This is a genomic window from Hansschlegelia sp. (assembly GCF_035538955.1).
Lineage (GTDB): Bacteria > Pseudomonadota > Alphaproteobacteria > Rhizobiales > Methylopilaceae > Methylopila.
Window position 1 is genome coordinate 53698 of record NZ_DATLJK010000014.1, and the last position, 113018, is coordinate 166715.

A 113018-nucleotide genomic window follows, 5' to 3' on the forward strand; every position below is an offset into this window, starting at 1 on the left:
ACGCCTACGCGCGCCTCGGAACGCGCGCGCAGATGAACCCGCCGGTCCGCGACGACGCGCACCGCGCCGGCATCTGGTGGGGCCTCAGCCAAGGTGTGGTGGACGTGCTCGGCTCTGATCACGCGCCGCACACGCCCGAGGAGAAGGATCGGCCTTATCCGGAGAGCCCCTCAGGCATGACAGGCGTCCAGACGCTCGTGCCGATCATGCTCGACCATGTCGCGGCGGGCCGGCTGAGCCTCGCCCGCTTTGTTGACCTGACGAGCGCAGGACCGGCGCGAATCTTCGGCATCGCCCGCAAGGGCCGAATCGCGGTCGGCTATGACGCCGACCTCACGATTGTCGATCTGAAGCGGCGCGAGACGATCACGAATCAGTGGATCGGCTCCCGCAGCCAGTGGACGCCTTATGACGACCTCGAGGTCACGGGCTGGCCGGTGGCGACGGTGATCAGGGGCCGGCAGGTCATGCGCGAGGGTGAGATCGTCTCGGCTGGCCTCGGACGGCCGGTCGAGTTCGTCGACACGCTGAAGCCCTGACGCGGGGTTTACCCGCCCGGGGTTGCGTTCCGCGTTTTTGCTTGCCTCTCTGGTGCGCCGCTCGTCGGCGCTCCAGCCTCGAAGCGATCTTCGGAACAGAAGCCGGGAGAACGCGCGCTTGATGGACTTGTCGCTCGTGGCGACCGGGATCCTCATCGGGATCGGCGTCAACGCGCCCGTCGGCCCCACGAACGTCATGTGCATCCATCGGGCGATCCGCAGCGGGGTCATGTCCGCGATGGCGGCCGGGGCGGGCGCGTTCGTGGCCGATGTGCTGTTCGCCGGGATGGCGGCTTTCGGAGTGACCGCCGCCGCAACCTTCGTGGAGGGCCATCTGCCGGTCATGAAGGTGGTGGGCGGGGCAGTGCTTCTCGCCTTCGGCGTGAAGCTGCTCTGCGCGCCCACGGCAGTCTCGCGCAAGCCGGCGAACGACACGACGGCGTCGCTCCTGCGCGCAGCCGGCACCTCGTTCGCTCTGACAGTGACGAACCCCGCGGTGCTGCTCGGCTTCTTTGCGATCTTCGGCGGGCTCGCCGGCATCGGCGACAACCCCGGCGACTTCGGAACGGCCGCGCTGCTGACGCTCGGAGTGGCGATCGGCAGCGCCGCGTGGTGGCTCGCGCTTTCGATGGGCGCCAGTCACTTCCGCGAGCGGATCGCCGAGAAGTGGCTCGCGCGCATCAACGCCCTGTCAGGGGGCGGGCTGGCGATCTTCGGCTTCCTGGTGCTGCTCGGCGTGGCGCTCGGCTACTGAGCTCTCAGTGCGGCATGCTGGGCAGCGTATAGCCGCCGGCCCGGATGCTCGCCGGCAGCTTCTCGGCGAACCGGGCCGTGGCCTCCTCACCGAACGCCATCACCAGCTCCTTGAGCGCCGCGAACAAGGCGGCGTGCGCCACGCAGTCCGGCGCGATGCCGTCGAGCAGCGCCTCTTCCCAGGCCTCGTCCAGGTAGACGAGCGCCGCACGCCGGCCATCGGTGACCGCGTCGTCAGACGTCGTCGAATCATCGTGTGTCATGAATCGCCCTACTCGTACCCACCGGAAACCTAGCGGCTTCGCGGCCGAGGGGGAGCGATTCTCGAAGAAAAGGTTAACGCAGCAGGGAAAAGGTGAATCGAAAGCTACGGGCCGTAGCGCTGCCGGACCTCCGAGGCGAGCCGCGCGGCTTCCTGCAGGAAGCGTTTGACTGCGAGCTCTGCGGCCGGCGTGCAGCTGCGATAACTGCGCGCCCAAGTCCGAAAGCTGGCGTTGAAGGCGCCGGCCAGCCGGTCGCGCCGCTCCGGAGTCGGAGCGTCGGCCTCGATCAGGGCCGCCATCCGGTCCCGCCACACCACGGCGTCGGTCGCGCCGCAGACGGTCCGCAGGTGATGCAGCGCGCCGAGCACTTCCGCCAGTCGCAGCAGCTGAGGTTCGTAGGGCGGCGGGGCCACAGGCTCCGGGGGCGGTGGCGCCTCTTCGGCCGGCGGGGAATGCGGCGGCTTGGCCGTTCGCCGCTCGGCCGGCTGGGCGTGCGAAGCGCCGGCCAGGACGCAGAACGAGGCGGCGACAAGCACGCGCAACGCCGGGGAGCGAATCACGCTGCAAGCTCCGCGGCCCGGCGCACGACGTCCGCAAGGCCCGCGGTCGCCTCGAGCTCGCCGACCCTGTCGGGCGCGAGCCACGCCACCTCCGTCGCCTCTTCGCCGGGGGCAGGCTCTCCGGAGAGCCATCGGCCCGCATAGGCGAGCACCGCCATGTGACGCTCGACGACGCCGGCTTCGTCACGCTTCACGACCTCGATCAGGTCGGCGAGACCAACGACCTCCGCCCTGACGCCGGTCTCCTCCAAGAGCTCCCGCGCCGCGGCCTCGCGAGCGGTCTCGCCAAGCTCGACCAGGCCGCCGGGAAGCGACCACAGTCCGTGCGAAGGGGCGCGGCCACGGCGCGCCAGCAGCACGGCGCCGTCACGAAAACATGCGAGGCTCGCCGCGAGCAGCGGGCGGGCGGGTCGCAGCCGGTCGTCTGTCGCTTCGCTCACGTCCGATCCTGTCGCTTGGCGACACGCTCCCATACGCGCTCTTGATCGGGAACGCCGCCGCGTGCAACCACCAACCGGTCGAAGGATCGCGGACCGCGCTTTCGCGGCGATTAAGCCGCAGGCGGGATGATCGGGGAAGCCGTGCATGTGCGGACGCTACGCGCAGACGACGTCACGGGAGGCCCTGGCGGTTCTGCTCGACGCCGTTCCGGCGGTCGAGTTCCCGCCGCGGTACAACATCTCGCCGACGCAGCTTTGTCCGGTCGTCCTGATGGAGGAGGGCGAACGCCGCCTCGCGCTTCAGCGCTGGGGGCTCATTCCGCCTTTCGCGCCCGACGAGAAGTCGATTCCGCTGATGTTCAACGCGCGGGCGGAGACCATGGCGCAGAAGCCGGCCTTCCGCACCGCGCTGCAGAAGCGACGATGCCTCGTCCCGGCGGACGGCTGGTACGAATGGCGGGCGGCAGGGCGGTTCAAGCAGCCCTTCCTGATCAGGCGCACCGATCGCCGTCCGATCATGTTCGCCGGCGTCTGGGAGACGTGGCGGCGGGCGGACGGCTCGGCGCTCCGCTCATTCGCGATCGCCACCGTGCCGGCTGCCCGGGATCTCGCCGAGATCCACGAACGCATGCCGGCCGTGCTCGAGCCGGAACACTGGGACGCCTGGCTCGACGCCCGTGTGGACGGCGGCAGTCTGGCGCTCCGCTGCCTGAAATCTGCGCCGGAAGGACGCTTCGAGGCGATCGCCGTGAGCGCGCGGGTGAACCAGGCGGGCAATGACGGTCCGGAGGTGCAGGAGCCGCTGCGCGAGCTCGACCGCCTGGAGCCGGAGCCGCTTCAGCCGCGGCTGATCTGACGTTCAGTCTTTACGGGCGTAGCCTGAGAAACTGCGACGGCTGGGAGCCGCGGCTTCGACCGTGACGCGGGGCTCGCATTCGGCCGGCGCGATCACGTCGTGACGCCGATTGATCCAGCGGCACACCACGAACCCGGTCGCCCCGCGGTTGCAGATCTGCTCGGCGTAATGGGCGGGCACGACTTCAGGCGGAGCGCAGACGGCGTCCTGGGCGCGCGCCTGCGTCGCCGCGAGCGAGGCGACGGTCAGGAGCGCCGCGGCTGCGGCGGATCGGGTCATGGGCGACTCCGGAGAACGAAGGTCTCACCCGATCAAGCCAGAACCCGCGTTAAGGCGGGGTTTAGTCGAGGATGACGCCGGGGTTGAACAGCCCCTGCGGGTCGAGCGCGCGCTTGATCGTCCGCATCAGGTCGAGCTCCACTTGCGATTTCACCCCCGGCAGCAGGTCGCGCTTGAGACGCCCGACGCCATGCTCGGCTGCGATCGACCCCTCGAACGCGTGGACCACCTCGTGCACCACTGCGTTCATCGCCGACCACGACTTGAGGTAGGCGGCCTTGTCAGCCCCGACCGGCTGGCTGACGTTGAAGTGGATATTGCCGTCGCCGAGGTGCCCGAAGGCCACGACGCGGGCGCGCGGAGCGAACGCGGCGACCGCCGCGGTGGCCTCCGTGATGAACTCGGCGACGCGCGCGAGCGGCACGGAGACGTCGTGCTTGATCGAGCCGCCCTCGCGCGCCTGCACCTCCGACATTCCCATGCGGATGCGCCAGAAGGCGGCGGTCTGCTCGACCGAGGCAGCGATTGCGGCGTCGCTCACGAGACCCGCCTCCATGGCCTCCGCCAGAATCTCCTCCAGCCGGCCCGCGAGGCCGCCTTCGACCGGCGACGACAGTTCGATCAACAGGTACCAAGGGTGCGGCGCGTCGAGCGGATCGCGCGTTCCCAGCATGTGGCGCAGCGTGAAGTCGATGCCGATGCGGGGCATCAGCTCGCAGCCGGTGAGCGCCGCGCCGGCGCGCTGCCGGACGAGCCGAAACAGCGCCAGCGCGTCGTTCGTGGAGCGCAGGCCGACGAAGGCGGTGGCGAGATCGCGCGGCGCCGGAAACAGCTTCAGCACCGCCGCAGTGACGAGCCCGAGGGTGCCCTCCGAGCCGATAAAGAGCTGCTTGAGGTCGTAGCCGGTGTTGTCCTTCCTGAGCCTGCGCAGACCGTTCCAGATCCGCCCGTCTGGCAGCACGGCCTCCACGCCGAGCACGAGGTCGCGCATATTGCCGTAGGCGACGACTCCGACGCCGCCGGCATTGGTGGCGATGTTGCCGCCGATCGTGCAACTGCCCTCCGAGCCGAGGCTGAGCGGGAACAAGCGCTCGGCTTGAACCGCCGCCTCCTGGGCCGCGGCGAGCGTGACGCCAGCCTCGACCACCATGACGTTTTCGTCTGGGTCGACCTCACGGATGCGGGTGAGCCGAGCCGTCGAAAGCACGATCTGCGCGCCGCTCGGGTCCGGAGTCTGGCCGCCGACAAGGCCGGTGTTGCCGCCCTGCGGCACGATGCGGGTTCCGGTCTCGGCCGCCAGCCGCACGATCGCCGCGACCTGCTCCGTATCGCGCGGCTGGATCACCGGCCCGCGACCGCGATAGAGACCCCGCGGCTCGACCAGACGGGGCGCGGCGGCATCCTCGTCGAGCACGTCCTGGGGCGCGACAAGCGCGGCGAAGCGGGCGAGCAACTCAGGGGACAGCGGAGCGGTCATGCGGGTCACCTTAGCGCGCCGAAGCCCGGGCGCAGGGCGGCCGGCGGGACCTCATCGTCATTCGCGAGGCGCCGCGGCGCGCGCGAGCCGGTCGCGGATGGCCTCGCCAAGGCCGCCTTCCGGGATCGGCGCGACCGCGATCCGGCGGACGCCCGCGGCGTCGAGTCGTCTCAGCGCGGCGAACAGGCGCGCCGCCGCTTCCCTCAGATCGCCAGTGGCGCTCAGCGTCTCATAGGCCGCCGCGCTTTCGGCTCCGGGGACGTCGGGGCCGAAGCCCAGATAGCCCTCGTCCGCCGCTACATCGCGCGCGTCGAGCCGCACGGCCGCTTCCGGAGCGTAATGCGAAAGCAGGCGGCCGGGCGCGAGCGGCGCACGCGCGTCGTCAGTTGCCTCCGTCAGAGGACGGCGGAGCGCAGCCTCGATCTCGGCGCGTGAGACGCCGCCCGGGCGCAGAAGCCGCGCTTCCCCATCGAGGCAGGCGACGATCGTCGATTCCACGCCGACCCGCGTCGGTCCGCCGTCGAGCGCTGCGTCGATCAGCCCGTCGAGGTCGGCGAGCACGTGCTCTGCGGTCGTGGGGCTGATGCGGCCGGAACGGTTCGCCGACGGCGCCACCACCGGGCGGCCGGCGGCGAGGAGCAACGCCTGCGCGATCGGGTGGTCCGGCGCGCGCAGCGCCACTGTGGGCAGTCCAGCGCGGGCGAGGTCGCAGACCGCGCAGTTCTCCGCGGCGGGCACGACGAGCGTCAGCGGCCCAGGCCAGAAGGCCTCGGCGAGCGCCTCCGCCGTGGCGTCGAAGCGCCCCAGGCGGCGCGCATCGGCAAGGCCGGGCAGGTGAGCGATGAGCGGATTGAAGGATGGCCGTCCCTTGGCGGCATAAAGCGCCGCGACCGCAGCCGGGTTCGTGGCGTCTGCCCCGAGGCCGTAGACGGTCTCGGTCGGGAACGCGACAAGCCCGCCGGACGCCAGCAGCCGCACGGCCTCGCCAGTCTGACTGGCCGCCAGGCGGCGCGTAGGCCGAAAGCCGGTCTCCACGCAGGCGGCTTTTGCTTTATCCGACACGGAAAGTCCTAACCTGGCGGCTGCGCGCACGGGCATTGACCGGGAGCCGCCGCCGCCGTCAAGCGCCTGAGGAATGCCGATGAGCTATCGCGCCCCCGTCGCAGACATGCTGTTCACGCTCCAACACGCCGGCGGTCTGGCCGCGGCGCAGGAGGAGGGGCTCTACCCGGAGCTCGATCCGGAGACGGTGACGGCGATCATCGGCGAGGCCGGCGACTTCGCAACCGAGGTGATCGCGCCGCTGAACCGCATCGGCGACCGCGAGGGTTGCCGGCTCGCGGACGGGCAGGTGAGCACGGCGCCAGGCTGGCGGGACGCCTACCACCGCTGGGCGGGCGCAGGCTGGAACGGGATTTCGGCGGCGGAGGAATATGGCGGACAGGGCCTGCCGACGGCCCTGTGGGCGCTGACAAGCGAGCTCTGGGCGCAGGGCTCGATGGCTTTCGGCCTGTGCCCTCTGCTCACCCATGGCGCGATCGAATGCCTGGAACGGCACGCCTCGCCTGAGGTCAGGACGCGCTACCTGCCGCGGCTCGTCTCCGGCGAGTGGACCGCCACCATGAACCTCACGGAGCCGCAGGCGGGCTCCGACCTCGCGCTGCTGCGCGCGCGCGCCGAGCGGGCCGACGACGGCTCCTATCGGATCAGCGGCCAGAAGATCTTCATCACCTATGGCGAACACGACATGGCGGAGAACATCCTCCATCTGGTGCTCGCCCGATTGCCGGACGCGCCGGAGGGCACGCGCGGCATTTCGCTGTTCCTCGTGCCGAAGCGTCACGTCGCGCCCGACGGCGCGCTCGGGAGCCGCAATGACGTCGTCTGCGCAGGGATCGAGGAGAAGCTCGGCATCCATGGCAGCCCGACCTGCACCATGGTCTTCGGCGAGCAGGGCGGGGCGGTCGGCTATCTGGTGGGCGAAGAGAACCGCGGCCTCGCCTGCATGTTCACGATGATGAACAACGCGCGGCTCGCCGTGGGTCTTCAGGGCGTGGCGGTCGCCGAGCGGGCGACGCAAGCGGCGCTCGCCTATGCGCATGAGCGGCGGCAGGGCCGGGCGGACGGCGGCGCGGGTCCAAGCGCCATCGTCGCGCACCCCGACGTTCGCCGCATGCTGTTGACCATGAGAGCGATGACGGCGGCGGCCCGTGGAATCTGCTACCGCGCGGCGGTCGAGATCGACCGGTCCAGCCTCGCCGCCGACGAGGCGGAGCGCCGAGCGGCGCATGAGCGTGCGAGCCTGCTCATCCCCATCGCCAAGGCGTTCGCGACGGATGTCGGCTGCGCGGTCGCGTCGCTCGGCGTCCAGGTCAATGGCGGAATGGGCTATGTCGAGGAGACCGGCGCGGCGCAGCATCTGCGCGACGCCCGCATCGCGCCGATCTATGAGGGCACCAACGGCATCCAGGCGATCGACCTCGTCACCCGTAAGCTGCCGCAGTCGGGCGGCGAGACAGCGCGTCGCCTGATCGCCGAACTCGCCGCTGTCGCCACGCGGACGAGCGATACGGGCGCGCAGGCCCTGGGCGCCGCGGGAGCGCGGCTCGCCGAGGCGGTGGAGGCGCTGACGCGGGCGACCGATTGGCTCGCCAGTCCCGCGCGCAGCCCCGCCGAGGCGCTCGCCGGCGCCACGCCCTATCTCCGGCTGTTCGGGCTTGCGGCCGGGGGCGCGGCGCTTGCGAAGGACGCGCTCGCAGCCCTCGGGCGGAACGACCCGGAGGCCGCGAAGCGCGTCACGTTCGCCAGGTTCTTCGCCGAAAACGTCGCCATTGAAGCCAGCGGACTGGCGCGCGCCGTCATGGAAGGCGGCGGTTCGCTGACGGGCGAGGACGCAGACGCGGCCCTTGCGCCGTAAAGCGCTCGACAGCGGCGCTCAGGCGCCCCACCTCTGGTGAAAAGTCTGGCACACCAGGCGGGAGGAGACGTCCGTGAGCACACTTTACGTCAGCCATGGGGCCTTCGCGGGCCATCTCGTTCCGCAGGGCCATCCGGAGCGGCCTGAACGGATGCGGGCCGTCGAGCAGGCGCTCGAGGCAGAATGCTTCCAGTCGCTGGTGCGCGTCGCGGCGCCGCTTGCGGAAGCGTCCGTGGCGACGCTCGCTCATCCGGAGAACTTCGTCGAAGAACTCGAGGAGATGCGGCCGCGCGAAGGCATGGTGATGGTGGACGGCGACACCATCATGAGCGCCGGGACCTGGGAGGCGCTGTTGCGCTCGCTTGGCGCGGTCGTGCACGCCACAGACGAGGTCATGGCGGGCCGCGCGCGCAACGCCTTCTGCGGCGTGAGGCCCCCGGGCCACCACGCCGAAGCCGTGCGGGCGATGGGCTTCTGCTTCTTCAACAACGTTGTCGTCGCCGCCCGCCATGCGCAGCGCGCTCATGGGGCGGAGCGTGTCGCGATCGTCGACTTCGACGTCCATCACGGCAATGGCACGCAGGCGCTCGTCTGGGACGATCCCTCGCTGTTCTACGCCTCGACGCATCAGATGCCGCTGTTTCCCGGAACCGGCGCGCGTTCGGAGACCGGCTGCGGCAACGTGGTCAACGCCCCGATGCGCGCGGGCGACGGCGGGGCAAAGTTCCGCGAAGCGTTCGACGACGCGATCCTTCCCGCGCTCAGGACTTTTTCGCCGGACCTGCTGATCATCTCGGCGGGCTTCGACGCCCATGCGCGCGACCCGCTCGGCGGCCTCACGCTGCAGGCGTCGGACTACGACTGGATGACGCGCGCCCTGCTGGACGTGGCGCATGAGACCGCCGGGGGCCGCGTGGTCTCTGTGCTGGAGGGCGGCTACGACCTGCGCGGCCTTGGCGACTCGACCGCCGCCCATGTGCGCGCCTTGATGGGCGGGTGAGGGCGGCCTAAAAGGCGCCTCGTCCAAACGAGGGGTGTCGCCCGTGCCGGAAATCCCAGAGGACGTCGCCTCGCTGTCCTTCGAGGCGGCGCTCGCAGAGCTGGAGAAGATCGTCGGGAGGCTCGAGCAGGGCCAGGTGCCGCTCGAGGAATCGATCGAGATCTATCGCCGTGGCGAGACCTTGAAGGCGCGCTGTGACGAACTGCTGCGGCGGGCCGAGGCGCGCGTCGAGACGATCACGGTCGGCGCCGACGGGACGCCGACAGATTTGCGGCCTCTTGACCCGGAGTGACGCGCGCCTGAAGTCCGCCCTGCTTCCGTTCCCGACGAGCGCGGCCTGACGCCCGCTCCGCTCAATCTTCGATCGCGGATTGCCGGCCATGATGATCGTCTATGCGGCGCGCGATGGTTCGCTCGAGCGGGTCGAGGTTAAGGACGGACGACTGCCGGACGACGTGGTGTGGATCGACATGATCGCCCCCACGCCGGACGAGGACCGGATGGTCGAGGCGCAGATCGGCGCCAGCGTGCCGACCCGGGACGAGATGGTCGAGATCGAGCCGTCGAGCCGGCTCTATGTCGAAGGCGGCGGCCGTTACATGACGGCCTCCCTGCTCTGTCAGGTCGAGAGCCCGATGCCGCGGCTGAGCGCCGTCACCTTCATCCTGACGAAGCGCGCGCTCATCACCGTCCGGTACGACGATCCCAAGCCGTTCGCTGTTTTCGCGGCGCGAGCCTGCAAGACTGCGCCGTCGATGCGGACGCCCGAGGCGGTGCTGATGGGGCTGTTCGACGCGGTCGTCGATCGACTGGCCGACATCCTCGAACATGTCGGGGCGGACGTCGAGGAGCTCTCCCAGATCATCTTCCAGCGCGCCGGATCGCAGGCCTACCGCAAGCCCTATCAGGAGCTTCTGAAGGCCATCGGGCGCAAGGGCGACGTGACCTCGAAGGCCCGCGAAAGCCTCGTGACGCTGCAGCGCGCCTTCCTCTATCTCGCGGCCGAAATCGACGGGGTGAAGCCCGCCAAGGAGGTCAAGGCGCAACTGCGGGCCATGCAGCGGGACGCGGCCTCGCTCACCGAGCACGCCAGCTTCCTCAACGACAAGATCACCTTCGTGCTGGACGCCATGCTGGGCATGGTGGGCCTCGCCCAGAACGACATCGTCAAGCTGTTCTCGGTCATGGCGGTCGTTTTCCTCCCGCCGACGCTGGTGGCCTCGATCTACGGCATGAACTTCGAACACATGCCGGAGCTCAAATGGACGTTCGGCTATCCTTACGCCCTGGGCCTGATGATCCTGAGCGCAGTGGTGCCATACCTGATCTTCAAATGGCGGCGGTGGCTCTAGGCGCTTACGCTTTATTATCGGGCCGCGGACTAAGATCCGAAGGCGTAATCCCGCTTCGCGGTGCCCGATGCCCAGTCTGCAGAACGTCATCGCAACCGGCCACGATCCGACGTCGTATCTTCTGCTGGTCGCCGGCTGCCTGATCGGTCCGATCCTGCTCGCGCTCGCGCTTGGCCGGGCGGAGCTGACCGAACGCGCCGAGCTCAAGACCATGTGGGTGGCGGTTGCGGCGGCGGTGTCTGCGGTCGCCATCTGGGGGGCGCACGTCACCGCCATCGCGCTGATCAATCCTGCCCTTGGCGCCGGCTACGATCTGCGGATGACGGCAGCCGCCTTCGTGATCGCGGTCGTCATGAGCGGCTTCGGCGTCTTCCTGCTGGCGCCTCAGATCGAACGCGGGAACTCCCTCCTTGCGGCCTCCTCGGGCGCGATCCTCGGGGCGGGCGTCGCCGCCACCCACTATGTGGGCGTCGCCGCTCTTCGGCTGCCCGGACGGATCTTCATCGATCAGGGTGAGATCATGCTCGCGGCGATCTGCGCGATCGCGGTGGCCGCCGCCGGCTTCGGACTGGCGGCGCGGCTGCGCTCCGGCGTCGGCCGGCTCGCCGGCGGCGTGCTGCTTGGCGGCTCCATTCTCCTGTTTCACGCGCTCGCGGGCGGCGCGGTGAGCTTTGCGCCGAACGCGCGCATCCGCGTGCCCGCCTCTGCGGTCGACGCCGGCGATCTGCTGCTGTTGCTTGCGGCTGCGGCAGGCGCCGCGCTGGCCGCCGTGATCGGCGCTGCGGTGTACGCCGGCCGCTCAGGCGACGTCGGCCAGAGTTCCCGCGACCGGGCCTTCGCCGACCTCACGCGTGAAGGCATCGTCATCTGCGCCGACCTGAAGATCGTCGACATCAACGCCGCCGCGGCGCGCCTCGCAGGCCTCGATCCGACGGTCATGCGGGGCCGCGCGTTTCGCGACTTCCTCGACGTTCCGGACCCGGACAGGGTGCTCTCAGCCTCGCTCGCGAAGCCCCAGGAGGCTGGACTGAAAGCGACGGGCGGCGAGACGGCCTGGGTCGAAATCTCCAGCCGCGATCTGGCGATCGACGGGCGCCAGCGCCGCGTCTTCACGCTCCGCGACCTGAGCGATCAGCGCCGCAAGGAGCACCAGATCCGGCACCTCGCCTATCATGATCCTCTGACCGGCCTCGCCAACCGCGCCGCCTTCAATGAGGCGCTGACGACCACCCTCAAGCGCGGCGGCGAAGTGGCGCTGTTCTGCGTCGACCTCGACAAGTTCAAGGAGGTCAACGACGTGTTCGGCCATTCGTCGGGCGACGAGGTGCTGCGCACCGCAGCCCGGCGGATCGTGGCCGCCGCGCCCGACGCGATGGTGTTCCGGCTTGGCGGCGACGAGTTCGTCGTCATCGGCACCGGACCGGACGCCGGCGACGCGGACAAGCTCGCCACGCGCCTGACCGAACGGCTCAACACCGAGACGGTGGTGGCGGGGCGCACGCTGCGCTGCGGCGCGAGCGTCGGCTTCGCAGTCTACCCGCATCACGGCGCCACCGCCGACGCGCTGTTCGCAAATGCGGACGCAGCCCTCTACCGGGCCAAGGCGGATGGCCGCGGCCTCGCGCGCGGCTTCGAACCGGAGATGGACCTCGCCCTTCGCGAGCGCCGGGCGCTCCAGCAGGACCTCGCGACCGCGGTTTCGCGCAACGAGATGTTTCTGCACTGGATGCCGCAGGCCAACACCAAGACCGGCGAGATCGTCGGCTTCGAGGCGCTGATCCGCTGGAAGCACCCGACCCGCGGCGTGGTGCCGCCGGTCGAGTTCATCCCCGTCGCCGAAGAGACCGCGGCGATCGTGCCGATCGGCGAATGGGTGCTGCGGACCGCCTGCAGGGAAGCCGCGCGTTGGATGCGGCCGGGCAAGGTGGCGGTCAATCTGTCGCCCGTCCAGTTCCAGCATGGCGACATCGTCGCGCTGGTCCATTCGATCCTGCTTGAGACCGGACTGGCCGCGACGCGCCTGGAGCTTGAGATCACCGAAGGCGTGCTGCTCGACAACCTGACGGGCGCGCTACAGACCCTGCGCCGGCTGAAGGCGCTCGGCGTGCAAATCGCAATGGACGATTTCGGGACCGGCTACTCCTCGCTGTCCTACCTCCAGGCGTTCCCGTTCGACCGCATCAAGATCGACGCCTCCTTCATCCGCACGCTGTCGACGAGCCCGCAGGCGAAGGCGATCGTGCGGGCGGTGGTGGCGCTCGGCGCGAGCCTCGACATGCCGATCACCGCGGAGGGCGTCGAGACGGCCGAACAGCGGGCGTTCCTGGCCGAGCTGAACTGCGAGGAGATCCAGGGCTACCTGGTCGGTCGGCCGAGCCCGGTCGTGTCGTTCGAGTCGCCCTTCGCCAAGCAGCGCATGCGCGCCGCCGGCTGAGGCGGCCCGAACCTAGACGTGCTGGCCGCCATTGATGTGGATCTCGGCGCCGGTGACGTAGGACGACATGTCGGTGCAGAGGAAGTAGATCGTCTTCGCGACCTCGTCCGGCGTGCCGAGGCGGCGCAGCGGGATCTGGTTGACCATCTTGTCGGTGCCGGGGGACAGGATCGCCGTGTCGATCTCCCCCGGCGCGATCGCGTTGACGCGCACGCCGAGCGGGCCGAAATCGGCGGCCATCTCGCGGGTCAGCGAGTTGAGCGCCGCCTTCGAAGTGGCGTAGGCCGCGCCCGCGAAGGGATGCACCCGCCCGCCCGCGATCGAGGTCACGTTGACGATCGATCCGCGGGCGGCGGTGAGTTCGTCGGCAAGGCCGCGCGCCAGCATGATGGGCGCGAAGAAGTTCACCTGAAACACCGTCTTCCAGTCGTCGAGAGCGGTGTCGATCGCGTTCAGCCGCGATCCCCCGGCCCCCTTGGGCGAAATGCCGGCGTTGTTGACGAGCGCGTGCAGCGCGCCGCCTTCGAGCCGCTCGCGCACCTCGGCGATCGCCGCGACCGTGCTGTCGACGTCCGCGAGGTCGACCTGGATATGGTCCTCCGGCCCGGCGCCCCACGGACACTCCTCCGGAAAGGCGTGGCGCGAGCAGGTGATGACGCGCCAGCCGGCCGCGGAGAACCGCTTGACGGTGGCGTGGCCGATGCCGCGGCTCGCGCCGGTCAGCAGCAGGGTCTTGCGCGGCTCGTTCGAGCCGGCCGGACGCGGCCGCGGGGTCGACGCGGGGGCGGCGCCGGGGCCCGGCCCCTGCGTCGTCGCGCTGGGCGCCGCGCTCATGGTCGGCACGGCGTCGCCCGTGCGGACGCCGGACATGGGGCAGGTGGCGGGCGGCGTGCCCGCCGGTCGGTCAGGCGTCGTCATCGCGGTCTTGGGGCCTTCATGGATAGAGGCGTGTGCGGACCCACGCGTCCGCCGCCGTCTTGCGGTGGAAGACCGCGCGGTCGTGCAGGCGGAAGGGCTGGTCGAGCCAGAACTCGATGGAGATGGGGATGATGCGATAGCCCGTCCACCAATCCGGCCTGGGGGGCTCGGCGCCGGCGAATTCGGCCTCGCGCGTCGCCACCGCCTGTTCCAGAACGGCGCGCGACGCCAGCGGCTTGGACTGCCGCGACGCCCAGGCGCCGATCCGGCTGAGTCTAGGACGGGTCGCGTAATAGGCGTCCGCCTCGGCGTCGCTGACGGGTTCGACCGGGCCGCGGACGCGGATCTGGCGGCGCAGCGACTTCCAGTGGAAAACCGCCGCCGCCCTTGGCTGCTCGGCAAGCTGCGCGCCCTTGGCGCTGCCGACATTGGTGTAGAAGACCAGCCCGCGCCGGTCGAAGCCGTTCATCAGGACGACGCGGACGTCCGGCATTCCGTCCTCGTCGACCGTCGCCAGCGCCATTGCGTTTGGGTCGTTGATCTCGGCGGCGCGAGCCTCTTCGAGCCAGGCCTCGATCACAGGGAAAGGGTCGTCGGCTGCGTGGAAGTCACCCGGCATTAACTGCTCCTGCCGTTCAATCCTGCGGCGATCAAGGAGTTCTGGAGTTTGTTGCGTAGCCTCGATCCGCCTCTGGCGACACGCGTTTCCTCTACACGAGCGTCGGCCGCGCTGCGAGCGCGACTGCTGCGCGGAGTCGTGGTTTCGGCGTTCGCTTTGCTCAGCGGCGCATGCAGCGTGACTTATCCGCTGTCCGGCGAAGCCGACGACATCAAGACCGGCAGCATCGACGCCCGCCCGGCGGCCGCCCCGCCGCGATCCGCGGACGCGGTGACCTCGGCGCCGCTCGGTCCGCCCGTGGGCGCGCAGGCGGCCGCTCCTCAGCCCGCCGCGAAGCCCGCCGCCTATGCGCCGACGGCCCCGCAGGAGCCTCCGGCGCTGACGCCGTCAGACTGGGCCTATGCGCGCGGCGCGCTCAGCATCGCCATGGCGGCCGACGCCACCAACGCCTCCGTGCCTTGGGCGAATCCCGATTCGGGCGCCTACGGGGCCTTCAGCGCCGCCGCGGGGGCGACCAACGAGAACGGTGCGACCTGCCGGCTGTTCACGGCGAGCCACAGCGCCGCCGGGCATGAGCAGCGTCTCGAAGGCACCGCCTGCCGCACCGCCGCCGGCTATTGGGAGGCGGTCGCGATCCGCACCGCCGCCAGCCGAACGCTCTGACGTCGGCCGGGAGCGTGTGACGGCGCGCCTGCGGCGACCGGACCTGTTGCATTGATGTTACAGGCGCCCACATTAAGGACGAAACGGGCCGTGCGCTAGACTGCGGCGCGCGGCTTCTCTCGAAACACGGATTCCTCGACGCGATGCGCGATCCCTATGACGTGCTCGGCGTGCCGCGTTCGGCGAGCGCCGCCGACATCAAGAAAGCCTACCGGAAGCTCGCCAAGACCTGGCACCCGGACCAGAAGCCCGACGACCCGACGGCGAAGGAGCGCTTCGCCGAGATCGGCTCGGCCTATGAGCTGCTGTCGGACGCCGAGAAGCGCGCGCAGTTCGACCGCGGCGAGATCGACGCGGAAGGCAAGCCGCGCTTCCAGGGTTTTGGGGGCGGGCAGGGCGGCCCGTGGGGCGCCGGCGCCGGCGCGAGCGGCCCGTGGGGCCAGCGCGGCCAGCGCTTCGACTATGAGTTCAGCCCCGGCGGCCCATTCGGTGGGACGCGCACGCGCTCCGGCGTCGGCGGCGACGACATACTGGATGAGCTTCTGGGCGCCTTCGGCGGCCGCCGTCCGCGCGCCGGCGCCGGTTTTGGCGGCGAGCCGCCGAAGGGCGAGGACCTGCGCGCTGAGCTGACCGTGCCGTTCCGCGATTGGGCGCGCGGCGGCAAGCAGCGCGTGCGCCTGCCGACCGGCAAGGAGCTCAACATCTCGGTGCCGGCCGGCATCGAGGAAGGCAAAACCATCCGCCTCAAGGGCCAGGGCGCGCCGAGCGGCCTCGGCGGCGAGCCGGGCGACGCGCTGATCGTCATCCGGGTCGCGCCGGATCCGGAATTCCGCGCCGAGGGCGACGACCTGCGGGTCGAGGTGCCGATCACGATCTACGAGGCGGTGCTCGGCGGGAAGGTGCGCGTGCCGACCCTCGACGGCGCCGTGGAGATGACGGTGCCGGCAGGCTCCGATGGCGGCCGCACCTTGCGGCTGCGCGGCAAGGGCATCGGCAAGAAGGGCGCGGCCGGCGATCTGCTAGTCGAGCTGAGAATCGCCCTGCCCAAAGGCGGCGACCCGCGACTCACCGCCGTCGCCCAGACGCTGAAGGACGAGGCGCCCTACGACCCGCGGGGGTGAGGGGCGGCGGTGTCAGTGCCGGCGCCGAAGGCAGAGCGGCGTGAAAATCCGCGTCGCCATCGAGCCGCCGGCGCCGACACGCGCAACAGCCTTCATGCTCGCCACACTCATGGCCCGGAAGCGTTAGGCAGCCCTCTTTCCATGAAGGCGACGCGGTGACCGGATCGCTCTCTTCAGGTCAGCGCGCGAGGCGAACGGCCACGCGTCATAGTCTCCGGCCGCTAGGAACGCCGCCGCTTCGTCAGGAGAAAGCGCGTGGAGCTGCCCCAACAGGCGGCGGATCCACGCCCCTCCCGCTCTAACCCTTTTTCTTGGGTCAGAACCGGGCCACGCGATTTTTGGCCAAATGTATTCGTCCGCGCCATCCAGGAACACGATCCAACGGATGGTCTCGCGTTTCACGTCGGGGGAAACTCTATAGCGGCCAGTTAGCTTGTGTACAGAGTAGTCATGATAAATGAGCCAAGCCGTGTCATAGATGGCCGGCACGGCTTGGTCGCTGGTCTCGGGTTCTGAGAACTCGAATTCCTCATTGGTGATTTGCCCGGAGATCAAGCGCCGGAGCGCCTGTGCTGCTTGGTCACGAGCCGGGCGGTCGATCATCAACGAAGCTCCCGCTTCGGTCGACAGGAAAACTGGGATCAATACGGACGCCAACCTAACCCACAGTCAAGGACGATCTGTGGACCCAAGGCGGATTAACCCCGCCGCTTGCGACGTCCGAATTGATGCTTTGACCGAATCTGAAAGATTGGCGGAGACGGAGGGATTCGAACCCTCGAGACCCGTTTCCAGGTCTGCTCATTTAGCAAACGAGTGCCTTCAGCCTCTCGGCCACGTCTCCGTGGCGGCAGGGGTACACGGGGCGGTTCGGGCGGTCAACGCCCGAACGCGGTCAATGGGCGGCAAGCCACTCGCGCGCCGCGCGCTGGGCCTCGGCGATCTCGGCGGCGCTCATCTCGAGCGCCAGTTCGCGTCGCATGCGGACCGCTTCGGCGACGCCGTCGCGGGCGGCGAGGTTGAACCATTTGTGCGCGGCCACACGGTCGATCGCGCCATAGCGCCCGACCGCGCAGGTCATGCCGAGCTGGAAGAACACCGCGCCGGACGCGACCGCGCCGAGCGCGCCGCATTCGATGATGTTGGACATGTCGTAGCGGGCCATCGCCTGATCCTCTGTCTTGGCCGGCCGGGCGGCCTTCCGTTCTGCACCGGCGCCGTCGAGCGCTTGTTCAGAACACTATCCGCCCCGATTTCTACTTCTCGATTAAAGCTTTACATGAATGCAATTTGAACAATTCGCAAACTGACGGTAAAAGTAAGATCCCATTCACTGCGCGACCGTTAGAGGCTCTTGGCTACACTGGCGCGGCGAAAGGAAGCATTAGCGACGACCCTTCACCCGCCGCCAACCACGCCGCGAGAATTGTCCGGCGGTCGGGAGGAGGGGCCCGGGCGCTCGCGCGCCGGCTCGGAAGGGCCGGAGCAGAACGCATTCTTCCCAAGGCGACAGAAGAGTTTCCGGCGCAGGCAAGTTAGTTCCGAGGCGAAGCAATAAATTTTTCCCTGATCTGAGCGGGGTCTTTTCTTGATCTGAGGCGTGCGCGCAGCAGATGGCGTGCGAAGCCTTCGCCGGCTGGGATCGAAAGCCTCAACCAGTCGCGCATCATCATGGGAGTTCAACAAAATGTCGAAGCTGATGAAAGCTGTGGCGTCGGGCGCCTTCGCGGCGGGGCTGGCGATCGCGCCGCTCGCGGCGATCGCTCAGGAGCAGCCCGCGCGGTCGACCGGCGACACCGACAACGCGCAGGACCAGCGCACGAACGAGCAGGTGCGCAGGACGCCGCCCATGGGGGGCTCGGAAAAGCCGACCGGTCCCAGCGGCACCAGCACGACCAGCAATGACGAGGGCGCCGGGGTCCATCCGGTGCCGCAGGCGCCGGCCGGGGCGGGTTCGGCGGCGACGTCCGGCGGCTCGGGCTCAAAGCCGATGCCCCACACCGATACGCGGAACTGACGTTTCGCTTCTCGGGTCGAGAAAAAGAAAGGCCGCCGCGGACACCGCGGCGGCCTTTTTCGTCAGAGACGCCTGCCGAGCACGACGCCAGCGATCGTCGCGATCAGCATCATGTTGATGACGCGCTTGCGGCTGCGCTTCGGCTGAGCCGGGGGCGGAACGGCATCCGAGCGTTTGGCCGGCGGAGGGCGTGTCGCGTTCAACGCGGCGCCCGCCGCCCCGATCTGCGTCATGCGGGTAAGCATCGGCGGTGTGGCGGGCTTCGGCGTCCGCGTGCCGATCCAGGCGAGCAGGGCCGCAATCAGGATCAGAACGGCGGCGACGATCACCGGCGACCAGATCGCGCCCACATGCGGCGCCAGCCCGATGATCGCTGCAGCCGTTAGCGCGCCGAGCCCCAGCAAGCCGAGCACGCCCGCGATCCCCAGAAAGATCGCCGTGCGTTTCAGTCGAGCGACCTTGCGCCCGAGATTGAATGTCGCCAGTGCCGCGCCTGCCTGCAGCAGCAGGCGTAACATCAGTGACGGCTCCGGCCGAGCGCGCCTACGACATAACCGAGGCCGAGCGCGACCAGCACGGCCGTGAGCGGGTTCTCGACGATGGTCGCGCTGAGGTCGTCGGCGGCCGCCTGGGCGCGCGCGCGGGCGTCGTCGGCTGCGGCGCTGGCGCGGTTCATCCCCTCGCGTGCGGCGCTGCGGGCCGTCGCGGCGCTGTCGGACACCAGCGTCGAGAGAGTCTCGGTCAGCGTAGCGACGTCCTTCCTCAGCGTCTCGAGATCCGCCTCAACCGACGAAGCTCGCGCGCCGGTGGCGCCCGAGGCGCCCTGGGTGGTGTCAGACATTGCAGCGATCTCCTGGTCTGGTCGTCATCCGCGGCGCGATCGTCGCAGCCGCGCACGCTCGAGAAGTGGCGCTCAGGGAACGCCCGCCAAGGGCCCTATGTTCCGACGGCGTGCGGTCAGGCGCCCCGCGCGCGCTGTCCGAACAGAATGGCCTGCGCGGCCTTGTCCTGGGCGAGATCGAGGGTGGGACCATCCACCTTGACCGCAAGGCCCCGCGCGACGGCCGGCCGGGCCAGCATCGTGTCGATCCAGCGCGCGACTTCGGGAAACTCGGCGAGGTCCTGGCCCTGCTTGTCCCAGAGCTTCGCCCAACCGATCGTCGCCATGTCGGCGATCGTATAGTCGCCGCAGATGAAGTCGCGGCCCTTCAGCCGCTGATTAAGCACGCCGTAGAGCCTGTGCGCCTCGTTGACGTAGCGGTCGATAGCGTAAGGAACTTTCTCCGGGGCGTAGTTCCGGAAGTGGTGCACCTGCCCGAGCATCGGGCCAAATCCGCCGACCTGCCAGAACAGCCATTCCTCGACCTCGATGCGCCGCCGTTCGTCGGCCGGATAGAACTTCCCCGTCTTGCGGCCGAGATATTGGAGGATCGCTCCCGACTCGAAGACCGAAACGGGCGCGCCGTCGGGGCCGGCGGGATCGACGATCGCCGGCATCTTGTTGTTCGGCGAGATCTTGAGAAATTCGGGCGTGAACTGCTCGCCTTTGCCAATGTTGACCGGAACCACGCGGTAGGGCAGGCCGCATTCCTCCAGCATGATGGTGATCTTCCAGCCGTTCGGCGTCGGCCAGTAGTGCAACTCGATCGGCTGCGTGGTCGCTTCGGCCATGGCTCGCATCCCTTTCCGGTTCCGTTGGCGCTCAAGCTAAGCAGAGGCGGCGCCCGCACAAGGGACCGTTCGCCGCGCCGCCGCCTCTGGGACGCCAGGGCAGGTGCGCTGCGGCCGGCGAAGGCCTATCCTTGTTCAGGAAGCCTCGCGACAGGGTGCTTATGCTCGACAAACTGGATTTTCTTCTCGCGCTCGCTCAGGAGCGCCATTTCGGCCGCGCTGCAGAGACCTGCGGCGTAACGCAACCCACGCTTTCCGCCGGCGTCAAACAGCTCGAGGATCAGCTCGGCGTGCGGCTGGTGGAGCGCGGCTCGCGCTTCCATGGCTTCACCCCCGAGGGCGAACGCGCGCTCGAATGGGCGCGCCGCATCGTGGGCGACGCCCGCGCCATGCGGCAGGACATCGACGCGCTGAAGCGGGGCGTGGTCGGCCATCTGCGGATCGCGGTCATTCCGACCGCGCTGCCAATGGTGGCGCAGCTCACGACGCCGTTCCGCGCCAAGCATCCCGACGTCCGCTTCACCATCCTCAGCAGCACGAGCCTCGACATCGGCACGGCGCTCGACAATCTCGAGATCGACGCCGGCGTCACCTATTTGGACAACGAGCCGCTCGGCCGCGTCTCCGCAGTCCCGATCTGGCGAGAGGGTTACAGGCTGCTGACCTCCGCCGGCGGCCCGCTGGGCGATCGCGAGACGGTGACATGGCGGGAGGTCGGCAGGCTCCCGCTCTGTCTTCTCACCACCGACATGCAGAACCGCCGCATCGTCGAAGGTCTTCTGCGGGAGGCTGGCGTCGCGCCCGCGCCGACGCTCGAGTCGAATTCGACCGTCGTGCTGTTCGCCCATGTCCGCACCGGAGCCTGGGCGAGCGTGATGCCGCAAAGCTTCGGAGAAACGATGGGGCTTCCGCCCAACGTCCGGTCGATCCCGATCGTCGAGCCGGAAGTGGTTCACACCGTCGGTCTGGTGGTTCCGCACCGCGATCCAATGACGCCGGCCACCAAAGCCCTTGTGGCTGAAGCCAAGGCGCTGGCCGCGAAGGTCGCCGTCGCGCGACCCGCGGCCGAGGATGCTTCATAGAAAACTTCTATCGCGCGACGAGACACGCGGATTGATTCCGGCAGTAAGGAGGACCCACTCTCTGCAATAAGAAAAAATATATGGAGGACACGCGGCAGCATGACCATGGGTCATTCGGTCACCGTCGCCGCCCGCGGCTGTTACGAGACGTGGACGCCGGCGCGCGGTTCGGAAATCATCGCCGAGCACCTTCCGATGGAAGGCGCTGCGATGCCCATCCTGCACGCGATGCAGGCGACCTTCGGCTACGTGCCTCAGGACGCGGTGCCTCTGATCGCGAGCGCGCTCAATCTCTCGCGCGCCGAAGTGCATGGCACGCTCACATTCTATCATGAGTTTCGCCACGAGCCTGCCGGCAAGCACGTCGTAAAGGTCTGCGTCGCCGAGGCCTGTCAGGCAGCCGGCGGCCGCGCGACCGCCGCAAAGATCTCCGAGACGCTGAACGTCGGATACGGCGAAACCAGGCCGGACGGGCAGGTCACCCTCGAGCCGATCTACTGTTTGGGCCTGTGCAGCTGTGCGCCCGCGGCCATGGTCGACGGCCGGCTGATCGGCCGCATCGATGACGAGGAGATCGAAGAGATCGCCGCGGAGTGCCGGGCATGACGACGCGCATCTACGTCCCCGGCGACGCGGGCGCCGTCGCGCTCGGCGCCGACAAGGTCGCAAAGGCTTTCGCCGACGCGCTGGCGCGGCGTGGCGTCGACGCGCAGATCGTGCGCAACGGCTCGCGCGGCATGTTCTGGCTGGAGCCGCTGGTCGAGGTGGTCACGCCCGCAGGCCGCGTCGGCTACGGTCCTGTGAAAGCGCGGGACGTTGAGACGCTGCTCGACGCCGGCCTGCTCGAAGGCAAGGGAGACGCGCTCCGTCTCGGCGACGTCGAGCAGATTCCGTTCTTCGCCAGGCAGGAGCGCTTCACCTTCAAACGCGTCGGCCTGACGGACCCGTTCTCGCTCGACGACTACCGGGCTTACGGCGGCTACAAGGGCCTCGAGCGAGCGATCGAACTCGGCGCCGCGGCGACGGTCGAGGAGGTCTTCGACTCCGGCCTGCGCGGCCGCGGCGGCGCGGGCTTCCCGACCGGCATCAAGTGGCGCACCGTCGCCCAGTGCCCTCCCGGGCAGAAGTACATCGTCTGCAACGCCGACGAGGGCGACAGCGGCACGTTCGCCGACCGCATGATCATGGAAGGCGATCCCTTCCAGCTGATCGAGGGCATGACGATCGCGGGTCTCGCGGTCGGCGCCACCAAGGGCTACGTCTACTGCCGCTCTGAATACCCGCACGCGGTCGCGGCGATGAACAGGGCGATCCGGGTCGCCCGCATGGCGGGCTATCTCGGCCGCAGCGTCGCCGGCTCGGACTACGCCTTCGACATGGAAGTGCGGGTCGGGGCAGGGGCCTATGTGTGCGGCGAGGAGACTTCGCTGCTCGAAAGCCTCGAGGGCAAGCGCGGCCTCGTCCGCGCCAAGCCGCCGCTGCCGGCCCACAAGGGTCTGTTCGGCAAGCCGACGGTCATCAACAACGTCATCTCGCTGGCTTCCGTGCCGTTCATTCTGGCTGAGGGCGCCAAGGCCTACGCGGACGTCGGCTTCGGCCGCTCGCGCGGCACCATGCCGATCCAGCTCGCCGGCAACGTCAAATATGGCGGCCTCTACGAGATCGCCTTCGGCGTGACGCTGGGCGAACTGGTCGATGAGGTCGGCGGCGGCACGTTCACCGGCCGTCCCGTTCGAGCCGTGCAGGTCGGGGGGCCCCTCGGGGCCTATTTCCCGCGCTCCTACTTCGAGACGCCCTTCGACTACGAAGCCTTCGCCAAGCGAGACGGCCTGATCGGGCATGGCGGCATCGTGGTGTTCGATGACAGCGTCGACATGGTCGAGCAGGCGCGCTTCGCGATGGAGTTCTGCGCCATCGAGAGCTGCGGAAAGTGCACGCCCTGCCGCATCGGCTCCACCCGCGGCGTCGAGATGCTCGATCAGGTCATCGCCGGGGGCGCGGGGCGCGAGCGGGCGCTCACGATCGTCGAAGACCTTTGCCACACGATGAAGCTGGGATCGCTCTGCGCGCTCGGCGGCTTCACGCCGTATCCGGTGATGAGCGCCATCACCCATTTCCCTGAAGATTTCGGGCGTGGCCCGGCCATGCTCGCAGCGGAGTGAGGGAAACGTCATGAGCCTCATCCAAGAGATCGATTACGGCACCCCCGCCTCGACCGCGGAGAAGACCGTCAGCCTGATGATCGACGGCCAGCAGGTCACGGTTCCGGAAGGGACCTCGATCATGCGGGCGGCGATGGAGATCAACAACGAGATCCCCAAGCTCTGCGCGACCGACTCGGTGGAGGCGTTCGGCTCCTGCCGTCTCTGCCTGGTCGAGATCGAAGGCCGCGCCGGCACGCCGGCCTCCTGCACCACGCCGGTGATGGACGGCATGGTGGTGAAGACCCAGACGCCGCGGCTGAAGCAGCTGCGCAAGGGCGTCATGGAGCTCTACATCTCCGACCACCCGCTCGACTGCCTGACCTGCTCGGCGAACGGCGACTGCGAACTGCAGGACATGGCCGGCGTCGTCGGTCTGCGCGAGGTCCGCTACGGCTACGAGGGCGAGAACCACATCGTCTCCAAGAAGGACGAGTCGAACCCCTACTTCACCTACGATCCGTCGAAGTGCATCGTCTGTTCGCGCTGCGTGCGCGCCTGTGAGGAGGTGCAGGGCACCTTCGCGCTGACGATCTCCGGCCGCGGCTTCGACAGCCGCGTCTCCGCTGGCATGAACGAGCCCTTCATCACCTCGGAATGCGTGTCCTGCGGCGCATGTGTGCAGGCCTGCCCAACGGCGACGCTGCAGGAGAAGTCGGTCTACGACATCGGGACGCCGGAGCATTCCGTCGTCACCACCTGCGCCTATTGCGGCGTGGGCTGCTCCTTCAAGGCCGAGATGCGCGGCGACGAACTCGTCCGCATGACGCCGTGGAAGGACGGCAAGGCAAACCGCGGCCACTCCTGCGTCAAGGGCCGCTTCGCCTATGGCTACGCGCAGCACCAGGACCGCATCCTCAAGCCGATGATCCGCGCCAACATCACGGATCCGTGGCGCGAGGTCTCGTGGGAGGAGGCGATCTCCTACACGGCCTCAGAGTTCAAGCGCATCCAGGGCAAGTATGGCCGCTCGTCGGTCGGCGGCATCACCTCGTCGCGCTGCACCAACGAGGAGACCTACCTCGTTCAGAAGCTGGTGCGCGCCGGCTTCGGCAACAACAATGTCGACACCTGCGCCCGCGTCTGCCACTCGCCGACTGGCTACGGCCTGAAGACGACGTTCGGCACCTCGGCCGGCACGCAGGATTTCGACTCGATCGAGCAGACCGACGTGATCTTCGTCATCGGGGCGAACCCGACCGACGGCCATCCGGTGTTCGGCTCGCGCATGAAGAAGCGGCTGCGACAGGGCGCGCGGCTGATCGTCGTCGATCCGCGCCGCATCGACCTGGTGAAGAGCCCGCACATCCAGGCCGACTTCCACCTGCCGCTGCGCCCGGGCACGAACGTGGCGCTGGTGACCGCGTTCGCGCATGTGATCGTGACCGAGGGCCTCGTGAACGAGGAGTTCGTCCGCGAGCGGGCGGACCTCGACACCTTCCATGACTGGGCCGAGTTCGTCTCGGAGGAGCGCCATTCGCCGGAGGCGACCGAAAGTCTGACAGGCGTCCCCGCCCATCTCGTTCGGGGGGCCGCGCGGCTCTATGCGACCGGCGGCAACGCCGCGATCTTCTATGGCCTCGGCGTCACGGAGCACAGCCAGGGCACCACGACCGTGATGGCGATCGCAAACCTCGCCATGGCGACTGGCAACATCGGTCGCGAGGGCGTCGGCGTGAACCCGCTGCGCGGCCAGAACAACGTGCAGGGCTCGTGCGACATGGGCTCGTTCCCGCACGAGTATCCGGGCTACCGCCATGTCAGCCAGGACGACACCCGCGAGCTCTACGAAAGGCTCTGGGGCGTTCCGCTCGATCCCGAGCCCGGCCTGCGCATTCCGAACATGCTGGACGCGGCCGTCGACGGCACCTTCAAGGGGCTCTACGTGCAGGGCGAGGACATCGCCCAGTCCGACCCCGACGCTCAGCATGTCATCGGCGGGCTGAAGGCCATGGAATGCGTGGTCGTGCAGGACCTGTTCCTGAACGAGACCGCGAACTACGCGCATGTGTTCCTGCCGGGCTGCTCCTTCCTCGAGAAGGACGGCACCTTCACCAACGCCGAACGGCGCATCCAGCGCATCCGCAAGGTGATGGCGCCGAAGAACGGCTATGGCGACTGGGAGATCACGCTGATGATCGCCAAGGCCATGGGCTACGAAATGGACTACAGCCATCCGTCCGAGATCATGGACGAGATCGCCGCCTCCACGCCGAGCTTTAGTGGCGTCTCCTTCGCCAAGCTCGAGGAACTCGGTTCGGTGCAGTGGCCCTGCAACGAGGAGGCTCCGGAAGGCACGCCGACCATGCACATCGGCGAGTTCGTCCGCGGCAAGGGCAACTTCGTCATCACCGAATATGTGGCGACGGATGAGAAGGTGGGACCACGCTTCCCGCTGCTTCTCACCACGGGCCGCATCCTCAGCCAGTACAATGTCGGCGCGCAGACTCGCCGCACCGAGAATTCGCGGTGGCACGAGGAGGACCGGCTGGAGATGCATCCGGTCGACGCCGAGGATCGCGGCGTCCGCGACGGGGACTGGGTGACGTTGCGCAGCCGCGCGGGCGAGACGAGCCTGCGGGCCCTGATCACCGACCGGGTGGCGCCGGGGGTCGTCTACACGACCTTCCACCATCCGAACACGCAGGCGAACGTCATCACCACCGACTTCTCGGACTGGGCGACTAACTGCCCAGAGTACAAGGTGACGGCGGTGCAGGTCTCGCCCTCCAACGGGCCAAGCGCCTGGCAGGAGGAGTATGAGGAGCACTCGAGGCTCAGCCGCCGCATTCTCGCGGAGGCGGCCGAGTAGGCTCCGGCGTCGCAAAGCCATCCCGGACGGCTGACGCCGGACCGGGTTGGCGGCTGCAGAATAGGGCGTCATCCTCCGGCTCGGCCGGAGGATCGATCTTCGGCGTGGCGCGCGACGCTCGCGTGGATGGTCCGGTCAGTCCCGACCATGACGGCAGGCTCATCATCATGACCAATCTCCCTTCCTCCGTCGTTCGCCTCTCCCGCGCCGTGTGGCGCGACGGAGTCGTGCGCGAGACGTCTGACAGGGCGAGCCCGGCCGAGACGGCGATCGCGATCGTCTATGACGGCGGGACCGAAGCCGTGATGATGGCGAGCCCGCAGGACGTCGACGACTTCGCCATCGGGTTCAGCCTGACGGAAGGAACCATCGGTTCTCCGGACGAGATCGAGAGCCTCGAGGTGGTCGATCATCCCGGCGTCGGCCTGGAAGCCCGCATGTGGCTCAGAAAAGGGCTCGGCGAGCGCCTCGGCCGCCGCCGGCGCAATCTCGCCGGGCCGACGGGATGCGGGCTGTGCGGCATCGACAGCCTCGAGCAAGCCGTGAAGCCGGCGAGGCAAGTCTCTGCTGCGACGCAGTTTTCAGCCTCGCAGATCCATCAGGCGCTCGAAGCCCTGAGCCGCGCGCAGACGCTGAACCACGAGACGCGCGCGGTGCACGGCGCCGGCTTCTTCCGGCCCGGAGTCGGCCTCATCGCCGTTCGCGAGGATGTCGGCCGACATAACGCGCTCGACAAGCTCGCCGGCGCCCTCGCTCGTGCGGGCGAGCGCACGGAGGACGGTTTCGTGGTGCTCACGAGCCGGGTCTCGGTCGAGATGATCCAGAAGGCGGCTGTCATCGGCGTCGGCCTCGTCGTGGCGGTCTCGGCGCCGACGGCGCTCGGCGTGCGAATGGCGGAGGAGGCGGGGATCACGCTCGCGGCCATCGCCCGCAGCGACGGCTTCGAAGTCTTTACCCATCCCCATCGCATCGTGGCCGCCGAGCCGGAGAAGCTCGCGGCCGGAGGAGCCGGACAATGACCGCACAGCCGGGCAGCGCGGGCGTCGCTGAGGCGCAGGGCCACCACCACAAGACGACGCTCGACCGCCTGATCTACATGGCGAACCAGATCGGCTGGTTCTTCAAGAGCCAGCCGAAGCAGAAGGTCGTCCCGGGCGTGCTCGACCATATCCAGCACTTCTGGGACCCGCGCATGCGCGCGGAAATCTTCCGGCATATTGACGCGACGGGCGGCGACGGGCTCGAGCCGCACGTGCTCGAGGCGCTGACGATCCTGAAGCAGGCGGCGGAGGGCAAACGCGCGACGCGGGGCGAGGCCGAGAAGGCGCCGACGGACCAGCCTCGCACCGGCGAGGCGTCGCAGGATCACCCGGGACCGACTAAGGACAAGTCTGGGCTCGCGCGGGTCGAAGAGCGGGACGCGTAACGCGCAGGGGCTGCCGGCGCGGCGGCCGGCGCTATCTCCGGCCGGGCTTCAGCATCTTCGGACCGGTGATATGGAAATCCCTCGAAAATCGCTGTTCTCCGTGCGCCATTGGACGCCGTCCTGGCGGCTGCCCGAGTTCGGCACCTTGGTCGCCTTCCTGCTGTGCTCGGGACTTGCGTTCGCCTTCATCCGGATCGGCGACGAGATGGCGGAGGGCGCCACCCGCGCCTTTGATGAAGCCATCCTGCTTGCGCTGCGCAATCCGCTCGATCGGGCGCGGCCGATCGGCCCGCAATGGCTCGAGATCATGATGGCCGACGTCACGGCGCTCGGCGGGGTGACCGTGCTGACGCTGGTGACGGTTCTCGTCGTCTCCTATCTCCTGGTGACCAAGCGGCTCGCCAATGCGGCCCTGGTGGCGGGCTCGGTGATCGGGGGCGCGATCCTCACCAATCTCCTGAAGAACGCCTTCGCCCGGCCGCGGCCTGAGCTGGTCGACCATCTGGTCGCCGTGCACTCGATGAGCTTTCCGAGCGGCCACGCCATGGGATCGGCGGCGACCTTCCTGACGCTCGGCGCGCTGCTGGCGCGGACGGAACGAAAGAAGGTCGTTCGCGGCTACATCTTTGCGGTCGCTGGCCTGCTCACGCTGATGGTCGGCTTCAGCCGCGTGTTCCTCGGCGTGCACTATCCCACCGACGTGCTGGCCGGCTGGACGCTCGGCGCGGCATGGGCGCTGTTCTGCTGGATGATCGCCCGCCTGCTCCGGCCGCGCGACAACGAGACCGAATCCTCCTGAGGCGACGCGGCGGAATTCCACCCGCCGCTGAACCCCGAAAGTCCCTGAGCCCATGGCTGTCCCGATCGCGCTCACAATCGCTGGTTCCGACTCTTCGGGCGGGGCGGGGATTCAGGCCGACCTGAAGACCTTCTCGGCGCTCGGCGTCTATGGCGCTTCGGCGATCGTGGCGCTGACCGCGCAGAACACCCGCGGCGTCACCGCGATCCATGACGCGCCGCCCGAGTTCATCGCCGCGCAGATCGACGCCGTGATGGACGATCTCGCGGTCGGCGCGGTCAAGATCGGCATGGTGTCGCGCGCAGAGTCGATCGAGGCGGTCGCCGACGCGCTGGTCCGCCACGGCGTGGAAAAGATCGTGCTCGACCCCGTGATGGTCGCGTCATCCGGAGCCCGCCTGCTCGCGAGCGACGCGGTCGAAGCGCTGCGGTCGCGCTTGCTGCCGCGGGCGTTGCTGTTGACGCCGAACCTGCCCGAGGCCGCGGCGCTGCTGGACTGCGCTCCGGCGCGCAGCGAAGACGAGATGGCCGAGCAGGGACGGGCGCTCCAGCGGCTCGGCGCGCGTGCGGTGCTGGTCAAGGGCGGTCATGGCGAAGGGCGCGAGAGCGTCGACATCCTGGTCGCCTCGGATGGCGGGGTAAGCCGCATCGCGGGGCGACGCGTTCAGACCAGGAACACGCACGGCACGGGGTGCACCCTGTCCTCGGCGATCGCCGCAAACCTCGCAAAGGGGCTGGGGCTCGACGATGCGGCGCGCCAGGCGCGGGCCTATCTGGCCGAGGCGATCGAGGCCGCCGACCAGCTCTCTGTCGGAAACGGTCACGGTCCGGTTCACCATTTTGTCCGGTGGTGGTCTACCGATCACGGCTGATGGCTTGCGGCGCAGCGGACGGACAATTAGCGTCCGCTCTGCCGAACACCCGTTCGGCGCATCAAACATCTAGGTGACGTGATGGCCGGTCGGGCGCGAGCCGATCTCGACACGGGGGCGCAGTTCGTCTCGGGGCAACTGGGCAAGACCGTCCAGCGGCTGCGCAAGGCTTACAACCTCTCGCTCTCAGAACTCGCCGAGCAGTCGGGCGTGGCGAAGTCGATCATCAGCCAGATCGAGCGCAATGAGACCAACCCGACGCTCGCCACGATCTGGCGCCTCTCGCAGGCGCTCGACGTGTCGATCGACCGGGTGCTGGCTTCGGCCGACGAGGAGCCGTTCATCGAGAAGCTCGGCCGCCGCGACACGCCGCACATTGTGTCCGATGACGGCAAGATGCGGTTGTCGATCATCGGCTGGATCAAGACCGTCGAGTGGCTGCAGTGGTACGACGTCAAGGCGGAGCCGGGCGGAGCGCTCGAGTCCGAAGGCCACCAGCGCGGATCGCTCGAGTGCCTGTCGGTGCTCGCGGGCGAGGCGGAGGTCACGGTGGCGGGCGTCGTTGAGCACGCGAAAGCCGGGGAAACGCTGCGCTACCGCTGTGACAGGCCCCATGTCGTCCGCGCGGTCGGAAGCGCGCCGTTGCACGCGACCATGGTCTGCATCATGAAAGCGGCGGTAATGGAATAAGCGGTTTCCGGCCGCCACTATGTCAAATCGCCTTTCACCCGTCCGAAGGCCGGGCTAAAGGATTCCCTCCCTATTTCCCCCGCCGAGCGGGCAGCTTCGATCAGACCCGCATGGCGAAACACCTGGGCATCACCAAGTCTCCGACCGGCATCGAGGGCTTTGACGAACTCACCCTGGGAGGGCTGCCGGCCGGCAGGCCCACACTGGTCTGCGGATCGGCCGGATGCGGCAAGACACTGTTCGCAGCGACCTTCCTTATCGAGGGCGCGCGCCAGTTCGACGAACCCGGCGTCTTCGTCACCTTCGAGGAGCGCCCGGAGGACATCATCGACAACGTCGCCTCGCTCGGCTTCGGGCTCGATGAACTGATCGCTCAGCGCAAGATCAACATCGAGCACATCGCCTTCGAGCCGGGCGAGATGGCGGAGATCGGCGATTACGATCTCGAGGCGCTGTTCCTGAGGCTGGACCTGGCGATCGAGGAGGTCGGCGCCAAGCGCGTGGTGCTCGACACGATCGAGACCCTGTTCTCCGCCTTCTCCAATCCCGCCATCCTCCGGGCCGAGATCCGCCGCCTGTTCGACTGGCTCAAAGCCAAGGGCGTCACGGCGCTGATCACCGGAGAGCGCGGCGATGGAACGCTTACCCGCCAGGGGCTGGAAGAATACGTCTCCGACTGTGTGATCCTGCTCGACCATCGGGTCGAGAACCAGATTTCGACGCGCCGGCTCCGCATCGTCAAATACCGCGGCACAGCCCACGGCACGAACGAGTATCCGTTCCTCATCGACGAGGACGGCTTCAGCGTGCTGCCGGTCAGTTCGCTCGGGCTGAACCATCAGGTGTTCGACGAGCTCATCTCAAGCGGCGTGGCCGACCTCGACAAGATGCTGGAAGGCGGCGGCTTCCATCGCGGCAGCAGTATCCTCGTCACCGGCGTCGCGGGCGCCGGCAAGAGCTCGCTTGCCGCGAGCTTCGTCGACGCCGCCTGCCAGCGCGGCGAACGGGCCCTCTATCTGTCGTTCGAGGAATCCGCCGATCAGGCGGTCCGCAACATGAGGTCGATCGGCCTCGATCTCGACCGCTGGATCAAGTCGGGCCAGCTTCGTCACATCGCGGCGCGGCCGACCTTCTACAGTCTCGAGATGCACCTGGCGGTCGTGCTCCGCGAGGTCGCGCGTTTCGACCCCAAACTGGTGGTTCTGGATCCGATTTCCGCCTTCGCCGGCTCCGGCGACAGGCTGGAAGTGCAGGCGATGCTGCTGCGGATCGTCGACTTCCTGAAAGCCAGAGGCGTGACCGGGGTGTTCACGCACCTGGTCCATGAGGAGGGCGTCCTCGAGACCGAGGCCGGCCTCTCCTCGCTGATGGACGCCTGGATACTGCTGCTGAACCGCGAGGCGTCCGGCGAGTACAACCGCGAGCTCTACATCATCAAGGCGCGCGGCATCTCGCATTCGAACCAGGTCCGCGAGTTCATCATCTCATCGGACGGCATCAAGCTGGAGCCGCCTTATCTTGGCGACGGCGCCGCCCTCACCGGCGCCGCCCGGCGCGCCGAGGAAGGTCGCCTGAGGCGTGAAGAGATGATCCGGCGGGACGAGAGGGCGCGTCTCCAGGATCAGGTCGACCAGCGCCGCCGCCGGGCGCTCGCCCAGATCGAGGCGCTGCAGGCGGAGATCGAAAGCGACGAGGCGGAGCTCAGGCGGATGTCGCAATCGGAGGCGGATTACCTCCGGCAGCTGGACGTCGACGCTGCGGCGCTCGCGGCGTCGCGCCGCGCACGATAGACTCCGGAAGGTATCTGTTCACCGCGGTCTCCCGCACATAGAAAGAAGCGATGTCGACACCCAACGAACCGGTCAAATTGTTGCTCTACGTGGCGGGGCAGACGCCCAAGTCGCTCGCCGCGATCTCAAATCTCGAACAGATCTGCGCGGAGCACCTTGCCGGTCGCTATACGGTCGAAGTCGTGGACTTGAAGAAGCAGCCTCATCTGGCGCGCGAGCACAACATCGTCGCGATCCCGACGCTGGTGCGGCAGCTGCCTGTGCCGATCCGCAAGATCATCGGCGATCTGTCCGACAGCCAGAAAGTTCTGGTCCATCTCTCGGTCAGCGGCGAATGAGCGACTTCCCCGCCGCGTCGGAGACGGAGCAGGGGACGAGGGAGCTCCGGCGGCGCCTGGAAGAGGCGGAGGAGACCCTTAGGGCGATCCGTGACGGCGAGGTCGACGCGCTCGTCATCGGAGGTCCGCGGCTCGAGGAAGTGTTCACGCTCGAGGGCGGCACTGAATCGTATCGCGCCTTCATGGAGGCGATGGACTTCGGAGCCGCGGCGCTCGATGCGGAAGGCCGGCTGGTCTACGCCAACAGCGCGCTGTGCGACCTGCTGGACCGCAGTTCCGCCGATCTTCATCAATCCGGGCTGTTCGCCGCTCTCGACCAGTCGTCCGCGGCGATCGTGCGCGAGATCGTCGCGACGGCCGATGACGGCAAGCGAACCGCCGAGATCAAGGTCACGGGCGGCGGCAGGGAGCGGAACCTCCTGGTGTCGGCCGCAGGCCTGCGGCTCGGGCTGAGCCGGGGCGTCGCGGTGACGTTCGCCGACCTTACCGCCCGCGTCCGCGCAGCCGCCGCGGAAGAGTCCGAGAGGATGGCGCGCGCCATCATCACCTCGGCGAACGAGGCGGTGGTGGTCTGCGACGAGCAAGGCGACGTCACGCACGCAAACGCCGCGGCGCTTGCGATCTGCGCCGAGAGTCCGATCGGACGGCCTTTCCGGGACGCGATCCCGCTGGTCTTCTCCACCATGCCGGGGCTGATGCAGGGCGACGATCTGATCGCCATGGCGGTGGGCGGAAGCGCAGTCCAGGGCGTTGAGGCGAACGCGCCGGAAGCTCCGCGGGCTAAGGATTTGCTGGTGAGCGCGGCGCCGCTCGTGGTCGCGGGTCAGCGCACGCGCGGCTGCGTGGTGACGCTGGTCGACGTGACCGAGCGCAAGGCCGCCGAACGCCAGCAACAGCTGCTGATGAACGAGCTCGACCACCGCGTCCGCAACACGCTGACGCTGGTAATGTCGATCTGCGCTCGGACCGCCTCCAAGGAAGACACGGTCGAGGGGTTCCAGAAGGCGTTCGCCGGCCGCATCCAGGCGCTCGCCGCCACTCACAAGCTGCTCGCCGAGAAGGCGTGGGCGGACCTCACGATTCAGGAGATCGTGCTCGCCGAGCTCGCGCCCTATGTGGGCGCCGCCAGCGCGAGGATCAATATGAAGGGGCTGAATGCGCCCGTCACGGCCCGCGCGGCCACGGCGCTCGGGCTGATCTTCCACGAGCTCACGACCAACGCGGTCAAATACGGCGCTTTGTCCGGCAATGAGGGCTCGGTTCGGGTGTCCGCCTCCGAGACGCGCGATGCGCTGCTCATCGAGTGGCGCGAATCCGGCGGTCCCGCGGTGTCGCCGCCGACGCGCAGCGGCTTCGGGCAGACCGTGATATCCAGAAGCTTGGCCTTTGCGCCCGAAGGCGGAGCGGAGGTGGCTTTCCACCCCTCCGGCGTGGTCTGCTCCATGCGGGTGCCCGCGTGCGACGTTCGCGTCGGCCAGAAGGGTCGCGACGCCGCGCACCCCTGATCGCGACGCGATGTCTTCGTCAGCGTGACGCCTCTGTGCCGAAGCAGTGATGGAGAGCGCCAAGATCCTCGACCTGCTTGGAAACCGCCAGCTCCTCTTCAGCGGCCTTCATGTCGCGCTTGCGTTCGCGGTGACCGTCCACGCGCTGATGAACAAGCGCGACGTGCGGGCTGCGATCGGCTGGATCGGCATCTCCTGGTTTTCGCCGTTCTTCGGCGCGCTGCTCTATTTCGCCTTCGGCATCAATCGCGTCCACCGCCGGGCGCGCAGGCTGCGTGGTCGACACGCGCGCCACGCCCGCCACAGGCTTGGCGCGAAGGCCCCGAGCCCGCAGGCGGAGCGCCTGCAGATCGCCGTCGGGGCCATCACGGGGCTCGACGTCGAGCCGGCCGCGGTCGAGGGAATCCTTCACTGCGGCGATGAAGGTTACCCGCGGATGGTGGCTGCCATCGACGGCGCCCGGAGTTCGGTCGATCTCGCGACCTTTATCTTCCGCGTCGACGAGGCCGGTCGTCCGATCGTTGACGCGCTCGTCCGCGCCCATGAGCGCGGCGTCGCGGTCCGTGTGCTGATCGACGGCATGGGCGGCGGCTTCTTCCGATCGCCCGCCTACCATGCATTGCGACGGAAGGGCGTTCCCGCGGCAAGATTCCTGCATTCGATCTGGCCCTGGAAGATGCCGCTGCTCGACCTGCGTCTGCACAAGAAGGCGCTGATCGTCGACGGCGAGACCGCCTTCGTCGGGGGTCTGAACATCGGCGCAGAAAACCTGATCGGCCGCCCTTCTAAATGCCCGGTGCACGACATCCATTTCCAGCTCGCCGGCCCTGTGGTGAGGCAGATCGCGGAGGGTTTCGACGACGACTGGCACTTCACGACGGGCGAACCTTTGGGCACGCCGCACGTTCCTCCAGCGACGGGCGCGCACCGGGCGCTCGCCCGCGCAATCGTCTCCGGGCCGGATCAGGCCGTCGATCAGCTGGTGCTGGTTCTCCTCTCCGCTGTCGCCTCGGCGCGGCGCTCGATCAGGATAGCGACGCCTTATTTCCTGCCGGAGGAACAACTGCTGACGGCTCTGCAGCTTGCGGCCCTGAGAGGGGTGGAGGTTCGCTTGGTCATGCCCGCCGTCAACAACCATCGGCTCGTCGCCTGGGCGAGCCGCGCGCACATCTCCCCGCTGCTGGAGGCCGGATGCCGGCTCTGGCGCTCGCCGCCGCCCTTCGACCATTCGAAGCTCATGACTGTCGACGACGAGTGGAGCCTGATCGGGAGCGCCAACTGGGACACCCGCAGCCTCCGCCTCAACTTCGAGCTGACCGTGGAATTTTATGACCCCGAGCTCGCGAAGAAGCTCTCGGCGATCATCGATGCGAAATGCGTCGACCCCATCACGGCGGCAGAGGTCGACGGCCGTCACATGGTCATGAAATTGCGGGACGCCTCCGCGAGATTGATGTCCCCTTACATCTGAGGCTTGAGTCGGCTTGAAGGTCGCGTCCTACAACATCCACAAATGCCGGGGCACCGACGGACAGGTGCGGCCGGACCGCATCGTCCAGGTTCTCAAGGAGATCGGCCCGCAACTGGTCGCTCTGCAGGAGGTCGACCACCGTTTCGGCCAGCGCATCGGACTTCTCGATCCGGTGGCCCTGCAGCGCGAGGCTGGCCTGCACCTGCTCGCCCAGTCCGACGCTCCCGAAGGCCATGGCTGGCACGGCAATGCGCTGCTGGTCGCGGGCGAACCGGTCTCGTATCGCCGCCTGCGGCTGCGGCTTCCCGGGATCGAGCCGCGTGGAGCGATCATCTCGGAGCTTGATCTCGGCGAGGGGCAGTTCCGCGTGATCGCCGCGCATTTCGGCCTGCTGCGGCGATCGCGGGTCAGTCAGGCGAACGCGTTGCTCGCCGCCTTTAAGGACCTGCCGCCGATGCCGACGATCCTGCTCGGCGACCTCAACGAATGGCGGCGTAAGCGCAGGTCGGCGCTCAGCGTGTTCGAGCCGCTGTTCGGCGAGCCGCACCCGCTGCCGAGCTTCCCGTCCCGCCGGCCGATTTTCCCGCTCGACAGGATCATCGGCTGGCCGCGCGGCCTCATCAACGACCTCGCCGTCCACAACACGCCGCTCGCGCGCAAGGCGTCGGATCACCTGCCGCTGATGGCGCGGATCGATCTTTCGGCGCGGTCGAGCGACGTCAGGACCGCGGCGTAGGAACGCTGCGGCTTCAGCCGACCGCCGCCGGCGCCTCCGCGGGTCCGGGCGCGGTTTGCCAGCCGAGGTCGGGCAGCATCACGATGCGATTGCCGCGAAGATCCGCCGCGCAGCTCAGAAAGCCGCGCTCCTCCATATAGGCGAGCAGCCGCCGCGCGCGTCCCGTCGAACGGGTGCCGTAGGCGCGCGCGATCTCGGCGTCGGAGGGGCAGGGGTGCTTGCCATGCGCCGCCTGCGCGATCAGCAGGAAGACGCCACGGACGTCTTCTGGAAGCGCCGCGGCGACCAGCGTCGCCTGATCCCAGTCGGAGGAGGCGACGGAGCCCTGATCCAGGCCCGCCTTGGCGATGGCGAGTTCCCGCCGGAAGCGCGGAAGGTCCGGCGCCTCGCCTGGCAGCCGCGCGATCCGGCAGCGGACGAGGAAATCCTGGTAGAGCAAGGAGACCGCCTGAAAGCCGGCCTCGGGCTCCGCCATCATCTCCGCCATGATGGCCGCGATCTTCGCCTCCCGCTCGGCGCCGGCGAACAGATCCTGCGGCGGCGGGGGCGCGTCGGCGTCGATGCGTGGCTGGGAGAGCTGGGCCAGAACATCGACCACGGAGGTCGTCGCCGGCGTCGGGCGCGGACGGATCTCCTCCGCGCCCGGCCGGAAGATCAGCCCCGCGGCGTCTTCTCCGGCCTCCGGCAGCGGCGTCAGCTTCGGGCCGCCGCCGCGCGCCTCGGTCTTGACCGGGCCGATCGCGACGCGCTCCGGCTTGCGGCCGATCGCCGGCCCCAGCGCGACGAACTGGCCGCGGTCGAGATTGCGGAAGGTCTCGGCCTGACGCCGCTCCATGCCGAGCAGGTCGGCGGCGCGGCTCATGTCGATGTCCAGGAAGGTCCGCCCCATCAGGAAGTTGCTGGCTTCCGCCGCCACGTTCTTGGCGAGCTTCGCCAGTCGCTGCGTGGCGATCACGCCTGCGAGGCCGCGCTTACGGCCGCGGCACATCAGGTTGGTCATGGCGCCGAGCGATTGCCGCCGCGACTCCTCCTCGGCGTCGCTGGACGCCGCTGGCGCGAAAAGCTGCGCCTCGTCGACCACGACGAGGGCGGGGTACCAATTGTCACGGTCGGCGTCGAACAGGCCGTTCAGGAACGTGGCCGCGGCTCGCATCTGGCGGTCGACGTCGAGACCCTCGAGGTTGAAGACCACTGAGACGCGGTGCCGGCGAACCCGCTCTGCGATCGCCACGAGCTCACGCTCGACGCTCGCCGCGTCGATCACGACATGTCCGAACGCATCCGCGAGGGTGACGAAATCACCCTCGGGGTCGATGACGCACTGCTGCACCCAGGGCGCGCTCTGCTCGAGCAGGCGGCGCAGGAGGTGCGATTTTCCCGAGCCCGAATTGCCCTGCACCAGCAGGCGCGTCGCGAGCAGTTCCTCGAGGTCGAAGACGGCGCGCTGTCCGCCAGACCGCGCGCCGATGTCGATGCCGACCGTCATTCATTTCCGCCAGTCGCCCTTGAGCCGGCGACCGTGCCGCATCGCGGCGCCGGCGTCGCGGGTCGGGCTAAGGTTTTCCCCAGGAAGCTGGGCGGCCGAACGATCCGTCGCGCCTCTCAGCGAACGAGATCGAGACCGCTCGGATGGGCGTGAGCCGGGTGCGCGTCGGCCTCATGATGGAAGGCAACCACCTGCTGGCGCTGCTCGCCCAGCCCCTGGATCCCGAGCCGCATGACGTCGCCGGCCTTCAGGTATGTCGGCGGCGTCATGCCCATGCCGACGCCCGGAGGCGTGCCGGTGGTCACCACGTCGCCCGGGTCCAGCGCCATGAACTGGCTGATGTAGCTGACCAGGTAGGAGATCTTGAAGATCATCGTCGAGGTGCTGCCGGTCTGGGCGCGGCGGCCGTTGACGTCGAGGAACATCTCGAGATTGTCGAGGTCGCCAGCCTCGTCGAGCGTCACGAGCCAGGGGCCCAGCGGTCCGAAGGTCGGGCAACCCTTGCCCTTGGTCCACTGCCCGGAACGCTCGGTTTGGAAGTAGCGCTCGGAGACGTCGTTGCAGACGCAGACGCCGGCGACATGCGACAGCGCTTCCTCCTCCGAAACGTAGAGCGCGCGGTCGCCGATGACGAAGGCGAGCTCCACCTCCCAGTCCACGCGCTGGTGGCCCTTTGGCAGCATCACGTCGTCATTCGGACCGACGATGCAGTTCGGGGCCTTGTTGAACAGGATCGGCTCGCGCGGGATCCGCAGTCCCGTCTCGGCGGCATGGTCTGCGAAGTTGAGGCCCACGCCGATGAAGTTGCGCACGTCGCCCACGCACGGCCCGAGGCGCGCGTCAGCGGGCGCGAGCGGAAGCGTGTCGGGATCGACGCGGCGGATGCGCTCGAGGCCCGCTTTGGTCAGGCTCTTGCCGGCGATGTCCGGAACGACGTCGCTCAGGTCGCGGATTGCGCCAGCAGCGTCGATCAGGCCCGGCCGTTCGGCGCCTGCCTCTCCGAATCGCACGAGCTTCATCGACGTCTCCCCGTTGTCCCGCCGCTTAGGCGCTTGTTTGAAAACCGTTTTAGCGAGTCAGACGGTCCAGCCAAGCTCCCACGGCCGGTCCAAAAGGCGGAGGCCTGCCGAAGTTTGCCGGCGAACGCGCGGGAATGTGGTGCGATATGGCCACATTTGCGGCGAAAGCGTGTGTCGAGGGGAGAGCGGCGATTGCGGTATCCGGAGCCCGCTTTCACCCTCGGGTGAAGTCGCTGAATCGCGCCGTGAGTCATGGTCCTTCGGGACCGTCGGGGGAAATGATGTTGGACATGTCACGCCGCAGCCGTCCGTGGCTCGTCACTGCGGCCGCCGCCCTGATGACTACCTCCTCGACGCTCGCTTTCGCCGGGGCGTTCGCGATCCGGGAACAGAGCGCGACCGGCCAAGGCGCCTCCTTCGCCGGCATGGCGGCAGGCGGCGGCGACACGATCTCGGGCATGTTCTGGAACCCGGCGGTGGTGAACCAGGTCGACGCCTATCAAGGCGAGCAGCACCTCACCGGCATCTTCCCGTCGGCCAAGGTCGACATCGACGCCTCGACCCCCACCGCCGTCTTCGGCGACGGCGGCGACATCGGCAAGACCGCCGTCCTGCTGGCGGGTTACAACGCCTATCGCGTCAACGAGAAGGTTGCGATCGGTCTGTCGGTCAACACGCCCTTCGGGCTGGCGACCGATCCTCACAGCGATTGGGGCGGGCAGATTTTTGCGCGGTCGTCGCGGGTGCGGTCGATCAACGCCTCGCCGACCGTCGGCTACACGGTGAACGACTGGCTCACCGTCGGCGCCGGATTGCAGATACAGTACTTCGACATCCGGCTGCGCCAGGCCTTCATCGGCCTCGGAGGCGGCGCGGTGCTGCCGGGAGCCGGCTCCGCCTCGCTCAAGGCCGACGATGTCGGCGTCGGCTTCACGGCCGGCTTCACGGCCAAGCCGGTCGACGGCACGGAGCTCGGCGTCGGCTTCCGTTCGGCGATCAAGCACAACCTCAGGGGCGACCTCTATTTCCCCACGCCCGCCTTCCCCGACGCCAAGATCAAGGGGAATGTCACCCTGCCGGAGACCGTCTCGATCGGCCTGCGGCAGAAGCTGACCCAGCAGTTCACCATGCTGGCCGGGCTGGAATGGACGAACTGGAGCCGTCTCGATCAGGTCCGGGTGAAGAGCCGCACGGGCGGGGGCACGGTCACGACGCTGCCCTTCGACTACACCGACGCCTGGTTCTTCTCCGTCGGCGGCGAATACGCCTATTCGCCCGAACTCACGCTGCGTTCCGGCGTCGCCTACGAGCTTTCGCCGATCAACGACAAGAACCGCAGCAACCGGCTTCCGGACGACGACCGCTGGTGGCTGTCGGCGGGCGCTTCCTACAAGTACAGCGACCGCTTCACCTTCGATCTGGGCTACTCGTACATCTTCATCCCCAACAAATCGAAGATCGAGATCAAGCCGGGCGATCCGGACGCGTTCCCCGGGCAGGCCTTCACCTACAGGGCGGACGCGAAGTCCGACATCCACATCGTTTCGGCTGCGGTTCGCTACAAGTTCGGCGGCAGCGCGCCGTCGGCGCTCGTCCTCAAGGACTGACGCGCCGCGGAGCGTCCGCCGATAAGGGCCGGCTCTTGGGGGAGGGCCGGCCCTTTTTTATTTTCCCGGCTACGACGCGACGTCAGAACGCGCCCGGGAAGGCGCCGCCGTCGATCAGGATGTTCTGGCCGGTGACGTAGCCCGCGTGCCGTGAACACAGGAAGGCGCAGAGCCTGCCGAATTCGTCCGGGTCGCCGAAGCGCCGGGCCGGGATCAGCGCGCGGCGGCGCTCAGCGACCTCTTCCTCCGTCCGCCCGGTGAGCTGCGCCTCGGACGGGAAGCCGCCGCGCAGCCGATCGGTGTCGAACGCGCCCGGCAGGATGGCGTTGATCGTCACGTTACGGTGCGCCACCGTTCGGGCGACGCCCGCCATGAAGGCCGTCAGCCCCGCCCGCGCCCCGCTCGACAGGTCGAGGCCCTTGATCGGCGCCTTCACTGAGGCCGAGGTGATGTTCACGATGCGGCCGAACCCGCGCTCCGCCATGCCGTCGATCACCCGCTGGATCAGCTCGATCGGCGTGACCATGTTGGCCACGACGCCTTCGAGCATCGCCTCGCGGTCCAACTCCCGGAAGTCCTTCCGTGGCGGACCGGCGTTGTTGTTCACCAGGATGTCCGGCTCCGGCGCGGCTTTCAGCAGCGCGTCCTGACCTTCCGCCGTCGACACGTCTCCCACGACAGCGATCACCTCGGCGCCGGTTTCGGCGCGGATTTCAGCCGCCGTCAGTTCGAGGCGCGCGGCGTCTCGGCCGTTGATCACGACGCGGCAACCCTCAGCGGCGAGCGCCGTGGCGCAGCCCCGCCCGAGGCCTTTGCTGGACGCGCAGACGATGGCCGTGCGGCCTGCGATGCCGAGATCCATTGGCGTTCTCCCCACGCGCCCCGCGGCGCTCCGATGCAAAGAAGCCGGCCCTGAGGCCGGCTTCTTGGAGTTGCGCGCGTCGAGCGATCAGAGCCCGCCGTTGCGGCCGGCCATAAAGCCCTCGAACTCTTCGCGCTGCTGCGACTCGTCGAAAGCGCCGCGCTTGGCGCGGAGATGCGCCTCAAACGCCGCCGTGGTCTCGTCGATCTTGCGGCGCTCCTCATCGAGGCGGCGCATCTGCGCCTCCCTCCAGGCGTCGAAAGCGGCGTTGCCGGTCGGACGGCGGACGCCGGCGCCCTTGGTCGAGAATTCCTCTCGGAAGTTGCGGCCCAGATCTTCAGCTGCGCGCCGGAACTTCGCGCAGGCGCCATCGCCGCCGCGCGCCCAGCCCATGATGCGCTCGCCCCACAGGACATAGGCAATCATCGCCAGCCCCAGCGGCCAGAACACCACGAAGCCAATGACGGTCAAGGCGATGGTGAGAGCGGTCCAGCGATGCGGCACGCCGGGAATGGCGGCGACGTCGTCGGCATAGGGATTCGAGGTCATTGCGGTCTCCAGAGAGGCCGCGGATAGGAGCGGCGGCCCGGTCGTCATCTAAGTTGGCCATACCCCGAAACCGCTTCAAGAGCTCTCGGCACACGACGCTGGCGCCGGAAGCGGCGCGCTCCATCTGTTCCGGAGTAGGTCTGCGCAAGGCCCGCGGGAGTAGCGTCACACGCGTGAGACGAATCTGGCTTACTCGCCCGCACAGAAGAGCAACGGATAGGAGGAGCGCATTTTGGACGAGCCTGAGCCTCGACGCTTCAGGGCCTTGTTCCTGTCGGACTTTCATCTCGGAACCAAGGGTTGTCAGGCCGAGATGCTTCTCGAATTTCTTCGCGTCTATGACGCCGAGACGATCTACCTGGTCGGCGACATCGTGGATGGCTGGCGCCTGAAGCAGAGCTGGTACTGGCCGCAGACCCACAATGACGTGGTTCAGAAGATCCTTCGCAAGGCGCGCAAGGGCGCCAGGATCTTCTATGTGCCGGGCAACCACGACGAGTTCCTGCGGAAATATTGCGGCTCGCACTTTGGCGGTATCGAGGTGCTGGAAAGTGTCGTGCACGAAGCCGCCGACGGCCGCCGCTTCCTTGTCATCCATGGCGACGTCTTCGACATGGTGGTGCGTCACGCCAAGTGGCTGGCGCTGCTGGGCGACTGGGCCTACGAAACGGCCCTGATCCTCAACGCTCATCTCAACAACCTGCGCCGCCGGCTGGGGCTCAGCTACTGGTCGCTGTCCGCCTGGGCGAAGCTCCGCGTGAAGAACGCGGTGAACTTCATCGGGCGGTTCGAGGAGACGCTGTCGGCGGAGGCCCGCAAGCATCGCGTCGACGGCGTCATCTGCGGCCATATCCACCACGCGACCATGCATGACATGGCCGGCGTCGCGTATGTGAACACAGGCGACTGGGTTGAAAGCTGCACCGCCGTCGTCGAACATCACGACGGTCGGTTCGAGCTCCTGCGTTGGGCGGAGCTACGCTCTACGATGAAGCCGACTCGCGAGGCTCATGCCGCCTCGGGGTTGCAGGCCGCCTGATCCCATCGCCGACGCGCGAGGAGCGCAGCAAATCCATATGCGCGTTCTGGTCGTCACCGACGCCTGGCGGCCCCAAGTGAACGGCGTCGTACGGACCATCGAGCAACTGGTTGCGCACGCCCCCGCCTTCGGCGCCGCGATCGATCTGCTGACTCCTGACGCGTTCATCACCGTTCCCTTGCCGAGCTATCCGGAAATCAGGCTGGCGCTGGCGCGCGTCGCCAAGGTGTCCGGGCTGATCGACGACAGCCGTCCCGACCATGTCCACATCGCGACGGAGGGCCCGCTTGGGCTGGCGGCGCGGCGCGCATGCCTGCGCGCCGGCCGCGCCTTCACGACGAGCTATCACACGCGGTTTCCCGAATATGTCCGGCGGCGCGCGCCGGTGCCGGAACGGCTGACCTATGCGTGGCTCCGGCGCTTCCACAATGCGGGCGACGGCGTGATGGTCGCGACCGAGTCGCTGTCGCGCGATCTCGAGAGACATGGGTTTCAGCGCCTGATGCGCTGGACGCGAGGCGTCGACGCGGAGCTTTTTCGACCGCGTCCCGGTGTCGACGTGTTCAATCTGCCGCGACCGGTCTTCCTCTATGTCGGACGGGTCGCGCCCGAAAAGAACCTCGAGGCGTTTCTCTCGCTCGATCTGCCGGGCTCGAAGGTGGTGGTGGGGGACGGGCCGTCGCGGGCCGACCTCGAGAACAGATTTCCGCAGGCGCGTTTCGTCGGCTCGCTACAGGGCGAGGCGCTCGCGGAGGCTTACGCCTCGTCGGACGTGTTCGTGTTTCCGAGCCGCACCGACACGTTCGGCATCGTGATCCTGGAGGCGCTCGCAAGCGGCCTGCCGGTGGCGGCTTTTCCGGTCACGGGTCCGGCTGACATCCTGCGGGACGAGGCGGCCGGAGCGCTTGACGAAGATCTGCGAGCGGCTGCGCTGCGCGCGCTCTCCGCGTCGCGGGACGCCGCCCGGGCGCTCGCGCTGCGCCATGGCTGGGCGGAGGCGACGCGCTCATTCGTCGACAACGTCCGCGGCGTCATGACGAGCAGGGCGCCGCATCCAGAGGTCGCAGTGAGCTAGGCGAAGAGTATCGCCTTCTCCTCCTCCGAGAGGCTGTCGAGCAGCGACGGCATCCAGGCTGCGGGCATGCGCGGCGGCGACGGCGGACGCGGCGCGGGCGTGTGCCGGGAGCTCTCGGCCTCGTCCTGGTCGTCTCCGTGCTCAGGCTCCGCCGCGGCCGAAACGGCCAGGAGGTCGATCAAGCGGCCCCTCGCTGACGGGGATTCGGCGAATTCCTCTTCGGGTTCGCTGTCGGCAATGTCGAAGGCCGCCGTCAGGGCTTCCGCGGCTGTCTCATCGGAAAGTCGCTGCTCGCTCGTCCCGATCGCGCCGAAATCCGCCGTATTCTCCGCGGCGATGCCCCCGAAGCGCTCGGCGTCCGCCGTGACGGCCAGCAGATCGATCGCATGCCCGTTCACCGAAACGAAAGTTGCGTCGTCTTCCACCGCGCCAGGATGAGTGGCGGCGGCCGCCAGCTCCAGCGGCGCAACGAAGGCAGGCGCCGCCGCCTCGCCAGGCCATCCGGAGCCGCCGGCGTCAACGGCGCCGTCTGCTCCGGCTGCGGGGCCGGCCTCGGCCAGAGCCAGCGCGACGACACGTTCGAGACGCTTCAGCTGGCGCAGCGCCCGGCCCACTGGCTTGATCGCGCCCGCTTGCCTGAGCTCGTTCCGCAGGAGGTTGGTCCGTTCGCTGATCACCCGAAGCAGGTGAGCCATCCGGGCCGGCTCGGCGTGCGGCGGGGCGGGCTGGAAGCGACGCTCGAGTTCCGACAGAGCGGCCAGGATCGCCGCCGTGTCCGCCGCACGGTTGCGGCGCGCATACTCGCTCAGGAACCAGCGGCCGCGCTCGGTCTCCATGACGGCGGCGGCGATCGCCTCATAGTCATCGGAGGAAAAAGGCGGCTCTGTCATAGCGAACGAACTCCCGACGTTCAGCGCCTTAAGCTTCAACGCCGCAGTCGTTCATTTAACGGCGTTTCCGCACGCGCGAAAAGTCGGCTCGTTAACTAATTCTTGCGTCATCCCCAAAGCGCCCGGCTGGGCGGATGAAGGAGGCTGCCCTCATAGAGCAGCCCATCCGGACAGTCGCGGGCAAGCAACAGAGGCCCGTCGAGGTCCGCCACCGCTGCGCCTTGCGCCAGAAGGACGGCGGGCGCCATCGCGAGCGACGAGGCGAGCATGCAGCCGACCATGACGATGAGCCCCGCCGCGCGCGCGGACTCCGCCATCGCGAGCGCCTCCGTCAGCCCGCCCGTCTTGTCGAGCTTTATGTTGACCGCGTCGTAGCGGCCGGAAAGTTCCGACAGACTCGCCCGGTCGTGCGCGCTCTCGTCGGCGCAGACTGGTATGGGCCTGGCGACGCGCGCGAGGACGCTATCGTCGCCCGCCGGCAGCGGCTGCTCGACCAGCGTCACGCGCGCCGCCGCGCAGGCTGCGAGGTTCTCCGCCAGAGCGGCGTCGCGCCAGCCCTCGTTGGCGTCCACGATAAGTTCGGCTTCCGGCGCGGCGGCCCGCACCGCCGCAAGCCGCGCCGGGTCGCGACCGTCGCCGGCGCCGAGCTTGATCTTGAGCAGCGGCCGGTCCGCGGCGGCCAGCGCGGCCCGCGCCATCGCCTCGGGCTCCGCGAGGCTCAGCGTGAAGGCCGTGACGAGCGGAGCCGGCTCCGGGAGGCCCGCAAGAGCGGCGACGCTCACGCCTGCGCGCTTTGCTTCGAGATCCCAGAACGCACAGTCGAGCGCGTTGCGGGCGGCGCCGGCCGGCAATCGCGACTGAAGCGCCGCGCGATCAAGGCCTGCGGCGAGCTCGCCGGTAAGCGCGTCGATCTCGGCCTTCACGCCGTCCGGCGTCTCTCCGTAGCGTCCATAGGGGCGGCACTCGCCGCGGCCGCGGGAGGCTCCGTCTGAAAGCTCGGCGACGACCGTCGTCACCTCGTTCACCGAGCCGCGGGCGATCGAGAACGCGCCGGCGACCGGCCAGCGCTCGATCCGTGAGGAGAGGGTGACGGGCAAAGCTACAGCGAGCCTGCCGGGGGATGGCAGACCGGCCTCATGAAAACTCCGCCAGCAGCCGGTCCACGATCGGTCCCACTCCGAAGCGCACAGGGTCGGAGACGGGCAGGGCGTGCGCGGCCCGGGTCGCGTCAAGCATCGCACGCGCCTCGCCATCCGGCAGCGCGGAGGTGTTTATGGCGATCCCGACGCAGCGGATTTCGGGATTGGTCAGGCGTCCCGCCGCGATCGTCTCGTCGATCACGTCCGAGATGGTCGGCAGAGGGAAATCGACGTTTCGCATCGTGGTGCGGGTCGGCTCATGGCAGACCACGAAGGCGTCCGGCTGCGCGCCATGCAGCAGGCCGAGCGTGACGCCCGCGAAGGACGGGTGGAACAGCGAACCTTGGCCCTCGACGATGTCCCAGTGGTCGGGAGGGGCTGCGGGCGTAAGCCACTCGGCCGCGCCGGAGATGAAGTCGGCGACCACCGCGTCGATAGCCACGCCGCGGTCGGCGATCAGCACGCCCGTCTGCCCCGTGGCGCGGAACTCGGCGTCGAGCCCGCGCCCGCGCATCTCGGCCTCCAGGGCGAGGGCCGTGTATTTCTTGCCGACGGAACAGTCGGTGCCGACAGTCAGGAGCCGTCGTCCCGGGCGCTTCGAGCCCTTGCCGGTCTGGAACCGTTCGCTCGAATGGCGGACGTCGTGCAGCCGCCGCCCGTGCGCGCGCGCAGCCTCCGCGATGCGCGGCGCCTCTCCGAGGCGGACATGCAGACCTGAGGCGACGTCGAGACCGGCCTCCAGCGCCGCGACGATCTGGTCGACCCAGTGATCGGGGAGCGATCCGCCGGCGTTGACCACGCCGATCACCATGGTCTTGGCGCCGCGTGCGACGGCTTCGCCGACGTCGAGGTCCGGAAGGCCGACATCCACCTTGCAGCCCGGAAGCCGGGTCTGGCCGACGCACCAGTCACGCCGCCAGTCGACGATCCCGGCGGCGGTCTTAGCCGCAAGCGCGTCCGGTGCGTCGCCCAGAAACAACAGGTAGGGCTTCGTGATGTCCACCGCGGTCTCCGGAGGGGCGGTCGCCTCGACAGGACGCGACACGGCTGAGTATTACGAGCGGGGCGCTGACCGGCAAGGCGCCGGAATTCACGGGCGAATCTGGGTGCAGGTTGCGGAAGACGTCGCCGATCTGAAAGTCGAGACATTCGACGACGGTCTCGTGCTGACGCCGCTTGGGCCGTGGATCGCCGACACGGGCGATCTGCTGCAGCCGAAGATCGACGCCATCGACTTCGCCAGCGCGACCGGCAAGACTGTCGCCTTCGACCTCTCCGGACTGGACCGGCTCGACACCCTCGGCGCCCTGCTGATCGAGCGTATGAGACGCGCCGCGGAAGCTGCGGGAGCGACGGCCGAACTTCACAACGTCCGGCCGCAGCACGCGCGCCTGATGGATGCGCTGCGTGGCCGCGGGCAGGAGGCTCCGCCGCCGGAGAAGCGCGACACGGGACCGGTGGCGTGGCTCGCCCAGTTCGGCGGCCGCGTCGAGGCCGCCGGCGCTGATATCTCGAAGGGTCTCGGTTTCCTTGGCGCGGTGGTGGTGACGACCGGCCGCATGATCGCCGCGCCGTGGCGGTTCCGCTTCACCTCCTCGGTGGCGCATCTCGACCGCGTGGGGCTCCAGGCGGTGCCGATTATCACGCTAATCTCCTTCCTGGTCGGCGCGATCGTCGCGCAACAGAGCATCTTCCAGCTCCGGAATTTCGGCGCGACGCTGTTCGTGGTTGACCTGCTCGGGATCCTCATCCTGCGCGAACTCGGCGTGCTGCTCACCGCGATCATGGTCGCGGGCCGGTCGGGTTCGGCCTTCACGGCCGAAATCGGCTCGATGAAGATGCGCGAGGAGATCGACGCTCTCAGGACGATGGGCCTCGATCCGATCGAGGTGCTGGCCATGCCGCGCCTCACGGCGCTGCTGATCGCGATGCCGCTGCTGTCGTTCATCGCCGCCATGGCGGCGCTGCTTGGCGGCGGGCTGGTGGCCTGGGGCTATGGTGACATAACCCCGCTCACCTTCCTGCAGCGGCTCAAGGACGCGCTGTCGCTGCAGACCTTCTTCGTCGGCATTATCAAGGCGCCCTTCATGGCCGTGGTCATCGGCCTGATCGCCTGCACCGAAGGCATGAAGGTGAAGGGCTCCGCAGAGTCGCTCGGGCAGCGGACGACCTCTTCCGTGGTCAAGTCGATCTTCGTCGTGATCGTGCTCGACGGCTTGTTCGCGATGTTCTTCGCGGCGATAGGCATATGATGACCGAGCCTCGCGCCGCGCCGCCTGCAGAGAACCCCGCGGATGAAGACGACGTCGTCATCCGCGTGCGCGATCTCGTCGTCGGGTTCGGCGAGCGCAACGTCATCGACGGCATGGACATGGACGTCCGCAAGGGCGAGATTCTCGGCGTCGTCGGGCCGTCGGGAACCGGCAAGTCGGTCTCGCTGCGCGCGATCATCGGCCTGACGCCGAAGCGCGCCGGCAAGGTCGAGGTGTTCGGGGTCGATCTCGATGAGGCGAACGACGAGGAGCGACTGGCGATCGAGCGGCGCTGGGGGGTGCTGTTTCAGCAGGGCGCGCTGTTCTCCTCGCTCACCGTCCGGCAGAACATCGAGATGCCGCTTCGGGAGCACACCAGGCTCAGCCCGAAGCTGCGCGAGGAGATCGCGCGGCTGAAGATCGATCTGGTCGGACTGAAGCCCGAGGCCGGCGAGCGATTTCCCTCCGAGCTTTCCGGCGGCATGATCAAGCGCGCGGCGCTCGCGCGCGCTCTGGCGCTGGATCCCGACATCGTGTTTCTCGACGAGCCCACGGCGGGCCTCGATCCGATCGGCGCGAATGCGTTCGATCGCCTCATCATGACCTTGAAGGAGACCCTGGGTCTGACCGTTTACCTGGTGACGCACGACCTCGACACGCTGACCACCGCCTGCGACCGCATAGCGGCGCTCAAGGGCGGCAAGGTCCTGGCGATCGGCCCGATGTCCGAGATGGTCAAGAACGAGGATCCCTGGATGAAGGAATACTTCCGGGGCGAGCGGGCGCGCGCCGCCGGCATTGGCGCGACGGCGGCCTGAGGCGGACGGACAGATGGAGACCCGCGCGAACCACGCCCTGATCGGCGCCTTCACCCTGGCGGTGGTGGCCGCCGCCTTCCTTTTCGTCTGGTGGTTCACCGACCTCGGCCAGAGCCGCGAGCGCGCGATATACCGCATCCAGTTCCCGGGCGCGGTGTCCGGTCTGACGCCCGGCTCCGGAGTGCTGTTCAACGGCATCCGGGTCGGCGACGTCGTGGACCTCAACTTTGATCCACAGGATCCGGCCAAGGTCATCGCACGCGTCGAGATCGCCAAGGACACGCCGGTGCGCACCGACACGCGCGCGCGGCTGGAGATGACGGGCCTTACGGGCGGCGCTGTCGTGCAGCTCACCGGCGGATCGCCCACCGCGGCCGCGCTCCCGCTCGTCACCACCAAGGGCGGCGACCCTAACAACGCGCCGGTGCTGATCGCGGAAGCTTCGGCGTTCCAGGACATTCTGGAGGGCGCGCGCACGGTGCTGCAGCAGGCTCAGACGACCTTCGGCGACATCCAGGGCCTCGTCGGCAACAGCCGCGGCTCCATCGAGCGGTCGTTGCAGAACGTCGAGACGTTCACGGCCGCGCTTGCCGCGAACTCCGGCGACATCAAGGGCTTCATGCAGAACACCGGGGTCGCGGCGCGCCAGATCGGCAACCTTGCCGACCATCTGGTGCCGCTCGTCACCGACGTGCAGAACCTCGTCCGCGCCGTCGACGTGAACAAGGTCGACCAGACCATGTCGAACGCCGTCGCTTTCACGGACTCGCTCAAGAAGGCCGGCCCGAAGGTCGATCAGGCGCTCGGCGACGTGGCGCAGCTCGCCGAGCAGTTGCGCGGGGCCGGGACCCGCGTGGAAGACACGCTCAAGCAGGTTCAGGCGATCGTCGCAGCGGTCGATCCCGCCAAGGTCAACGCATCGGTCGATCGGTTCACCGCGGTGCTGCAGTCGGTGGACCCGGCGAAGGTCTCCAGCGTGATCGACAATGTCGCGAGCGCCTCGCGCAACGCTGATCGCGTCGTCGCGGCGATCGATCCCGAGAAGGTGAACCGCGCCGTGGACGGAATCACCGGTCTCGCGACGTCGATCGACGGCCCCACGATCAACCGTGCGGTCGCGAGCATCGATCGTGCGGTCTCGGCGGTGGACGGCGACAAGGTCCGCGCGACCGTCGACAACGTGAACGCCTTTGCGGAGGCGCTCGGCCGCAACGCCCAGAATGTCGACCAGATCGTCGCCGACGCCCGCAACATCTCGTCGCGGCTCACCGGCACGGCCGACAAGCTCGATGGCCTGCTGGACGACGCCCGCAAGCTGGTGGGCGGCGGTGAAGCACAGGGCGCGATCGCCGATTTCCAGAAAACCTCGCAGGCGATCCGCGAACTGGCGCTCAAGCTCGACAGCCGGACGGCCGAGATCAGCGCCGGGATCACGCGTCTGTCGAGTTCCGGCACCCGCGACCTGTCGGGCTTCGTCGCCGACAGCCGGCGTACGCTCAACAACCTGGACGCAGTCATCCAGGAGCTCAAACGGAACCCCCGCCAGTTCCTGTTCGGTGGAAGCGGCGGCGTGCCGGAGTATCGCGGTCGATGACAAGGACGCTGCACGTGAACACGAGCGAAGCGGCAGCGTCGGGCCGACGCGGCCTTCCGTCCCGCGCTTTGCGCGCATCGGCCTTGCTCGCGGGGTGCCTCGTCCTCGGAGGTTGCACCAGCCTGCTTGCGGGCGGTTCGCCGCCGGCGACCTTTGATCTGTCCGCGCCGCGCGATCTGCCCGGCGCCGGACGCGGCCGGGGCAATCTCGTGGTCGGCGAACCCGCCGCGGTGGCGGTGCTCGACGGCCAGAGGATCGTGATCGAACCCCGCCCAGGACAGGTCACCTATCTGCCGGACGCGCAGTGGTCGGATCGGCTCCCGAAGCTGATCCAGGCGAAGATCATCGAGGCCTATGAGAACGCCAACCGGCTCGGCTCGGTCGGACGGCCCGGCGATCGCCTGTCGGTGGATTATCAGCTCGTCACCGAGCTGCGGTCTTTCGAGGTGGACGCCGGGGCGGGCGTCGCCCGGGCGGAGCTGACCGCCAAGATCGTCAACGACAAGACCGGCAAGATCGTCGCCGCTGAGGTGTTTTCGGCGCGTCGGCCCCTGGCTGCGGCGGTCGACGGCCCGACCGCGAGCCGGGCGCTCGACGGCGCCCTCGGCGAGGTGCTGGCGGCGCTCGTCGCCTGGACCGGCCGCCGGATCTGACGGAGCGGCCGCCGTCGCGGCCGCCAATACCGCTGAGACATCGCAGCGAACGATGGCCCGCTTCCGGGCGTGAAAAAGGGCGCGTCGAACTCGGCGCGCCCTGAATTTTTTGAGGAAGATCACGACGGCCCAAACCCCGGAGGTTTGGACCGTCGCTCTCGTCTTGGTTCAGCCCGCTGGAGCGCGCCTGGCTGCTCGGCCTACTGGCCGAACTTGCCGGCCGCGTGGGCGAGCATCGTGTAGACCTTGCCGGTCTCCGAGGTCAGGTAGGTCTGCGCCAGGGCGTCGTCCCGGCCCTTGGGAGCCACCTCGTCCAGCAGCCGCTCGAACTCTTCGATGTAGCGGTCGACTGTCGTGTGGAACTCGGGATCGGCCGCATATTTGCGCCGGATCTCTTCGAACGTCTGCTGGCCCTGCAGCGTGTAGAGCCTGCGCGTGAAGACGTCGCGCTCGCCGCGGCGATAGCGGTCCCACAGCTCGCTGACGGCCTGATGATCGATCATCCGCGTGATGTCGATCGACAGGCTGTCCAGCGATTCCAGCGTCCGCGACGGGCTGCGCGGGGCGGCGTCCGCATCGCCGGCGCGCGCGCTCGGCTCCTCTTCTCTGGAGGCGCGAGCGAGCAGACCAGAGATCCAGCTGCCACCTTCCTCGGTCGCAGGAGCAGCCTGCCGGGGCTCGACTGCGGGTCGGGCAGGGGCGGCGGCCTTCGGCTGCTGCACAGCCTTGGGGGTCGCCGGAGTCGGAGCCGGGGCCGGAGCAGGCTTGGGAGCGGCCGCCGCGGGAGCGGGCTTCGCCGCCGCTGGGGCCGGCGCAAGATTCGCCTGCCGCGGCGCAGGCGGCGCGACAGGGCCGCGCGCGGGAGCCGCCACGCCGCCCGAGCCGCGCATCACCCTCTGGTCGCGCGCCTCGGCGACATCGAGGCTGGCGCCGTGCCGCGCCGCGATCTCGCCAAGCGTGGTCAGCGCCTTGATCTGCTCGGCCACCACGCGCCGGAGCTCCGCAGCGTTCTCCTCCGCTTCCTTGGGCATCTCCAGCACGCCGCGGCGCAGCTGCTCGCGCGTGGCGTCCAGCTCGCTTTGGATCGACGAGGTCATCGTCCGCATCTCGCGCGTGACCTCTCCGAACTTCGCGCTCGCCTCTCCGAGCATACGCTGGATATCCCGCGCAGCGTCCTCGCTCGCGGCCTTGAGAGCCGCGGCTGTCTTCTGGCGTTCGCCTTCGCTCGTCTGGCGGACCTTGTCGAACTCGCCGGCGATCGACTGCGTGGTCGCGCCGACCTGCGCCGCCAGCCCTTCGGCGACGCGCTTGGCGCGCTGCTCGGACTTCGAAAGAGCGCCGTCGATCGTGGCGGTGAAGCCCTCGAGCGCGGCGCCGAGCTCCTTCGCCTTGCCGCCGAGCTCGCTCGCCAGCGCGTCGAGCGCGGTGCGCCGCTCCTCGAGCGAACCGGCGAGCCGCGTCTGCGTGCCGTCCAGCGTCTCGGTGATCTTGCTGATCGCCTGCGTCTGCTGCTCGAGCTGGCGCGCGACTTCGCTGACACGGTCGAGAACGCTGGTCGACACTTCGCGGAGCGAAGCCACCTGGCCGCCCACGCGCTCGCCTGTGCGGGTCGTGGTCTCCGCGATGTCGGCCATGATCTCCTCGAACGCCGTCACGCGGCCCGAGAGGTCCGTCTCGACCGCGCCGAGCTTGCGAGCCGCGCCATCGAGCAGACCCTGCAGCGAGCCGTTGGCGTCGGAAAGCTTGCCAAGGGCGTCGGTGAGTTCGGCGGTCAGCGCCGTCTGCGTCTCGGTCAGCTCCGCCACGGCCCGCTTGCTCTCGCGCGAGATCGTGCGGGCGAGGGCGGAGGTCGCCTCGGTGACGGCCTCCTGGAGCTTCTGGCTGGATCCGTCGAGCTGCTCGACGGCCTTGGCCGTTTCCGCCCCGAGCGTCTCTCCGAGCCGCTGCGAGGTGAGACGGAGCCGGTCAGCGACCTGGCTGAGATTGGCGACCGCCGAGGCGCCACGGGTCTCGAAGGTCGAGACCAGCTCGCCATTGAGGCCCTCGATCGTTTCGCGGAGCGCTTCGCCGCGGGCGCCGAGCAGTTCGACGAGCGCGCTGGAGCGCTGGTCGAAGGCGTTCGCCACCGTCTCTCCCACGCTCGCGAGTTCGCGGGTGACATCGCCGCCCTGGCGGCTCAGCCGATCGAGCAGTCCGGAGCCGTTCTGGTCCAGCGCGGCCGAGAATTCGGCGATGCGAGCGCTGAGCGCCTCCGCGGTCTCGCCCGCCAGACGCGCGAGTTCGGTTTCGACGCGGCCGGAGACCTCGCCGAGCGCCTGCGAGACGCCCTCGATCTTGCCGCTGATCCGGTCCGCCACGCTGGCGCTGCGCTCGTCAAGCGCCGCGCTGACCGAGTCGAGACGGCCCAGAACGGTCATCTCGAAGCGGGCGATACGCGTGTCGAGCGTGTCGCCGACCTCAACCGCCTTGGCCCCAAGCGCGCGGTTGACCGCCTCCGCCTTGCCGTCGAACGAGGCGACGAGATCATCGGTGCGCGCCGACAGGGTTGCGGCGAATTCCGAGGCGCGCTGCGCGAGGGCGGCTGCGACCGTGGTCGAGCCCTCGCCGAGGGTGCGGGCGAGTTCGAGCGTCCGCTGCGCGAGCGCTTCGTTGAGGGTGCGGGTGCGCGAGCTGAGGCCGTCGTCGATCCGGGTGATCCGGCTCTCCAGCGAGAGCGCCAGGTCGCCCAGCCGGGTCGACATCTGGTCGTCGAACGAGTTGAACCGGTTCGCCAGCAGCGCGTCGAGATCGGCCGCGCGGCTCGCGAAGGAGTCGGCCCGCTCCGCCAGCGTCCGTTCGAGCTCGGAGGCCTTCGCGTCGAAGCCGGCGACATGGACGGCGACCGAGCGGGTGAGCTTCACGGCGCGGTCGTCGAAGCTCTCGAAGCTCTGCGCCACGGCCGAGCCGATCGCGCTGGCGCGCTCGCTGAGCGTGGCGATCCGCTCGTCGAGCGTGCCGTCCAGGGCGCCGATGCGCTCCGAGAAGGTCGAGAGCCGCTCGCCGAGCGCCCCGTCGAGCTTGGAAACGCGCGCATCGAAGGCTCCGAGCCGCTCGCCGATGATGCGGTCGAGGGTGGCGATCTTGCCGTCGATCTGTCCGATGTGCACCCCGACGGTCTCGTCGATGGCGCTGACCTTGGTGTCGATCGCGGCGACGCGGCCGACCATGGCGCCATCGAGCCGGGCGATCTGATCGTCCAGCAGCGTCACGCGCTCGTCGAACGCGCCGATCTGGCCAGCGATCTGCTGACCGACCTGCTCGATGCGCTGGTCGAGGCTCGCGACATGCTGACGCGACGCGTCGTCGAAGGCGACGATGCGCGAGTCGAAGCCGCCGAGTCGCGCTTCGAGGGCGGAAGCGACGCGTCCGGTCTCGTCGCCGAGCCGGCGGGCGGCCTCTGCGACGCGGTCGGAGACCATGTCGGCGAAGCGGCCGCCTTCTTCGGTGAGCTTGCGCTCGGCCTCGCCGACGCGCTCCGCCATGAGCGTCGCGAACCGGCCGCTTTCCTCGCCGAGACGCTCCACGAGCCCCGGAGCGCGCTTGTCCAGCGCTTCTTCGAGCCCCGCAAGGTGGCTGGCGAGCGACTGGGTGAGCGCTCCGCCGCGGGCGGCGATCGCGTCATTGAAGGCTTCAGCCGCCATGGCCAAGGCCTCGCCGACCTTCTCGCCGCGTCGCGCGACGGTGGAGTCGATTTCGCCGACGACCCGATCGAGCTGCTCGCGGATCGCAGCGACGCGGGCGTCCATCAGGCCGCCGACATCGGTGACCGATTCCTCCAGCGTCGACCGCGCGGCCGCCGCGCCGTCCTCGAGGCGCTGCGCCACATGCAGGGCGGCGTCGCCCAGCATGCGCTCGGCATTGGTGATCTCGCCGGCGAGGCGGTCCCCGAGCGTCGCGCCCGCTGCGTCGAAACGGCTCTCGAAGGTGCGGATGCGTTGCTCGAAGGCCGAGCCGGCGCGCTCCTGAGCGGCAGCGAACGCCGCCTCGGCCTCGCTCGCACGGGTTCCCAGGGTCTCGAACAGCCGTCCTTCGGCCGTCGCGAGCCGCTCCTGCAGGTCGCCGCCGCGGACGACGATCGCGTCGTGGATCCGCTCGGCGGTGTCGCTGATCGCGATGGTAAGCTGTCCGCCGCGGTCCGCGATGATGTCGCCCACCGTCGCGCCGGTGGTGGAGAGGCGCTCCTCGAAAGATTTGAGCTTCTGCTCGACGCCTGCGCCGATGCGGTCTGTCGCGGCGCCGAAGGCGGCCTCGGCCGCGGAGGCGCGAGCGTCGATCTTGGCGGAGAGGTCCTCGCCTGCGGCGGCGAGCCGGCGCTCGAGATCGGAGCCCCGTTCGACGACGATCTCGTGGATCCGCTCGGCAGTCTCGCCGAGCGTGTCGGCCAGAGCGCCGCCGCGATCCGCGATGATGTCGGCCACCGACGCGCCTGTGGTGGAGAGCCGCTCCTCGAAGGCCTTGAGCTTGTCCTCCACGCCGGAGGTTATGCGGCCGGTCGCAACTCCGAAGGCCGCTTCGGCGTCGGTAGCGCGGGCCGCGATGGTCTCCCCGAGCCGTTCGCCGCTCGCCTTCAGACGATCCTCGAGCTCGGCGCCGCGAACGACGACCACTTCGTGGATGCGCTCGGCGGTATCGCCAAGGTTATTGAGCAGGATCGCGCTGCGCTCCGACAGAACGTCCGCAATGGTGACCCCGGCCGACTCGATCGTGTCCCGCACTTCAGCGGCGCGGCCGTCGATCGCGGCCACGATGCGCGCGCCGACCGCGTCGAAGTCGCCCTCGATCGCGTCGCCGCGCACCACAATGGCCTCATGGACGCGATCGCTTGCGCGGGTGATGCGGGTCGCGACGTCCTCGCCCTGAGCTTCGAGCAGCGACGCGATGCGTTCGCCGTCTTCGACAAAGCGCCGCTCCAGCTCGCCGCCATTGACGACGATCGTCTCGTGCATGCGCGCGCTCGCCTCGATGAGCCGCTCGGCGAGATCGCCGCCCTGCAGCGTGATGTCGCTCGCGACCTTCTCGCTGGTCTCGTCGAGCCGGCGGGTGATGTCGCCGCCGCTCGCGGCGAGCGCCTCGACAGCCCGGTCGCTCGCGGCCCGCAACGTGTCGGCGACCTCCGTGGCGCGCGCCGCCAAGGTCTGCTCGACGTCCGACCCCACCGCGCGGAAGCCCGAAGCGGCTTCGTCGGTCCGCTCGGCCAGCGACCGCAGCACGCCGTCGGCGCGCTCGGCGAACGCGTCGGAGAGCTGCTGCCCGGTGCGCTCGAGGCCATCGTTGAACAGCATGCCGCGCGAGGCGAAATCCTCCGACACGCGGGAAGCCGCGGCGACGAAACGCTCGATCGCGCTGTCGCCGCGCGAGCCGAACTCGTCGGTGACCGAGGCCGCCGTGCCGCTGAGCGTCTCGACGAGCTCGCGGGAGCGTGCGCCGAGCGCGTCGATGATGTCGCGCGAGCCGGAATCGATCGAGCCATGGAAATGCGCGCCCGCGTCGGCCAACGCTTCGGTGACCTCCCGCGCCCGCTCCGAGAGCGTCTCCAGCAGTTCGGTCGAGCGCTCCGAAAGGTCGGAGTCCATTCCGGTCCGGGCCTCGGACAAGGCGGCGGTGAGCTCGCCGGCGCGCAGGGCGAGGGTGTCGAGAAGCTCGCGCGAGCGCTCCGCGAGGTCGCGGTGGAAGTCGCGTCCGGCGGCCTCGACGGACGAGGTCACGTCGCCGGCGCGCTCGGTGAAGGTCTGTGTGAGGTCGGACGCCGTACGGTCGAGATGGGAGATCACCGCCTCGACGCGCTCAGCGAGCTGCTCGGAGACGGCCCCGCCGACGCGGTCGATCTCGGCCGCCACGGCCTCGCCGCGCGCGGCGAGCGCGCCGGTCGCCTCGGCGCTGGTGCGCTGGATGCGTTCGTCGAATTCGGCGCCGGTCGCCTGCAGGCGATCCGCCACAAGCGTCGTCCGCTCTTCGATCGCGCGGATCATCGATTCGCCCGACTCGCCGAGGGCCAGGCGCGCGGCCTCGGCGCGCTCGTCGAGCGTCTCGACGATGCGGCGGCCAGTCTCGTCGAGGTCACGGGCGACCTCGGCGCCGCTAGAAGTCAGACGCTCGATCATCTCGGCGCCGCGGCCGCCGATAGCGGCCAGCATGTTCTCGCCGGCCTGCTGGATCGCCAAAGCGATCTCCGAGCTCCTGGCGTCGAGCTCGCTCGTGACCTGCGCGCCCGAGTTCGTGATGTTGACGGCCAGAAGGCTCGCGGCGGCGTTCAGATCGCGCGCCAGGACGTCATGGGCGCCCGCGATCGTCTCGCGCAGCCGCTCGGCGTTGCCGTCGATCGCGTCGCGCTGGGCCTGAATGTCCGCGATGAGGGTGCGGACGCGCACCTCATTGTCATGGAAAGATCGCTCGAGCGTGGAGACCTCGCCGCGGACCAGCGATTCCAGGTCGCCGGCGCGGCTCACCGCGCGCTCGATGCCGTCGCCCATGGCGGCGACTTCGCGGCGGACCGCCTGCCCGAGCGAGGTGATCGCTTCCGAGGAGGTGGTGTCCGGCTCCGCCAGGCGGAGCGCGACCTCGGTCATGGACCGCGCGACGAGCCGCATCTCCTGCGCGCGCCAGGACATCACGGCGAGCATGTAGAAGAACACGACGGGCGCTACGACGCTCAGGAAGGCGACGGCCAGCTGCGCCTGGACGGCGCCGTCGGCGAGGTTCGTCTCAGGACGGCCGAGGCCGAGCACGCCGAACACGTAGAGCGCGCCGAGACCGGCCCACACCAGCGCGGCGACGGTGGCGAGCGCGAACGGCGCGCGCGAAGGCTTGCGCTGCAGCGCGTAGACGATGTGGGCGAAGGAGCGGGCGTCGTCATTCGCGGGGGCGCGGCGGCCGGAGCGATCCGGACCGGGCCGGTCGGCGGAGACCGGGGGCAGGGCGGGTTCGGCGGGCCTCGCGGGCGGCGGCGCGACCGGCTCCGCCGGGCCTCTCGCCGTGGTCTCCACGGTGGCGTTCGCGCGAGGCGCGACGAGGTTCAACGCCTCCTCGATCGCCGAAAGGGCCGCTTCCGCGGGGTCCTTAGCCTGATTGACGTTCGCCATTTTCGGTCGCCTCGCGTCCGTACACCGTACCAACCGGTCGCTTGGTGAGAACCGCCGCCGTCGAAATCCTCTCTCGCCTCAGGGCTTTGCCGAGACGAGTGAAGACTTTTCTGACGATCGTTCCCCCCTTCCGCCCGTGCTCGCGCCAGCACAGACGGCATTTCCGCAGCGGCGATGCTAACGAGCATCACCTTCTAAGAGAACCTTGGAATCCGCCGATTGGCAAACGTCGTTAACGGCTTGTTCACCATCTTCGCCGCGCGGCGACCGGGTAGGGGCGGGCGCGAGTCTCCGATCGGGACGGCGGCCGGGGCTTCAGGCGACGCCGAGCTTCTTCTGAAGGCTGCTGGAAGAGGTCGTGTACTGGAAGACGATCCGCCGCTGCGGATCGATCCGGCGCGCCGCCGCCTGCGCCATCAGAGCCGCCTCGTGGAAGCCGGACAGGATGAGCTTCAGCTTGCCCGGATAGGCGTTGATGTCGCCGATTGCGAACACGCCGGGCGTAGTGGTCTCGAATTTCTCGGTGTCGACCGGCACCAGATTCTCGTCGAGCTGGAGGCCCCAGTCCGCAATCGGCCCGAGCTTCATCGTTAGGCCGAAGAAGGGCAGCATGTCGTCGGTGGCGATCTCGTGCGTCGAGCCGTCGTCGCGCTTCACCCGGACAGCCTCGAGGACCCCGTCCTCGCCAATCAGTTCGACCGCCTGGCCGAGCGTCAGGTCGATCACGCCGGCCTCGACCAGTGCGCGCATCTTGTTGACGCTGTCGGGGGCGGCGCGGAATGCGTCGCGCCGGTGGAGCAGGGTGACGCGTCCCGCCACCGGGGCGAGATTCAGCGTCCAGTCGAGCGCCGAGTCGCCGCCGCCCACGATCAGCACCCGGCGGCCGCGGAACGCCTCCATCCTGCGCACCGCATAGTGCACAGACTTGCCCTCGAACGCCTCCACCCCGGGAATCGGCGGACGTTTCGGCTGGAACGAGCCCCCGCCAGCGGCGATCACCACGACCTTCGTGTCGAATCGTTTGCCGCCGTCGGTGGTCAGCAGAAACCGGTCGTCGGGCAGATGCTCGAAGCCGGTCACCATCTCCGAGAAGTGGAAGGTCGGACTGAACGGCTTGATCTGCTCGAGCAGATTGTCCGTTAGGCCTTGTCCGGTGACCACCGGCAGGGCCGGAATGTCGTAGATCGGCTTCTCCGGATAGAGCTCCGCGCATTGGCCGCCCGGGCGGTCGAGGATGTCGATGACGTGCGCGCGGATGTCGAGCAGGCCGAGCTCGAAGACGGCGAAGAGCCCGACGGGGCCGGCTCCGACGATGACGGCGTCGGTCTTGATGGTTTCGGTCATGACGGTCCGGGAGAGAACTGGCGGGGCGAGGGAGGCGCGCTCCCGTGGCCACTATAGCGCCGCCCGGACGGCGTGGAACCTCGGCCCGGTCAGGCGTGCGCGAAGCGCCGGGGCTGCGCGGGCGAGGAGACCGTCATGGCGGCCGCGTCGCCAAGAGGCGCGGTCGCGGCGATGACGCGATTGCGACCGCCGGATTTCGCCGCGTACAGCGCGACGTCGGCGCGCTTCAACGCCTCGTCGATGCTTTCGTCGCGCCGCCACTCGCCGGCGCCGAAGCTGCACGTCACCTTCAGGTCGGCGTCGATCTGCGGCAGGCTTGTCGCCGCGACCGCGATCCGCATCGCCTCGCAGAGCGAAGCCGCGTCCTTCACGGAGCACCCGGGCAGCAGGATCCCGAACTCCTCGCCGCCCAGGCGGCCGACGGTTTCGGCTCTGTCGCGGGCGACGTTCGCCACCGCCTGGATCGCGACGTCTCCTGCGGCGTGGCCATAGGTGTCGTTGATCTGCTTGAAGCGGTCGATGTCGAAGATCGCGACCGCGTCGAGCGCATCGTTGGAACGCGGGAAATCGGCCGCCGCCTCGAAAAAGGCGCGGCGGTTGAGCGTCCCGGTCAGGGCGTCGATCGTCGCGAGGCGGATCAGCTCGCTCTGCATGCCCGCGACCCGTGAGGCGACGCGAAGGCGGGCCAAAAGCTCTTCGGGCGCGGGCGGCTTGCCGATGAAGTCGTCAGCCCCGCTGTCGAGCGCCTCGATGATGGTGCTGCGTTCGGACGATGAGGACATCACGAGCACGTAAAGCGGTCGGCGTGAGCCGGCGAGCGTCCGCGCCTGCCGGCAGAGCTCGAGCCCGTTCATGCCGTGCGGCTGGAGGCTGGTGAACAGGGCGTCGACCGCCAGATCGCCCCGGATGTGGCTCAAAGCCGCTGAAGCGTCGGTGAACAGGAGGGTTTCGTGTCCCGCCTGCTCCAGCGGCGCCGCGACCAGCCTCAGCACGACCCTGCTCGGATCGACGATGACGATTTTCACGCTCAGCCCCCGCCGGATGCAGGGCCGATGTTGCTGCGCAAAATGATAATGCCGGGTTTACCGCACCAGCGAAGGTTCAGCCCTGCCGCTCCGGCGTCGCGACGACGAGGCCGTCGAGCTCGGGCGTGATCTTGATCTGGCAGGACAGGCGGCTGTTTGGCCGGACGTCATATGCGAAGTCCAGCATGTCCTCTTCCATCGGCTCCGGACCGCCGACCTTCTCCGTCCATTGCTCGTCGACATAGACGTGACATGTCGCGCATGAGCATGCGCCGCCGCATTCAGCGTCGATCCCGGGAACGTCGTTACGGATCGCCGCCTCCATCACAGTGGAGCCGGTTTCCGCCTCGACGACGCGCTGGTCGCCGGCCGGATCGATGAAAGTGATCTTCGCCATGAATCGTCGCCGCAGCAGTGGAGGGCGCCGACCCGCGCGTGACGCGGCGCGTCGGCGGCGCGCCGGCTGTCTAGAACGTTTCCGCCGGACGCGCCAGAACGGCGGGCGCGCCCCGTGCAGGCAGGTTCAGGCTGGGACGATCAGCGGTCGAGGCCGAAACGCAGCTCGATCGCGGAAGTGACCTCGGCGATCGCTTCGGCGAGCTCGGCCAGCGCCTTGCCGGTCGACTCGCGCGCCTTCGCCGCGCGCTCCAGCTCCTCCGCCGCGAAGGCGACCCGGTTGGCGCCGACGCCGCGGGCCGAGCCCTTCAGCGTGTGCGCTACATCGGCCCGCTCGGCTGGATTCGTCAGGTTCTCGAACCGGAAAAGCAGGATCCTGGCCTGACGACGAAAAAGCTCCAGGACTTCACGCTCAAGCGAGCGATCGCCCATCGTCTGGCGGTTCAGATGAACGACGTCGATCGCCGTAGCGAAGGAGCCGCTGGCACGTTGCTCGTATTGTTCCATGATGCTCGACATGATGACTTCACGCTCCGAGCCCGCCGTTACGCCGCGGGCCGTCCCTTAATTGCTGCGCTTCGCTGTTGTCGGAAGTTGGGCGCTCAAGGTTCAACATTCGCTACGAAGTTTTTCGAGGTTGAGCGTGGCTTCCGAGCCACGGTGGAAGTCTTGCGCGCGGGCTTTGAACTCATGCCGAACGGGACGTTCATCCGGCGTTCACCGCACCGCACAATTAAGGAGCGCGCGGAACGGTTTCCAACCGGTAAAGAAACAGGGTTGAGAAATCGGACGACGGCGCCCACCTCGCTTGCGCGCGGCGCAGCCTCGCTCTCCTGCCGACAAGGAGCCTCATGCGTCGCCTGATCTTGTTTCGCCACGCCAAAGCCGAGCCTCCCGACGGGTTGTCGGATCATGAGCGTGGCCTCGTCGAGAGCGGGCGCGCCGCTGCGGCCGCCATGGGTCGCTGGCTCGCCGCGAATGGTCTGCGCCCTGATGTCGCGCTGTGCTCGACCGCGGCGCGCGCACGGGCGACCTGGGAGCTCGCAAGCGAAGCCTTCGAAGACGCGCCGGAGGTCCGCTTTGAAGGGGGCATCTATGGGGCCTCGCCGGAGACGTTGCTCGCCTTGACGCGTAGGGCTGGCGGCGACGCCGGAACGCTGATCATCGTCGGGCACAATCCCGGGTTGGGGCAATTCGTAGAAATGCTTGCGACAAAAGACGCGCGTGACGGGTCAAAAGAGCAGCTCGAAGCTCTGCCGACCGCCGGCGTCGCCGTCCTCGATCTCCCCGCGGGTGAATGGAGCGCAACAGCCTTTGGCGAAGCGCGGCTCGCCAGAACGATGACGCCCAAGATCCTGAAAGATGGCGACGAATGAGATTCGAGGGGCTTCTGGACGAGGCGCGGATCGTCGCGCGCAGTCTGGCGGAGGCCGCCGCCGGCGCGCTTGATCCCACGATCCGGCTCGGCGTCACCGGCCTGTCGCGCGCCGGCAAAACTGTCTTCCTGACGGCGCTGGTACAGGCGCTGGTGCATGGCGGCCGTCTGCCGGCCTTTCGGGCCTATGCGCAGGGCCGGCTCGCGGGCGCGCGGCTTGCGCCGCAGCCGGACGACGCGGTGCCCCGGTTCGAGGTCGAGACGCATCTGCGCGCCCTGACGGGCCCCGAGCGCAGCTGGCCGGAATCCACAAGGCGCATCTCGGAACTCCGGGTGATCGTCGAGTTCGAGAGCCCGGGCTTTTTCGGCGGGACCCGGGGTGGCCGGCGGCTGACGCTCGACATCGTCGACTATCCGGGCGAGTGGCTGCTCGATCTCGCGCTGCTCGGGCAGGATTTCCGGACCTGGAGCGCGCGGACGATCGCCTCGAGCGAGGGGCCGACCCGGGCGCCGATCGCCGCCGCATGGCGGGCGCATCTTGCGACCCTCGATCCAACCGCGCCGGAAGACGAGAGCGCCGCGCGCGAGGCCGCCTCCCGCTTCACTGCCTATCTGCGGGCCGGCCGCAACGAGCGGGTGGCGCTATCGACGCTGCCGCCGGGGCGCTTCCTGATGCCGGGCGACCTCGAAGGCAGCCCCGCTCTGACATTTGCGCCGCTCGCCCTCCCGGAGACCGGCGAAGCGCCGTTGAATTCGCTCTGGGCGATGATGGAGCGCCGATATGAGGCCTATCGCTCGCACGTCGTGCGGCCGTTTTTCCGCGACCATTTCGCGCGACTCGATCGGCAGATCGTTCTGGTCGACGCGCTCGCGGCGCTGAACGCCGGACCGGAAGCGGTGGCGGATCTGGAGACGGCGCTGACCGACGTGCTTTCGGCCTTTCGGCACGGTCACAATTCCTGGCTTTCGAGCCTGTTCCGTCCCCGCGTCGACAAGCTCCTGTTCGCCGCCACGAAGGCGGACCATCTTCACCACACCAGCCATGACCGGCTGGAAGCGATTCTTCGTCGGCTGGTGGCGCGGGCGATCGAGCGCGCCGAGTTCGGCGGCGCGGCGGTCGACGTCGTCGCCCTTGCGGCCGTCCGGGCGACGCGCGAGGCGAGCGCCCGCCAGGGCCGCGACGAACTGCCAGTGATCATCGGCGTGCCCGAGAAGGGCGAGCGCTCCGGCGACCAGATCTTCGATGGCGAGGAGGAGATCGCGGTTTTCCCGGGCGACTTGCCGGCGGATCCGGAGGTCGCGCTGCGGAGCGGCGGCTATCGCGGCCGCGCCCATGACGAAGCCGGAGGAGACCTGCGATTCATCAAGTTCCGCCCGCCGCTGCTTCCGGTTTCGGAGCGCCCGCCGCAATTGCCGCACATCCGGCTGGACCGGACGCTCGAATTCCTTATCGGCGACGCTCTGAAGTGACGCCGCACAGCGGGTTTCGAAGACCATGACCGACGCTCCCCGCAGACCCGCGGCGTTTCGCCTGAACGATCCGGGCGTCACGCTGGCCGCGCCCGACGAGGAGACTTCGACGGCGCGCGGCGGCGTGGTGCTGACCCAGCAGCCGGACGCCTTCGAGACGCTGCAGGAGCCTGCCGCCGCAAAGGTGAAGCCGCGCCGGCGCGGGTTTTCGCTCGGCAAGCTGTTCTGGGGCGCGCTGGGCGGGCTCGGCAGCCTCGCGTTCGGCCTGTGGGCCACGCGTGTCGTCGAAGACCTTTTCGCGCGATCCGACTGGCTGGGCTGGATCGCGCTCGCTCTGGCGGCGGCGGCGGGATTCGCCGCGCTCGCGATCGTCTTTCGCGAGGTCACGGCTCTGCTGCGGCTCAACAAGATCGAGGATCTTCGGGTCGCGGCCGAGGAGGCCCACAGCGCGGACGACGACGCGAAGGCCCGGAAGGTCGTGGCGGAGGCCGTGGCGCTCTATGCGGGTCGTCCGGAGACGGCGCGCGCCCGCGCGGCCGTGGCGACGCACGCGAACGAGATCATCGATGGGTCCGATCGCCTGCGCATCGCGGAGCGCGAACTGATGGACCCGCTCGACCGGGAGGCGACCCGGGCGATCGCGGCGGCCGCGAAGCGGGTGTCCGTCATCACCGCCGTTTCGCCGCGCGCGCTGGTCGATCTCGCGGTCGTGCTGGTCGAGACGACGCGCCTGATCCGGAGGGTCGGCGCGATCTATGGCGGACGTCCCGGCATGCTCGGCTTTCTGAAGCTCGCGCGGCATGTCGGGGCGCATCTCGCGGTCACCGGCGGCATGGGGGTCGGCGATGGACTGCTGGAGCAGATGCTCGGCCACGGGCTCGCGGCGAAACTGTCGGCGCGGCTAGGCGAGGGCGTGTTGAACGGCCTGCTGACCGCGCGCGTGGGGCTCGCCGCTATGGCGGTCTGCCGGCCGCTGCCCTTTGTCGAGCGCCGTCCGCCGACCGTGCGCGAGGTCGCCGGGAACCTGTTCGAGAGCCGGCAGGCCTGACCTAAAAAAGCCGCCGGCGCGAGGACTGCAATTCGCGCCGGCGGTTTACAGAAGTCAGGTACGGCCGTCGCTTAAGCGGCGGCTTCGTGGCGGTGGATACGATCCGGGCATCCGTTTGGATCTCCGGACGAATCCGTCGCGCCGCGATTGCGTATCGCGTTTTTGAGCCGCGCGCATGACGTTCTTTGGCGCCGGGGCGGGGGCGCGCGCTTCGGACGCGGGCAGTTCACGCCAGCGCTCCGATCTGCCCGCGGTGACGAAGCGTGTGGTCGGCCAGAACGCAGGCCATCATGGCTTCGCCCACAGGCACGGCGCGGATGCCGACGCAGGGGTCGTGACGACCCTTGGTGGAAACGTCGACCTCGGCGCCGCCGCGGTCGATCGAACGCCGCGGCGTCAGGATCGAGGAGGTCGGCTTGACCGCGAACCGCGCCACGATCGGCTGACCCGTGGAGATCCCGCCGAGAACCCCGCCGGCGTTGTTCGACAGGAAGACAGGTCTGCCGTCGCCGCCGAGCCGCATCTCGTCGGCGTTCTGCTCGCCGGTGAGCCGGGATGCGGCCATTCCGGCCCCGATCTCCACGCCCTTCACCGCGTTGATGCTCATCAGCGCAGCAGCAAGATCGGAATCGAGCTTGCCGTAGATCGGGGCTCCAAGCCCCGCAGGAGCGCCTTCGGCGACGATCTCGATCGTGGCGCCGACCGACGAGCCGGCCTTTCGGATGCCGTCGAGGTAGCTTTCCATCTCCTTGGCCGCGACCGGGTCCGGGCAGAAGAACGGGTTCGCATCGACCGCCGACCAGTCCCAGCGCGCCCGGTCGATCTCGATCCCGCCCATCGCGACCAGCGCGCCCCTGATGGTGACGCCGGGGATCACGAGCCGCGCGATCGCGCCGGCCGCGACGCGGCTCGCCGTCTCGCGCGCGGACGACCGCCCGCCGCCGCGATGGTCGCGCACGCCATATTTCGCCTCATAGGCGTAGTCGGCGTGGCCAGGCCGGTAGCTCTGGGCGATGTTCGAGTAGTCCTTCGAGCGCTGGTCGACATTGCGGATCAGCAGCGCGATCGGGGTGCCGGTGGTCGTCAGCCGGCCCTCTTCGGCCTCGATCACGCCGGACAGAATCTCGACCTCGTCCGGCTCCTTGCGCTGGGTGGTGAAGCGCGACTGGCCGGGCCGGCGACGGTCGAGCGCAGCCTGCACGTCGTCGCGGCTGAACGTCAGGCGTGGCGGGCAGCCGTCGACCACGGCGCCGATGGCGGGGCCGTGGCTCTCGCCGAACGTCGTGACGCGGAACAGGTGACCAAAACTGTTGTGAGACATGGCCGGAGCCTATGCCACGCAACCGCCTTTCCGAAAAGCCGCGCTTTCCGTGGGGTTTCCGATTGCGTAGGAACTAGGGACTAACCTTAACGCTCCCGCTCGCGAGTCTCAGGTTCACGCATGTCGACGCCACTCGAAAGCATCGCCGCCGGCCAGACGCCTTATGTGTTCTTCGATCTGGAGACCACAGGCCTGACGCCGAAGCGGGACCGCATCATCGAGATCGCCGCGTTGCGCTTCGATCGCGCGAGCGGCGAGGTGGAGGCGTTCCAGACGCTGGTCAAACCGGACCGGCCGATCCCGGCCTTCGTCCGGGCCATGACGGGCCTCGACGACGCCGCCTTTGCGGAAGCGCCCGAGCCGAAGGACGCGCTCGACAGGTTCTTCGCGTTCGTCGGGGACGATCCGCTCGTCGCCTACAATATCGGTTTCGACAACGCCTTCCTGGTCGCCGAGGCCGAGCGCGTAGGTCTGACCCCGCCGCCAACCACCGTCTGCGCCATGCGGTTTGCGCAGTCGCGGGTGAAGGACGTGCCCAATCATCGGCTGGAAACGGTCGCGAAGGCGCTCGATTGCCCGCGACCGCGCGCCCGGCGGGCGATGGAGGACTGTCTTACCGGCCTGATCGTCTTCGAGAAGGCGCTCGAGCTCACGACCGCCTGACGAGGCCTCAGTCGGCGTCGCCGGTCTTGGCCGCCGCGACCGGCTGTCCGCAGGTCGCGTCCAGGCGCGGCGCGAGCCAGGCCAACGCCGGTACGAGCTCGCGCTTCCAGAGCGCCCATTCGTGCCGGCCCCCGACGATCCGCAAGGTGCTGTCGACGCCGCGGCGAAGCAGGGCGAGATGGAGCTCCGTCGTGCCCTGGACGATGCCGCTCGGATCCTGGTCGCCCGCGTCGAGGTAAACGGCGGGCTTCGGCTTCAGGCCGACGCCGAGAAGCGGCACGCGCGGAAACAGGTTCATCGCGTTGAAGCGCGCGAACCGGAACGGCCTGCCGAAGGCGCCGTCGTAAAGCCGCTCCGCGCGGCGCAGCCGCGCCTTCATCTGCGGCCCGATCGGCGGAGAGATGCTGCCCGAGAGGCTGATCGCCGCTCCATAGAGGGAGGGGTGATCGAACGCGAACAGCAGGGCCCCGTATCCGCCGGTGGAGAGGCCCGCGACGGCGCGTCCCTGCCGGCAGTCGGCGGTGGGCAGCTTGGCGTCGATGGCGTCGACCAGGTCGCGCGTGAGCGCCGTCTCCATCGCGCCCGCGCCGCCCGGATCGCGATTGTTGACGTACCAGCTGTCGCCGGCGAACGGCATGACCACCACGGTCGGCGGCAACGCGCCTGACGCCACGGCCTTGTCCATGGTGAAGGCGAGACCGCCGGCGTCGAGCCAGTCCGCTTCTCCGGGTCCGCCGCCATGCAGCAGGTAGAGAACCGGCCACCGGGCCCCGGGAGGAGGCGACTTGGCGGGAAGGTAGAGATTGTAGTGGATCGGGTGGCCGAGGGCCCGGCTTGGCGCCGTGAGGCCGCGCTCCACGATGCCGGAGGCGTGCGCCGGCGCGGCCGCCAGGAGGCTGGCGAGGGCGGCGGCGAGGGAGAGGCGTGACCGCATGGGCGACGCTCGTGCGCGGGTGTGCGTCGAAGACCCGCCGACGCGTCAAGCCGCACGAGTCCTGAAGAGACTAGCGCTGCGCCGCAACAAACGTCACGCGCGAAAACGTCACGGCGCGAGGTTGTGAGGCGCGGCGGAAATCCGTCCGCGCCTGCCGCTTCAGCGCGCCTCGGAGGCGCCGGTCTCGGCCAGCTTGCGCTCGACCATGGGCAACCGATCCCAGCCCCAGTATGGCTCGCCGTCGACGATCAGCCATGGCGCGCCGAAAACCCCGCGGCCGACGGCGTCCTCGCCGGCGGCGCGCGCTTTGGCCTTCAGCTCGGGACTGGCGACGGCGGCGACAAAGGCGGACGGATCGGCGCCCAGCGACCGCGCGACCTCGGCGACCGCCGCGGCGTCGTCGATCGCCAGTCCCTCTGCGAAGTAGTGGCGGAAGACCTCTTTGGCGAACCGAACGGCGAGGGCCGGATCCTGCGCGTCGAGCCAGTAGAACCCGCGAAGCGCCGGCATGCCGGCGTGCGGATGGTCCACCGGCATCGCAAACTCCAGCCCCTTCAGCCGGGCGATGCGCGCCCAGTCGAGCGCCGCGTACTCCGCCTTCAGCGGCGTGCGGGTGAGGGGCTTGGCGTCCGTGACCTTGAAGGAGGACCCGAGGCTGAAGGCCCGCCACCGCACGCTGCGGCCATGGCGCGCGGCGAGCTCGTCAATCTCTGTCGCGGCGAAATAGGAATAGCCGGACGCGAAGTCGAAGAAGAACTCGATCGGCTCAGCCATTCGCTCGCCCACTATGCTGTCTTCAAGCAAAGCCTGGTGCGGACGGCGGGAGTCGAACCCGCACGCCTTGCGGCGCAAGATTTTAAGTCTCGTGCGTCTACCGGTTTCGCCACGTCCGCGCCGCACCGGCATAGCACGAGCGGCAGGCGGCGCCAGATGGGGTCAGCTCCGCGGAAGCCCGGCGAGCATCTCGATCACCGCCGCCCTGGCGGCCGCAAGCGCTTCGGGCTTGCGTGAGCGGATCACCAGATTGGTGTTGAAGCGGCCTCCGTCCATGAACGGATAGCTGCCGATCGCGACGTCGGGATGGGCGCGCTGGACGGCCGCCAGCGGCGTCGCCACGTCGCCCTCCTTGGCGTCGGCCCTGACGGTCTCGCTGAGGATCGGCTCACCGGTCTTCAGCGTCGGCGCGACCTCGTCCAGCATGGCGCGCATGATCGCCGGCACGCCCGCCATGACGATCACGTTCTCCAGCCGGAAGCCCGGCGCTTTGGAGATCGGGTTCGCGATCAATTCGGCCCCGAAGGGTATGCGGGCCATCCGCAGCCGGCCCTCGTTGAGCTCGCCGGGACCCGAGAAACGCTCCTGCAGCATCGCGACGGCGCGCGGGTCGTGATCGATGCCGACGCCGAACGCGACCGCGACGGCGTCGGCCGTGATGTCGTCATGGGTCGGCCCGATGCCGCCGGTGGTGAACACATAGGTGACGCGGGCGCGAAGCGCGTTCACCGCCTCGACGATCGCCGGCTGCTCGTCCGGCACGACGCGAATCTCGCGCAGATCGACGCCGAGGCGGGTCAGCGTCTCGGCGATGTGGCCGCTGTTGGTGTCGCGCGTGCGGCCGGAAAGCACCTCGTCGCCGATGACGACGACGGCGGCGGTGACGGCTTCGCTCTGCTCGGTCATCGGCGCACCTCGGAAACGGGCCGCGAAGCTAGCGGACGCTGCGGCAGGCGCAAGATCCGCGGACCCGTCGACGGGCGGCCGATCGCCGAACAAAAAAGGCGCGGGCGACGAGCGCCCGCGCCTTTGGTTCTGAGGCCCGATCAGCCCTGGTCGGCAGAGCGGCGACCCTCGGGACGACCGCCGCGACGGGGCCGCTGGCCGGCAGGCCGGCCCGGCTTCTGCATGAACGGCATGCCGGACATCTCGCCATCGGCGCGGCTGCCGTCGGCGCGGCGTCCGTCCGGACGATGGCGACCCTGCGCTTCGGCGCCGCCATGACCGCGGCGCTGCTCGCCGCCGCCGGGCGCTCCGCCGCCACGGCCGCCACGGCCCTGGTGCGGACGTCCGCCGCCGGCCGGCCGCTGCTGCCCCTGCGGGCGGCCGCCCTGTCGCTGGTTCTTCTGCGAGGCTGCGCCATCGCCCTCCGGCTCGGCCTTGCCGGCCTCCGACCTCCGGTCCGTCGCCGGGATCGACTGCCGGATCAGCCGCTCGATGTCCCGCAGATAGGCGCGCTCGTCATTCGCGACGAGCGAGATCGCCAGTCCGTCGGCGCCCGCGCGCGCGGTCCGGCCGATGCGGTGAACATAGGACTCGGGAACATTCGGAATGTCGTGGTTCACCACATGGGTGACGCCGTCGACGTCGATGCCGCGGGCCGCGATGTCGGTCGCGATCAGCACCCGGAGATGTCCCGTCCGGAAGGAGCCGAGCGCGCGCTCGCGCTGAGCCTGGCTCTTGTTGCCATGGATCGCGGCGGAATCGATGCCGGCTTCGCTGAGCTGGCGAACCACCTTGTCGGCCCCATGTTTGGTGCGCGTGAAGACAAGCGCCCGGCCGAGGTTCGGCGCGCGGAGGATTTCGGCAAGGATCGCCTTCTTGCCCGACTGCTCAACAAAGATGACGCTCTGCTCGACCCGATCGGCGGTCTTAGCCACCGGCGTCACCGCCACGGTCGCCGGATCGCGGAGCATGGCGTCCGCGAGCTCCTTGATCGCCTTCGGCATGGTTGCGGAGAAGAACAGCGTCTGCCGGCGGTGCGGCAGCATCGGCAGTATGCGGCGGATGGCGTGGATGAAGCCGAGGTCCAGCATCTGGTCGGCCTCGTCGAGCACAAAGTGCTCGACCTGGTCGAGCCGCAGCATCTTGCCGTCGATGTGGTCGAGCAGCCGGCCCGGGGTGGCGACGAGGATGTCGACGCCGCCGGAGAGCTTGCGGACCTGCGGACCAGCCGCGACGCCGCCGAACACGACGGCGACCGAGAGCTTCAGGTTGCGCGCATAGGACTGGAAGCTCTCGGCGATCTGGCTCGCGAGCTCACGGGTCGGCGACAGGACGAGCACGCGGCAGCCGCGACGCGGGGCGACCCGCGGATTGGCGGCGAGCCGCTCGATGATGGGCAGCGCGAAGGCGGCCGTCTTGCCGGTGCCGGTCTGGGCGATGCCCATAAGGTCGCGGCCAGCCAGCACGATCGGAATCGCCTGCGCCTGAATCGGGGTGGGGGTCTCGTAACCTTCCGCCGCCAGCGCCTCGAGGACGGGCGCGGACAGGCCGAGATCGGTGAATTTGGTCAAGTTTGGTCTTCCGGATGCAGCCATCGGCCGCCGCGCCTCGAATGGGCGCACAGCTATGGCGGGTGCGTTGAGACGCGCCCCGCGTGATCTGGGCTGTCGATGAGGGTTCTGAGGCGCCCGGCAGGTCCGGCTAGTGCCGGCGTCACGCGGCCTGGACGCGAGGTATCGCTGTCGTGAGCGATAGAAGACATGTGCGGGCGCGAAGACGAGAAGTCAAGCCGCCCCGTCACCTAGCACTTATCAGTCGCCGCCGCAGACGGAAATCTCGTCCGCTAGCCGGCGCGCCTCCGCGGCGTCGAGCGAGCTCATCCTGACCTCGACCTGTGTGCTCTTGGATCCGGCGTCGACGAAGCCGATCGACCAGACTCGCGAGCCGCCGACCTCTTCCGTGACCTCGACAAGCCCGAGGCTCTCGAGGGTCGAGCGGGTGACGCCCTGATGGCGCGCCGCAAGCCTCGCGTAGCTGCACTCGGCCACCGCTTTGTACGGACCCTCATGGGTGACCACGAGCGTCGGCGGCGCGGCTTCGGCCGGGCGCGACCCCCAGACCGGCGCAGAGAGGGTCGCCAGAAGGATGGCGGCGCCTCCCGAAGCTCTGCGCGTCATCTGCTCTGCTCCTGCAGGGCGAGCAGGTGATCGACCAGGCCGCGGGTGGACGCGTCGAGTCCTTCCGTTCCGGCTTCGCCCTTCATCACCGGGATCAGGCGCGAGGCTAGCTCCTTCCCCAGTTCGACGCCCCACTGGTCGAAGGAGTTGATCCCCCAGATCACGCCCTGGGTGAACACCTTGTGTTCATAGAGTGCGATAAGCCGGCCGAGCGCGCGCGGGTCGAGCGTCCGGTAGGCGAACGCGCAAGTCGGGCGGTCGCCGGGGAAAGTCTTGTGGGGCGCGAGCGCCTCCGCCTGCGCCAAGCTCTTTCCGCCGCCGCGAAGCTGCTCAGCCGCCTCTTCGGTCGTGCGCCCCTTCATGAAGGCCTCGCCCTGCGCGAGCGCGTTCGCGAGCAGCATCGCGTGCTGGTCGCCGACGTTCTCATGCGGCAGGGCGGCCATCAGGATGTCGGCCGGGACGACGTCCGTGCCCTGGTGGAGCAGCTGGTAAAAGGCGTGCTGCCCATTGGTGCCGGGCTCGCCCCACACGATCGGCCCGGTCGCGCGTTCGACCGGCGCGCCGTCGAGCGTGACACGCTTGCCGTTCGACTCCATGTCGAGCTGCTGGAGATAGGCCGGGAAGCGGGCGAGCCGCTGGTCGTACGGCAGCACGGCATGGGTGGCGAAGCCCCAGACGTTGCGGTGCCAGACGCCGAGCAGGCCCATCAGGGCCGGAATGTTGCGGTCGAGCGGCGCGTCGCGGAAGTGCTCGTCGACATCGCGGCCGCCGTGCAGGAACGCCTGGAAGTTCTGGGCGCCGATCAGAATCGTCAGCGAGAGGCCGATGGCCGACCAGATCGAGTAGCGGCCGCCGACCCAGTCCCAAAAGCGGAACATGCGCTCCTCGGACATGCCGAATGCTTCGACCGCCTCGACATTGGTCGAGATCGCCGCGAAATGCGCGCCGACGGCGGCTTCGCCGAGCGCCCCGACCAGCCAGCCGCGGGCGGCGTGCGCGTTCGCCATCGTCTCGAGCGTCGTGAAGGTCTTGGAGGCGACAAGAACCAGGGTCCGCGCCGGGTCGAGATGCCTCAGCGTGTCCGTCACATGCGCCCCGTCCACGTTCGAGACGAAGTGCCCGCGCAGGCCTGCCTGGGTGTAGGGGCCGAGCGCCAGAGCGGCCATCGCTGGACCGAGATCCGAGCCGCCGATGCCGATGTTGACGATGTCGCAGAAACGCTCGCCGGTCGCGCCCATCAAGGCGCCGCTGCGGACAGCCTCGGCGAACTGCGCGGCCTTGCGCCGCTCGGCCAAGATCTCCGGCATGACGTCATGGCCGTCGACGAGGATGTGGGCGTCCTCCGGAGCGCGGAGCGCGGTGTGGAGGACGGCGCGGCCCTCGGTCGTGTTGATCTTGGCGCCGGAGAACATCGCGTCGCGGCGGCCTTCCAGGTCGCAGGCGCGCGCGAGTTCGACGAGCAGCGCGATCGTCTCCGGCGTGACGCGCGTCTTCGAGTAGTCGAACAGCAGGTCGTCGAGCTTGACCGAGAGACGCGCGAAGCGGTGCGGGTCGTCCGCAAACATCTGCCTCAGCGGCACGCGCTCTATGTCGCGCCGGTGAGCGGCCAGCCGCTCGAAAATCGCGTCGCGGGCTGAGGTCATTCCTGTCTCCCGAGCTTCCGTGTTCGGCAGGGCGTCAAATGGCGCTCGCGCCCTGTTCCGCCGAGCCCACGGCGGCGCGGAAGGCGGCGAAAAGGTTTCTGCCCATGCCGAACTGCGGCTCGGTCTCCTCGAACACCGGCGCGCGCGCTTCGAACTCCGCAGCCGGGACCCTGACCTCGAGCACGCCGGCCTCGGCGTCCACGCGGATCACGTCGCCGTCGCGGATGCGCGCGATCGGTCCGCCATGGGCGGCCTCTGGCGTGACGTGGATCGCCGCCGGCACCTTGCCGGATGCGCCCGACATTCGCCCGTCGGTGACCAGCGCGACGCGATGTCCGCGGTTCTGCAGGACAGAGAGCGCAGGCGTCAGCCGGTGCAGCTCGGGCATGCCGTTCGCCTTCGGACCCTGGAACCGCACGACCGCGACGACGTCGCGATCGAGTTCGCCGGCGCGGAACGCCGCCTCCAGCGCATCCTGGGAGGAGAACACGCGCGCCGGCGCCTCGATCGTCCAGCGGTCCCGCTTGACCGCCGACACCTTGATGACCGCGCGGCCGAGATTGCCGTCGAGCAGCCTAAGGCCGCCCTCGGGATCAAAAGGCTGCGCCATAGGGCGAAGCACGCTCTGGTCGCGGCTTGCAGCGTCGGTCTCGCGCCAGACGATGTCGCCGCCCGCCAGCACCGGCTCCTTCTCGTAGTCGGCGAGGCCGTGGCCCAAGACGGTCAGCACGTCGTCATGCAGCAGTCCGGCGCGGCGAAGCTCCCGGATCAGGAACTGCATGCCGCCCGCCGCATGGAAGTGGTTCACGTCGGCCGAGCCGTTCGGATAGATGCGGCAGAGCAGGGGAGTTGCGGCCGACAGACGGTCGAAGTCGTCCCAGGTGAGCGTCACGCCGGCGGCTTTCGCCATCGCGATCAGGTGGATCGCGTGGTTGGTCGAGCCGCCGGTCGCGTTCAGCCCGACGATGCCGTTCACGAAGGCCTTCTCGTCCAGAACCCTGCCGATCGGCGCATAGCCGTTCGCGGCGCGCGTGATCGCCAGCGCCTGGCGTACGGCCGCCTGGGTGAGCGCGTCGCGCAGCGGCGTGTCGGGCGGCACGAAGCTCGAGCCGGGCAGGTGCAGGCCCATGATCTCCATGAGCATCTGGTTCGAGTTGGCCGTGCCATAGAAGGTGCATGTGCCGGGCGAGTGATAGCTCGCCGATTCCGACTCGAGCAACTCGGCGCGTCCGACCTTGCCTTCGGCGTAGAGCTGCCGGACGCGCGCCTTCTCGTCGTTCGAGATGCCGGTCGGCATCGGACCTGAGGGAACGAAGATCGCGGGCAGATGGCCGAAAGCCAGCGCCCCGATCACCAGGCCCGGCACGATCTTGTCGCAGATGCCGAGGTAGAGCGCAGCGTCGAACATGTCGTGGCTGAGCGCGACCGCCGTGCCCAGCGCGATGACGTCGCGCGAGAACAGGCTGAGCTCCATGCCGGGCTGCCCCTGCGTGACGCCGTCGCACATCGCCGGCACGCCGCCCGCGACCTGAGCGACCGCGCCGGCTGCGCGCGCCGCGGAGCGGATCAGTTCCGGGTAGCGCTCATAGGGGCGATGCGCCGAGAGCATGTCGTTGTAGGCCGTGACGACCGCGACGTTCGGAACCCGTTGGGCCTTGAGCGCCGCCTTGTCGTCTGGGCCGCAGCCGGCGAAGCCATGAGCGAGATTGCCGCAAGACAGCGCGGCGCGATGCGGCCCCGCCGCCGCGGCGCGCTCGATCTGCTCCAGATAGCTCGCGCGCCCTTCGCGGCTGCGAGCGATGATCGTCTCGGTGACAGCGGCGATGCGGGGGTCGAGGGTCATGACGGACCTCCGAGTTCGGGCGTTTGGGCTGGAAGGGCGTTCACGGCGCCCAGACCACCTCCAGCGGACGCGGCGCGTGCTCGATCACCGCGCGGATCGGCATCTCGAGCGGATCGTCCCCCGCAAGCGCCTTCTCGAGCGTCGCCATCTTGCCGTCGCCCTCGATGTGCAGCACCAGCGACCGCGCGGCCAAAATCATCGGCAGCGTGAGGGTGATGCGTGGCTCCATCGCCGCCGGCGCGCGCATCGGGACGACGAGCAGCTTTCCGGTCATGTCGAGGGCGTCCTCGAGCCGGTCGCCCTTGGGGAAGAACGACGCCGTGTGACCGTCGCTCCCCATGCCGAGGATGGCGCTTGTGAGCGGCCCGGAGAGGTCGGCGATCCGTTCCTGCGCCTCGAGCAGGCCGCCTTCCGGAGAGCCGGCGTCGGTCACTAGCGGGACGAAGGCGGCGGCGGCCGCCTCGTTCTTCAGCAGGTTCTCCTTCACCAGCCGGGCGTTCGAGCGCTCGTCGGTTTCCGGAACCCAGCGCTCGTCGACCAGCGTGACCGTCACGGCCTCCCAATCAAGCTCCGCCGTCGAGAGCTCGCGAAAGAACTTCTTCGGCGTAGCGCCGCCGGAGACCGCGAGGGTCGCGGCGTCGCCTTTTGCGATCTCGGCCCGCAAAGCGTCGGCGACCTCGGCCGCAAGCGTTTGGGCCAGCGTGGCGCGGTCCGGGAAGGTTCGAAGATGGATCCTGTCGACGCCGATCATGATGGGTCCTCGCGCCAGGTTCTGCCGTCGCGTTCGATGAGCGCCACCGCGCCGGACGGCCCCCAGGTGCCGGCAGTATAGGGCGCCGGCGGCTGGCCGAGCCGGGACCAGGCCTCCAGGATCGGATCAGCCCAGATCCAGGCGGCCTCGACTTCGTCGCGGCGCATGAAAAGCGCCTGGTTGCCGCGGATGACGTCCATCAGCAGCCGCTCGTAGGCGTCGGGATTCCGGCCTTTGAAGGTCTCGGCGAAGGACAGGTTCAACGGCACCTCGCGGAAGCGCATTCCGCCAGGGCCGGGGTCCTTGATCATCAAATAGAGCTTCACCCCCTCGTCGGGCTGCAGCCGGATGACGAGCGCGTTCGGCGCCAGGAACCCGCCGGCTGCGCCGAAGATCGACAGCGGCACCTCCCGGAACTGGATCACGATCTCGGACAGGCGGTCCGGCAGCCTCTTGCCGGTCCGCAGGTAAAACGGCACGCCGGCCCAGCGCCAGGTCTGCACCTCGGCCTTGAGGGCCACGAAAGTCTCGGTCGCGCTTTCGTCGACGCCGTCGAGCTCCTCGAGGTAGCCTGGGACCGACTTTCCGTCGATCGCGCCGGAGCGGTACTGGCCGCGCACCGTCAACGGTCTGACATTGCTGTCGTCGATCGGCTGCAGCGCCCGAAGCACCTTGAGCTTTTCGTCCCGCAGCGCGTCCGCTTCCATCGCCGAGGGCGGCTCCATCGCGACCAGGCAGAGCAGCTGCAGGATGTGGTTCTGGATCATGTCTCGCAGCGCGCCGGCTGCGTCGTAGTACCCGCCGCGGCTCTCGACGCCGATCTTCTCCGCGACGGTAATCTGGACGTGGTCGACGTGGGCGGAGTTCCAGACCGGCTCGAACAGAACATTGGCGAAGCGCAGCGCCATCAGGTTCTGCACCGTCTCCTTCCCGAGATAATGGTCGATCCGGTAGATCTGGCTCTCCGGCAGAACCTCGCCGACGGCTGCGTTGATCTCCCGCGCCGAGGCCAGATCATGGCCGAGCGGCTTCTCCAGGACGACGCGCGTCTTCGGCGTGATCAGGTCGAACTTGGCGAGACCATGGGCGATCGCGTCGAACAGGTTCGGCGAGGTGGCGAGATAGATCGCGCGCACGCGGTCGAGGCCGTCGGCGATCGCCGCCCGTAGCTCCTCCCAGCCGTCATCGCCGCCCGCATCGACCGCGTGATAGTCCAGCCGGTCGAGAAACCGCTGCAGGGTGTCATGTTCTCGTTCTTCAGACGGAACATGGGTTTCGAGCGCGTCACTCACCTCTTCTCTGAACTGATCACGTGTCAGATGGCGGCGTGAGACGCCTATGATCCGGCTCGGGTCGGTGATCTGTCCGTCGCGGTCGCGGCGATAGAGGGAGGGGAACAGCTTTCGATAGGCGAGGTCGCCGGTGCCTCCGAACACCACGAGATCGAAGGGATCAACGGCGAGGATGCGGCTCGTCATCGAATGTCCGCTCCTGAAAACGATACTGCGGCTGCGAGATGATAGCGCCGCGTCCGGCGTGTCAAACCGGGCCGGCGGATTCACGAAGCCGGCTGAGGATCTGGCCGTCGAGCCCATGTGAAACGCGGCGGCCGCTTCTCCAGGAAGGCGCGCGCGCCTTCGGCCAGATCTTCGCCGGAAAAGCCGCCGCGCCAAAGCGCCTCGAGCGCCGCCAGATCCGGCTCCGGCTGGCTCAGAGCGTCGACGGTGGCCTTCGCCGCCGCCAGCGAATAGCGCGAGTTCGCGACGATCGCGGCGGCGAGCGAGTCGACGTCCGCCTCGAGCCTCGCGGCTTCGACCACGCGGTCGACAAGGCCGATGGAGGCCGCTCTTTCAGCGTCGATGAGGCCGCCGGTGAACAGAAGTTCCTTTGCCGCCGACGCTCCAACCGCCGCCACGAGGCGGCGCGTGCTCGCTACCGGGTAGACGATGCCAAGCTTTGCGGGCGTGACGCCGAAGCGGGCGGTCGAGGCCGCGATCCGGATGTCGCAGGCGAGCGCGATCTGGCACCCGCCGCCGACGCAGGCGCCGTCGATCAGCGCGATCGTCGGCTGCGGAATGCGCGCGACCGCCTCCTCGCCGTCCCGAACCGCGTCGGCGAACGCGTCACGGCGCGCGTCATCGGCTTCGGTGAGCGCCACGAACTCCGCGATGTCGGCGCCGGCGCTGAACGCGCCGCCGGAGCCGCGCACGATCACAACGGCGATTTCAGGATCTGCGGCGATCGCCGCGCTGGCGTCCGCGAAGGCGCGCCAGGTGGCCTCGTCAATCGCGTTCTTCTTGGCGGGGCGGTCGATGACGATTGAAGCGCGCTGCCCATCACGTTTCAGGATCAGAGAGCCGAACCGGACGTCGCTCATGATGACTCGCGCGCTCCCTGAAACGCGTGGGGCCGCGGCCCGGATGCAGAAATTTGCTTCTGCGCAAACAAAGCTTCGCGGAGCGCCGGCTTGCCACTTCGGCGCGCAACAATCAGCTTCGGACGCAGTTCAGGGGTCAACCCTTCAGCGAAAGGAGCCGGTCATGGCCAAAGTCCTCGTGCTTTACTATTCCACCTACGGTCACGTCGAGACCATGGCCGAGGCGGTGGCTGCGGGCGCGCGGGAAGCCGGCGCGGAGGTTTCGGTGAAGCGGGTCCCGGAGACGGTTCCGCCCGAGATCGCCGAGGCGAGCCATTTCAAGCTCGACCAGAAGGCGCCCGTCGCGACCGTCGATGAGCTGCCCGAGTATGATGCGATCATCTTCGGCGCGCCGACCCGTTTCGGCACGGTCGCCTCGCAGATGCGTTCCTTCATCGACCAGACGGGCGGCCTCTGGTTCTCCGGCAAGCTCGTCGGCAAGGTCGGGTCGGTCTTCACCTCCTCGGCCACGCAGCATGGCGGGCAGGAGAGCACGATCCTGAGCTTCATCCCGACACTGCTCCACCACGGGATGGTGGTCATCGGTCTGCCCTATTCGTTCGCGGGTCAGATGAACATGGACGAGATCACCGGCGGCTCGCCCTATGGCGCGTCGACATTGGCGAAGAGCGATGGCTCACGCCAGCCCTCCGAGAACGAACTCGCTGGCGCACGCTTCCAGGGAAGGCACGTCGCAGAGATCGCGGCGAAGCTCGCGCGCTGACGGTCAGGCGTCGTCTCGCCAGCCGTAGATCCAGTCGAGGCCGGCGAGCAGAGCGCTCGTCGGCGCGGCCGCAAGGGCGAGATTTCGAGCGCGCGCCGCGAGCCCGGACAGGTGATCGATCCTGATCTGCCGCCGCGAGCGCATCTGGAGCCGAGCGACGCGCATCAGCCGAGCGCGCTCATAGGCGCCCAACGGATCCGGCCCGCCTTGGGCGACCAGGCGCGCCAGCACGGCCGCATCTTCGATGGCGAAGGCTGCGCCTTGCGCGAGCGAGGGCAAGGCCGCGTGCGCCGCGTCGCCGAGCAGAGCGATGCGGCCGCGATGCATCCGGGGGTCCGGCGAGCGGTCGTGCAGTGGCCAGCGCGTCCATACGGCCGCGGCGGCGACGGCGTCCTGCGCCGCCGCAGACCAGTCCGCGACGAGCGCCTCCGGGGCCTCCACGCTGTCGTCGCCGATCAGGACGAGGTTCGCCTCTCGTCCGCCGCGCACCGGATAGATCACGCAATGCGCGCCGGCACCGAGGGTGACGGTGACCCTTGATGCGTCGAAGCCCAAGGGCAGCGCCGCAGCTGGCAGCACGGCGCGCCACGCCGTCAGCCCGGCGGGGCGCGTCGCGACGGCAAGCTTCACCGCGCGCCGTACGGTGGAGCGCAGTCCGTCCGCCCCGGCGATCCAGGCGCCTTCGACCACATGGGGCCCGGACGAGTCGGTCAGTTCCAGCGCCGCGCCGCCGGCGGCGTCGCGCGCCTCCTTCACCTCAGCGCCGAGCGACAGCTCGATTGCGGGTTCGGTCTGCGCCGCTCCGAGCAGGATGGCCTGCAGATCGGCTCTGTGGATCACCCGGTAAGGCGCGCCCCAGCGGCGTTCGGCCTCGCGGCCGAGTGGCAGCGTTTTCAGCAGGCGTCCGCTGGGCCCGTCCATGATCGCGACCGCCTCGGGCCGCGTGCCGGCTGCATCGAGCGCCGGACCGAGGCCAAGCGCATCCAGAACCCGGCCGGCGTTCGGCGAAAGCTGAACGCCGGCGCCTGTCTCTTCAAGGACAGAGGCGCGCTCGAAGATTCGGCATCCGACGCCGCGGCGGGCGAGCGAAAGAGCGAGCGTAAGCCCGCCGATCCCGGCCCCCGCGATCAGCGCGCGCCCGGCCGTAAGCGACGTCACGCCGGGGTGGGCGTACGCCAGAGGCAGCCGGGGGGATCAGTCTCGTCGGCGTGCAGGCTCGCGCGGAATTTGAAGAGCGTCGAGCAGTACGGGCAGATGATCTCGTCGTCCGAGCCCATGTCGAGGAAGACATGCGGATGGTCGAACGGCGGCTTGGCCCCGATGCACATGAACTCGCGGGCGCCGATCGCGATCGTGGAGACGCCCGCGTCATTGGCGAAGTGCGGCGTCGCGTGCTCGGCCATGGCGGCTTCCTCGAAAATGACGACCGTCGCCTTACGCATTTTGCTGCACGGCGGCAAGCCGCCGGCGGGCGGATCAGACGCCGAAGCAGCGTAGCGTCAGCAGATCGTCGAGCGTCGGCGCGTAGCCGAAGACGAGGAGACGCCAGGCCGGATAGGTGGCGATGGCAAGACCAGCTGCGAGCGCCGCCCAAGGCAGCGCGGCGCGCAGCCGGGCAGGGCGCGTGGCCGCCGTCATGCGGAAGCCGTCCTTCTTCGGGCGGATCGCAGGAGCAGCGAGCCGCCGGCGACCATCGCCGCTCCCCAGAACAGGAAGCCGGCGTCCCAGTAGAGCCATTGCGACCGGGGGCTCAGCTCGTTCACGTGGTGCAGCCCGAGCAGCTGATGATCGATCAGACCCTCGACCAGATTGAACGCGCCGAACCCGATCAACAGGGTCGCCACGAGGTAGCGGTTCGACCAGTAGAGATGTCCCCGGTGCGCCGCCCGCCACAGGATGAACAGCCCCACCACGACGAAGACATAGGTCGCGCTGTGAAAAATCCCGTCCCACAGCGTGTTGAGCTCGAGGCTCTCAAGGTCCTTGATCGGATACCAGCTGCTCAGCATGTGGTGCCACTGCAGCACCTGATGCAGGACGATGCCATCGAAGAAGCCGCCGAGGCCGAGCCCGAACAGCACGCCCGCCGCGACGGGAAATTTCTTCGTCATCTGCCCCTCGAACCGCTGTCTCGCCGGATCGAAGCTGCGCCCGCGCGGATTGTTCCTCGGCTTTCGCCCCGCGCGCTCCGCGACTAGGGTGCCGCGCTGGCGTACCAGACGGAGTCTCCATGCCGAGTTTCCAATCCGACGGCCTCGAACTCGTCTATCGCGACGAAGGCGAGGGCGACCCGATCCTGCTGATCCACGGCTTCGCCTCCTCGCTCGACGTCAACTGGGTCGGGCCGGGCTGGTTTGAGACGCTGAAGCGCGACGGGCGCCGCGTGATCGCAATCGACAATCGCGGACACGGGGCGAGCGAGAAACTCTATGACCCGGCCTTCTACGGCGCTGACGTCATGGCCGGCGACGCCCTTGCGCTGCTGGATCACCTCAAGATCGAGCGCGCGGACGTCATGGGCTATTCGATGGGCGCTCGCATAACCGCGCTGCTCGCCATCCGGCATCCCGAGCGGGTGCGCTCGGCGATCCTGGGCGGGATGGGCGAGGGTCTCCTGCGCGGCGCGCCGTCGGCCGATGCGATCGCCGAAGGCCTCGTCGCGCCGTCCGAGGACGATATCGTCGACCCGATGGCGCGGATGTTCCGTCGCTTCGCCGAAGCGACGAAGTCGGACCGGCGGGCGCTTTCCGCCTGCATGCGGGCGCAACGCTCGCTGGTCGACGCCAAGATGCTGGGCACGATCAAGGTTCCGGTGCTGGTCGCGGTCGGAACGGAAGACGAGGTCGCGGGCGATCTCGACGCGCTTGTCCGACTGATCCCGGGCGCTGAAGCGCTGCCGATCCCGCGCCGGGACCATAACCGCGCGGTCGGCGACAAGGTCTACAAGGAAGGCGTTCTGGCCTTCCTGGCGAGGCGCCCTTAACCGACATGACGGCGCGGCGCCTTTTCGGCGCCTGCGCGTTTACCCACATGTGGTAAGCCTCCACGGCGACGGCCCGCGGGGCGGAGACTTTCAGCATGAGCAAACTGGCCCGGGCCGAGTCCCACAACCTCATGACGCTGGATCCGGTATGGGCGCGCATCCGCGCCGAAGCCGAGGACGTCATCCGCCGCGAGCCCGAACTCGGCGGCTTCGTGATGAGCACCGTGCTCAACCACGACCGGCTCGAGCAGGCGGTCGGCCACCGCGTGGCGGCGAGGCTCGATCACGTCGACGTGCCGCGCTCCCTGATCTGGCAGGCTTTCGAGGAGGCGACGCAAGCCGATCCGGAGATCGGGCAGGCGATCCGCGCTGATCTCAACGCTGTCATCGAGCGTGATCCGGCCTGCCATCGGGCGATCGAGCCGCTGCTTCACTTCAAGGGTTTCCACGCAATCCAGGCGCATCGTCTGGCGCACTGGCTGTGGGGCGAAGGGCGGCGCGACTTTGCGCTCTACATCCAGAGCCGCGCATCGAACATCTTCCAGGTCGACGTGCATCCTGCGGCCCCGTTCGGCCGCGGCGTGTTCATTGATCACGCGACCGGCGTGGTGATCGGCGAGACCGCAGTCGTGGAGGACAATGTCTCGCTGCTGCACGGCGTGACGCTGGGCGGCACCGGCAAAAGCGACCAGGACCGCCACCCGAAAATCCGGCGCGGGGTGTTGATCGGCGCCGGGGCGAGCATCCTCGGCAATATCGAGGTCGGGCACTGCTCGCGCGTGGCGGCGAATTCGGTCGTGCTGCGTGACGTGCCGCCGAACGTGACCGTGGCGGGCGTCCCCGCGCGCGTCGTCGGGGCTTCGCCCTGCGCCGAGCCCGCGCGGGCCATGGACCAGGTGTTCTACGACGCAGGCCTCTGAACGCCGCTTCCGGGGCGCATAGGCCTTTCGGCCGCCTTGCCGCGGCTGCGCCGATCTTCCAAGCCTGACCGGCAGGAGGCGGCGCATGACGGAACGATCCTCACACAAGCGGGCGACGGCGGCGCTCTGTAAGGGGCCCTCTCTTGCGGAGCGTCTTACCGAAGCGCCGCAGCTCGTCGACGCCGAGGCGGCGCGCGAGCGCGTCCAGGAACTGCTGCAGGAGCCGGCCGCCGCGGCCTTGGCCCAAGTCGCCCGGGCGAAACCGGTCGGCGCGCTGCTCGAAGGGGTGGCCGATGGCTCGCCCTTTCTCTGGGGGCTGATCGAGCGAGATCCGGAACGAGCGGCGCGCATTCTCGCGAGCGACCCGGATGAACATCTCGGCGCTCTGGCGGCGGAGCTCGACCGGGCGTCGCGAGCGGATGACCGCAAGCCTCTGGGAGGCGCGCTGCGCCGAGCTCGCGCGGAGGCGGCGCTGCTCATCGCGCTCGCCGACCTCGGCGGGGCATGGGACGCCGCGCGGGTCACCGCGGCTCTGTCGTCATTCGCGGACGAGGCCATCCGGGCGGCGACCCGGTCCGCGCTCCGCGACGCTCACGATGCTGGAAAGCTCGCGCTCCCGAAGCCGGAAGATCCGGAGGCCGGCTCAGGTTTTTTCATCCTCGGCATGGGAAAGCTGGGCGCATCCGAACTCAACTATTCTTCCGACGTCGACCTGATCGCGTTCTTCGATCCGGAAATCGCTCCCGTCGCGGAGGGCGAGGAGCCGACGCCGCTGTTCGTGCGGATTACGCAGTCGATCTCCAAGCTCCTGCAGGAGCGCACGGCTGGCGGCTACGTCGCGCGCGTGGATCTCAGGCTGCGCCCGGATCCCTCGTCGACCCCGGTCGCCATCTCCCGCGACGCCGCGCTGTCCTATTACGAAAGCGTGGGACAGAACTGGGAGCGCGCCGCGATGATCAAGGCGCGCGTGGTCGCCGGCGACAGAACGGCCGGCGAGGCCTTTCTGACGGAGCTCTCGCCCTTCATCTGGCGCCGTTCGCTCGACCACGCCGCGATCTCCGACATCCACGCCATGAAGCGGCAGATCCACGCGCACAAGGGGCACGGCGAGATCGCGGTCGAGGGTCACAATCTCAAGCTCGGCCGGGGCGGCATCCGCGAGATCGAGTTCTTCGTTCAGACGCAGCAGCTCGTCGCGGGCGGCCGCGACCCCTCGCTTCGCACGCGCGGCACAGTGGAGACGCTAAAGGGCCTGGTCGAGGCCGGATGGATCGACGGCAAAGCGCGCGACGAACTTACCGAGGCCTATGGTTTCCTGCGCGGTCTTGAGCACCGCCTCCAGATGGTGGCGGACGAGCAGACGCATTCGCTGCCTGACGAGGAGGACGCGCTTGAGCGCTTTGCGCGCTTCGCCGGCTATCCGGACCGGGACACGTTCGCCAAGGCGCTGACGCGCCGGCTGAAGCTCGTGCAGCGGCACTACCGACGGCTGTTCGAGGACGCGCCGCCCCTTTCCGCGAATATCGGCAGCCTGGTCTTCACCGGCGAGGACGACGATCCCGACACGCTGGCGACGCTTTCGTCGCTCGGCTACGCGGAGCCGAGCTCGCTGTCGCGCACGATCCGCGGATGGCATCGCGGCCGCTACGCCTCCATGCGCACCGCCAAAGCGCGTGAACTCCTGACGGAGCTCGTGCCGCTGCTCCTCGACGCCTTCGCCAAGGCGGACCGTCCGGACGCCGTGATCAACGGGTTCGACCGGATGCTCGAGCAGACCTCATCGGGGGTCGGACTGCTCGCCTTGATCCGCGCGAACCCGGAAATCCTGAAGCTGCTCTGCGGCGTGCTTGGCGCCGCGCCGCGGCTCGCCGAGATCCTCGCCCGGCGGCCCCGCGTGCTCGACGCTCTGCTCGACCCGGCGTTTTTCGGACATCTGCCGACGCGCGCCGAGCTCGACGCCCGGATCGAGCAGGCGCTGTCGGAGGCGAGGTCCTATGAGGACGCGCTCGATCGCGCGCGCATCGTCGGCCAGGAGCTCAAGACGCTGGTGGCGCTCAGGGTCGCGGCCGGCGCGGTGGCCGCCGAACAGGCGGGACCGGCCTTCGCGCTGATCGCCGACGCCCTGCTGACGGCGGTCTTCGCGCTCGTCGAGGCCGAGCTGACGCGGGTTCATGGAAACGTCCCGGGCGGGGCGGCGGCCGTGGTTGCGCTGGGCAAGCTCGGCGGCCAGGAAATGACGGCCGCTTCCGATCTCGACCTCATCCTGCTCTACGAGCATCCGGAGGACGCCTCGGACAGCGACGGAGTGCGCCCGCTCGCCCCCAGCCAGTACTATGCGCGGCTGACCCAGCGGCTGGTGGCCGCGCTGTCGGCGCCGACAGCCGAGGGGGTGCTGTACGAGGTTGACTTCCGACTGCGGCCGTCCGGCCGCTCAGGACCGCTCGCGACCCGCCTCAAGGCCTTCAGGATGTATCAGGCCGACGAGGCCGAGACTTGGGAGCACATGGCGCTGTCGCGCGCTCGGGTCGTGGCGGGGCCGCAGACGTTCCGGCGGCAGGTGGGGCGCGCGATCGGCGAGGTGCTTCATACGCCGCGCGACGGGGCCAAGGTCGCGAGGGACGTCGCAGAGATGCGGGCGCTGCTCGACCAGGAGAAGGGCGACGGCGGGCCGTGGAACCTGAAGCACGCGCCCGGCGGCCTGGTCGACATCGAATTCGTCGCTCAGGCGCTGCAGCTCGTTCACGCGGCCGAACACCCGAAGATACTCTCCACCGCCACCGTTCCGGCGCTCGATCACGCCAGAGAGGCCGGGCTGCTCGATCCGGAATCGTGGCGGACGCTTCGCGCCGGCGCGCGGCTTCAGCAGGACCTCACGCAGGCGCTGAGGCTTGCGACCGACAAGCCGTTTGATCCGGAGGAGGCTGGCGAAGGGCTCAAGCGGCTTCTCGCGCGCACCGGAGAAGCGCCGGACTTCGCGGTTCTGACGGCGACGCTGGAGGAGACGCAGAAGGCCGTGCGGGCGACTTTCGAGCGGGTTCTGGCGAGCCTCCGCTAGAGGATCGTCAGGCGATCCTCTCCTCTCGGATTTCCTCATCCGCCCGCAGCGGCAGGCGCACCAGCACGACCGTGCCGACGCCGACCGTCGAGCGGATGCGCATCGAACCGCCATGCAGCTCGGTCAGCGACTTGGCGATCGCAAGCCCGAGGCCAGAACCCTTGTGGCTCTTGGAGAACTGGTTCTCGACCTGCTCGAACGGGCGGCCCAGCTTGTCGATGGCGTCCTTCGGGATGCCGATGCCGGTGTCCTCGATGTAGAGGTTCATCGCGCCGCCGACCGCTCGGGTTCGGATCGTGACCCGGCCGCCGGCTGGCGTGAACTTCACCGCGTTCGACAGCAGGTTCAGCAGTATCTGCTTGAGCGCCCGGCGGTCGACCTCGACGGTCGCGCCGCAGGCCGCCTCGGCGCGAACCGCGATCGACTTCTCCTCGGCGCGCGGGCTGATCACCCGCATCGCGTCCAGCACCACCTTGTCGATGTCGAGGGTCTCGCGGGCGAGCCGGAATCGGCCGGCCTCGATCTTCGCCATGTCGAGCACGTCGTTGATGACGTCGAGCAGGTAGACGCCGCTCTCGCGGATGTCGCGCAGATACTCGTAGTACTTCTCGGAGCCGAGGGGGCCGAAGAGGCCGGACTCCATGATTTCGGAGAAACCCAGAATGGCGTTCAGCGGCGTGCGGAGCTCGTGGCTGATGTTCGCGAGGAACTCGGACTTCGCCTGGCTGGCGAACTCCGCTTGGCTCTTCTGCTCGGCGTATTTCTCGGCGAGGTCGGCGAGCTGCTGGGCCTGAATTTCGAGCGTCTGACGGGATTTCCTGAGGTCTGCGACATTCGCCATCAGGGCCTTCTCGCTGTCCATCAGGCGCTCTTCCTGACGCTTCAGCGAGGTGATGTCGGTGCCGACCGAGACGAAGCCGCCATCCTTGGTGCGGCGCTCGTTGATGCGCAGCCAGCGGCCGTCCTCGATCTGGGCTTCATAGGACCTGGCGCCGTCCTCGACCCGGCCGTCAGGCCTGACGGAATTCACGATCACCGGCTGGCGGCCTGCGGCGATGATCTCGTCCCGCAGCGTTCCCGGCCGGACCGCCTCGTCCTTCAGTTCATAAAGCTGCTGGAACTTAGAGTTGCAGGTGACGAGCCGGTTGGCGGCGTCCCACAGCACGAACGCCTCCGAGATCGTCTCGATGGCGTCGCGCAGCCTCATGTCGGCGGTCGCGGTGCGCTCGGCCAGCGTGCGGTGCTCGGTGACGTCGACGCAGATGCCGATAAGCCGGATGCCGTCTTCGGCCTTGCCCTGCACGACTTCGGCGCGGGCGCGCAGCCATTTCCACTGGTCCCGCGCGTCCCGCACGCGGAACACGCGGTCGATCGTCGAGGTCCGGCCGGAGGCGACCTCGTCCGCGAGCGCATAGAGGTCGATGTCCTCGGCGTTGACCAGCGAATTGAACTCGCCGAACGACACCAGCTGCTCGCGCGGCGGATGGCCGAGGAGCTCGAACAAGGAGCGCGACCAGAAGATGCGGCCGCGCGCGATGTCCCAGTCGAACAGCCCGCAATGGCCGCGTGACAGGGCGGTCTCTATGCGGTGCTGAACCCGGTCGTAGACGTCGTCGGTGCGGCGCGCGCGGGCGGCTTGCCACTGGAAGGCGAGGCCGAGCAGCGCCAGCACGAACCCGGTCGACGCGTAAAGCGTGACGGACGAACGGGCGCTCGCCCGCCAGGGGGCGAGAGCGTCGTCGACATTCTGAACGAGCGCAATCTGGCCCGGACGGCCCGAAGGAATGTTGCGCACTGTCGCAAGCGCGGCCGCGCCGTCCGGCAGGGTCAGGATCATCACGCCGGCGCGCTCGCCGAAGGTGGTCAGCGGCTGGGCTGCGCCGAGAAGCGTCACCAGATCCGCCGGCGGCTGGCCTTCGGGCGCCCCACTCGACGCCACGATCTTTCCCGTCTCGTCGGCGACGTAGAGCCTTCGGCCGCGTTCGATCGTGTTGACCGGCAGGCTGGCGGCGAGGGCGTCGCCACTCAAGGTTCCGTCGAGCTTCGGCAGCTGCAGGGCGGCCATGGCGGCCAGCGTCGCCATGTCGTCGGAGGCCGCGCGAAGCGCGTGCCGCCGCGCGTCGAGGGCTTGAAGAACGGCTCCGCCGCCGAACACCAGCAGGAACAGGACGATCAGGATCGGGACGCTGCGACGCACGATCGGCTCGATCGGCGCGAGATCTGGCCGCGGCAGCTTGAGCCAGCCTTTTGCGACATGCTGTGCGCCGCGGCGCAAAGGCATACCCGCTACGGTGGCGCGCGCCATCGCAGTTTCCTTCCCGAACAATACTGGAGAAAGTCGATTCGGGAACCCCCACGCGTCGAATCGACTTTCATATTAGAATCAATTCGGTAGCCTGCTGTCCAGTGCGAATTAATCCCTCATTAAATACTTTGCCGCCCGCAGCGGAAAAGCTGAGTCAATAGAATCGCTTGCCGCGTGATCAGGCCGCGAGAGCGCGTCGGACAATGTCGCCGACGTCGGCGGAAAGCTTCGGCAGCGCGGCGAGCCGCCGGAGCGCCGCTTCAGCAAGCCCCCGCCGCTGCGGTTCGAGCGCGCGCCAGGTGCGGAACGCGCCGAGAAGCCGCGCCGCGACCTGCGGATTGGTGGCGTCGAGCTCGGTCACGACGTCCGCAAGGAAGGCGTAGCCACGCCCGTCGGCCTTGTTGAACTGCGTCGGATTGCCCGACGCGAAGGCCCCGATCAGCGAGCGCACCCGGTTCGGGTTTTTCATGTCGAAGAGCGGCGAGGCCATCAGCGACTGGACGCGCTCGAGCGTGTCCGGCAGCGGCGCCGACGCCTGGATCAGAAACCATTTGTCGATCAGCAGAGGGTCGGCCCCGTAGCGCTGCGCGAAGTCCTCGAGCGCGTCCTCCCGCTCGGCTGTCGCGTGAAGCGAGAGAACCTGCAGGGCCATGACGCGGTCGGTCATGTTCTGCGCGCCCGTGTAGAGCTCGAAGGCGCGGGTGACGCCGCTCTGTTCGCCGCCGGCGGCGAGCAGGTCGAGCGCGGCGATCTTGAGCGCGCGCCGACCTGCGGAGGCTGCGTCGGGCGAGTAGGGGCCGCGCTCAGCCAGCCTTTCGAAGGCGGCGGCGAGGGGCTCGGCGAGCCGCGCGCGAAGGCTGGCCTTGAGATATGAGCGGGCGGAGTGGATCGCGTCGGGGTCGACGTCCTCTCCGATCTCGCGCGCCACGTCGCCCTCGCTCGGCAGCGCCGCGATCTGGGCGGCGTAGGCGCAGTCCGTCTCCGCCGGATCGAAGGCGCGGCCGACAGCTTCGGCGAGCCGGGGCTCCTCGAGCGGTTCGCGGCCTTCGCGGAGAGCCGTGACGCCGGCGACCAGATTGCGCAGCGCCACCGTTTGAACCGCCTGCCAGCGGTTGAACGGGTCGCTGTCCAGCCGGGCGAGGAACAGGAGGTCCTCATCCGTCTGGTCGGAGCGGATCTTCACAGGCGCGGAGAAGTTGCGGAACAGCGACGGCACCGGGCGGCGCTCGACGTTCTCGAACACCACGCGGGTGTTCTCCTCAATGAGCGCGATCACCGGGCCTGCCGGCGCGCCGTCCACCATGAGAGGAAGGTCCCTGCCGTCCTCCCCGACCAGCCCGAGCGCCAGCGGGATCACCACCGGCAGCTTCACATGCTGGCCGGGCGTCGGCGGCGTCTTCTGCGAGGCGTCGATCGTGAAGGTCTTGCAGTCCGGGTCGTAGGCGGTGCGGATGTCGACCTCCGGCGTTCCCGCCTGGTCGTACCAGCGCAGAAACTGGCTCATGTCGCGGCCGGAGACTTCGGCGAAGCAGGCGATGAACTCCTCGATCGTGCAGGCCTGGCCGTCGTGACGGTCGAAATACAGGTCCATGCCTTCCCGGAAGGCCTCGGCGCCGATCAGCGTCTTGAGCATGCGGATCACCTCCGCGCCCTTCTCGTAGACCGTCGGCGTGTAGAAGTTGTTGATCTCGTGGTAGATTTGCGGGCGCACTGGATGCGCGAGGGGACCTGCGTCCTCGGCGAACTGGACTGCGCGCAGGCCGCGCACGTCCGAGATGCGCTTCACGGAACGCGACCGCATGTCGGAGGTGAACTCCTGGTCGCGGAATACCGTCAGCCCCTCCTTGAGGCAGAGCTGGAACCAGTCGCGGCAGGTGATGCGGTTGCCCGTCCAGTTGTGGAAGTATTCGTGGGCGATGATCGCCTCGATATTCGCGTAGTCGCCGTCGGTCGCAGTTTCTGGGCTCGCCAGGACGTACTTGTCGTTGAAGACGTTCAGTCCCTTGTTCTCCATGGCGCCCATGTTGAAGTAGGACACCGCCACGACCATGAAGACGTCGAGGTCGTATTCGCGGCCGAACGTCTCCTCGTCCCAGCGCATGGAGGCCTTGATCGACTCCATCGCGTGATGCGCGCGCTCCTCCTTGCCATGCTCGACGAACACCTTGAGCGCGACGCGTCGTCCGCTCATCGTGACGAACTCGTCTTCGAGGACGCCAAGGTCGCCGGCGACAAGAGCGAACAGGTAGGACGGCTTCGGATGCGGGTCGTGCCACACCGCGAAGTGTCGGCCGTCGCCGGCCGATCCGGTCTCCACCAGATTGCCGTTGGACAGCAGGATCGGCGTTTCGGCCTCTGATCCCTCGATCCGGGTGGTGTAGACGGCGAGCACGTCGGGCCGGTCGAGAAAATACGTGATGCGGCGGAAGCCCTCCGCCTCGCATTGGGTGCAGTAGGCGCCGTTCGAGCGATAAAGGCCCATCAGACGGGTGTTCGCCGACGGATTGACGAGCGTCGTCACCGTCAGCTCGAACGGCCCGCGCGGCGGATTGGCGAGCGTCAGCGAGGAGGGGGTGACGTCGAGATCGTCGACCCTGAGCGGCGCGCCGTCGAGCTCGGCGGAGACGAGATTGAGGTCTTCGCCATCGAGCTTGAGCGCAGCGTTGTCGCGACCGAGCGGGTTCGGTCGGATCGCGAGCCGCGCCGTCACCCGCGTGGCTTCCCTGTCGAGATGCACGTCGAGATGCACGGTGTCGATGAGGAAGTCCGAAGGCCGATATTCGGCGAGACGGACTGGGCGTGGATCCTCGGCGCGCATCGGCTTTGCTCCGGCGGGTGGGGCGTGAGCGTGGCGCTCGGTTTAGGCCTCTGGCGCGTCAGCGCGCAAGCCAGGCGCCGGGCGCGGCGGCGCGCCGGTCATCTCAGCGGCCAGACGAACATGAGCATCGGCACCGCCACCAGCACGACGAGCAGCGACAGCGGCGCTCCGAGCCGCGCATAGTCGCCGTAGCGATAGCCTCCCGGCCCCATGACGAGCGTGTTGCACTGGTGGCCGATCGGCGTGAGGAAATCGCACCCGGCCCCGATCGCCACCGCCATCAGGAAGGCGTCCGGTCTGAAGCCGAGCTGGGTGGCGAACTGCGCGGCGATCGGCGCCATGACCAGCACGGTCGCGGCGTTGTTGAGGAACGGCGTCACCGCCATTGCGGCGACCAGGATCAGCGCGAGGGCGCCGTATGGCGGCAGCGCCTGCGCAACCTGCGAGAGCCATCCGGCCACGAGCTCCGCGGCGCCTGTCGTGCGCACGGAGTCGCTGACCGGTATCAGCGCCGCCAGCATCACGAGGATCGGCGCGTCCAGGCTGCGATAGGCGTCGCGCGCCGGCAGCGCGCCGGTCGCCACCATGAGCGCCGCCGCTGTGAAGAAGGCGACCGGCACGGTCGTGAGGCTGAGCGTGGTCGCCAGCATGGCGCCGGCGAGGATGATGACCGGCAGCAGTCCCCGCCGGGAGATGCCGAGGTGCAACTCCCGCTCCGCAAGCGGGAGGCAATCCCACTCGCGCAGCAGCTCAGTCAGTCTGGCGCGGTCGCCCCTGAGCAGGATGACGTCGCCAGCCGCAAGCGTGATGTCGTGCAGGCGCTCGGTGAAGCGCTTGTCGCGGCGGCTCACGGCGAGCAGTTCGACGCCGGTCCGATGAAACAGCGCGAGGCGCTCGGCCGATGCGCCGACGAAAGAGGAGCGCGGGCCGATGATGGCTTCGACCGATCCGATGTCGGTCTCGGGCTCGCCTGCGCGAGCGCTTGCGAGCTTCAGCTTGCCGCGGGCCACGATCCGGTCGAGCGCGGCGGGGTCGCCCTCGATCAGCAGCGAGTCGCCGGCGAGCAGCTTCGCATCGGGCATCGGCGTGCGACGGCGCCCTCGGGCGTCGACGATCGAGGTGACCATCGCGTCGCCGGAAGCCAGAGCCGCGAGGTCCCGGACCGTCGCCACGGCGGCCACCGTATCCTCCGTCACCTGGGCTTCGGTGACGTAGTTCTTGATCTCGATCGCCTCCTCCACGTCCGCTCCGGCGCGCTCGCGGTTTGGCAGGAGGCGGTAGGCGAAGGCGAGGAAGCACACGCCGACCAGCGCGAGCGTGACGCCGACTGGCGTGAAGTCGAACATCGAGAACGGCGTGCCGGTCATCTCGCCGCGGACGCGCGAGACGATGACGTTTGGCGATGTGCCGATCTGCGTCATCAGCCCGCCGAGCAGCGAACCGAAGGCCATGGGCATCAGGTAGAGCGAGGCCGAGACGCCGGAGCGGCGCGCCATCTGGATCGCGATCGGCATCATGATCGCGAGCGCGCCGACATTCTTCACGAAGGCCGAAAGGACAGTGACGATCACAACGAGAAGGAGCAGTTGCGCTCGCGACGAGGTGAGGTTCGGCGCGAAGCGCTGGACGGCGGCCTCCATCAGGCCCGAGCGCGAGATCGCGCCACTCACCACAAGCGCGCTGCCGACGATGATGACGATGTCGTCGGAGAAGCCCGCAAAGGCCTCGGAAGGCTTCACCACGCCCGCGAGCAGGGCGGCGAGAAGCGCGCCCACGGCCACGACGTCATAGCGGAATCGGCCCCACACGAAGGCTGCCATCATCAGCCCGATGATGGCGAAGGACAGCGTTTGCGGGAGCGTCATGAGGGCGCGCGGCCTCTCCGGGAGAGGCGGCGCGCGAAGGCGAGGGACGGTAACTGGCGGGGGCGCTTCATCGGCCGGCAGATAGCGCCGCCGGAGCCGGCGGCGATGAGCCGCCGCCGGCGATTTTTCGCATCAGCGCAGCGCGCGATCGAGAACGCGCGCCAGCCGGGCGGAGAAATCCTGCGGGTCCGCCGGCCGCTCGCCGTCGAGGATGCGCGCCTCGTCGAGCAGCAACGCGACCGCGTCGCGGCGCAACTCCTGGTCGTCCTTCGCAGCCAGCGCCAGAATGAGCCCGTGGTTGGGGTTGATCTCGAGGATCGGTTTGGCCGCGGCGCCCGCGCGTCCGGCGCTTGCGAGGATTTTCTCGAGTTGCCTGTCGGGGCCGCTGTCGGGAGCGACGAGACAGACCGGGCTCTCCGTCAGCCGGTCCGAGGCGCGCACATCCGCGACTTGGTCGCCGAGCGACGCCTTTGCGAAAGCGATGAAATCGGAGACGGATTGCGGGGTCTCGGGCGCGGGCTCGTCCGTGGCGTCCGGCTTCTTGATCAGAGCCAGATCGGCGGCGCCTTGCGTCACTGACTTGAACGGCTTGCCCTCATAGCCGTCGAGCGTCGTCACCCAGAAACTGTCGACGGGGTCCGAGAGCAGCAACACCTCGACGCCTCGGGCGCGAAAACCCTCGAGATGGGGCGACGTGCGCAGCCGCTCCGACTCCCCGCCAGCCAGGTAGTAGATCGCGGTCTGGTTCTCCTTGAGGTCGGCGACATAGTCCTTGAGCGAGCGCCAGCCGTCACCCGAGGCCGTGGTGCGGAAGCGCGACAGGCCGAGCAGCTGCGCGCGCCGCTCGTAATCCTCGTAGAGGCCTTCCTTGATCACCGGCCCGAACGCAGACCAGATCGTCTCGAATGTCGGCGCGTCGCTCTCCGCGAGCTTCTCCAGATCGCCCAGCACGCGGTTCGTGAGACCCTTCCGGATCGCGCCGAGGATCGGGCTTTCCTGGATCATCTCGCGCGACACGTTGAGCGGCAGGTCGGCGCTGTCCACCAGTCCGCGCACGAAGCGCAGGTAGCGCGGCAGAAGCTCGGCGTCGTCGGTGATGAACACCCGGCGGACGTAGAGCTTCATGCGCCCCTTGCGGTCCGGATCGAACAGATCGAAGGGCTGGCTCGATGGGACGAAAGCAAGCGCGGTGTACTCGTGGCGACCTTCGGCGCGGTAGTGCACCGTCATCGCCGGTTCGTCGAAGGCGCCGCCGAGGCCGCGGTAGAATTCGGCGTAGTCCTCCTTCGAGATCTCCGCCTTCGGCCGGGTCCAGAGCGCCGCGCCGTCGGCGAGTTCGACAGGCTCGGCGCCCGGCTTCTCGACGAGAAAGATCGGCACCGGCACATGACCGGACTGCGCCTTGATCGTCCCCTCGAGCGTCCAGCGCTCGGCGTAGCGGGCTGCGTCCTCGAGCAGGTGCAGGATGACGCGCGTGCCGCGCGCCGGCGCCTCCTCAAGCGCCGCAGGCGCCACGGAGAACGTGCCCTTGCCATCCGAGATCCACGTCCAGGCTTCCTGCGAGCCGGCGCGGCGGGAGACGACCTCGACGCGGTCCGCGACCATGAAGGCGGAGTAGAAGCCGACGCCGAACTGCCCGATCAACTGGGCGCCTTCCTTCGCCTGCGCGGCTTCGATCCTGTCGACAAACGCCTTGGTGCCGGAGCGCGCGATGGTGCCGAGCGCCTCCACCATCTCGTCCCGGCTCATGCCCACGCCGTTGTCCTCGACCACAAGGCGGCGCGCTTCCGCATCGGCAAGGACGGTGATCCGGGGCTTCGGGTCGTCGCCCAGCAGAGCGGGCGTCTCGATGGCCTCGAAGCGCAGCTTCTCGCAGGCGTCGGCGGCGTTCGAGACCAGCTCCCGAAGGAAGACGTCCTTGTCCGAATAGACCGAGTGCACCATCAGGTGCAGCAGCTTGGCGACGTCGGCCTCGAAGGCGCGGCTTTCGGTCTGCGTGGGTTGCGTCTCAGCGTCGGCGGTCACGGTCGAGCTCCCCTGGCGGAAATCCGGCGTCGAGATGGCTGGAACGGCGCCGAAGTTCAAGAGCGGCGCCGTGGTCTCGCCCTCTTCCAAAAGACGCCAGCGGTTTCGGCCGCAACGGAACAAGCGGTCCGCGATCTCGTTGCTGTCGTGGAGCAGGGAGAGCCAGATGGCCAGCGTGCAATACGAGATCGTCGAGCATAATGACGGCTGGGCCTACAAGCTCGGCGACGTCTTCTCCGAAACGTTTCCTTCGCGAGAAGCGGCTCACGCCGCGGCCGAGCGCGCGGCGCGCGAGCAGCGCCTCCCGGGCGAGGACACCGACATCCAGTACGAGGACGCGCGCGGTCAGTGGCGCGTGGAGCACGCCTCCGGCGACGACCGGCCAAACACCACGGTGAAGGACTGACGAACGCCGCCATCGTGGAGCAAGAGTCCCGGTTCGACTGCATCATCGTCGGCGGCGGCCCCGGAGGGCTGATCGCCGCGACTTACCTCGCGCGGTTCCGCCGGCGCGTGATCGTCGTAGACGACGGTCACAGCCGCGCCCGGTGGATCCCGGTCAGTCACAACATGCCGGCCTTCCCGCACGGGGTCTCGGGACGGGATCTGCTGGAGCGGCTGCGCGAGCAGGCCCAGCGCTACGGCGCCACGCTGCGCCAGGGGCAGGTGGAGCGGCTCGGCCGCGAGGAGGGCGGCTTCCGGGCGTCATGCGGCGGCTTTGAGCTGACAGCTCCCGCCGTCATTCTTGCGACGGGCGTCAAGGACCGTGTGCTCGACGCACCCGGCGTCGAGGAAGCCATCGAAGACGGCCGGATCAGGCTGTGCCCGGTCTGCGATGGCTTCGAAGCGAGCGGCCGAGACGTCGGGGTTATCGGGCCGCTGGATCGGGCGCTCGCCGAGGGAGACTTTCTCACGACGTTTACTGACCGCGTCACGGTCGTGGCCTATCCGGCGGCTGAGGCTGGCGTCACGCCTGAGCCGCGCGCGGGCGTCAAGGTCGCGCACGCGCCCTTGGCGGCGCTGGAGCTCACCGGCCCCTGCGTCGCCGCGCTCGCCGACGGCGCCCGCCTGACCTTCGACATGCTGTATTTCGCGATGGGCAACGAGCCGCAATCGGCGCTCGCGATGTCGCTCGGCGCGGCGTGCAACAAGGTCGGCTGCATCGAGACCGACGCGCACCAGAAGACCACGACGCCGGGCCTCTATGCTGTCGGAGACGTCGTCGACGAGCTCAACCAGATCTCGGTCGCCGCCGGTCATGCGGCGCTCGCCGCGACCGACATTCACAATCAGCTCAGGGCCGGAGCGCTCGGTTCGGTCTAGGCGGGATCCGGCGCTGGGACGTCGCGGCGGCGCCGCGCGCGCTCCTGGGTCTCCGCGACAGATTTCGCTGTATGCACGACCCGGTTCACGACCTGCAGGTTGGGGGCGCCCCAATAGCCCAGCAGCTCCGGCCACGGCAGGTCCCGTCGATCGCGCCAGACTTCGTAGAGCGGGACGCGGTGGTCCACCTCAGCGGTCCGAAGCAGCCGCTTGTCGGAGATCGCGCATCTGTGGCGCTGGACGCGCGCAAGCAGCCGCCGCTGCTCGCTCGGCGCGTTCCAGAGCTTCCACGCGACGACGCAGCAAGCGTGCCACGCGGCCCGCTGATTGACCACGCCGGCGCTCCATCGGTCGCGGTGCCAGCCGAGGCGAAACACCGGCTGGCCGCAGACCACGCACCGACCCGGTTGCGCCTCCTGTTTTGGAAGCCGGTAGGGCAGGGGCGGGACCCGCAAGCCGGTCGCGCGCGCGTCCGCGAGCGTCCAACGCCAGTCCGCGGGCGCGCCGCTCATGGCCGCGAGGGCCCGAGCCAGCCGATCGGCCCGTAACGGGTGCGCGCGCCAGAATCCGTCGACTGCGGCGCGCGGCGTTCGCGGCGTCCAGCGCGCCTGCAGCGCATGAGCGAGCACCGCAGAGGGCAGTGCGGCGCGCGGCGCCTGCAGCGCGACCGCAGCGCGCTCGTTCCAGGCCGCCCGGCGTTCTTCGAGTCTCATTCCGACTTACCCCTCGCCGACTCAGGCATGAGACTCGGCCGCTCTGCGTTACGGAATTCTGAGCGGAACGGCAGGCCCTGAATCGCGCCTTGGGACGCGCCGTTCTGGACAAGGCGGGCCGCGCGGACCATACCGTTGCGCGCAGAACCATCGAGGCCAGTCGACCCATGTCGCTGATGAGCGTCCTGACCGACATCTTCACCTGGTGGAACAAGGCCACCGTGGGCACGCGCTTCGCGCTGTCGCGGGGCGGCGAGTTCGTCGGCGAGGACGAGTTCGGCAACCGCTACTACCGGCTGCCGAACGACCCGAAGAAGAACGCGGCCTTCGGCAGCGAACGGCGCTGGGTGGTCTATTCGGGTTATGCCGAGGCGTCGGCGATCCCGCCCGGCTGGCACGGCTGGATCCACCACACCGTGAACGCGCCGCCCGCGAACGAGAATTATGTGCCGCGCGAGTGGGAGAAGCGTCACCGGAAGAACAAGACCGGCACCCCCGAAGCGTACCGCCCGCAGGGGTCGGCTCTCTCGGCGCGCAAGCGTCCCGCCGCCACGGGCGACTACAAGGCTTGGTCTCCCGAGGACTGACGACCCGCCGCGCCCGCGGCGTGGTTGTAGGCTGCTTCGGCGTCCAAACCCGTCCTTCACTGATCGCCGCGAGAGTTCCTGTCCGTGCCCGCACGTCGCGTAACGATCGCCCTGCCGCTCATTCTGCTGTGCGCGCCGGCTTACGCCCAGAACCCAGGGGCCTCCACGCTCGACACGCCGCCCAAAGCCGCCAAGCCCGAGATCATCGCCCCGACGCCGCGGATCTCGAACCCTGTGGCGGTGTTCAACGGGCTGGACAAGATCACGGGCCGCGTCACCGAGTTCGATGCGCCGATCGACAAGACGGCCACCTTTGGGGCGCTCAAGGTGACGCCGCATGTCTGCTACACGCGGCCGCCGACCGAAGCGCCGAACACGACGTCCTACGTCGACGTCGAAGAGATCACGTTGAACGACGAGCGGCGGAAGATCTTTTCAGGCTGGATGTTCGCCTCCAGCCCCGGCCTGTCGGGCGTCGAACACCCGATCTACGATGTGTGGCTGGTCGACTGCAAAGGCGGCGCGCGGCCGGAGGCGCCGCAGGGGCCGACGCTCGGGGAATAGCCGCAGCGGCAAGCGTCAGGCCCCGGCGTCGCCTGGCTCGTTCGACCGGTAGGGCGGCCGCGGAATCTCCATATGCGCGGTCCGCAGCGCTTGCGACCAGCGCTCGCGCAGATCGACGAAATACCGATCGTTCGGCTCGATCCTGAAGTCGAGCTCCGGCGTCAGCGCGTCCTTTCTGAGCACGAGAACGTCGATCGGCGGACCCACTCCGAGGTTCGACCGCATCGTCGAGTCCATCGAAATCAGGCCGATCTTCAGCGCGTCGTAGAGATCCGTCTCGTAGGTCACAGCCCGGTCGAGGATCGGCTTGCCGTATTTGTGCTCGCCGATCTGGAAATAGGGCGTGTCCGGCGTCACCTCGATGAAGTTGCCGGCCGCATAGATCATGAAGAGCCGGATGCGGCCGCCGGCGACCTGGCCGCCGAACAGCAGCTGCACGTCGAACCGCGCCGTCATCTGCTCCAGGCTCGCGCCATCGACGCGCCAGACTTCGCGCACGGCTCGGCCGACGAGCTGGGCGGCCTTGAACATGGTCGGCTGGCTTTCGAGCGTCTCGAGCTCACCCGTCTCCGGGTTCTCGACGCCCTCGGCGAGCATCGAGATCACGGACTGGCTCACCGACAGATTGCCCGACGTCGCGATCGCGAGCGTGCGTCGGCCGGGCTCGGAAACGATCTTGAGCTTGCGGAAAACCGCGATGTTGTCGATGCCCGCATTGGTGCGGGTGTCGGCGATCATGACCAGTCCGTCACGGACCAGGATACCAACGCAGTAGGTCATTTACGCGCCCCGACCACAGAAGCCGCAGACGCTATCAAGAGTCCCGCCGACGCGCCAACGTGCAGGATGCCGCGCTGCCCCAAAATAGGGCGCCGCACGGCGCGCTAGGAGCGTCGATAGCTTCGCGAAGCCCGTGCGTCCTCAACCAGAACGGCCATTTCGAGCGTCTCGCCCGATCCGCCGTAGCGGGAGCCGCGAACAGGCGCCGCGCCGAGATAGTCGAGGCCGATTGCCACCCGGACATGCGACTCGGTGGGGCAGGCGCCCTCGGCGGGATCGAAGCCGACCCATCCAAGATGCGGCACATAGGCCTCCGCCCACCCGTGCATGGAGTCCTGCGACGCGCAGCCTTCGCGGCGGACATAGCCGCTGACGTAGCGCGCAGGGATCCGGAGGCGTCGCGCGGCCGTCAGGAAGACGTGGGTCAGGTCCTGCGCGCCCCCGCGCTTCACCCGGAAAGCCTCGGCTGCCGTCGTGACGCCGTCGGGAAGCCCTGGCGCGAACGCTATTTCGGCGTGGAGGCGGTCCAGCAGTCCGTGCAGAGCGGCGAGCTCACCATCTCCGGCGCTTGACCGAACGTCCTCGGCGAAGGCGGAAATCTCCTGGTCATGCGCCGTGAGAGGCGTTTCCCGCAGGTAGAGCGAAGGCGGGAAGCGCTCGGCCGCGCGCGCCACGACGCCCGCGTTGTCCTGCGTGTCGACCTCGCCCTCGACCAGCACCGTGAGCTCGTCGAGCGGTCCCTCGGCGGCAAAGACATGGGTCTGGTTGCCGAACGCGTCCTCGGCGGCGCGCAGGCGGCAGTTGCGATCGACGTCGAGCCGCCAGCGCACGACGTGCTGGCCGTCATGGCCTCGAGGCCACAGGCGCAGCGTCTGGATGACGGAAGCGGCCGGCGTCTCGAAGCGGTAGGTCGTCTCGTGGCGGATGGTCAGGCGCATGGGTCTAGGCGAGGTACTGCTCGTGGACCGCGGCGCCCAGCTGATTGTTGTCGGCGATGAAGTCCGTGATGAACTCGTGAAGACCCTTCTGGAAGACGTCGCGGATGTCGGCGTTCTCGAGACGGACCCGGCAGTTGCGCGCGATCCGTTGGGCCGGCCCCTGCCGGCCGTAGGCGCGAGCCAGCTGGTCGAGGTGGCGGACGAGCTCACCGTAGCAGGCCGCCAGAGAGCGGGGCATCTGGTCGTTCAGGATCAGCAGATCGGCGATCAGCCACGGCTTCACGCTTTCGCGGTAGACCCAGTGGTAGCTCGTCACGGCGGAAACGGCGCGCAGGATCGCCTGCCACTGGTAGTAGTCGAGGCCGCCGCCGACCTCGCCCTGCTCGGGCAGCAGCAGGTGGTACTTCACGTCGAGGATACGCGCGGTGTTGTCGGCGCGCTCGAGCAGCATGCCGATGCGCGAGAAATCATAGATGTCGTTGCGCAGCATGGTCCGGGAGGCGGAGCCGTCGAACCGCAACCCGATCTCCTTCACCCAGCCTAAGAACCGGGCCAGCTCTTCGCCTGCGAGCCGCCTGTCGGCGAGCCGGCGCAGTTCGATCCAGGCGCCGTTGATGGTCTCCCACATCTCCATCGTAAGCGCCGTCCGGACGGAGCGGGCGTTGTGCCGCGCCGTCTCGAAGCAGTTCAGGATCGAGGAGGGGTTGTCACGATCAAAGGCCAGATAGGAGACCACAGAGTCGTGGTCGGCTTCTTCGTTCTTGGCGTAGAAGCCCTGGGCGCAGCCCGCGGTCGCGACGGCGCTTTCCCATTCGTTGGTCTGGCCGCCATAGGCCGCAGGCAGCGACGCAAGACGCTGGGTCGCCTCGAGAATGCGCGCCAGCGCCTCAGCCCGTTCGATGTAGCGGGACAGCCAGAACAGATTGTCGGCGGTGCGGCTCAGCATGGCGTCACGCGCAGGCGGGGCTGAGGGAGGACGGGGACGGCGCTCATTCGTCCAGCACCCAGGTGTCCTTGGTGCCGCCGCCCTGGCTCGAATTCACCACCAGCGAGCCTTCGCGCATCGCCACGCGGGTCAGGCCGCCCGGCACGATCCGCACGCCGTTCGATCCAGTCAGAACGAAGGGGCGCAGGTCGACGTGGCGGGGCGAGACGCCGGATTCGACGTAGGTGGGGCAGGTCGACAGCGCGAGCGTCGGCTGCGCGATGAACCCGCCGGGCGAGGCCTTCAGCTTCGCCCGAAAGAGCTCGATCTGTTCCTTCGAGGCGTGCGGCCCGACCAGCATCCCATAGCCGCCCGAACCGTGGACTTCCTTGACGACAAGCTCGTCGAGATGATCGAGCACGTAGGAGAGCGCCTCCGGCTCCCGGCAGCGATAGGTCGGCACGTTCTTCAGGATCGGCTCGGCGCCGAGATAGAACCGGATGATCTCCGGCATGTAGCTGTAGATCGCCTTGTCGTCCGCCACGCCGGTCCCGATGGCGTTGGTCAGCGTGACGTTGCCGGCGTGGTAGGCGCTCATCAGGCCCGGCACGCCGAGCGCGCTGTCGGGGCGGAACACCAGCGGGTCGAGGAACTCGTCGTCGATTCGCCGGTAGATCACGTCGACGCGCTGCGGCCCTTCCGTCGTGCGCATGTAGACGACGTCGTCGCGCACGAAGAGATCGCGCCCCTCGACCAGCTCGATGCCGAGCTTGTCGGCCAGGAACGAGTGCTCGTAATAGGCCGAGTTGTAGACGCCGGGGGTCAGCAGCACGACCACCGGCTCGGCCGAACTCGTGCGCGGCGCGAGCGAGCGCAGCGTGGCGAGCAGCTCGTCGGCGTAGCGCTCCACCGGCGCGACCCGGTGCTGCGAGAACAGCTCCGGAAACAGCCGGATCATCACCTCGCGGTTCTCCAGCATGTAGGAGACGCCGGAGGGCGTGCGGGCGTTGTCCTCGAGCACGTAGAACGTGTCGGCGTCGACCCGCACCAGGTCGATGCCGGCGATGTGGACCCACAGATCGTGCGGCGGCGTCTTGCCGGCCATCTCGGGCCGGAACGCCTCATTGTGGAAGACCAGCTCCTCCGGGACGATCCCCGCCCTGAGGATCTCCCGCTTTCCGTAGACGTCAGAGATGTAGCGGTTCAGCGCCTCCACCCGCTGAATGAGGCCTTTGGTCAGCGTCGCCCATTCGTCCGCGGTGATGATGCGGGGAATGATGTCGAACGGGATCAGGCGCTCCTGCGCCTGCTGGTCGCCATAGACCGCGAAGGTGATGCCGATGCGGCGGAACAGCAGCTCGGCTTCCTTGACCCGATACTGCAGCAGGTCCGGCGGCGCGGCGGCGAGCCACTCGGCGAGTTTCCTGTACGCGGGGCGAACGCCGCCGTCCGAAAGCGTCATTTCGTCGAAGGCGGGTGGGGGCAAGCGGGCGAGACTCCTTCTGACGCTTCGACCTGATGCTAATACGGGCGCCGCGTGGGGAAAGAGGCCGGAAGCTCAATTTTATCGCAAACGGCTGCGCATGATTTGATCAGATCAGCTTCAGGCCCCGGAAGCTGGCGTGGCCTTCCCGGCCGACGATGACGTGATCATGGATCTCGATGCCGAGCGGCCGCGCGACCTCGACGAGCGTGCGCGTCATCTCGATGTCCGCGCGGCTGGGCGTCGGGTCGCCGGAGGGATGATTGTGCACGAGGATCAGCGCTGTGGCGCGCAGCTCGAGCGCACGGCGCATCACCTCGCGCGGATAGACCGGAGTGTGGTCAACCGTGCCCGTCTGCTGCACCTCATCGGCGATCAGCCCGTTCTTCTTGTCGAGGAACAGGATGCGAAAGCGCTCGCGGTCGTCGAAAGCCATTGCAGTCCGGCAGTAGTCGACCACCGCCGACCATGACGCCAGCACCGGCCGTTTGGTGATGGCGCCTTTCGCGAACCGGCGTGCAGCGGCTTCGACCACCTTGAAATCGGTGGCGGTCGCCTCCTTGACGCCCTTGATCTCGACGAGGCGTTCAACCGGCGCGGCCAGCACCTCTGCGAAGGAGCCGAAGGTCGCGAGCAGGGCTTTTGCGAGCGGTTTGACGTCTCCGCGCGGCAGCGTGCGGAACAGGATGAGCTCAAGGAGCTCGTAATCCGGAAGGGCGTCGGACTCGCCTTCGAGGAATCGCGTCCGAAGGCGCTCGCGATGGCCGAGATAGTGCGGCGCGGGCGCCGCCTTCTTGGCGGAGGCTTCGCCGAAGCCTGGAAGGGCGCCGTGTTGAGAGTCGGGCTTCGCCGACGGCATTGTCGCCGCTGCTCCGGACGATCGGGAGCGCCATCGTGGCGCGCCTGAACGACTCGGGCAAGACGTGGCCGGCGAGGTCGAGCTCAGGCGGCTGCGAACTTCGGCGCCATCAGGCCTCGCGGAGATTCGGTGAAGATCTCGCAGCCGTCTTCTGTGACGCCCACCATGTGCTCGTACTGCGCGGAGAGCGAGCGATCGCGGGTGACGGCGGTCCAGCCGTCGGCCAGCACCTTCACGTGAGGCCGGCCCAGATTGATCATCGGCTCGACGGTGAAGAACATGCCCGTCTTGAGCTCCGCGCCCTCGCCGCGGCGGCCGTAATGCAGGATGTTCGGCTCGTCGTGGAAGAGCCGGCCGATGCCGTGGCCGCAGAAGTCACGCACGACGGAGGCCCGCTCGCCCTCGGCATATTCCTGGATCGCGGCCCCGATATCGCCCGTGGTCGCGCCAGGCCGGATGACGGCCAGACCGCGCATCAGCGACTCGTAGGTCACCTCGATCAGCCGCTCGGCGCGGCGCGGCACGGCCCCGACGGCGAACATGCGGCTCGAATCCCCGTGCCACCCATCGAGGATGTAGGTGACGTCGACATTGACGATGTCGCCCTCGCGCAGCGGCTTGTCGTTCGGGATGCCGTGGCAGACGACGTGGTTGATCGAGGTGCAGATCGTCTTCGAGTAGCCGCGATAGTAGAGGCAGGCGGGCAGGGCCCCGTGATCCATGCCGAACTCGAGCGCCAGCTTGTCGAGCGCCTCGGTCGTGACGCCCGGCTTCACATAGTCGTGGAGCATGTCGAGCGCCTCCGCGACCAGGCGGCCGGCGCGCCGCATGCCCTCGAAGGCTTCGGGAGCGTGAATCTTGATCGCGCCGTTCTTGCGGAGCGGCGCAGTCTGGGCGTCGACAAAGGTCATGGTGAGGGGCGGCTCGTGCGGCTGTCGGGATGCGCTCCCAACATAGGCGCGGCAAGCCGCTCCGCCAAGCGCGCGACCGGCTTGCGTCACCGGCGCGCGGGACCTCAGGCGCTTTTCAGCTCCAGATAGCGCAGCCGCTTCGCCTCGCGTCGGCCTTCCGCGACGGCTTCGACGATGACCCCGCAGACGAGGCTGAGGACGGCGAGCTGCATCACGCTCGCGGCGAGGATCGCGGTTGGGAACCGCGGCACCAGCCCCGTCTCCAGGAAGGTCGCGATCACGGGCGCTGCGAGCAGCACGCTGGTCAAGGCGAGCCCCGCTCCGATGGCGCCGAAGAATTTGAAGGGCTTCAGCGCGCGATACATCATCGCGATCGTCCAGAGGATCCGGAAGCCGTCGCGGAAGGTCGAAAGTTTGCTGGTGGAGTTCTCCGGACGCTTGCCGTAGCGGACCGGGATCTCGTCGACGGCGAGCCTGAGATCGAGGGCGTGAACCGCCAGCTCGGTCTCGATCTCGAAGCCGTTGGAGGCGGTCGGGAAGGATTTCGCGAAGCGACGGGAGACCACCCGGTATCCGGAGAGGATGTCGGTGAACCCGGTCCCGAAAAGCCGGGTGATCATGCCGTTGAACATGCGGTTGCCGGCCGCGTGGCCCTTGCGCGCCAGCATGCCGTCGCCCTCCCGGGTGGCGACCACCATGTCCAGCTGATGAGAGACGAGCCGCTCGATCAGCAAAGGCGCGGCGAGCGGGTCATAGGTCAGGTCGCCGTCGGCCATGAGGTAGATGTCGGCTTCAACGTCCGCGAGCATGCGACGGACGACGTTGCCCTTGCCCTGCCTTCGCTCGCGCCGGACGATCGCGCCGGCCTCGATCGCCCGCTCGACCGTGCGGTCCTTCGAATTGTTGTCGTAGACGTAGATATCGGACGAGGGCAGCGCCGCCCGGAAACCGCGGACCACCTCCGCGACCGCCGCCTCCTCATTGTAGCAGGGCAGCAGCACCGCGATTTTGGGCGGGGTCGCCTTGCGGGGGAGCGGGTGTTCCTCGCGCAGCATCTCGACGGCAGGCGACATCGGTCGGGCCTCGTTGTTCAAGGCCATCATGCGCTCGACTGCTTTAAACCGGAATTAAGGCGCTCAGCGCGGTAGAATCACGCCCCGGTCGGTCACCACGACCCAAGCGCCATCGCGCCGCTGGATGGAGCGAACGCGACCCGCGCCGGGAGCGCGCGCGCCACGCTCGACTTCGATCTGATCGCCGCCCCGGCTTTCCAGCAGAGCCACCCCTTCATAGACGTCGCGCACCACCCAGTTCCGCACGACCCGCTCGGGTGCGGCCGACGCCGGCACGCTGCCGGTGGTCTCCGGCTCAGCCTGCGCGGGCTTCTCGGCCCCGGCCGTCTTTTCGGCGGACGCCTTCTCCATCTTGTCGAGGCGGTCGCGCAGATCCGCAAGGCGGGCCTGATCGTCCTTGGACTGGTCGACCTTGGAGGCCAGCGCGTCGATCTTGGAGGCAGCGGCGGCGCGGGTGTCCTCAAGCGTCTTGGTAAGCGAGGCGATTTCGGCTTTGAGAGCGCGAACTTCGTCCAGATTCGCGGCCGCCTGGCCGGCGGCCGCCTTTGACAGCGACGCCTGGCTGTTCTTCGACTGGTCGAGCGCGCGCCGGAGCCGGGAGATTTCGGTCTTCAGCGCGCCCACGTCCTTGCTGATCGAAGCGGTGCGCGCTTGCGTTCCGGTGGCGTCCAGGTTGAGCGCAAGGCCCATCTGCCGCGCGTCGATCGCGGAAATCTCGTCGACGCCGTCGGTCAGGGCGGGGGCGGTTGCGAAGTTCGCGAAGGCGACGCCGCAGATCAGCAGCCCCGCGCCGACAAGCGCGTGAGGGAGAAAGCGCTGCAGGCGCGCCGCGCGCGGAGCGGCGTCGGCGGCTGCGTCCGCAGCCCAGATCGCGAGATCGCGGCTTTCGGGCTTCGCCGGGTCGAACGCTGATGACGGAAGATCGCGGCTGGACTGGGGATTCATCGGTAGACCCACGGCAGGGTTGCTACCTTTCAGTAACTCTCGTCTTGCTTACCGAAGCGTTACCTCAGCGCTTCCATCGCCTCGGCGCCCGACACCGCACGATCCTTCTCCCAGGCGAAGAAGTTCGCCTCGGCGAGAAGCGCGCGCTCGAGCAGGCGGTGGTAATCGCGGCGCGGCGTCTCGACGGCTCCGAAGCGTCTCAGGTGCTCCGTCACGAACTGGGTGTCGAGCAGACGGAACCCGCCGCGCCGGAGGCGGGCCGCGAGGTGAACGAGCGCGACTTTCGACGCGTCGCGCTCGACATGAAACATGCTCTCGCCAAAGAACGCGCCGCCAAGCTCGACGCCGTAGAGCCCGCCCACAAGCTTGTCGTCGCGCCAAGCTTCGACGCTGTGACAGTGGCCGATCTCGTAAAGGTCGCGATAGAGCCGTCGGATGCGGCCGTTGATCCAGGTTTTGTCGCGGCCCGCGCCGGGCGCCGCGCAGCCGTCCATCACCGCTTCAAATGCGGTGTCGACGCGGATCTCGAACAGGTCGGAACGCACCGTGCGTTCAAGGCGCGCGGAGACATGGAAGGCGTCGAGCGGCAGCACGCCCCGCAGCTCCGGCTCGATCCAGTACAGCCCTGGATCGTCCGCGCTCTCGGCCATGGGAAAGATTCCGCAGGCATAGGCCTTGAGCAGGACCTCCGGCGTGATTTCCACGAGAACGTCGTTGATGCGGGTCATCGCTCAGCAGCGTAAGGCCGGCGCGGCAGGAGGGGAAGCGGATCGACGCGAGCGGCGTCGCCCGCTTCGCTCACGCCTCCAGGGGCGTCTCCGCCAGCCAGTGCTCGAGCCAGTGGATGTCGTAATCGCCGTCCTGGATCGCCTGGTTGCGCACCAGTCGCCGGAACAGCGGCAGCGTTGTCTCCACGCCGTCGACCACGAACTCGTCGAGGGCTCGGCGGAGCCGCATCAGGCACTCGGTGCGATTGCGGCCGTGGACGATCAGTTTGCCGATCAGGCTGTCGTAGTTCGGCGGGATCGAATAGCCCTGATAGGCGGCCGAATCGACGCGGACGCCGAGCCCGCCAGGGACGTGGTAATAGGCGATGCGGCCGGGCGAGGGCCGGAAAGTCTCCGGGTGCTCGGCGTTGACCCGGCACTCGATGGCGTGGCCGCGGAAGATCACGTCCTCCTGGGCGATCGCCAGCCGGGCGCCGCTGGCGATCCTGATCTGCTCGTTCACCAGGTCGATGCCGGTGATCATCTCCGTCACCGGATGCTCGACCTGGATGCGGGTGTTCATCTCGATGAAGTAGAAACGGCCGTCCTCATAGAGGAACTCGACCGTGCCGACGCCGCGATAGCCGAGTTCGCGCATGGCGACCGCGACCGTCTCGCCGATGGCCGCGCGGTCGGTGGCGTTGAGCGCAGGCGAGGGCGCTTCCTCCCAGACCTTCTGGTGACGGCGCTGCAGCGAGCAGTCGCGCTCGCCGAGATGGATCGCTGCGCCTTCGCCGTCGCCGAGCACCTGCACCTCGATGTGGCGCGGATGGACGAGGTACTTCTCGAGATAGACCGCGTCGTCCCCGAAGGCAGCCTTCGCTTCGCTGCGCGCCGTCTGCAGCGCCTCAACGAGGTCGTCCTCGGTCATCGCGACCTTCATGCCGCGCCCGCCGCCGCCCGCGGCCGCCTTGACCAGCACCGGATAGCCGATGTCACGCGCGACCCGGCGGGCCTCGTCGTCATCCGTAATGCCGCCGTCCGAGCCGGGCACGACCGGGATTCCGAGCCGCCTCACGGTCTGCTTGGCGGCGATCTTGTCGCCCATGATGCGGATGTGCTCGGGCTTCGGTCCGATGAAGACGAGGTTGTGCTCTTCCAGGATCTCCGCGAACCGCGCGTTCTCGGAGAGGAAGCCGTAGCCCGGATGGACCGCGTCGGCGCCGGTGATCTCGCAGGCGGCCAGCAAGGCGGGGATGTTGAGGTAGCTGTCCCGCGCCGCGGGCGGGCCGATGCAGACGCTTTCGTCCGCGAGGCGCACATGCATGGCGTCGGCGTCAGCCGTCGAATGCACGGCGACCGTCTGGATGCCGAGCTCCTTGCAGGCCCGCAGGATGCGAAGCGCGATCTCGCCGCGATTGGCGATCAGAACCTTGTCGAAACTCGGCATGGCCCGCTCAGTCGACGATCAGCAGCGGTTCGCCGAACTCGACCGGCTGCCCGTCGGTGACGAGAATTTCGCGCACGATGCCCGCCTTGGGCGCGGGGATCGCGTTCATGGTCTTCATCGCCTCGACGATCATCAGGGTCTGCCCCTGACGAACCGCGCCGCCCACCTCGATGAACGGACGGGCGCCGGGCTCGGGGGCGAGATAGGCGGTGCCGACCATCGGGGAGAGCACCGCCCCCTGCGCCTTGGCCGGATCGGCCGGCGCGGCCGCCGCAGTCGGGATCGTCACGGCGGCGACCGGCGCGGAGGCCGCGAGCGTCTGACGCGCCACCCGGACGCGAAAATCCTCGCGCTCGATCTCGACCTCGCTCAGGCCCTTCTCGATCATCAGCTCCGCGAGTTCGCGGACGAGTTCCTGATCGCTGATGTTGGCGGTTGCCTTGCTCATGGTGTCCCGGGTTTAGGGCGCGCGGCTCACGCCGTCAGGGTTTCCGGTCGCTGGCCGCGTTCGATCCGGCGCGCGAGCGCCTGGAGGGCGAACTCATAGCCGTCGATCCCAAGACCTGCGATGACGCCGACTGCGACCGGCGACACAAACGACGTGTGACGAAAAGCTTCGCGCGCGTGGATGTTTGAAAGATGGACTTCGATGGTCGGCACGCCCGTGGCGCGGATCGCGTCATGGATGGCGACCGAAGTGTGGGTATAGGCGCCCGCGTTGAGGACGATGCCGGAGGCGGAGGATCTAGCCTCCTGAATCCAGTCGACCAGCACGCCCTCGTGGTTCGTCTGGCGGCAGTCGACGTGAACGCCAAGTTTGTCGCCGACGTCCCGCGCCCGGGCCTCGATGTCGGCCAAGGTCGACGACCCGTAGACCTGCGGCTCGCGAGAGCCGAGCAGATTCAAGTTGGGACCGTTGAGAACAAAGACGATCGGGGTCACGGGAGCAGGCTGATCCTTGGCTGCGAGACGCAGACCGGTCGGCGGCGAGCGTCCGGGTTATAGGGAAGACCGCGCGCGAACCCAAGCGATTCCGCGCAGGTCTCCGCCGGCTCACTATCAGCGGCCTTCAGCACAAGTCAGCAGACGGACTTGCCGCACGTCCTGAGCGCCGCGATCCTGCCTTGCAGGTCATCCACGACGCTCGTGGTGTTCGGCACGACGGCGTCGCCGATCACGAAGGTCGGAGTCGCCTCGACGCCGAGTTCATCCGCCAGCTCCTTGGACTCCAGAAGCGTCGCGCGGACCTCGGCCCCGTTCATCGCGGCCTCGATCTTCGCCGGGTCGAGACCGACCTCTTTCGCCGCCGCAAGCGCCGTCTTCTTTGTCGCAAGCGACTGGCCGCTGAGCAGCTTTTCATGGAAGGCCCGGAACTTCTCGGGAGCGGTCCGGCTGACTGCGACCGACACCTGGGCGGCGCCAAGCGACTCCTGGCGGATCACCGGCAGCTCCATTAGCACGATGCGCAGCTTGGGATCCGCCGCCAGCAACGCGTCGATGTCGCGGATGGCGCGTCGGCAGTAGCCGCAATTGTAGTCGAAGAACTCGACCAGCGTGACGTCCCCCTTGGGGTCGCCGAGCACGGCGTGGAGTTTCGACGCGTCGATCTTCGCGACATAGTCCCGCAGAGCGCCCTTGCGCTGCTCCTCCAGCTTCGCCTCCTGCCGCCGCTGAAGCTCGCGCTGCGCGTCGAGCAGCACCTCGGGGTGCTGGAGGAGGTAGTCCCGCACGATCGCGCCAATCTCGTCCTTCTGACCGGCGTCGAAGGCGGCGGCCGGCAGGGCGGCGAGAGCGAGCGTCGCGGCGAGCGCGAGGCCAAAAGAGCGCATCAATCATCTCCAAAGCCGGCAACCGCCTTCAGCGGCTCGGCGGAACCCGGTAGGCCTCATCCTGCAAGAGATCCACGTTTGAAATACGGCGAGGCCTCTCGGAGGGCATATTGTGCCCGCGTCGTAGCCGGCCCCTCATCGCTCGAAGGCTCAAATCGCCCTTCAGGAGGCCGGCTAGCGTCATCCGCATGTAGGGCAGGTACCGCAACCACACGTTCGCAGCCTCAGTCCATCTTCTGCGGCTTGTAGGTCGCGAGGTCGTCGGCCTTCAGCCAGTTCGGCGTGCCGGGCTTGAGGCCCTTCTTCGCCCGCTCCGCGATCTGCCGAGCGGTGCCGTAGTCGCCCTCTGCGAACGCCGCCTGCGCGGTGGCGAGATCGGCCTCCGGGAGCTTGTTCTGCCGGGCGTAGGCCTGGGCGAGCTCGCGATAGCCCGCCGCGTTCTTGGTGTCCACGGCGGTGGCGCGGGTGAGTTCGGAAAGCGCGGTCTTAGAATCGCCGCCGGTGTTCAGCGCCTGGCCCAGCATGGTCCGGATCAGCGGCGCGCCGGGCGCGAGCGCGACAGCCTGGCGGAGCTCCGGGATCGCCTGCTTCGGCTTGCCATTCTCCAGATAAGCCTGCCCCTTCAGCTCGTGGAAGTAGGGGTTCTGGGGCTGGGCGGCGATCAGGCCGTCGATCTGTGCGATGGCGCCTTGGAGAGGCGCGGAGCGGTAGGTCGCGATCGCGCGGGCGTAGCGCGCCGGAAGGCTCTGGTCGCTCGGCGGGTAGCGGCGGCCGACGCCGTCGGGCGTGTCAATAAAGCCGAACAGCTTGGCGCGCATCATGTCGTGTCTCGCCTGGAGGGCGGGCGAGTCGGTGGTGTTGTAGTACGGGCTCTTCTCGGCCAACGCCTCGAGATTCTCGATCCGGTCCTGCGGCATCGGGTGGGACTGCGCGTAAGGATCGATGAAGCGTCGCGAGAATGCGATCTGGTCGGCGAAGCGCTTGAAGGTGACGAGCATGCCCTTGGCGGACTGCTTGGTCTTGTTGAGGTAGCTCACGGCCGCGCGGTCGGCGGCCTCCTCCTGCGTGCGCTGGTAACTGAGCAGGCTGCGGCGGATCACCTCCTGCGGTCCCATCACTGCGCCGAGCGCGGCGTCGCCGGCGCTGCGTGAGCCGCCGACCATCGCCGCGCCCACCGCGCCTGCGCCCAGCAGCATGGCGGCGATCGCCATCGTCTGCATGTTGTCGATCTGCTGGCGCATGCGGGCGAGGTGACCGCCGGCGATGTGCCCGGTCTCGTGCGCCAAAACGCCGATCACCTCATTGGGCGTCTTGGCGTCCATCAGCGTGCCGGCGTTGACGAAGATGCGCCGCCCGTCGGCCACGAAGGCGTTGAACTCGCGCGAATTGACGATGGTGATCTCGACCACGCCGGCGCCGACGCCCGAGGCGCGGAAGATCGGCGTCATGTAGTCGCGCAGGAGGCTCTCGATCTCGGCGTCGCGGATCACCGGGAGCCCCCGGCTGCTCTGTGCGGCGGCGGGCGCGGGACATCCGGCGGCGACCAGCCCGCAGGCGACGAGCGTCGCAGTCGCCTGGCGGAGACGATCCATCAGGGAGCGGCGGTCGGCGGCGAGTCGGAAGGGCATGCCGATCCTCGTGCAGTCTTCAGTCGGCGGACACTAGGGGCGCGAGCGAGATAGGGTCAACGCGCGACACATCAGGGGCGCGTGAGGCGGCTTCACAGGAAAAAGCCCGATCTGGCGTCTGGGGCTTTGCGCGGCGGCCAAAGCCGGGCTAACACGTCCGCCAGCCTCAAACACGCCGCCGCTCGTCCCCCGGAAGGTCTTCCTCCGGCGGGTCGGCGTTCGTGCGTTTACGGCATGTGGACAACGGGCCGCGGCGTCTCGCCGAATCGGCGAGCGCCCGTCTAGTGCTGAAGAGTCGTGCGGGAGCGTGCGACGCCCTGACGCGAAAGAGGATGGATGGCGCGCTACGTCTTCATCACCGGCGGGGTGGTCTCCTCCCTCGGCAAGGGCCTCGCTTCGGCCGCGCTCGGCGCGCTGCTGCAGGCGAGGGGCTATACGGTCCGGCTGCGTAAGCTCGACCCGTATCTCAACGTCGACCCCGGCACGATGAGCCCGACCCAGCATGGCGAGGTGTTCGTCACCGACGACGGCGCCGAGACCGACCTGGACCTCGGGCACTACGAGCGCTTCACCGGGCGGCCGACTTCGCTGCAGGACAACATCACGACCGGTCGGATCTATCGCGACATCATCGCGAAGGAGCGGCGCGGCGACTATCTCGGCGCGACCGTGCAGGTGATTCCGCACGTGACGGACGCCATCAAGGAGTTCGTGCGCGAGGGCAATGAGGGCTACGATTTCGTTCTGGTCGAGATCGGCGGCACCGTCGGCGACATCGAGGGGCTGCCGTTCTTCGAGGCGATCCGGCAGCTCGGCAACGATCTGCCGCGCGGCGACGCGATCTACATCCACCTGACGCTGCTGCCGTTCATCCCGAGCGCGGGCGAGCTCAAGACCAAGCCGACCCAGCACTCCGTCAAGGAGCTGCGCTCGATCGGCATCCAGCCCGACATCCTGCTCTGCCGCTGCGACCGCCCGATTCCGCCGGAGGAGCGCCGCAAGCTCGGCCTGTTCTGCAACGTCCGCGAGACGGCCGTGATCGAGGCGCGCGACGTCGACACCATCTATGAGGTGCCGGAGGCCTACCACCGCGAGGGACTCGACACCGAGGTGCTGCGCGCCTTCGGGATCGAGCCTACGGGCGCCCCCGACCTGTCGCGCTGGCGTGAGGTCACGCGCCGCGTCCGCCACCCGGAAGGCGAGGTGACGATCGCGATCGTCGGCAAGTACACCGGTCTGAAGGACGCCTACAAATCGCTCTATGAGGCGCTGGTGCATGGCGGCGTCGCCAACACCGTGAAGGTCAACGTTGACTGGATCGAGAGCGAGATCTTCGAGAACGAGGATCCGGCGCCCTTCCTCGAGCATGTCCACGGCATTCTGGTGCCGGGCGGGTTCGGCCAGCGCGGCGCCGAGGGCAAGATCCGGGCGGCGACCTTCGCGCGCGAGCGCAAGGTGCCCTACCTCGGCATCTGCTTCGGCATGCAGATGGCCGTTATCGAGGCGGCGCGGAACCTCGCAGGCGTGGACGAGGCGAACTCGACCGAATTCGGCCCGACCCCTGAGCCGGTGGTCGGCCTCATGACTGAGTGGACGCGCGGCAACACGCTGGAAAGCCGCGCCGCGGAAGGCGACCTCGGCGGCACGATGCGGCTCGGCGCCTATGAGGCCCGGCTCTCGCGCGGCTCCAAGGTGGCCGAGATATACGGCTCCTACGACATCTCCGAGCGCCACCGGCACCGTTACGAGGTCAACACCGCTTATCGCGAGCGCCTTGAGGCG

General features: G+C 68.7%; 103 protein-coding genes, 2 tRNA genes and 1 pseudogene (2 of these 106 only partly in view). 45 read left to right on the forward strand and 61 right to left on the reverse strand.

Annotated features, from left to right (window positions below; translation table 11 throughout):
* Together VM780_RS09710 and VM780_RS09715 are read left to right on the forward strand one after the other, a co-directional pair.
* On the forward strand, window positions 1-539 hold the final stretch of the coding sequence (locus VM780_RS09710; protein WP_325447075.1) for a dihydroorotase. 793 nt of this gene lie to the left of the window's left edge; only the last 539 of its 1332 coding nucleotides appear in the window; its start codon lies beyond the left edge, outside the window; its stop codon occupies window positions 537-539.
* Window positions 540-660: 121 nt separating this feature from the next.
* Window positions 661-1293, forward strand: a complete 633-nt coding sequence (locus tag VM780_RS09715; RefSeq protein WP_325447076.1) for a LysE family translocator — start codon at window positions 661-663, stop codon at window positions 1291-1293.
* Between the two features lie 4 nt (window positions 1294-1297).
* Here the strand turns inward: VM780_RS09715 and VM780_RS09720 are convergent, their stop codons facing one another.
* The 3 genes from VM780_RS09720 to VM780_RS09730 all read right to left on the reverse strand — a co-directional run bounded on the left by VM780_RS09720 (window position 1298) and on the right by VM780_RS09730 (window position 2555).
* Window positions 1298-1555, reverse strand: a complete 258-nt coding sequence (locus VM780_RS09720) for a hypothetical protein (protein WP_325447077.1) — start codon at window positions 1553-1555, stop codon at window positions 1298-1300.
* Between the two features lie 104 nt (window positions 1556-1659).
* On the reverse strand, window positions 1660-2115 hold the full coding sequence (locus VM780_RS09725; protein WP_325447078.1) for a TIGR02301 family protein: 456 nt from the start codon (window positions 2113-2115) through the stop codon (window positions 1660-1662).
* Window positions 2112-2555, reverse strand: coding sequence for an NUDIX hydrolase (locus tag VM780_RS09730; RefSeq protein ID WP_325447079.1), 444 nt, complete (start codon window positions 2553-2555; stop codon window positions 2112-2114). Before VM780_RS09730 ends, VM780_RS09725 begins: the two co-directional genes overlap by 4 nt.
* A 145-nt stretch (window positions 2556-2700) precedes the next feature.
* On the opposite strand from VM780_RS09730, the gene VM780_RS09735 reads away from it, so the two are divergent.
* Window positions 2701-3411, forward strand: coding sequence for an SOS response-associated peptidase (locus VM780_RS09735; RefSeq protein WP_325447080.1), 711 nt, complete (start codon window positions 2701-2703; stop codon window positions 3409-3411).
* 3 nt (window positions 3412-3414) lie between these two features.
* Here VM780_RS09735 and VM780_RS09740 read toward each other — a convergent pair whose 3' ends face one another.
* The 3 genes from VM780_RS09740 to VM780_RS09750 form a co-directional block, all read right to left on the reverse strand.
* Complete coding sequence (locus VM780_RS09740; RefSeq protein WP_325447081.1) at window positions 3415-3690, reverse strand: hypothetical protein; 276 nt, start codon at window positions 3688-3690, stop codon at window positions 3415-3417.
* Window positions 3691-3751: 61 nt separating this feature from the next.
* On the reverse strand, window positions 3752-5167 hold the full coding sequence (locus VM780_RS09745) for an FAD-binding oxidoreductase (protein WP_325447082.1): 1416 nt from the start codon (window positions 5165-5167) through the stop codon (window positions 3752-3754).
* A 57-nt stretch (window positions 5168-5224) separates the two neighbouring features.
* The gene (locus VM780_RS09750) at window positions 5225-6229 is read right to left on the reverse strand and encodes an L-threonylcarbamoyladenylate synthase (RefSeq protein WP_414652809.1); all 1005 of its coding nucleotides are present in this window, start codon (window positions 6227-6229) and stop codon (window positions 5225-5227) included.
* A 79-nt stretch (window positions 6230-6308) separates the two neighbouring features.
* On the opposite strand from VM780_RS09750, the gene VM780_RS09755 reads away from it, so the two are divergent.
* The 5 genes from VM780_RS09755 to VM780_RS09775 all read left to right on the forward strand — a co-directional run bounded on the left by VM780_RS09755 (window position 6309) and on the right by VM780_RS09775 (window position 12870).
* On the forward strand, window positions 6309-8084 hold the full coding sequence (locus tag VM780_RS09755) for an acyl-CoA dehydrogenase (protein ID WP_325447083.1): 1776 nt from the start codon (window positions 6309-6311) through the stop codon (window positions 8082-8084).
* A 73-nt stretch (window positions 8085-8157) separates the two neighbouring features.
* Window positions 8158-9084 carry a histone deacetylase family protein gene (locus VM780_RS09760; protein WP_325447084.1) on the forward strand — a complete coding sequence of 309 codons (927 nt, stop codon included), beginning with the start codon at window positions 8158-8160 and terminating at the stop codon, window positions 9082-9084.
* A gap of 43 nt (window positions 9085-9127) precedes the next feature.
* On the forward strand, window positions 9128-9376 hold the full coding sequence (locus VM780_RS09765) for an exodeoxyribonuclease VII small subunit (protein ID WP_325447085.1): 249 nt from the start codon (window positions 9128-9130) through the stop codon (window positions 9374-9376).
* Between the two features lie 88 nt (window positions 9377-9464).
* Complete coding sequence (locus tag VM780_RS09770; RefSeq protein WP_325447086.1) at window positions 9465-10436, forward strand: magnesium transporter CorA family protein; 972 nt, start codon at window positions 9465-9467, stop codon at window positions 10434-10436.
* Window positions 10437-10503: 67 nt separating this feature from the next.
* Complete coding sequence (locus VM780_RS09775) at window positions 10504-12870, forward strand: bifunctional diguanylate cyclase/phosphodiesterase (RefSeq protein WP_325447087.1); 2367 nt, start codon at window positions 10504-10506, stop codon at window positions 12868-12870.
* A gap of 12 nt (window positions 12871-12882) precedes the next feature.
* Here VM780_RS09775 and VM780_RS09780 read toward each other — a convergent pair whose 3' ends face one another.
* On the reverse strand, window positions 12883-13788 hold the full coding sequence (locus VM780_RS09780) for an SDR family oxidoreductase (protein ID WP_325447088.1): 906 nt from the start codon (window positions 13786-13788) through the stop codon (window positions 12883-12885).
* Window positions 13789-13804: 16 nt separating this feature from the next.
* Window positions 13805-14407, reverse strand: coding sequence for a pyridoxamine 5'-phosphate oxidase (pdxH, locus tag VM780_RS09785; protein WP_325447089.1), 603 nt, complete (start codon window positions 14405-14407; stop codon window positions 13805-13807).
* A 177-nt stretch (window positions 14408-14584) separates the two neighbouring features.
* On the opposite strand from pdxH, the gene VM780_RS09790 reads away from it, so the two are divergent.
* Both VM780_RS09790 and VM780_RS09795 read left to right on the forward strand, forming a co-directional pair.
* On the forward strand, window positions 14585-15070 hold the full coding sequence (locus VM780_RS09790; RefSeq protein WP_325447090.1) for an RT0821/Lpp0805 family surface protein: 486 nt from the start codon (window positions 14585-14587) through the stop codon (window positions 15068-15070).
* A 143-nt stretch (window positions 15071-15213) separates the two neighbouring features.
* Window positions 15214-16191: a J domain-containing protein gene (locus VM780_RS09795; protein WP_325447091.1), complete on the forward strand. Its 978-nt coding sequence runs from the start codon at window positions 15214-15216 to the stop codon at window positions 16189-16191.
* Between the two features lie 123 nt (window positions 16192-16314).
* Here VM780_RS09795 and VM780_RS09800 read toward each other — a convergent pair whose 3' ends face one another.
* From VM780_RS09800 to VM780_RS09810, 3 genes are all read right to left on the reverse strand, one after another.
* Window positions 16315-16794 (reverse strand): hypothetical protein, encoded by a 480-nt coding sequence (locus tag VM780_RS09800; RefSeq protein ID WP_325447092.1) that lies wholly within the window; start codon window positions 16792-16794, stop codon window positions 16315-16317.
* Window positions 16795-16943: 149 nt separating this feature from the next.
* Window positions 16944-17035, reverse strand: a tRNA-Ser gene (locus VM780_RS09805).
* 51 nt (window positions 17036-17086) lie between these two features.
* Window positions 17087-17356: a sel1 repeat family protein gene (locus VM780_RS09810; RefSeq protein WP_325447093.1), complete on the reverse strand. Its 270-nt coding sequence runs from the start codon at window positions 17354-17356 to the stop codon at window positions 17087-17089.
* 522 nt (window positions 17357-17878) lie between these two features.
* Here VM780_RS09810 and VM780_RS09815 point away from each other — a divergent pair.
* A complete protein-coding gene (locus tag VM780_RS09815) occupies window positions 17879-18208 on the forward strand; it encodes a hypothetical protein (protein WP_325447094.1) in 330 nt (109 codons plus the stop codon).
* Window positions 18209-18270: 62 nt separating this feature from the next.
* Here the strand turns inward: VM780_RS09815 and VM780_RS09820 are convergent, their stop codons facing one another.
* From VM780_RS09820 to VM780_RS09830, 3 genes are all read right to left on the reverse strand, one after another.
* On the reverse strand, window positions 18271-18726 hold the full coding sequence (locus VM780_RS09820) for a phage holin family protein (RefSeq protein WP_325447095.1): 456 nt from the start codon (window positions 18724-18726) through the stop codon (window positions 18271-18273).
* Window positions 18726-19049: a hypothetical protein gene (locus tag VM780_RS09825; RefSeq protein WP_325447096.1), complete on the reverse strand. Its 324-nt coding sequence runs from the start codon at window positions 19047-19049 to the stop codon at window positions 18726-18728. The genes VM780_RS09820 and VM780_RS09825 overlap by 1 nt, the downstream gene beginning before the upstream one ends.
* A gap of 116 nt (window positions 19050-19165) precedes the next feature.
* On the reverse strand, window positions 19166-19879 hold the full coding sequence (locus VM780_RS09830) for a glutathione S-transferase N-terminal domain-containing protein (RefSeq protein ID WP_325447097.1): 714 nt from the start codon (window positions 19877-19879) through the stop codon (window positions 19166-19168).
* A gap of 161 nt (window positions 19880-20040) precedes the next feature.
* Here VM780_RS09830 and VM780_RS09835 point away from each other — a divergent pair, with 161 nt between their 5' ends.
* The 14 genes and pseudogenes from VM780_RS09835 to VM780_RS09900 all read left to right on the forward strand — a co-directional run bounded on the left by VM780_RS09835 (window position 20041) and on the right by VM780_RS09900 (window position 35600).
* Complete coding sequence (locus VM780_RS09835; RefSeq protein ID WP_325447098.1) at window positions 20041-20961, forward strand: LysR family transcriptional regulator; 921 nt, start codon at window positions 20041-20043, stop codon at window positions 20959-20961.
* Window positions 20962-21060: 99 nt separating this feature from the next.
* On the forward strand, window positions 21061-21567 hold the full coding sequence (locus tag VM780_RS09840; RefSeq protein WP_414652810.1) for a formate dehydrogenase subunit gamma: 507 nt from the start codon (window positions 21061-21063) through the stop codon (window positions 21565-21567).
* A complete protein-coding gene (locus VM780_RS09845) occupies window positions 21564-23123 on the forward strand; it encodes an NADH-quinone oxidoreductase subunit NuoF (protein ID WP_325447099.1) in 1560 nt (519 codons plus the stop codon). Before VM780_RS09840 ends, VM780_RS09845 begins: the two co-directional genes overlap by 4 nt.
* 10 nt (window positions 23124-23133) lie before the next feature.
* Complete coding sequence (fdhF, locus tag VM780_RS09850; protein WP_325447100.1) at window positions 23134-25974, forward strand: formate dehydrogenase subunit alpha; 2841 nt, start codon at window positions 23134-23136, stop codon at window positions 25972-25974.
* 167 nt (window positions 25975-26141) lie between these two features.
* Entirely contained in the window at window positions 26142-26993 is an 852-nt protein-coding gene (gene fdhD / locus VM780_RS09855) for a formate dehydrogenase accessory sulfurtransferase FdhD (RefSeq protein WP_325447572.1), read from the forward strand.
* A 77-nt stretch (window positions 26994-27070) separates the two neighbouring features.
* A pseudogene (locus tag VM780_RS09860) lies at window positions 27071-27259 on the forward strand (formate dehydrogenase subunit delta); the annotation flags it as partial.
* Window positions 27260-27470: 211 nt separating this feature from the next.
* Window positions 27471-28199: a phosphatase PAP2 family protein gene (locus VM780_RS09865; protein WP_325447101.1), complete on the forward strand. Its 729-nt coding sequence runs from the start codon at window positions 27471-27473 to the stop codon at window positions 28197-28199.
* Window positions 28200-28251: 52 nt separating this feature from the next.
* Complete coding sequence (gene thiD, locus VM780_RS09870; RefSeq protein ID WP_325447102.1) at window positions 28252-29070, forward strand: bifunctional hydroxymethylpyrimidine kinase/phosphomethylpyrimidine kinase; 819 nt, start codon at window positions 28252-28254, stop codon at window positions 29068-29070.
* Window positions 29071-29151: 81 nt separating this feature from the next.
* Entirely contained in the window at window positions 29152-29760 is a 609-nt protein-coding gene (locus VM780_RS09875; RefSeq protein WP_325447103.1) for an XRE family transcriptional regulator, read from the forward strand.
* Between the two features lie 110 nt (window positions 29761-29870).
* The gene (gene kaiC, locus VM780_RS09880) at window positions 29871-31550 is read left to right on the forward strand and encodes a circadian clock protein KaiC (RefSeq protein ID WP_325447104.1); all 1680 of its coding nucleotides are present in this window, start codon (window positions 29871-29873) and stop codon (window positions 31548-31550) included.
* A 50-nt stretch (window positions 31551-31600) separates the two neighbouring features.
* Entirely contained in the window at window positions 31601-31888 is a 288-nt protein-coding gene (locus tag VM780_RS09885) for a circadian clock KaiB family protein (protein ID WP_325447105.1), read from the forward strand.
* A complete protein-coding gene (locus VM780_RS09890) occupies window positions 31885-33393 on the forward strand; it encodes a sensor histidine kinase (RefSeq protein WP_325447106.1) in 1509 nt (502 codons plus the stop codon). Before VM780_RS09885 ends, VM780_RS09890 begins: the two co-directional genes overlap by 4 nt.
* Window positions 33394-33442: 49 nt before the next feature.
* A complete protein-coding gene (locus VM780_RS09895) occupies window positions 33443-34864 on the forward strand; it encodes a phospholipase D-like domain-containing protein (RefSeq protein WP_325447107.1) in 1422 nt (473 codons plus the stop codon).
* A gap of 13 nt (window positions 34865-34877) precedes the next feature.
* Complete coding sequence (locus VM780_RS09900; protein ID WP_325447108.1) at window positions 34878-35600, forward strand: endonuclease/exonuclease/phosphatase family protein; 723 nt, start codon at window positions 34878-34880, stop codon at window positions 35598-35600.
* Window positions 35601-35613: 13 nt separating this feature from the next.
* Here the strand turns inward: VM780_RS09900 and VM780_RS09905 are convergent, their stop codons facing one another.
* Window positions 35614-37086, reverse strand: a complete 1473-nt coding sequence (locus tag VM780_RS09905; protein WP_325447109.1) for an ATP-binding protein — start codon at window positions 37084-37086, stop codon at window positions 35614-35616.
* Window positions 37087-37202: 116 nt separating this feature from the next.
* Complete coding sequence (locus VM780_RS09910) at window positions 37203-38105, reverse strand: fumarylacetoacetate hydrolase family protein (RefSeq protein WP_325447110.1); 903 nt, start codon at window positions 38103-38105, stop codon at window positions 37203-37205.
* Window positions 38106-38395: 290 nt separating this feature from the next.
* On the opposite strand from VM780_RS09910, the gene VM780_RS09915 reads away from it, so the two are divergent.
* Entirely contained in the window at window positions 38396-39712 is a 1317-nt protein-coding gene (locus VM780_RS09915) for an OmpP1/FadL family transporter (RefSeq protein ID WP_325447111.1), read from the forward strand.
* An 82-nt stretch (window positions 39713-39794) separates the two neighbouring features.
* On the opposite strand, the gene VM780_RS09920 is transcribed toward VM780_RS09915, so the two are convergent.
* Window positions 39795-40574, reverse strand: a complete 780-nt coding sequence (locus tag VM780_RS09920) for an SDR family oxidoreductase (protein ID WP_325447112.1) — start codon at window positions 40572-40574, stop codon at window positions 39795-39797.
* A gap of 87 nt (window positions 40575-40661) precedes the next feature.
* Entirely contained in the window at window positions 40662-41123 is a 462-nt protein-coding gene (locus VM780_RS09925; RefSeq protein WP_325447113.1) for a DUF2852 domain-containing protein, read from the reverse strand.
* Window positions 41124-41352: 229 nt separating this feature from the next.
* On the opposite strand from VM780_RS09925, the gene VM780_RS09930 reads away from it, so the two are divergent.
* Window positions 41353-42162 (forward strand): UDP-2,3-diacylglucosamine diphosphatase, encoded by an 810-nt coding sequence (locus VM780_RS09930; protein WP_325447574.1) that lies wholly within the window; start codon window positions 41353-41355, stop codon window positions 42160-42162.
* 37 nt (window positions 42163-42199) lie between these two features.
* Complete coding sequence (locus VM780_RS09935; RefSeq protein ID WP_325447114.1) at window positions 42200-43237, forward strand: glycosyltransferase family 1 protein; 1038 nt, start codon at window positions 42200-42202, stop codon at window positions 43235-43237.
* Here the strand turns inward: VM780_RS09935 and VM780_RS09940 are convergent.
* From VM780_RS09940 to dgcN, 3 genes are all read right to left on the reverse strand, one after another.
* On the reverse strand, window positions 43234-44127 hold the full coding sequence (locus VM780_RS09940) for a hypothetical protein (RefSeq protein WP_325447115.1): 894 nt from the start codon (window positions 44125-44127) through the stop codon (window positions 43234-43236). The two genes, VM780_RS09935 and VM780_RS09940, sit on opposite strands and share 4 nt — an antisense overlap.
* Window positions 44128-44234: 107 nt before the next feature.
* Window positions 44235-45224, reverse strand: coding sequence for an N-acetyl-D-Glu racemase DgcA (gene dgcA, locus VM780_RS09945; RefSeq protein WP_325447116.1), 990 nt, complete (start codon window positions 45222-45224; stop codon window positions 44235-44237).
* 37 nt (window positions 45225-45261) lie between these two features.
* Window positions 45262-46269, reverse strand: a complete 1008-nt coding sequence (gene dgcN, locus VM780_RS09950; protein WP_325447117.1) for an N-acetyltransferase DgcN — start codon at window positions 46267-46269, stop codon at window positions 45262-45264.
* On the opposite strand from dgcN, the gene VM780_RS09955 reads away from it, so the two are divergent.
* The 4 genes from VM780_RS09955 to VM780_RS09970 are packed head-to-tail and all read left to right on the forward strand — an operon-like array spanning window position 46262 to window position 50583.
* Window positions 46262-47518, forward strand: coding sequence for an ABC transporter permease (locus VM780_RS09955; RefSeq protein ID WP_325447118.1), 1257 nt, complete (start codon window positions 46262-46264; stop codon window positions 47516-47518). The genes dgcN and VM780_RS09955 overlap by 8 nt on opposite strands.
* Complete coding sequence (locus VM780_RS09960) at window positions 47518-48336, forward strand: ABC transporter ATP-binding protein (RefSeq protein WP_325447576.1); 819 nt, start codon at window positions 47518-47520, stop codon at window positions 48334-48336. Before VM780_RS09955 ends, VM780_RS09960 begins: the two co-directional genes overlap by 1 nt.
* Before the next feature lie 13 nt (window positions 48337-48349).
* A complete protein-coding gene (locus tag VM780_RS09965; RefSeq protein ID WP_325447119.1) occupies window positions 48350-49930 on the forward strand; it encodes an MlaD family protein in 1581 nt (526 codons plus the stop codon).
* The gene (locus tag VM780_RS09970) at window positions 49927-50583 is read left to right on the forward strand and encodes an ABC-type transport auxiliary lipoprotein family protein (protein WP_325447120.1); all 657 of its coding nucleotides are present in this window, start codon (window positions 49927-49929) and stop codon (window positions 50581-50583) included. The genes VM780_RS09965 and VM780_RS09970 overlap by 4 nt, the downstream gene beginning before the upstream one ends.
* Before the next feature lie 200 nt (window positions 50584-50783).
* Here VM780_RS09970 and VM780_RS09975 read toward each other — a convergent pair whose 3' ends face one another.
* From VM780_RS09975 to VM780_RS09995, 5 genes are all read right to left on the reverse strand, one after another.
* Window positions 50784-57701 carry a hypothetical protein gene (locus VM780_RS09975; RefSeq protein ID WP_325447121.1) on the reverse strand — a complete coding sequence of 2306 codons (6918 nt, stop codon included), beginning with the start codon at window positions 57699-57701 and terminating at the stop codon, window positions 50784-50786.
* A gap of 315 nt (window positions 57702-58016) precedes the next feature.
* Window positions 58017-59045 (reverse strand): NAD(P)/FAD-dependent oxidoreductase, encoded by a 1029-nt coding sequence (locus VM780_RS09980; RefSeq protein ID WP_325447122.1) that lies wholly within the window; start codon window positions 59043-59045, stop codon window positions 58017-58019.
* Between the two features lie 89 nt (window positions 59046-59134).
* Complete coding sequence (locus VM780_RS09985) at window positions 59135-60070, reverse strand: GGDEF domain-containing protein (protein ID WP_325447123.1); 936 nt, start codon at window positions 60068-60070, stop codon at window positions 59135-59137.
* A gap of 76 nt (window positions 60071-60146) precedes the next feature.
* Complete coding sequence (locus VM780_RS09990; RefSeq protein WP_325447124.1) at window positions 60147-60467, reverse strand: 2Fe-2S iron-sulfur cluster-binding protein; 321 nt, start codon at window positions 60465-60467, stop codon at window positions 60147-60149.
* A gap of 140 nt (window positions 60468-60607) precedes the next feature.
* A complete protein-coding gene (locus VM780_RS09995; RefSeq protein ID WP_325447125.1) occupies window positions 60608-60985 on the reverse strand; it encodes an Hpt domain-containing protein in 378 nt (125 codons plus the stop codon).
* Between the two features lie 332 nt (window positions 60986-61317).
* Between VM780_RS09995 and VM780_RS10000 the strand changes: the two genes are divergently transcribed.
* From VM780_RS10000 to VM780_RS10010, 3 genes are read left to right on the forward strand one after another with little or no spacing between them, the layout of a single operon-like run.
* Window positions 61318-61842, forward strand: a complete 525-nt coding sequence (locus VM780_RS10000) for a histidine phosphatase family protein (RefSeq protein WP_325447126.1) — start codon at window positions 61318-61320, stop codon at window positions 61840-61842.
* On the forward strand, window positions 61839-63311 hold the full coding sequence (locus VM780_RS10005) for a YcjX family protein (RefSeq protein WP_325447127.1): 1473 nt from the start codon (window positions 61839-61841) through the stop codon (window positions 63309-63311). Before VM780_RS10000 ends, VM780_RS10005 begins: the two co-directional genes overlap by 4 nt.
* Window positions 63312-63336: 25 nt before the next feature.
* The gene (locus tag VM780_RS10010) at window positions 63337-64359 is read left to right on the forward strand and encodes a TIGR01620 family protein (RefSeq protein WP_325447128.1); all 1023 of its coding nucleotides are present in this window, start codon (window positions 63337-63339) and stop codon (window positions 64357-64359) included.
* A gap of 226 nt (window positions 64360-64585) precedes the next feature.
* Here the strand turns inward: VM780_RS10010 and aroC are convergent, their stop codons facing one another.
* Window positions 64586-65680, reverse strand: a complete 1095-nt coding sequence (aroC, locus tag VM780_RS10015) for a chorismate synthase (RefSeq protein ID WP_325447129.1) — start codon at window positions 65678-65680, stop codon at window positions 64586-64588.
* A gap of 120 nt (window positions 65681-65800) precedes the next feature.
* Between aroC and VM780_RS10020 the strand changes: the two genes are divergently transcribed.
* The gene (locus tag VM780_RS10020; RefSeq protein ID WP_325447130.1) at window positions 65801-66343 is read left to right on the forward strand and encodes a 3'-5' exonuclease; all 543 of its coding nucleotides are present in this window, start codon (window positions 65801-65803) and stop codon (window positions 66341-66343) included.
* Between the two features lie 7 nt (window positions 66344-66350).
* Here VM780_RS10020 and VM780_RS10025 read toward each other — a convergent pair whose 3' ends face one another.
* The 11 genes from VM780_RS10025 to VM780_RS10075 form a co-directional block, all read right to left on the reverse strand.
* Window positions 66351-67277, reverse strand: coding sequence for an alpha/beta hydrolase family protein (locus VM780_RS10025; RefSeq protein ID WP_325447131.1), 927 nt, complete (start codon window positions 67275-67277; stop codon window positions 66351-66353).
* Window positions 67278-67436: 159 nt separating this feature from the next.
* The gene (locus VM780_RS10030) at window positions 67437-68051 is read right to left on the reverse strand and encodes a 2-hydroxychromene-2-carboxylate isomerase (protein ID WP_325447132.1); all 615 of its coding nucleotides are present in this window, start codon (window positions 68049-68051) and stop codon (window positions 67437-67439) included.
* A 34-nt stretch (window positions 68052-68085) separates the two neighbouring features.
* Window positions 68086-68170, reverse strand: a tRNA-Leu gene (locus tag VM780_RS10035).
* 43 nt (window positions 68171-68213) lie between these two features.
* Window positions 68214-68957, reverse strand: coding sequence for a competence/damage-inducible protein A (locus VM780_RS10040; protein WP_325447133.1), 744 nt, complete (start codon window positions 68955-68957; stop codon window positions 68214-68216).
* A gap of 140 nt (window positions 68958-69097) precedes the next feature.
* A complete protein-coding gene (locus VM780_RS10045) occupies window positions 69098-70567 on the reverse strand; it encodes a DEAD/DEAH box helicase (RefSeq protein WP_325447134.1) in 1470 nt (489 codons plus the stop codon).
* A gap of 240 nt (window positions 70568-70807) precedes the next feature.
* On the reverse strand, window positions 70808-71173 hold the full coding sequence (locus VM780_RS10050; protein WP_325447135.1) for a hypothetical protein: 366 nt from the start codon (window positions 71171-71173) through the stop codon (window positions 70808-70810).
* The gene (pgi, locus tag VM780_RS10055; RefSeq protein ID WP_325447136.1) at window positions 71170-72816 is read right to left on the reverse strand and encodes a glucose-6-phosphate isomerase; all 1647 of its coding nucleotides are present in this window, start codon (window positions 72814-72816) and stop codon (window positions 71170-71172) included. Before pgi ends, VM780_RS10050 begins: the two co-directional genes overlap by 4 nt.
* Window positions 72817-72850: 34 nt before the next feature.
* Entirely contained in the window at window positions 72851-74659 is a 1809-nt protein-coding gene (gene edd, locus VM780_RS10060; protein ID WP_325447137.1) for a phosphogluconate dehydratase, read from the reverse strand.
* Between the two features lie 40 nt (window positions 74660-74699).
* The gene (gene pgl, locus VM780_RS10065; RefSeq protein WP_325447138.1) at window positions 74700-75410 is read right to left on the reverse strand and encodes a 6-phosphogluconolactonase; all 711 of its coding nucleotides are present in this window, start codon (window positions 75408-75410) and stop codon (window positions 74700-74702) included.
* Window positions 75407-76888 (reverse strand): glucose-6-phosphate dehydrogenase, encoded by a 1482-nt coding sequence (zwf, locus tag VM780_RS10070; RefSeq protein WP_325447139.1) that lies wholly within the window; start codon window positions 76886-76888, stop codon window positions 75407-75409. The genes pgl and zwf overlap by 4 nt, the downstream gene beginning before the upstream one ends.
* Window positions 76889-76968: 80 nt before the next feature.
* Window positions 76969-77787, reverse strand: a complete 819-nt coding sequence (locus VM780_RS10075; protein ID WP_325447140.1) for an enoyl-CoA hydratase/isomerase family protein — start codon at window positions 77785-77787, stop codon at window positions 76969-76971.
* A gap of 163 nt (window positions 77788-77950) precedes the next feature.
* On the opposite strand from VM780_RS10075, the gene wrbA reads away from it, so the two are divergent.
* On the forward strand, window positions 77951-78550 hold the full coding sequence (gene wrbA / locus VM780_RS10080) for an NAD(P)H:quinone oxidoreductase (protein WP_325447141.1): 600 nt from the start codon (window positions 77951-77953) through the stop codon (window positions 78548-78550).
* 3 nt (window positions 78551-78553) lie between these two features.
* Here the strand turns inward: wrbA and VM780_RS10085 are convergent, their stop codons facing one another.
* The 4 genes from VM780_RS10085 to VM780_RS10100 form a co-directional block, all read right to left on the reverse strand.
* The gene (locus tag VM780_RS10085) at window positions 78554-79708 is read right to left on the reverse strand and encodes an FAD-dependent monooxygenase (RefSeq protein ID WP_325447142.1); all 1155 of its coding nucleotides are present in this window, start codon (window positions 79706-79708) and stop codon (window positions 78554-78556) included.
* Window positions 79705-79953 carry a zinc-finger domain-containing protein gene (locus tag VM780_RS10090; protein ID WP_325447578.1) on the reverse strand — a complete coding sequence of 83 codons (249 nt, stop codon included), beginning with the start codon at window positions 79951-79953 and terminating at the stop codon, window positions 79705-79707. Before VM780_RS10090 ends, VM780_RS10085 begins: the two co-directional genes overlap by 4 nt.
* Before the next feature lie 73 nt (window positions 79954-80026).
* Window positions 80027-80188, reverse strand: a complete 162-nt coding sequence (locus VM780_RS10095) for a hypothetical protein (RefSeq protein ID WP_325447143.1) — start codon at window positions 80186-80188, stop codon at window positions 80027-80029.
* Window positions 80185-80661: a DUF2243 domain-containing protein gene (locus VM780_RS10100; RefSeq protein WP_325447144.1), complete on the reverse strand. Its 477-nt coding sequence runs from the start codon at window positions 80659-80661 to the stop codon at window positions 80185-80187. Before VM780_RS10100 ends, VM780_RS10095 begins: the two co-directional genes overlap by 4 nt.
* A gap of 119 nt (window positions 80662-80780) precedes the next feature.
* Here VM780_RS10100 and VM780_RS10105 point away from each other — a divergent pair, with 119 nt between their 5' ends.
* The 3 genes from VM780_RS10105 to VM780_RS10115 all read left to right on the forward strand — a co-directional run bounded on the left by VM780_RS10105 (window position 80781) and on the right by VM780_RS10115 (window position 85508).
* Window positions 80781-81533, forward strand: a complete 753-nt coding sequence (locus VM780_RS10105; protein ID WP_325447145.1) for an alpha/beta fold hydrolase — start codon at window positions 80781-80783, stop codon at window positions 81531-81533.
* Window positions 81534-81628: 95 nt separating this feature from the next.
* The gene (cysE, locus tag VM780_RS10110) at window positions 81629-82453 is read left to right on the forward strand and encodes a serine O-acetyltransferase (protein ID WP_325447146.1); all 825 of its coding nucleotides are present in this window, start codon (window positions 81629-81631) and stop codon (window positions 82451-82453) included.
* 85 nt (window positions 82454-82538) lie between these two features.
* Window positions 82539-85508: a bifunctional [glutamine synthetase] adenylyltransferase/[glutamine synthetase]-adenylyl-L-tyrosine phosphorylase gene (locus tag VM780_RS10115; protein WP_325447147.1), complete on the forward strand. Its 2970-nt coding sequence runs from the start codon at window positions 82539-82541 to the stop codon at window positions 85506-85508.
* Window positions 85509-85515: 7 nt separating this feature from the next.
* Here the strand turns inward: VM780_RS10115 and VM780_RS10120 are convergent, their stop codons facing one another.
* The 4 genes from VM780_RS10120 to htpG form a co-directional block, all read right to left on the reverse strand.
* Window positions 85516-87813: a PAS domain-containing sensor histidine kinase gene (locus tag VM780_RS10120; protein ID WP_325447148.1), complete on the reverse strand. Its 2298-nt coding sequence runs from the start codon at window positions 87811-87813 to the stop codon at window positions 85516-85518.
* Between the two features lie 178 nt (window positions 87814-87991).
* Entirely contained in the window at window positions 87992-90631 is a 2640-nt protein-coding gene (gene pepN / locus VM780_RS10125; RefSeq protein WP_325447149.1) for an aminopeptidase N, read from the reverse strand.
* Window positions 90632-90729: 98 nt separating this feature from the next.
* Window positions 90730-92496: an SLC13 family permease gene (locus tag VM780_RS10130; RefSeq protein WP_325447150.1), complete on the reverse strand. Its 1767-nt coding sequence runs from the start codon at window positions 92494-92496 to the stop codon at window positions 90730-90732.
* 132 nt (window positions 92497-92628) lie between these two features.
* Window positions 92629-94521 (reverse strand): molecular chaperone HtpG, encoded by a 1893-nt coding sequence (htpG, locus tag VM780_RS10135; RefSeq protein WP_325447151.1) that lies wholly within the window; start codon window positions 94519-94521, stop codon window positions 92629-92631.
* A 166-nt stretch (window positions 94522-94687) separates the two neighbouring features.
* Here htpG and VM780_RS10140 point away from each other — a divergent pair, with 166 nt between their 5' ends.
* Together VM780_RS10140 and VM780_RS10145 are read left to right on the forward strand one after the other, a co-directional pair.
* The gene (locus VM780_RS10140; RefSeq protein WP_325447152.1) at window positions 94688-94927 is read left to right on the forward strand and encodes a DUF2188 domain-containing protein; all 240 of its coding nucleotides are present in this window, start codon (window positions 94688-94690) and stop codon (window positions 94925-94927) included.
* A gap of 14 nt (window positions 94928-94941) precedes the next feature.
* Window positions 94942-95844, forward strand: coding sequence for an NAD(P)/FAD-dependent oxidoreductase (locus tag VM780_RS10145; protein WP_325447153.1), 903 nt, complete (start codon window positions 94942-94944; stop codon window positions 95842-95844).
* Here VM780_RS10145 and VM780_RS10150 read toward each other — a convergent pair.
* The gene (locus VM780_RS10150; RefSeq protein ID WP_325447154.1) at window positions 95841-96557 is read right to left on the reverse strand and encodes a hypothetical protein; all 717 of its coding nucleotides are present in this window, start codon (window positions 96555-96557) and stop codon (window positions 95841-95843) included. The genes VM780_RS10145 and VM780_RS10150 overlap by 4 nt on opposite strands.
* Window positions 96558-96724: 167 nt before the next feature.
* Here VM780_RS10150 and VM780_RS10155 point away from each other — a divergent pair, with 167 nt between their 5' ends.
* On the forward strand, window positions 96725-97144 hold the full coding sequence (locus tag VM780_RS10155) for an NADH:ubiquinone oxidoreductase subunit NDUFA12 (protein WP_325447155.1): 420 nt from the start codon (window positions 96725-96727) through the stop codon (window positions 97142-97144).
* An 84-nt stretch (window positions 97145-97228) separates the two neighbouring features.
* Entirely contained in the window at window positions 97229-97708 is a 480-nt protein-coding gene (locus VM780_RS10160) for a DUF2155 domain-containing protein (RefSeq protein ID WP_325447156.1), read from the forward strand.
* A gap of 15 nt (window positions 97709-97723) precedes the next feature.
* Here the strand turns inward: VM780_RS10160 and VM780_RS10165 are convergent, their stop codons facing one another.
* The 14 genes from VM780_RS10165 to VM780_RS10230 form a co-directional block, all read right to left on the reverse strand.
* Entirely contained in the window at window positions 97724-98488 is a 765-nt protein-coding gene (locus VM780_RS10165; protein WP_325447157.1) for a peptidase, read from the reverse strand.
* Window positions 98489-98592: 104 nt separating this feature from the next.
* The gene (locus VM780_RS10170) at window positions 98593-99426 is read right to left on the reverse strand and encodes a transglutaminase family protein (protein ID WP_325447158.1); all 834 of its coding nucleotides are present in this window, start codon (window positions 99424-99426) and stop codon (window positions 98593-98595) included.
* Window positions 99427-99430: 4 nt separating this feature from the next.
* A complete protein-coding gene (locus VM780_RS10175; RefSeq protein WP_325447159.1) occupies window positions 99431-100372 on the reverse strand; it encodes an alpha-E domain-containing protein in 942 nt (313 codons plus the stop codon).
* Window positions 100373-100415: 43 nt separating this feature from the next.
* Window positions 100416-101813: a circularly permuted type 2 ATP-grasp protein gene (locus tag VM780_RS10180; RefSeq protein ID WP_325447580.1), complete on the reverse strand. Its 1398-nt coding sequence runs from the start codon at window positions 101811-101813 to the stop codon at window positions 100416-100418.
* A gap of 130 nt (window positions 101814-101943) precedes the next feature.
* Complete coding sequence (gene radC / locus VM780_RS10185; RefSeq protein ID WP_325447160.1) at window positions 101944-102693, reverse strand: RadC family protein; 750 nt, start codon at window positions 102691-102693, stop codon at window positions 101944-101946.
* An 83-nt stretch (window positions 102694-102776) separates the two neighbouring features.
* Window positions 102777-103604 carry a type I methionyl aminopeptidase gene (map, locus tag VM780_RS10190; protein ID WP_325447161.1) on the reverse strand — a complete coding sequence of 276 codons (828 nt, stop codon included), beginning with the start codon at window positions 103602-103604 and terminating at the stop codon, window positions 102777-102779.
* Window positions 103605-103708: 104 nt separating this feature from the next.
* The gene (locus VM780_RS10195; protein WP_325447162.1) at window positions 103709-104677 is read right to left on the reverse strand and encodes a glycosyltransferase family 2 protein; all 969 of its coding nucleotides are present in this window, start codon (window positions 104675-104677) and stop codon (window positions 103709-103711) included.
* A 63-nt stretch (window positions 104678-104740) separates the two neighbouring features.
* A complete protein-coding gene (locus VM780_RS10200) occupies window positions 104741-105622 on the reverse strand; it encodes a hypothetical protein (RefSeq protein WP_325447163.1) in 882 nt (293 codons plus the stop codon).
* A gap of 59 nt (window positions 105623-105681) precedes the next feature.
* Window positions 105682-106350, reverse strand: coding sequence for a leucyl/phenylalanyl-tRNA--protein transferase (gene aat / locus VM780_RS10205; RefSeq protein WP_325447164.1), 669 nt, complete (start codon window positions 106348-106350; stop codon window positions 105682-105684).
* 70 nt (window positions 106351-106420) lie between these two features.
* On the reverse strand, window positions 106421-107779 hold the full coding sequence (accC, locus tag VM780_RS10210) for an acetyl-CoA carboxylase biotin carboxylase subunit (RefSeq protein WP_325447165.1): 1359 nt from the start codon (window positions 107777-107779) through the stop codon (window positions 106421-106423).
* Window positions 107780-107786: 7 nt separating this feature from the next.
* Window positions 107787-108227, reverse strand: coding sequence for an acetyl-CoA carboxylase biotin carboxyl carrier protein (gene accB, locus VM780_RS10215; RefSeq protein ID WP_325447166.1), 441 nt, complete (start codon window positions 108225-108227; stop codon window positions 107787-107789).
* 26 nt (window positions 108228-108253) lie between these two features.
* Complete coding sequence (gene aroQ / locus VM780_RS10220) at window positions 108254-108721, reverse strand: type II 3-dehydroquinate dehydratase (RefSeq protein WP_325447167.1); 468 nt, start codon at window positions 108719-108721, stop codon at window positions 108254-108256.
* A gap of 137 nt (window positions 108722-108858) precedes the next feature.
* The gene (locus VM780_RS10225; RefSeq protein ID WP_325447168.1) at window positions 108859-109608 is read right to left on the reverse strand and encodes a DsbA family protein; all 750 of its coding nucleotides are present in this window, start codon (window positions 109606-109608) and stop codon (window positions 108859-108861) included.
* Between the two features lie 224 nt (window positions 109609-109832).
* Window positions 109833-111236: a M48 family metalloprotease gene (locus tag VM780_RS10230; RefSeq protein ID WP_325447169.1), complete on the reverse strand. Its 1404-nt coding sequence runs from the start codon at window positions 111234-111236 to the stop codon at window positions 109833-109835.
* Window positions 111237-111572: 336 nt separating this feature from the next.
* Here VM780_RS10230 and VM780_RS10235 point away from each other — a divergent pair, with 336 nt between their 5' ends.
* Window positions 111573-113018, forward strand: partial view of a CTP synthase gene (locus tag VM780_RS10235; protein WP_325447170.1) — the 5' portion only. The gene runs 183 nt beyond the window's last position; the window shows 1446 of its 1629 coding nt (coding positions 1-1446); the start codon lies at window positions 111573-111575; its stop codon lies beyond the right edge, outside the window.

Coding starts and splice junctions, on each gene's coding strand:
- VM780_RS09715 (WP_325447076.1), top strand. CDS start 661: ATGGACTTGTCGCTCGTGGCGACCGGGATCCTCATCGGGATCGGCGTC.
- VM780_RS09720 (WP_325447077.1), bottom strand. CDS start 1,555: ATGACACACGATGATTCGACGACGTCTGACGACGCGGTCACCGATGGC.
- VM780_RS09735 (WP_325447080.1), top strand. CDS start 2,701: ATGTGCGGACGCTACGCGCAGACGACGTCACGGGAGGCCCTGGCGGTT.
- VM780_RS09740 (WP_325447081.1), bottom strand. CDS start 3,690: ATGACCCGATCCGCCGCAGCCGCGGCGCTCCTGACCGTCGCCTCGCTC.
- VM780_RS09745 (WP_325447082.1), bottom strand. CDS start 5,167: ATGACCGCTCCGCTGTCCCCTGAGTTGCTCGCCCGCTTCGCCGCGCTT.
- VM780_RS09755 (WP_325447083.1), top strand. CDS start 6,309: ATGAGCTATCGCGCCCCCGTCGCAGACATGCTGTTCACGCTCCAACAC.
- VM780_RS09770 (WP_325447086.1), top strand. CDS start 9,465: ATGATGATCGTCTATGCGGCGCGCGATGGTTCGCTCGAGCGGGTCGAG.
- VM780_RS09775 (WP_325447087.1), top strand. CDS start 10,504: ATGCCCAGTCTGCAGAACGTCATCGCAACCGGCCACGATCCGACGTCG.
- VM780_RS09780 (WP_325447088.1), bottom strand. CDS start 13,788: ATGACGACGCCTGACCGACCGGCGGGCACGCCGCCCGCCACCTGCCCC.
- pdxH (WP_325447089.1), bottom strand. CDS start 14,407: ATGCCGGGTGACTTCCACGCAGCCGACGACCCTTTCCCTGTGATCGAG.
- VM780_RS09795 (WP_325447091.1), top strand. CDS start 15,214: ATGCGCGATCCCTATGACGTGCTCGGCGTGCCGCGTTCGGCGAGCGCC.
- VM780_RS09800 (WP_325447092.1), bottom strand. CDS start 16,794: ATGATCGACCGCCCGGCTCGTGACCAAGCAGCACAGGCGCTCCGGCGC.
- VM780_RS09810 (WP_325447093.1), bottom strand. CDS start 17,356: ATGGCCCGCTACGACATGTCCAACATCATCGAATGCGGCGCGCTCGGC.
- VM780_RS09815 (WP_325447094.1), top strand. CDS start 17,879: ATGTCGAAGCTGATGAAAGCTGTGGCGTCGGGCGCCTTCGCGGCGGGG.
- VM780_RS09820 (WP_325447095.1), bottom strand. CDS start 18,726: ATGTTACGCCTGCTGCTGCAGGCAGGCGCGGCACTGGCGACATTCAAT.
- VM780_RS09825 (WP_325447096.1), bottom strand. CDS start 19,049: ATGTCTGACACCACCCAGGGCGCCTCGGGCGCCACCGGCGCGCGAGCT.
- VM780_RS09830 (WP_325447097.1), bottom strand. CDS start 19,879: ATGGCCGAAGCGACCACGCAGCCGATCGAGTTGCACTACTGGCCGACG.
- VM780_RS09835 (WP_325447098.1), top strand. CDS start 20,041: ATGCTCGACAAACTGGATTTTCTTCTCGCGCTCGCTCAGGAGCGCCAT.
- VM780_RS09840 (WP_414652810.1), top strand. CDS start 21,061: ATGACCATGGGTCATTCGGTCACCGTCGCCGCCCGCGGCTGTTACGAG.
- VM780_RS09845 (WP_325447099.1), top strand. CDS start 21,564: ATGACGACGCGCATCTACGTCCCCGGCGACGCGGGCGCCGTCGCGCTC.
- fdhF (WP_325447100.1), top strand. CDS start 23,134: ATGAGCCTCATCCAAGAGATCGATTACGGCACCCCCGCCTCGACCGCG.
- fdhD (WP_325447572.1), top strand. CDS start 26,142: ATGACCAATCTCCCTTCCTCCGTCGTTCGCCTCTCCCGCGCCGTGTGG.
- VM780_RS09865 (WP_325447101.1), top strand. CDS start 27,471: ATGGAAATCCCTCGAAAATCGCTGTTCTCCGTGCGCCATTGGACGCCG.
- thiD (WP_325447102.1), top strand. CDS start 28,252: ATGGCTGTCCCGATCGCGCTCACAATCGCTGGTTCCGACTCTTCGGGC.
- VM780_RS09875 (WP_325447103.1), top strand. CDS start 29,152: ATGGCCGGTCGGGCGCGAGCCGATCTCGACACGGGGGCGCAGTTCGTC.
- kaiC (WP_325447104.1), top strand. CDS start 29,871: ATGGCGAAACACCTGGGCATCACCAAGTCTCCGACCGGCATCGAGGGC.
- VM780_RS09885 (WP_325447105.1), top strand. CDS start 31,601: ATGTCGACACCCAACGAACCGGTCAAATTGTTGCTCTACGTGGCGGGG.
- VM780_RS09890 (WP_325447106.1), top strand. CDS start 31,885: ATGAGCGACTTCCCCGCCGCGTCGGAGACGGAGCAGGGGACGAGGGAG.
- VM780_RS09895 (WP_325447107.1), top strand. CDS start 33,443: ATGGAGAGCGCCAAGATCCTCGACCTGCTTGGAAACCGCCAGCTCCTC.
- VM780_RS09905 (WP_325447109.1), bottom strand. CDS start 37,086: ATGACGGTCGGCATCGACATCGGCGCGCGGTCTGGCGGACAGCGCGCC.
- VM780_RS09910 (WP_325447110.1), bottom strand. CDS start 38,105: ATGAAGCTCGTGCGATTCGGAGAGGCAGGCGCCGAACGGCCGGGCCTG.
- VM780_RS09915 (WP_325447111.1), top strand. CDS start 38,396: ATGTCACGCCGCAGCCGTCCGTGGCTCGTCACTGCGGCCGCCGCCCTG.
- VM780_RS09920 (WP_325447112.1), bottom strand. CDS start 40,574: ATGGATCTCGGCATCGCAGGCCGCACGGCCATCGTCTGCGCGTCCAGC.
- VM780_RS09925 (WP_325447113.1), bottom strand. CDS start 41,123: ATGACCTCGAATCCCTATGCCGACGACGTCGCCGCCATTCCCGGCGTG.
- VM780_RS09935 (WP_325447114.1), top strand. CDS start 42,200: ATGCGCGTTCTGGTCGTCACCGACGCCTGGCGGCCCCAAGTGAACGGC.
- VM780_RS09940 (WP_325447115.1), bottom strand. CDS start 44,127: ATGACAGAGCCGCCTTTTTCCTCCGATGACTATGAGGCGATCGCCGCC.
- VM780_RS09955 (WP_325447118.1), top strand. CDS start 46,262: ATGTCCACCGCGGTCTCCGGAGGGGCGGTCGCCTCGACAGGACGCGAC.
- VM780_RS09960 (WP_325447576.1), top strand. CDS start 47,518: ATGACCGAGCCTCGCGCCGCGCCGCCTGCAGAGAACCCCGCGGATGAA.
- VM780_RS09965 (WP_325447119.1), top strand. CDS start 48,350: ATGGAGACCCGCGCGAACCACGCCCTGATCGGCGCCTTCACCCTGGCG.
- VM780_RS09970 (WP_325447120.1), top strand. CDS start 49,927: ATGACAAGGACGCTGCACGTGAACACGAGCGAAGCGGCAGCGTCGGGC.
- VM780_RS09975 (WP_325447121.1), bottom strand. CDS start 57,701: ATGGCGAACGTCAATCAGGCTAAGGACCCCGCGGAAGCGGCCCTTTCG.
- VM780_RS09980 (WP_325447122.1), bottom strand. CDS start 59,045: ATGACCGAAACCATCAAGACCGACGCCGTCATCGTCGGAGCCGGCCCC.
- VM780_RS09990 (WP_325447124.1), bottom strand. CDS start 60,467: ATGGCGAAGATCACTTTCATCGATCCGGCCGGCGACCAGCGCGTCGTC.
- VM780_RS09995 (WP_325447125.1), bottom strand. CDS start 60,985: ATGTCGAGCATCATGGAACAATACGAGCAACGTGCCAGCGGCTCCTTC.
- VM780_RS10000 (WP_325447126.1), top strand. CDS start 61,318: ATGCGTCGCCTGATCTTGTTTCGCCACGCCAAAGCCGAGCCTCCCGAC.
- VM780_RS10005 (WP_325447127.1), top strand. CDS start 61,839: ATGAGATTCGAGGGGCTTCTGGACGAGGCGCGGATCGTCGCGCGCAGT.
- VM780_RS10010 (WP_325447128.1), top strand. CDS start 63,337: ATGACCGACGCTCCCCGCAGACCCGCGGCGTTTCGCCTGAACGATCCG.
- aroC (WP_325447129.1), bottom strand. CDS start 65,680: ATGTCTCACAACAGTTTTGGTCACCTGTTCCGCGTCACGACGTTCGGC.
- VM780_RS10020 (WP_325447130.1), top strand. CDS start 65,801: ATGTCGACGCCACTCGAAAGCATCGCCGCCGGCCAGACGCCTTATGTG.
- VM780_RS10025 (WP_325447131.1), bottom strand. CDS start 67,277: ATGCGGTCACGCCTCTCCCTCGCCGCCGCCCTCGCCAGCCTCCTGGCG.
- VM780_RS10030 (WP_325447132.1), bottom strand. CDS start 68,051: ATGGCTGAGCCGATCGAGTTCTTCTTCGACTTCGCGTCCGGCTATTCC.
- VM780_RS10040 (WP_325447133.1), bottom strand. CDS start 68,957: ATGACCGAGCAGAGCGAAGCCGTCACCGCCGCCGTCGTCGTCATCGGC.
- VM780_RS10050 (WP_325447135.1), bottom strand. CDS start 71,173: ATGACGCGCAGAGCTTCGGGAGGCGCCGCCATCCTTCTGGCGACCCTC.
- pgi (WP_325447136.1), bottom strand. CDS start 72,816: ATGACCTCAGCCCGCGACGCGATTTTCGAGCGGCTGGCCGCTCACCGG.
- edd (WP_325447137.1), bottom strand. CDS start 74,659: ATGACCCTCGACCCCCGCATCGCCGCTGTCACCGAGACGATCATCGCT.
- pgl (WP_325447138.1), bottom strand. CDS start 75,410: ATGATCGGCGTCGACAGGATCCATCTTCGAACCTTCCCGGACCGCGCC.
- zwf (WP_325447139.1), bottom strand. CDS start 76,888: ATGACGAGCCGCATCCTCGCCGTTGATCCCTTCGATCTCGTGGTGTTC.
- VM780_RS10075 (WP_325447140.1), bottom strand. CDS start 77,787: ATGAGCGACGTCCGGTTCGGCTCTCTGATCCTGAAACGTGATGGGCAG.
- wrbA (WP_325447141.1), top strand. CDS start 77,951: ATGGCCAAAGTCCTCGTGCTTTACTATTCCACCTACGGTCACGTCGAG.
- VM780_RS10090 (WP_325447578.1), bottom strand. CDS start 79,953: ATGGCCGAGCACGCGACGCCGCACTTCGCCAATGACGCGGGCGTCTCC.
- VM780_RS10095 (WP_325447143.1), bottom strand. CDS start 80,188: ATGACGGCGGCCACGCGCCCTGCCCGGCTGCGCGCCGCGCTGCCTTGG.
- VM780_RS10100 (WP_325447144.1), bottom strand. CDS start 80,661: ATGACGAAGAAATTTCCCGTCGCGGCGGGCGTGCTGTTCGGGCTCGGC.
- VM780_RS10105 (WP_325447145.1), top strand. CDS start 80,781: ATGCCGAGTTTCCAATCCGACGGCCTCGAACTCGTCTATCGCGACGAA.
- cysE (WP_325447146.1), top strand. CDS start 81,629: ATGAGCAAACTGGCCCGGGCCGAGTCCCACAACCTCATGACGCTGGAT.
- VM780_RS10115 (WP_325447147.1), top strand. CDS start 82,539: ATGACGGAACGATCCTCACACAAGCGGGCGACGGCGGCGCTCTGTAAG.
- VM780_RS10120 (WP_325447148.1), bottom strand. CDS start 87,813: ATGGCGCGCGCCACCGTAGCGGGTATGCCTTTGCGCCGCGGCGCACAG.
- pepN (WP_325447149.1), bottom strand. CDS start 90,631: ATGCGCGCCGAGGATCCACGCCCAGTCCGTCTCGCCGAATATCGGCCT.
- VM780_RS10130 (WP_325447150.1), bottom strand. CDS start 92,496: ATGACGCTCCCGCAAACGCTGTCCTTCGCCATCATCGGGCTGATGATG.
- VM780_RS10140 (WP_325447152.1), top strand. CDS start 94,688: ATGGCCAGCGTGCAATACGAGATCGTCGAGCATAATGACGGCTGGGCC.
- VM780_RS10150 (WP_325447154.1), bottom strand. CDS start 96,557: ATGAGACTCGAAGAACGCCGGGCGGCCTGGAACGAGCGCGCTGCGGTC.
- VM780_RS10155 (WP_325447155.1), top strand. CDS start 96,725: ATGTCGCTGATGAGCGTCCTGACCGACATCTTCACCTGGTGGAACAAG.
- VM780_RS10165 (WP_325447157.1), bottom strand. CDS start 98,488: ATGACCTACTGCGTTGGTATCCTGGTCCGTGACGGACTGGTCATGATC.
- VM780_RS10170 (WP_325447158.1), bottom strand. CDS start 99,426: ATGCGCCTGACCATCCGCCACGAGACGACCTACCGCTTCGAGACGCCG.
- VM780_RS10175 (WP_325447159.1), bottom strand. CDS start 100,372: ATGCTGAGCCGCACCGCCGACAATCTGTTCTGGCTGTCCCGCTACATC.
- VM780_RS10180 (WP_325447580.1), bottom strand. CDS start 101,813: ATGACGCTTTCGGACGGCGGCGTTCGCCCCGCGTACAGGAAACTCGCC.
- radC (WP_325447160.1), bottom strand. CDS start 102,693: ATGCCGTCGGCGAAGCCCGACTCTCAACACGGCGCCCTTCCAGGCTTC.
- map (WP_325447161.1), bottom strand. CDS start 103,604: ATGACCTTTGTCGACGCCCAGACTGCGCCGCTCCGCAAGAACGGCGCG.
- VM780_RS10195 (WP_325447162.1), bottom strand. CDS start 104,677: ATGTCGCCTGCCGTCGAGATGCTGCGCGAGGAACACCCGCTCCCCCGC.
- VM780_RS10200 (WP_325447163.1), bottom strand. CDS start 105,622: ATGAATCCCCAGTCCAGCCGCGATCTTCCGTCATCAGCGTTCGACCCG.
- aat (WP_325447164.1), bottom strand. CDS start 106,350: ATGACCCGCATCAACGACGTTCTCGTGGAAATCACGCCGGAGGTCCTG.
- accC (WP_325447165.1), bottom strand. CDS start 107,779: ATGCCGAGTTTCGACAAGGTTCTGATCGCCAATCGCGGCGAGATCGCG.
- accB (WP_325447166.1), bottom strand. CDS start 108,227: ATGAGCAAGGCAACCGCCAACATCAGCGATCAGGAACTCGTCCGCGAA.
- VM780_RS10225 (WP_325447168.1), bottom strand. CDS start 109,608: ATGCGCTCTTTTGGCCTCGCGCTCGCCGCGACGCTCGCTCTCGCCGCC.
- VM780_RS10230 (WP_325447169.1), bottom strand. CDS start 111,236: ATGCCCTTCCGACTCGCCGCCGACCGCCGCTCCCTGATGGATCGTCTC.